This window comes from Microbispora hainanensis, assembly GCF_006874475.1.
Taxonomy (GTDB): Bacteria; Actinomycetota; Actinomycetes; order Streptosporangiales; family Streptosporangiaceae; genus Microbispora; species Microbispora hainanensis.
The window spans coordinates 1-111,907 of the sequence record NZ_VIRM01000015.1; the positions used below are offsets into that span (position 1 = coordinate 1).

Annotated in this window: 113 protein-coding genes and 2 pseudogenes (1 of these 115 cut by a window edge); 46 read left to right on the forward strand and 69 right to left on the reverse strand. The window is 69.8% G+C overall.

The genetic code is table 11. From position 1 onward, the window contains the following. Positions 1-1,268 precede the first annotated feature (1,268 nt). From FLX08_RS40595 to FLX08_RS14385, 17 genes are all read right to left on the reverse strand, one after another. Positions 1,269-1,412 carry a hypothetical protein gene (locus FLX08_RS40595; protein WP_167530414.1) on the reverse strand — a complete coding sequence of 48 codons (144 nt, stop codon included), beginning with the start codon at positions 1,410-1,412 and terminating at the stop codon, positions 1,269-1,271. Positions 1,413-2,006: 594 nt separating this feature from the next. Beyond that, the gene (gene cas7c, locus FLX08_RS14315) at positions 2,007-2,861 is read right to left on the reverse strand and encodes a type I-C CRISPR-associated protein Cas7/Csd2 (protein WP_142619453.1); all 855 of its coding nucleotides are present in this window, start codon (positions 2,859-2,861) and stop codon (positions 2,007-2,009) included. A gap of 31 nt (positions 2,862-2,892) precedes the next feature. After that, positions 2,893-4,647, reverse strand: coding sequence for a type I-C CRISPR-associated protein Cas8c/Csd1 (gene cas8c, locus FLX08_RS14320; protein WP_142619331.1), 1,755 nt, complete (start codon positions 4,645-4,647; stop codon positions 2,893-2,895). A gap of 4 nt (positions 4,648-4,651) precedes the next feature. Further along, positions 4,652-5,341 (reverse strand): type I-C CRISPR-associated protein Cas5c, encoded by a 690-nt coding sequence (gene cas5c, locus FLX08_RS14325; protein ID WP_244312637.1) that lies wholly within the window; start codon positions 5,339-5,341, stop codon positions 4,652-4,654. Then, positions 5,338-7,551 (reverse strand): CRISPR-associated helicase Cas3', encoded by a 2,214-nt coding sequence (cas3, locus tag FLX08_RS14330; protein WP_142619332.1) that lies wholly within the window; start codon positions 7,549-7,551, stop codon positions 5,338-5,340. The genes cas5c and cas3 overlap by 4 nt, the downstream gene beginning before the upstream one ends. A gap of 1,163 nt (positions 7,552-8,714) precedes the next feature. After that, positions 8,715-9,371, reverse strand: a complete 657-nt coding sequence (locus FLX08_RS14335; RefSeq protein WP_244312638.1) for a DUF2637 domain-containing protein — start codon at positions 9,369-9,371, stop codon at positions 8,715-8,717. Between the two features lie 69 nt (positions 9,372-9,440). Next, complete coding sequence (locus tag FLX08_RS14340) at positions 9,441-10,790, reverse strand: tyrosine-type recombinase/integrase (RefSeq protein WP_244312639.1); 1,350 nt, start codon at positions 10,788-10,790, stop codon at positions 9,441-9,443. Positions 10,791-11,062: 272 nt separating this feature from the next. After that, a complete protein-coding gene (locus FLX08_RS14345) occupies positions 11,063-12,244 on the reverse strand; it encodes a tyrosine-type recombinase/integrase (RefSeq protein WP_142619333.1) in 1,182 nt (393 codons plus the stop codon). Next, positions 12,244-12,423 (reverse strand): helix-turn-helix domain-containing protein, encoded by a 180-nt coding sequence (locus FLX08_RS14350; RefSeq protein WP_142619334.1) that lies wholly within the window; start codon positions 12,421-12,423, stop codon positions 12,244-12,246. Before FLX08_RS14350 ends, FLX08_RS14345 begins: the two co-directional genes overlap by 1 nt. A gap of 8 nt (positions 12,424-12,431) precedes the next feature. Next, entirely contained in the window at positions 12,432-14,003 is a 1,572-nt protein-coding gene (locus FLX08_RS14355; protein ID WP_244312650.1) for a helitron helicase-like domain-containing protein, read from the reverse strand. A 38-nt stretch (positions 14,004-14,041) separates the two neighbouring features. Beyond that, entirely contained in the window at positions 14,042-14,194 is a 153-nt protein-coding gene (locus tag FLX08_RS40600) for a hypothetical protein (RefSeq protein WP_167530415.1), read from the reverse strand. After that, positions 14,191-15,612 (reverse strand): FtsK/SpoIIIE domain-containing protein, encoded by a 1,422-nt coding sequence (locus FLX08_RS14360; RefSeq protein WP_142619336.1) that lies wholly within the window; start codon positions 15,610-15,612, stop codon positions 14,191-14,193. Before FLX08_RS14360 ends, FLX08_RS40600 begins: the two co-directional genes overlap by 4 nt. Before the next feature lie 85 nt (positions 15,613-15,697). Continuing rightward, entirely contained in the window at positions 15,698-16,000 is a 303-nt protein-coding gene (locus tag FLX08_RS14365; protein WP_142619337.1) for a hypothetical protein, read from the reverse strand. Continuing rightward, on the reverse strand, positions 15,997-16,413 hold the full coding sequence (locus FLX08_RS14370; protein ID WP_142619338.1) for a plasmid replication, integration and excision activator: 417 nt from the start codon (positions 16,411-16,413) through the stop codon (positions 15,997-15,999). Before FLX08_RS14370 ends, FLX08_RS14365 begins: the two co-directional genes overlap by 4 nt. Positions 16,414-16,534: 121 nt before the next feature. Then, positions 16,535-17,266 carry a GntR family transcriptional regulator gene (locus FLX08_RS14375; RefSeq protein ID WP_142619339.1) on the reverse strand — a complete coding sequence of 244 codons (732 nt, stop codon included), beginning with the start codon at positions 17,264-17,266 and terminating at the stop codon, positions 16,535-16,537. A gap of 115 nt (positions 17,267-17,381) precedes the next feature. After that, positions 17,382-17,675, reverse strand: coding sequence for a hypothetical protein (locus tag FLX08_RS14380; protein ID WP_142619340.1), 294 nt, complete (start codon positions 17,673-17,675; stop codon positions 17,382-17,384). Next, positions 17,672-18,013 (reverse strand): hypothetical protein, encoded by a 342-nt coding sequence (locus tag FLX08_RS14385; protein WP_142619341.1) that lies wholly within the window; start codon positions 18,011-18,013, stop codon positions 17,672-17,674. Before FLX08_RS14385 ends, FLX08_RS14380 begins: the two co-directional genes overlap by 4 nt. Before the next feature lie 334 nt (positions 18,014-18,347). On the opposite strand from FLX08_RS14385, the gene FLX08_RS14390 reads away from it, so the two are divergent. Continuing rightward, on the forward strand, positions 18,348-19,799 hold the full coding sequence (locus tag FLX08_RS14390) for a helix-turn-helix domain-containing protein (RefSeq protein WP_244312640.1): 1,452 nt from the start codon (positions 18,348-18,350) through the stop codon (positions 19,797-19,799). On the opposite strand, the gene cutA is transcribed toward FLX08_RS14390, so the two are convergent. Both cutA and FLX08_RS14400 read right to left on the reverse strand, forming a co-directional pair. Beyond that, positions 19,765-20,097 (reverse strand): divalent-cation tolerance protein CutA, encoded by a 333-nt coding sequence (gene cutA / locus FLX08_RS14395; RefSeq protein WP_142619342.1) that lies wholly within the window; start codon positions 20,095-20,097, stop codon positions 19,765-19,767. The genes FLX08_RS14390 and cutA overlap by 35 nt on opposite strands. A 77-nt stretch (positions 20,098-20,174) precedes the next feature. Further along, positions 20,175-20,663 (reverse strand): hypothetical protein, encoded by a 489-nt coding sequence (locus FLX08_RS14400; protein WP_142619343.1) that lies wholly within the window; start codon positions 20,661-20,663, stop codon positions 20,175-20,177. Positions 20,664-20,919: 256 nt separating this feature from the next. Here FLX08_RS14400 and FLX08_RS14405 point away from each other — a divergent pair, with 256 nt between their 5' ends. The 3 genes from FLX08_RS14405 (at position 20,920) to FLX08_RS40605 (ending at position 24,410) form a co-directional block, all read left to right on the forward strand. Beyond that, positions 20,920-21,363, forward strand: a complete 444-nt coding sequence (locus FLX08_RS14405) for a hypothetical protein (RefSeq protein ID WP_142619344.1) — start codon at positions 20,920-20,922, stop codon at positions 21,361-21,363. Between the two features lie 1,739 nt (positions 21,364-23,102). Further along, positions 23,103-24,116, forward strand: coding sequence for a M48 family metalloprotease (locus FLX08_RS14410; protein WP_167530416.1), 1,014 nt, complete (start codon positions 23,103-23,105; stop codon positions 24,114-24,116). A gap of 126 nt (positions 24,117-24,242) precedes the next feature. Beyond that, on the forward strand, positions 24,243-24,410 hold the full coding sequence (locus FLX08_RS40605) for a transposase (RefSeq protein WP_167530413.1): 168 nt from the start codon (positions 24,243-24,245) through the stop codon (positions 24,408-24,410). Between the two features lie 162 nt (positions 24,411-24,572). Here FLX08_RS40605 and FLX08_RS14415 read toward each other — a convergent pair whose 3' ends face one another. After that, positions 24,573-25,058, reverse strand: coding sequence for a MarR family winged helix-turn-helix transcriptional regulator (locus FLX08_RS14415; RefSeq protein ID WP_142619346.1), 486 nt, complete (start codon positions 25,056-25,058; stop codon positions 24,573-24,575). A gap of 133 nt (positions 25,059-25,191) precedes the next feature. Between FLX08_RS14415 and FLX08_RS14420 the strand changes: the two genes are divergently transcribed. The 4 genes from FLX08_RS14420 to FLX08_RS14435 all read left to right on the forward strand — a co-directional run bounded on the left by FLX08_RS14420 (position 25,192) and on the right by FLX08_RS14435 (position 30,484). Then, positions 25,192-25,947: an ABC transporter ATP-binding protein gene (locus FLX08_RS14420; protein WP_208761448.1), complete on the forward strand. Its 756-nt coding sequence runs from the start codon at positions 25,192-25,194 to the stop codon at positions 25,945-25,947. Positions 25,948-25,951: 4 nt separating this feature from the next. Beyond that, positions 25,952-28,576, forward strand: coding sequence for an FtsX-like permease family protein (locus FLX08_RS14425; RefSeq protein ID WP_142619347.1), 2,625 nt, complete (start codon positions 25,952-25,954; stop codon positions 28,574-28,576). Positions 28,577-28,881: 305 nt separating this feature from the next. Beyond that, a complete protein-coding gene (locus FLX08_RS14430) occupies positions 28,882-29,529 on the forward strand; it encodes a nitroreductase family protein (protein WP_142619348.1) in 648 nt (215 codons plus the stop codon). Between the two features lie 37 nt (positions 29,530-29,566). Then, positions 29,567-30,484 (forward strand): NADP-dependent oxidoreductase, encoded by a 918-nt coding sequence (locus FLX08_RS14435; RefSeq protein ID WP_142619349.1) that lies wholly within the window; start codon positions 29,567-29,569, stop codon positions 30,482-30,484. Between the two features lie 193 nt (positions 30,485-30,677). Here the strand turns inward: FLX08_RS14435 and nhaA are convergent, their stop codons facing one another. From nhaA to FLX08_RS14450, 3 genes are all read right to left on the reverse strand, one after another. Further along, positions 30,678-32,555, reverse strand: coding sequence for a Na+/H+ antiporter NhaA (nhaA, locus tag FLX08_RS14440; RefSeq protein WP_142619350.1), 1,878 nt, complete (start codon positions 32,553-32,555; stop codon positions 30,678-30,680). Further along, entirely contained in the window at positions 32,515-33,717 is a 1,203-nt protein-coding gene (locus tag FLX08_RS14445; RefSeq protein ID WP_244312651.1) for an MFS transporter, read from the reverse strand. The genes nhaA and FLX08_RS14445 overlap by 41 nt, the downstream gene beginning before the upstream one ends. Before the next feature lie 118 nt (positions 33,718-33,835). Beyond that, entirely contained in the window at positions 33,836-34,168 is a 333-nt protein-coding gene (locus tag FLX08_RS14450) for a TraR/DksA family transcriptional regulator (protein WP_142619352.1), read from the reverse strand. Between the two features lie 348 nt (positions 34,169-34,516). Between FLX08_RS14450 and FLX08_RS14455 the strand changes: the two genes are divergently transcribed. Both FLX08_RS14455 and FLX08_RS14460 read left to right on the forward strand, forming a co-directional pair. Next, positions 34,517-34,993 carry a hypothetical protein gene (locus FLX08_RS14455; protein ID WP_142619353.1) on the forward strand — a complete coding sequence of 159 codons (477 nt, stop codon included), beginning with the start codon at positions 34,517-34,519 and terminating at the stop codon, positions 34,991-34,993. Continuing rightward, a complete protein-coding gene (locus FLX08_RS14460; RefSeq protein WP_142619459.1) occupies positions 34,993-35,619 on the forward strand; it encodes a TetR/AcrR family transcriptional regulator in 627 nt (208 codons plus the stop codon). The genes FLX08_RS14455 and FLX08_RS14460 overlap by 1 nt, the downstream gene beginning before the upstream one ends. Before the next feature lie 160 nt (positions 35,620-35,779). On the opposite strand, the gene FLX08_RS14465 is transcribed toward FLX08_RS14460, so the two are convergent. The 5 genes from FLX08_RS14465 to FLX08_RS14485 form a co-directional block, all read right to left on the reverse strand. Further along, positions 35,780-36,133 (reverse strand): GNAT family N-acetyltransferase, encoded by a 354-nt coding sequence (locus tag FLX08_RS14465; RefSeq protein ID WP_142619354.1) that lies wholly within the window; start codon positions 36,131-36,133, stop codon positions 35,780-35,782. Between the two features lie 47 nt (positions 36,134-36,180). Beyond that, the gene (locus FLX08_RS14470) at positions 36,181-36,486 is read right to left on the reverse strand and encodes a DUF427 domain-containing protein (RefSeq protein ID WP_142619355.1); all 306 of its coding nucleotides are present in this window, start codon (positions 36,484-36,486) and stop codon (positions 36,181-36,183) included. A 44-nt stretch (positions 36,487-36,530) separates the two neighbouring features. Further along, on the reverse strand, positions 36,531-36,851 hold the full coding sequence (locus FLX08_RS14475) for a DUF6510 family protein (RefSeq protein ID WP_142619356.1): 321 nt from the start codon (positions 36,849-36,851) through the stop codon (positions 36,531-36,533). Then, complete coding sequence (locus tag FLX08_RS14480) at positions 36,848-37,573, reverse strand: FAD-binding oxidoreductase (RefSeq protein ID WP_208761465.1); 726 nt, start codon at positions 37,571-37,573, stop codon at positions 36,848-36,850. The genes FLX08_RS14475 and FLX08_RS14480 overlap by 4 nt, the downstream gene beginning before the upstream one ends. Positions 37,574-37,661: 88 nt before the next feature. Continuing rightward, positions 37,662-38,258, reverse strand: a complete 597-nt coding sequence (locus tag FLX08_RS14485) for a sulfite oxidase-like oxidoreductase (RefSeq protein ID WP_142619358.1) — start codon at positions 38,256-38,258, stop codon at positions 37,662-37,664. Positions 38,259-38,517: 259 nt separating this feature from the next. On the opposite strand from FLX08_RS14485, the gene FLX08_RS14490 reads away from it, so the two are divergent. After that, positions 38,518-39,357: an RNA polymerase sigma factor gene (locus FLX08_RS14490; protein WP_142619359.1), complete on the forward strand. Its 840-nt coding sequence runs from the start codon at positions 38,518-38,520 to the stop codon at positions 39,355-39,357. A 199-nt stretch (positions 39,358-39,556) separates the two neighbouring features. Here the strand turns inward: FLX08_RS14490 and rpmF are convergent, their stop codons facing one another. The 5 genes from rpmF to rpmG are packed head-to-tail and all read right to left on the reverse strand — an operon-like array spanning position 39,557 to position 40,668. Then, positions 39,557-39,724 carry a 50S ribosomal protein L32 gene (rpmF, locus tag FLX08_RS14495; RefSeq protein WP_142619360.1) on the reverse strand — a complete coding sequence of 56 codons (168 nt, stop codon included), beginning with the start codon at positions 39,722-39,724 and terminating at the stop codon, positions 39,557-39,559. A 2-nt stretch (positions 39,725-39,726) separates the two neighbouring features. Then, positions 39,727-40,026: a 30S ribosomal protein S14 gene (gene rpsN, locus FLX08_RS14500; protein ID WP_142619361.1), complete on the reverse strand. Its 300-nt coding sequence runs from the start codon at positions 40,024-40,026 to the stop codon at positions 39,727-39,729. Next, positions 40,026-40,262, reverse strand: a complete 237-nt coding sequence (rpmB, locus tag FLX08_RS14505; RefSeq protein ID WP_142619362.1) for a 50S ribosomal protein L28 — start codon at positions 40,260-40,262, stop codon at positions 40,026-40,028. The genes rpsN and rpmB overlap by 1 nt, the downstream gene beginning before the upstream one ends. Next, on the reverse strand, positions 40,262-40,507 hold the full coding sequence (locus tag FLX08_RS14510) for a type B 50S ribosomal protein L31 (RefSeq protein WP_142619363.1): 246 nt from the start codon (positions 40,505-40,507) through the stop codon (positions 40,262-40,264). Before FLX08_RS14510 ends, rpmB begins: the two co-directional genes overlap by 1 nt. After that, positions 40,504-40,668: a 50S ribosomal protein L33 gene (gene rpmG, locus FLX08_RS14515; protein ID WP_142619364.1), complete on the reverse strand. Its 165-nt coding sequence runs from the start codon at positions 40,666-40,668 to the stop codon at positions 40,504-40,506. Before rpmG ends, FLX08_RS14510 begins: the two co-directional genes overlap by 4 nt. 76 nt (positions 40,669-40,744) lie before the next feature. Here rpmG and FLX08_RS14520 point away from each other — a divergent pair, with 76 nt between their 5' ends. From FLX08_RS14520 to FLX08_RS14545, 6 genes are all read left to right on the forward strand, one after another. Further along, entirely contained in the window at positions 40,745-41,908 is a 1,164-nt protein-coding gene (locus FLX08_RS14520) for a CobW family GTP-binding protein (RefSeq protein ID WP_142619365.1), read from the forward strand. Beyond that, complete coding sequence (gene rpsR, locus FLX08_RS14525) at positions 41,905-42,132, forward strand: 30S ribosomal protein S18 (protein ID WP_142619366.1); 228 nt, start codon at positions 41,905-41,907, stop codon at positions 42,130-42,132. Before FLX08_RS14520 ends, rpsR begins: the two co-directional genes overlap by 4 nt. 64 nt (positions 42,133-42,196) lie before the next feature. Then, positions 42,197-43,138, forward strand: coding sequence for a metal ABC transporter solute-binding protein, Zn/Mn family (locus FLX08_RS14530; protein ID WP_142619367.1), 942 nt, complete (start codon positions 42,197-42,199; stop codon positions 43,136-43,138). A gap of 8 nt (positions 43,139-43,146) precedes the next feature. Then, positions 43,147-43,983, forward strand: a complete 837-nt coding sequence (locus tag FLX08_RS14535; protein ID WP_142619368.1) for a metal ABC transporter ATP-binding protein — start codon at positions 43,147-43,149, stop codon at positions 43,981-43,983. Beyond that, positions 43,980-44,858: a metal ABC transporter permease gene (locus tag FLX08_RS14540; RefSeq protein WP_142619369.1), complete on the forward strand. Its 879-nt coding sequence runs from the start codon at positions 43,980-43,982 to the stop codon at positions 44,856-44,858. The genes FLX08_RS14535 and FLX08_RS14540 overlap by 4 nt, the downstream gene beginning before the upstream one ends. 334 nt (positions 44,859-45,192) lie before the next feature. Next, positions 45,193-45,618, forward strand: a complete 426-nt coding sequence (locus FLX08_RS14545; RefSeq protein WP_167530417.1) for a transposase family protein — start codon at positions 45,193-45,195, stop codon at positions 45,616-45,618. Between the two features lie 190 nt (positions 45,619-45,808). Here the strand turns inward: FLX08_RS14545 and FLX08_RS42930 are convergent. The 3 genes and pseudogenes from FLX08_RS42930 to FLX08_RS14560 all read right to left on the reverse strand — a co-directional run. Beyond that, positions 45,809-46,108, reverse strand: a pseudogene (locus FLX08_RS42930) (helix-turn-helix domain-containing protein); the annotation flags it as partial. 6 nt (positions 46,109-46,114) lie between these two features. Beyond that, positions 46,115-46,687, reverse strand: coding sequence for an SDR family oxidoreductase (locus tag FLX08_RS14555; RefSeq protein ID WP_142619370.1), 573 nt, complete (start codon positions 46,685-46,687; stop codon positions 46,115-46,117). A 35-nt stretch (positions 46,688-46,722) separates the two neighbouring features. After that, entirely contained in the window at positions 46,723-47,712 is a 990-nt protein-coding gene (locus FLX08_RS14560; protein ID WP_142619371.1) for an SDR family NAD(P)-dependent oxidoreductase, read from the reverse strand. A gap of 191 nt (positions 47,713-47,903) precedes the next feature. Between FLX08_RS14560 and FLX08_RS14565 the strand changes: the two genes are divergently transcribed. Beyond that, positions 47,904-48,485 (forward strand): TetR/AcrR family transcriptional regulator, encoded by a 582-nt coding sequence (locus tag FLX08_RS14565; RefSeq protein ID WP_208761451.1) that lies wholly within the window; start codon positions 47,904-47,906, stop codon positions 48,483-48,485. Positions 48,486-48,909: 424 nt separating this feature from the next. Beyond that, positions 48,910-49,440 (forward strand): hypothetical protein, encoded by a 531-nt coding sequence (locus FLX08_RS14575; RefSeq protein ID WP_208761452.1) that lies wholly within the window; start codon positions 48,910-48,912, stop codon positions 49,438-49,440. Here the strand turns inward: FLX08_RS14575 and FLX08_RS14580 are convergent. The 6 genes from FLX08_RS14580 to FLX08_RS14605 all read right to left on the reverse strand — a co-directional run bounded on the left by FLX08_RS14580 (position 49,437) and on the right by FLX08_RS14605 (position 54,183). Next, positions 49,437-49,970: a hypothetical protein gene (locus tag FLX08_RS14580; protein ID WP_341874329.1), complete on the reverse strand. Its 534-nt coding sequence runs from the start codon at positions 49,968-49,970 to the stop codon at positions 49,437-49,439. The two genes, FLX08_RS14575 and FLX08_RS14580, sit on opposite strands and share 4 nt — an antisense overlap. 191 nt (positions 49,971-50,161) lie before the next feature. After that, positions 50,162-50,566 (reverse strand): hypothetical protein, encoded by a 405-nt coding sequence (locus tag FLX08_RS14585; protein ID WP_142619373.1) that lies wholly within the window; start codon positions 50,564-50,566, stop codon positions 50,162-50,164. Further along, the gene (locus FLX08_RS14590; RefSeq protein WP_142619374.1) at positions 50,566-50,883 is read right to left on the reverse strand and encodes a hypothetical protein; all 318 of its coding nucleotides are present in this window, start codon (positions 50,881-50,883) and stop codon (positions 50,566-50,568) included. Before FLX08_RS14590 ends, FLX08_RS14585 begins: the two co-directional genes overlap by 1 nt. 315 nt (positions 50,884-51,198) lie before the next feature. Beyond that, positions 51,199-52,245: a helix-turn-helix domain-containing protein gene (locus FLX08_RS14595; protein ID WP_142619375.1), complete on the reverse strand. Its 1,047-nt coding sequence runs from the start codon at positions 52,243-52,245 to the stop codon at positions 51,199-51,201. After that, positions 52,242-52,451, reverse strand: a complete 210-nt coding sequence (locus FLX08_RS41365; protein WP_208761453.1) for a hypothetical protein — start codon at positions 52,449-52,451, stop codon at positions 52,242-52,244. Before FLX08_RS41365 ends, FLX08_RS14595 begins: the two co-directional genes overlap by 4 nt. Before the next feature lie 781 nt (positions 52,452-53,232). Beyond that, positions 53,233-54,183: an NADP-dependent oxidoreductase gene (locus tag FLX08_RS14605; RefSeq protein WP_142619376.1), complete on the reverse strand. Its 951-nt coding sequence runs from the start codon at positions 54,181-54,183 to the stop codon at positions 53,233-53,235. A 104-nt stretch (positions 54,184-54,287) separates the two neighbouring features. Between FLX08_RS14605 and FLX08_RS14610 the strand changes: the two genes are divergently transcribed. From FLX08_RS14610 to FLX08_RS14625, 4 genes are all read left to right on the forward strand, one after another. Further along, positions 54,288-54,854 carry a TetR/AcrR family transcriptional regulator gene (locus tag FLX08_RS14610; RefSeq protein WP_142619377.1) on the forward strand — a complete coding sequence of 189 codons (567 nt, stop codon included), beginning with the start codon at positions 54,288-54,290 and terminating at the stop codon, positions 54,852-54,854. Positions 54,855-54,948: 94 nt separating this feature from the next. Then, entirely contained in the window at positions 54,949-56,097 is a 1,149-nt protein-coding gene (locus tag FLX08_RS14615) for a UDP-N-acetylglucosamine--N-acetylmuramyl-(pentapeptide) pyrophosphoryl-undecaprenol N-acetylglucosamine transferase (protein ID WP_142619378.1), read from the forward strand. A 117-nt stretch (positions 56,098-56,214) separates the two neighbouring features. Then, complete coding sequence (locus tag FLX08_RS14620; protein WP_142619379.1) at positions 56,215-57,237, forward strand: zinc-binding dehydrogenase; 1,023 nt, start codon at positions 56,215-56,217, stop codon at positions 57,235-57,237. Between the two features lie 9 nt (positions 57,238-57,246). After that, a complete protein-coding gene (locus FLX08_RS14625; protein ID WP_142619380.1) occupies positions 57,247-58,242 on the forward strand; it encodes a sigma-70 family RNA polymerase sigma factor in 996 nt (331 codons plus the stop codon). A gap of 17 nt (positions 58,243-58,259) precedes the next feature. On the opposite strand, the gene FLX08_RS14630 is transcribed toward FLX08_RS14625, so the two are convergent. After that, positions 58,260-59,024 (reverse strand): SDR family NAD(P)-dependent oxidoreductase, encoded by a 765-nt coding sequence (locus tag FLX08_RS14630; protein WP_142619381.1) that lies wholly within the window; start codon positions 59,022-59,024, stop codon positions 58,260-58,262. A 44-nt stretch (positions 59,025-59,068) separates the two neighbouring features. Then, the gene (locus FLX08_RS14635) at positions 59,069-60,028 is read right to left on the reverse strand and encodes an alcohol dehydrogenase catalytic domain-containing protein (RefSeq protein ID WP_142619382.1); all 960 of its coding nucleotides are present in this window, start codon (positions 60,026-60,028) and stop codon (positions 59,069-59,071) included. A gap of 159 nt (positions 60,029-60,187) precedes the next feature. Here FLX08_RS14635 and FLX08_RS14640 point away from each other — a divergent pair, with 159 nt between their 5' ends. Next, entirely contained in the window at positions 60,188-60,574 is a 387-nt protein-coding gene (locus FLX08_RS14640) for a winged helix-turn-helix transcriptional regulator (protein WP_142619383.1), read from the forward strand. A gap of 133 nt (positions 60,575-60,707) precedes the next feature. On the opposite strand, the gene FLX08_RS14645 is transcribed toward FLX08_RS14640, so the two are convergent. From FLX08_RS14645 to FLX08_RS14665, 6 genes and pseudogenes are all read right to left on the reverse strand, one after another. Continuing rightward, positions 60,708-62,543: a glycoside hydrolase family 15 protein gene (locus tag FLX08_RS14645; RefSeq protein ID WP_142619384.1), complete on the reverse strand. Its 1,836-nt coding sequence runs from the start codon at positions 62,541-62,543 to the stop codon at positions 60,708-60,710. Between the two features lie 109 nt (positions 62,544-62,652). Continuing rightward, positions 62,653-62,865 (reverse strand): hypothetical protein, encoded by a 213-nt coding sequence (locus FLX08_RS42080; RefSeq protein ID WP_244312641.1) that lies wholly within the window; start codon positions 62,863-62,865, stop codon positions 62,653-62,655. A 67-nt stretch (positions 62,866-62,932) separates the two neighbouring features. Beyond that, a pseudogene (locus FLX08_RS43390) lies at positions 62,933-63,334 on the reverse strand (class I SAM-dependent methyltransferase); the annotation flags it as partial. Between the two features lie 342 nt (positions 63,335-63,676). After that, complete coding sequence (locus FLX08_RS14655; protein WP_208761455.1) at positions 63,677-64,207, reverse strand: DUF417 family protein; 531 nt, start codon at positions 64,205-64,207, stop codon at positions 63,677-63,679. Between the two features lie 136 nt (positions 64,208-64,343). Beyond that, positions 64,344-64,706 (reverse strand): nuclear transport factor 2 family protein, encoded by a 363-nt coding sequence (locus FLX08_RS14660; RefSeq protein WP_142619386.1) that lies wholly within the window; start codon positions 64,704-64,706, stop codon positions 64,344-64,346. Between the two features lie 97 nt (positions 64,707-64,803). Then, positions 64,804-65,034: a hypothetical protein gene (locus tag FLX08_RS14665; RefSeq protein WP_142619387.1), complete on the reverse strand. Its 231-nt coding sequence runs from the start codon at positions 65,032-65,034 to the stop codon at positions 64,804-64,806. A 248-nt stretch (positions 65,035-65,282) separates the two neighbouring features. Between FLX08_RS14665 and FLX08_RS14670 the strand changes: the two genes are divergently transcribed. Together FLX08_RS14670 and FLX08_RS14675 are read left to right on the forward strand one after the other, a co-directional pair. Then, entirely contained in the window at positions 65,283-66,281 is a 999-nt protein-coding gene (locus tag FLX08_RS14670; RefSeq protein ID WP_142619388.1) for an RNA polymerase subunit sigma-70, read from the forward strand. Positions 66,282-66,301: 20 nt separating this feature from the next. Next, entirely contained in the window at positions 66,302-66,748 is a 447-nt protein-coding gene (locus FLX08_RS14675) for a DUF6069 family protein (RefSeq protein WP_244312653.1), read from the forward strand. Between the two features lie 10 nt (positions 66,749-66,758). Here FLX08_RS14675 and FLX08_RS14680 read toward each other — a convergent pair whose 3' ends face one another. The 4 genes from FLX08_RS14680 to FLX08_RS14695 form a co-directional block, all read right to left on the reverse strand. Further along, a complete protein-coding gene (locus FLX08_RS14680) occupies positions 66,759-67,721 on the reverse strand; it encodes a GlxA family transcriptional regulator (RefSeq protein WP_142619390.1) in 963 nt (320 codons plus the stop codon). 101 nt (positions 67,722-67,822) lie between these two features. After that, a complete protein-coding gene (locus FLX08_RS14685) occupies positions 67,823-68,707 on the reverse strand; it encodes an alpha/beta fold hydrolase (RefSeq protein WP_244312643.1) in 885 nt (294 codons plus the stop codon). A gap of 287 nt (positions 68,708-68,994) precedes the next feature. Further along, entirely contained in the window at positions 68,995-69,624 is a 630-nt protein-coding gene (locus tag FLX08_RS14690; RefSeq protein WP_142619392.1) for an HD domain-containing protein, read from the reverse strand. Positions 69,625-69,742: 118 nt separating this feature from the next. After that, a complete protein-coding gene (locus FLX08_RS14695; RefSeq protein WP_142619393.1) occupies positions 69,743-70,720 on the reverse strand; it encodes an L-threonylcarbamoyladenylate synthase in 978 nt (325 codons plus the stop codon). Between the two features lie 291 nt (positions 70,721-71,011). On the opposite strand from FLX08_RS14695, the gene FLX08_RS14700 reads away from it, so the two are divergent. The 4 genes from FLX08_RS14700 (at position 71,012) to FLX08_RS14715 (ending at position 77,499) form a co-directional block, all read left to right on the forward strand. Further along, entirely contained in the window at positions 71,012-75,184 is a 4,173-nt protein-coding gene (locus tag FLX08_RS14700; protein ID WP_142619394.1) for a SpoIIE family protein phosphatase, read from the forward strand. Continuing rightward, complete coding sequence (locus tag FLX08_RS14705) at positions 75,184-75,483, forward strand: STAS domain-containing protein (protein ID WP_142619395.1); 300 nt, start codon at positions 75,184-75,186, stop codon at positions 75,481-75,483. Before FLX08_RS14700 ends, FLX08_RS14705 begins: the two co-directional genes overlap by 1 nt. A gap of 134 nt (positions 75,484-75,617) precedes the next feature. After that, positions 75,618-76,823: a cytochrome P450 gene (locus FLX08_RS14710; protein WP_142619396.1), complete on the forward strand. Its 1,206-nt coding sequence runs from the start codon at positions 75,618-75,620 to the stop codon at positions 76,821-76,823. Positions 76,824-76,869: 46 nt separating this feature from the next. Next, on the forward strand, positions 76,870-77,499 hold the full coding sequence (locus tag FLX08_RS14715; RefSeq protein ID WP_244312644.1) for a TetR/AcrR family transcriptional regulator: 630 nt from the start codon (positions 76,870-76,872) through the stop codon (positions 77,497-77,499). Between the two features lie 12 nt (positions 77,500-77,511). Here the strand turns inward: FLX08_RS14715 and FLX08_RS14720 are convergent, their stop codons facing one another. Then, positions 77,512-78,357 (reverse strand): helix-turn-helix domain-containing protein, encoded by an 846-nt coding sequence (locus FLX08_RS14720; protein ID WP_076442685.1) that lies wholly within the window; start codon positions 78,355-78,357, stop codon positions 77,512-77,514. A gap of 84 nt (positions 78,358-78,441) precedes the next feature. On the opposite strand from FLX08_RS14720, the gene FLX08_RS14725 reads away from it, so the two are divergent. From FLX08_RS14725 to argG, 3 genes are all read left to right on the forward strand, one after another. Continuing rightward, the gene (locus tag FLX08_RS14725) at positions 78,442-79,269 is read left to right on the forward strand and encodes an SDR family NAD(P)-dependent oxidoreductase (RefSeq protein WP_142619397.1); all 828 of its coding nucleotides are present in this window, start codon (positions 78,442-78,444) and stop codon (positions 79,267-79,269) included. A 362-nt stretch (positions 79,270-79,631) separates the two neighbouring features. After that, complete coding sequence (locus FLX08_RS14730) at positions 79,632-80,717, forward strand: ROK family protein (RefSeq protein ID WP_244312645.1); 1,086 nt, start codon at positions 79,632-79,634, stop codon at positions 80,715-80,717. Positions 80,718-80,805: 88 nt separating this feature from the next. Further along, positions 80,806-82,254: an argininosuccinate synthase gene (argG, locus tag FLX08_RS14735; RefSeq protein ID WP_142619399.1), complete on the forward strand. Its 1,449-nt coding sequence runs from the start codon at positions 80,806-80,808 to the stop codon at positions 82,252-82,254. Positions 82,255-82,408: 154 nt separating this feature from the next. Here the strand turns inward: argG and FLX08_RS14740 are convergent, their stop codons facing one another. Beyond that, entirely contained in the window at positions 82,409-83,305 is an 897-nt protein-coding gene (locus tag FLX08_RS14740) for an NAD(P)-dependent oxidoreductase (protein WP_142619400.1), read from the reverse strand. A 50-nt stretch (positions 83,306-83,355) separates the two neighbouring features. Here FLX08_RS14740 and FLX08_RS14745 point away from each other — a divergent pair, with 50 nt between their 5' ends. From FLX08_RS14745 to FLX08_RS14755, 3 genes are all read left to right on the forward strand, one after another. Further along, a complete protein-coding gene (locus tag FLX08_RS14745; protein ID WP_076442677.1) occupies positions 83,356-83,751 on the forward strand; it encodes a winged helix-turn-helix transcriptional regulator in 396 nt (131 codons plus the stop codon). Positions 83,752-83,981: 230 nt separating this feature from the next. Beyond that, on the forward strand, positions 83,982-85,799 hold the full coding sequence (locus FLX08_RS14750; protein WP_142619401.1) for a glycoside hydrolase family 15 protein: 1,818 nt from the start codon (positions 83,982-83,984) through the stop codon (positions 85,797-85,799). Continuing rightward, positions 85,799-86,845: a glucose 1-dehydrogenase gene (locus tag FLX08_RS14755; protein WP_142619402.1), complete on the forward strand. Its 1,047-nt coding sequence runs from the start codon at positions 85,799-85,801 to the stop codon at positions 86,843-86,845. Before FLX08_RS14750 ends, FLX08_RS14755 begins: the two co-directional genes overlap by 1 nt. Before the next feature lie 12 nt (positions 86,846-86,857). Here the strand turns inward: FLX08_RS14755 and FLX08_RS14760 are convergent, their stop codons facing one another. From FLX08_RS14760 to FLX08_RS40615, 7 genes are all read right to left on the reverse strand, one after another. After that, positions 86,858-87,379, reverse strand: coding sequence for a hypothetical protein (locus FLX08_RS14760; protein ID WP_076442671.1), 522 nt, complete (start codon positions 87,377-87,379; stop codon positions 86,858-86,860). Between the two features lie 48 nt (positions 87,380-87,427). Further along, positions 87,428-88,231, reverse strand: coding sequence for an STAS domain-containing protein (locus FLX08_RS14765; RefSeq protein WP_076442669.1), 804 nt, complete (start codon positions 88,229-88,231; stop codon positions 87,428-87,430). Continuing rightward, positions 88,221-89,090, reverse strand: a complete 870-nt coding sequence (locus FLX08_RS14770; RefSeq protein WP_142619403.1) for an MEDS domain-containing protein — start codon at positions 89,088-89,090, stop codon at positions 88,221-88,223. Before FLX08_RS14770 ends, FLX08_RS14765 begins: the two co-directional genes overlap by 11 nt. A gap of 106 nt (positions 89,091-89,196) precedes the next feature. After that, on the reverse strand, positions 89,197-90,210 hold the full coding sequence (cydB, locus tag FLX08_RS14775; protein ID WP_142619404.1) for a cytochrome d ubiquinol oxidase subunit II: 1,014 nt from the start codon (positions 90,208-90,210) through the stop codon (positions 89,197-89,199). A 13-nt stretch (positions 90,211-90,223) separates the two neighbouring features. Next, positions 90,224-91,498: a cytochrome ubiquinol oxidase subunit I gene (locus tag FLX08_RS14780; protein ID WP_142619405.1), complete on the reverse strand. Its 1,275-nt coding sequence runs from the start codon at positions 91,496-91,498 to the stop codon at positions 90,224-90,226. Between the two features lie 534 nt (positions 91,499-92,032). Beyond that, positions 92,033-92,584: a DUF3147 family protein gene (locus tag FLX08_RS40610; protein WP_167530419.1), complete on the reverse strand. Its 552-nt coding sequence runs from the start codon at positions 92,582-92,584 to the stop codon at positions 92,033-92,035. After that, positions 92,581-93,027, reverse strand: a complete 447-nt coding sequence (locus FLX08_RS40615; protein ID WP_167530420.1) for a DUF3147 family protein — start codon at positions 93,025-93,027, stop codon at positions 92,581-92,583. The genes FLX08_RS40610 and FLX08_RS40615 overlap by 4 nt, the downstream gene beginning before the upstream one ends. 306 nt (positions 93,028-93,333) lie before the next feature. Here FLX08_RS40615 and FLX08_RS14795 point away from each other — a divergent pair, with 306 nt between their 5' ends. The 3 genes from FLX08_RS14795 (at position 93,334) to FLX08_RS14805 (ending at position 97,188) form a co-directional block, all read left to right on the forward strand. Continuing rightward, positions 93,334-95,937 carry a sensor histidine kinase gene (locus tag FLX08_RS14795; protein ID WP_142619408.1) on the forward strand — a complete coding sequence of 868 codons (2,604 nt, stop codon included), beginning with the start codon at positions 93,334-93,336 and terminating at the stop codon, positions 95,935-95,937. After that, on the forward strand, positions 95,934-96,602 hold the full coding sequence (locus FLX08_RS14800) for a response regulator (protein ID WP_142619409.1): 669 nt from the start codon (positions 95,934-95,936) through the stop codon (positions 96,600-96,602). Before FLX08_RS14795 ends, FLX08_RS14800 begins: the two co-directional genes overlap by 4 nt. 208 nt (positions 96,603-96,810) lie before the next feature. Continuing rightward, a complete protein-coding gene (locus tag FLX08_RS14805) occupies positions 96,811-97,188 on the forward strand; it encodes a hypothetical protein (RefSeq protein ID WP_142619410.1) in 378 nt (125 codons plus the stop codon). Positions 97,189-97,223: 35 nt separating this feature from the next. Here the strand turns inward: FLX08_RS14805 and FLX08_RS14810 are convergent, their stop codons facing one another. Beyond that, a complete protein-coding gene (locus FLX08_RS14810; protein WP_142619411.1) occupies positions 97,224-97,424 on the reverse strand; it encodes a hypothetical protein in 201 nt (66 codons plus the stop codon). A 130-nt stretch (positions 97,425-97,554) separates the two neighbouring features. Between FLX08_RS14810 and FLX08_RS14815 the strand changes: the two genes are divergently transcribed. Continuing rightward, on the forward strand, positions 97,555-98,757 hold the full coding sequence (locus tag FLX08_RS14815) for an NAD(P)/FAD-dependent oxidoreductase (protein ID WP_142619412.1): 1,203 nt from the start codon (positions 97,555-97,557) through the stop codon (positions 98,755-98,757). Next, the gene (locus FLX08_RS14820; protein WP_341874330.1) at positions 98,757-99,791 is read left to right on the forward strand and encodes an RNA polymerase sigma-70 factor; all 1,035 of its coding nucleotides are present in this window, start codon (positions 98,757-98,759) and stop codon (positions 99,789-99,791) included. Before FLX08_RS14815 ends, FLX08_RS14820 begins: the two co-directional genes overlap by 1 nt. A 51-nt stretch (positions 99,792-99,842) precedes the next feature. Here FLX08_RS14820 and FLX08_RS14825 read toward each other — a convergent pair whose 3' ends face one another. From FLX08_RS14825 to FLX08_RS14845, 5 genes are read right to left on the reverse strand one after another with little or no spacing between them, the layout of a single operon-like run. After that, the gene (locus tag FLX08_RS14825) at positions 99,843-100,550 is read right to left on the reverse strand and encodes a (2Fe-2S)-binding protein (protein ID WP_142619413.1); all 708 of its coding nucleotides are present in this window, start codon (positions 100,548-100,550) and stop codon (positions 99,843-99,845) included. Positions 100,551-100,578: 28 nt separating this feature from the next. Continuing rightward, positions 100,579-103,350, reverse strand: a complete 2,772-nt coding sequence (locus FLX08_RS14830) for a GNAT family N-acetyltransferase (RefSeq protein ID WP_142619414.1) — start codon at positions 103,348-103,350, stop codon at positions 100,579-100,581. Next, positions 103,347-104,201 carry an ABC transporter ATP-binding protein gene (locus FLX08_RS14835; RefSeq protein WP_142619415.1) on the reverse strand — a complete coding sequence of 285 codons (855 nt, stop codon included), beginning with the start codon at positions 104,199-104,201 and terminating at the stop codon, positions 103,347-103,349. The genes FLX08_RS14830 and FLX08_RS14835 overlap by 4 nt, the downstream gene beginning before the upstream one ends. Further along, positions 104,198-105,238 carry a FecCD family ABC transporter permease gene (locus FLX08_RS14840; RefSeq protein WP_244312646.1) on the reverse strand — a complete coding sequence of 347 codons (1,041 nt, stop codon included), beginning with the start codon at positions 105,236-105,238 and terminating at the stop codon, positions 104,198-104,200. Before FLX08_RS14840 ends, FLX08_RS14835 begins: the two co-directional genes overlap by 4 nt. Then, a complete protein-coding gene (locus FLX08_RS14845; RefSeq protein WP_142619466.1) occupies positions 105,235-106,266 on the reverse strand; it encodes a FecCD family ABC transporter permease in 1,032 nt (343 codons plus the stop codon). The genes FLX08_RS14840 and FLX08_RS14845 overlap by 4 nt, the downstream gene beginning before the upstream one ends. A gap of 131 nt (positions 106,267-106,397) precedes the next feature. On the opposite strand from FLX08_RS14845, the gene FLX08_RS14850 reads away from it, so the two are divergent. From FLX08_RS14850 to FLX08_RS14870, 5 genes are all read left to right on the forward strand, one after another. Beyond that, the gene (locus FLX08_RS14850) at positions 106,398-107,423 is read left to right on the forward strand and encodes an ABC transporter substrate-binding protein (RefSeq protein ID WP_244312647.1); all 1,026 of its coding nucleotides are present in this window, start codon (positions 106,398-106,400) and stop codon (positions 107,421-107,423) included. An 82-nt stretch (positions 107,424-107,505) separates the two neighbouring features. Then, positions 107,506-109,017, forward strand: a complete 1,512-nt coding sequence (locus FLX08_RS14855) for a pyridoxal phosphate-dependent decarboxylase family protein (protein WP_142619416.1) — start codon at positions 107,506-107,508, stop codon at positions 109,015-109,017. Continuing rightward, positions 109,004-110,299 (forward strand): lysine N(6)-hydroxylase/L-ornithine N(5)-oxygenase family protein, encoded by a 1,296-nt coding sequence (locus FLX08_RS14860; protein WP_142619417.1) that lies wholly within the window; start codon positions 109,004-109,006, stop codon positions 110,297-110,299. The genes FLX08_RS14855 and FLX08_RS14860 overlap by 14 nt, the downstream gene beginning before the upstream one ends. Then, positions 110,296-110,868, forward strand: a complete 573-nt coding sequence (locus FLX08_RS14865; protein ID WP_142619418.1) for a GNAT family N-acetyltransferase — start codon at positions 110,296-110,298, stop codon at positions 110,866-110,868. The genes FLX08_RS14860 and FLX08_RS14865 overlap by 4 nt, the downstream gene beginning before the upstream one ends. After that, positions 110,865-111,907 carry the 5' portion of an IucA/IucC family protein gene (locus FLX08_RS14870; protein ID WP_280117103.1) on the forward strand. 820 nt of this gene lie beyond the right edge of the window, so 1,043 of the gene's 1,863 nt are visible here — the first part of the coding sequence; it begins with the start codon at positions 110,865-110,867; its stop codon lies beyond the right edge, outside the window. Before FLX08_RS14865 ends, FLX08_RS14870 begins: the two co-directional genes overlap by 4 nt.

The following is a 111,907-nucleotide window of genomic DNA, read 5'->3' on the forward strand; positions in this document are numbered from 1 at the left end:
GTGCAGGACGATGCCGCTGGGAGGGAAGTTGCGACCCACGGCCGCCCCGGAGGGCGACCGCCACCACCGGCCATGAGGATCGCCTGCGCGCCCTGGAGAGGTGGTTGCGACCCACAGTCGCCCTGGAGGGCGACCGCCAAGTGGCGATTACCTCCAAGTATGTCGACTACCTACAAGTTGCGATCCACGGCCGCCCTGGAGGGCGACCGCCACAGCTTCGCGGGGTCGTTGAACAGTCCAGGCATCAGACGTTGCGATCCACGGCCGCCCCGGAGGGCGACCGCCACCTTGTCGTTGACCGCGCCGCCCTGCTCGCCAAGTGAGTTGCGACCCACGGCCGCCCCGAAGGGCGACCGCCACTCCCTCTACTCCGAAGGTTCCCTCCGTACGGCGAGATGTGGTTGCGATCCACGGCCGCCCTGGAGGGCGACCGCCACCTCGGCATTGGGGTCGAGGTCCTTGATCGACCGTAGGTTGCGATCCACGGTCGCCCCGGTAGGCGACCGCCACGCCGCCGCCCACGCGGACGGCGTTGAGGGCCTTCTGATTGCGATCCTCGGTCGTCTCAGAGGACGACCGCCACTTTTGCTCGGCGTCCATCAGTGCCTTGAAGCGCTGGTTGCGACCCACGCCGTCCTGCAGGGCGACCGCCACCGGCGCGAGTCGAGCGACACCCGCGATTCGTCATGGGTTGCGACCCTCGGCTGCCCTGTAGGGCGACCGCCACCCAGCGGCAGGGTGATCGCCTCGATCCAGTCCGGCAGGTTGCGACCCTCGGCCGCCCCAGAGGGCGACCGCCACCGCAAAGTTGCAATCCTCGGCCGCCCCGGGGGGCGACCGTCATCACGTGCACCGCCACAGCCAAGTCCGTGTCCGTGTCGTTGTAATTCTCGAACGCCCTGGAGGGCGACCGTCACCCCAAGGCGCAGTACGAGGCGTCGTACTTCATGTGGGTTGTGATCCACGGCCGCCCCAGGTGACGACCGCCACTCGTCGGAGGTGTACAGCCCGCCGAGGTCCTCGGGGTTGCGACCCACGGCCGCCCCGAAGGGCGACCGCTACACGAGCTCCAGCGGGATCTGTTCGAGCACGACTTGGCGAGTTGCAATCCACGGCCGACCCAGAGGGCGACCGCCACTCGGCGTTATAGGCGGCGTTCGCGGCGGTTGCATTGTTGCGATCCGCGGCCGCCCCGGGAGGGGGACCGCCCCTTGGCAGTGCTGATCGTGGCGCCGTTGGTGCCACCGTTGTTGCGATCTTCGGCCGCCCTACAGGGCGATCGCCACCCGCCAGCGCCGGGCGAATTGCACCCACAAGATGTCGTCGTTGCGACTCTCGGCCGCCCCGCAGGGCGACCGCCACATGCGGCACACGCGGGAGCTGTTGGCGAGGTCGACGTTGTTGCGATCCACGGCCGCGACTCACGGCCGCCCCTGAGGGCGACCACCAAGGCATCCGAGCAGCAGTATGCCTCAGCAAAACTTTCGCGAATTAGTTTTCAAGTAACGTCCTCGGTCGCCCCGAAGGGTGACCGCTACTTTTGGGACGTCCGTGTCGGTGGCCACACCGTCTTCGTTGCAACCCTCAACCGCCGAAAGGGTAATCGCTTACCGATTTGACACTGAACCCGGGTAATGTCCTCCACGCGGTTGCGATCCTCGGCCGCCCCGGGGGTGACCGCTAGTTCTTTGGGACGTCTGTATCGGTTCCGACGCCTTCTTGGTTGCGATCCTCGGTCGCTCCGGATGGCAACCGCAATCCAGGTGGGATAGTTGCACGGGGTACCGGACCTCTTCGTTGCCACTCTCCTTGTCCCCGAAGGGCGGCCTCACTCCTCGATATACAGAGTAAGTTCTTCAGTAGTGACGGCGTTGCGACCCTCGGTCGCTGCGAGGAGCGACCGCTTAACCAACCGATGAGACCGTAATAACCCCAGGGAGTATTGCGATCCTCGGTCGCAGTGCGACCGCCTTTTCGGTTTCCGTGAAACCGATAGCTCCACTTTATCACCCGACGGCACGAGTAAAGATCACGCCGTTAGGGATGGACTTCTCGTCAATCGTAATTTTGTAGTTGGTGAAGTCGCGGATGGGCAGGTCATCGGGGATGGTGCGTTCGACCTTGACCATGTGAGTGAGGGTGCGCGCGGGGGCGGTGCCGAAGGCGTCGGCGTGGGTGAAGATGTAGAGGCCTCGCAGGGTGATTTCGGCACGGCCGGATGCTCGGTCGTGTTCGAACATCAGGGTCAGTGCGCGCCAGAGCATGGACAGGTCTTCGGAGGTGACTCCGGTTTTGGCGGCCAGGGGGGCACTGAAGTGTCCGGTTCCGCGGTAGAGGCCGTAGGCGATGGTGTTTTTGCCGCCCATTTCGGTCTCTTTGTTGTCGTCTTCGCGGGTCCGGGTTACGCGAGTGATGCCGTGTTCCTGCGGCATGACCGGGTCGATAGACCGGGAGAAGGTGAGCTGAAGGGGGCCGCGGACTCGTCCTGCCGTCTTCTTCCCGGTGGCCATGACGGCGCCGAACATCCGGACATCGAAGAAGGTCTGGCACATCCACTGCTGAGCCGATATCTCGGCTGCCCTGCCTTCGGTGAGGCCGAGCTCCGTGTACGCCCGCTCGTGTTGCGAGTTGAGGGAGACGCCGGCTTCGACGTAGATGTCGTAGCCGGGCTTGCCCTCGCCGAGGAGGGTGACCATGTTGCGGATCTTCCGTTTGATCGCGACGTCGGTGACCAAACCCTGCATGGTTTCGGGATCGGTACGCGGCATGCCGCCGGCGTCCGGGTCGCCGTTGGGGTTGCCGTCGTAGACGTCGAAGAGGAACACGAAGTCGTGCTTGCGGGTCGGGTCGAGATGAATCATCGAGGTCACGGGGCTTCTTCCTTTCGTGGGGTCAGGACTGGCTCGCGTCGGCGGTCGCTTTGGCCGCCCTGGCGGCGCGGGCGGCGGCTATATCGTGGGCGCGCTGGTGGTCGTAACCGAGAATGAACTGGATCTGTCCCTTGGCATCCAGGTGCGTCGGGAGTCCGGACTCACGGTCGATGAGCTGGCTGATGGCGGCAAGCCGACTGTCCAAAGCCAGGCCAGCCGGGCGGGTTTTCTCTTTGCCGATGAGCTTCTTCAGGTGCCCGTTGGCGTTCGTGCGCAGCATCCGCATGGTCGCGGCGGGTTGTGTCATGGCCAGGCCGAAGTAGCGGTCTCGGATCGTGGTGTTGGCCTCGGGCAGAGCGCGATGCTGGATCGCCTCCAGTACGGCGAACAGACGTCCCCACACATAGGCGGGATCGGTGGCGTTCTCGTCGAGGCCCGGCATGATCTTCTCCTTATATGGGTGGCGGGTGAGCGCAAGCCGGAGCATTGCGACTCTGGGCAGGTCGACGTGGTGGTCATTGCGGATCCGGTGCAGCAGGTGCGCCACCATGTGGGAAGGTGGTGGGGTGCCGTGCAGCGCCGCGTGCAGCAGGTCGCGGTCCAGGCCGTGGGCGGTGCTGCCCGGCCGATAGAGCTTGCGGGTTCGGCTCCATTGGCCGCTGGCTCGCACCATCTGCCATAGCGGCGTGTAGCTGATGCCGTCGGTCCACCGATTGGTGGAGGCGATGTCACGGAACCACCTGGCGAACTTCGCTTTGATTTCGGGGAGCGGAACGTCCAGCCAGTCGCGGACGACCACTCGGCTCTGGTTGGCGGACAAGGTCAACGCGTAGAAGGCGTTGTCGTCGACGCGGGTGCCGGGCTGACCGCGGTGCACCTCCTGCAGCAGTCGCTCGACATCCTTCAGCTGTGGGGCGTCGATGATCAGGGGGTTGAAGTCCGCCGGCTCGCGTAGCCACCAGATGAACACGTTGTCGTCGCCGCGGCGGCGGTGCCGGTCGTCGGACAGCAGGTGGTTCAGCCCGGCCATCGCGGCGCTGCCGCACTCCTCGCAGATCGGGGTGTTCGCCAGCTGTAGTGTGCCCATCCGCCCCTGGGCCGTAGTGTTCACCGAGATGAGCGCGGCGTCCCGGCCACGTTTGGGCCGGCCGCTCGCGTCAAGGCCGACGGGGATGAGGGTCCCCTTGACCATCTCCGGGATGGTCTTCAACAGCGCGCCGTAGTCGCCGCAGCCCAGGCACCAACCGTCGTTACCGGAGCTTTTGCGGTCGCGCGCGACCTGGGCCCAGAAAGCGATGGCAGACGGGCGCAGGTGCGTCCACTCATCCTCCACCATGATGGCGACCATGTCGCTGGACTTGGCCTCGTCAGGAAGGTCGGCGAGGACATCGAGGTGGCGTTCAGCCTGGAAGGTGCGCCACACCAGGTCGGCGACAGGGTCGGCTGCCGCGTCCCGCCAGGCTTTGAGCAGGTCAAGGTAGGCGTCGTTGCGGCGGTCCGCCGCTGCCTGCGCTTTGTCGGTGTCGTCCTTGGCGACCGCGAAGACGTACTCGAGCGTGTCCGCGAGCAGCATGGCGGCCACTCCGCTGGTGCGGGTCAGGTATGGGGTTGGCAGGGAAGAGCCGGCCTTGTTGACGCTGTCCGCACGGCTGATGAGGGAGGGTGTCCCCTTGCGGTCGATTACTAGGGCCCACCGGACGGTGCGATTGCGGTAGTAGCGGGGAGTTTCCGCACCTGCCGACTGTCTGGCGTGCTCGGCCAGTCGCTGAATCAGCATGCGGTCACGTCCGGGATCGGGCCGGGGAGGCGGAGGGGAGTTCCATGCCCTGGGGCGGCACTGCCATGACCCCGCGGTCGAGTCGGGCGAGGAACCAGCGGTAGGTCTCACCGGCCTCGCTGTAGCCGATGCTGTGCAGCATGACCCCGAGATGACGGGATTCATCGATCGGCTTGGCGGAGGTGGGCTTTGCAAACCAGGCGGTGAATTCCCGCGTGCCAAGGAAGGGCTGGGAGAAGCAGGCGCCCTTGTCCACGCGCCGGCGGAACTGATCGCGGTACTTGGCCTCGGGCTGATCGGCGTGCGGGCGCAGTTGCACCTGGGCGTGAATGCGGTAGGCGACGTGTCGCAGCGCCACGGTGTTGCGCTGGTCTCGGTCGGTCTCTACGTCGTAGCGCAGCGTGGGGTCGGTCCTGGCTCGCCTGACCCAGTCCTCGGAGACCACGGACTTGACCTCGTTGCGGCGGATGGAAAACCACCGGATCGGCTTGAGAACCTCGATCTTGCAGATGACGTAGTCGAACTCGGGCTTCCAGAAGATCGCCTCCAGAACGCCGCGGGCGGCCGAAGGCGTCATCACCTCGTAGCTGAAGCGCTCAGACTTCAGTTCGGGCCGGGTGAAGCAGGCCAGCTCACCCCCCACCTCAACAACCAGGGGCGCATGCGGATAGCGGGGATGTTCGAATGTGCTCACTGGTCCTTGTCCTTGTCCTCTGCATTGGGTGAGGGGAACTGAATGCCTCGGTGGGCGTCGTAGTCGCCGAGCCACTCATAAAGGTCGCCGATGAGCTCGGCGGCCTTCCCCTGCTCGACGGCCTGCCTGGCCAGGTTCACGGGCAGCGTGGCCAGGTATGGCTGAATGTCACGGAAGACCCATGGCTCGATGCGCTCCGAACCGCGAAGCCGAGCACGGAGGGCATCGAGTTTTTTGTCCTCGCCGCGGCGGACCAGCATTGGGACAGTCCGTTCCTCGATCATCTTGAAGCGCTCGGCGACCACCGGGAAGTCGAAGTCGGCTCGCCGTTCCTGAATCTGCCTGCCAGCGCCGCTACCCTCGACGTTCTTTACGGCGTAGCGGGTGCGGTAGTAGGCCCGCAGAGCGGCCAGGTCATCGGGGTCTGCGGCCTTGGGGCCGATGAAACGCTTACTGGTATCCAGTGCGGCGCCGTATACCAGCCGGGTGCCCCAGGTGTTCCCGTCGGCTGGATCGAACACGATGACCCGGCCTTCTGCCAGGGTGCCGTTTCGGTTCGCCCGCCCGGCGGCCTGCTGCAACGCCTCGGCAGGGGCCAAGGCGCGGTAGACCACGGGAAAGTCGAGGTCGACGCCCGCCTCGACCAACTGGGTGGCCACGACGGCGACGGGCTGATTCTGGCCGACCAGCTTATATATGTCGCCGAGGACCTCACGGCGATGACCTGCGGTCATCCGGGTCGACAGGTGCAGAACCGGGCCGTCATGCTTCCAAATCTTGACCAGCCGCTCATGTAGTTGAGCTGCGTCTCCCGTGGTGTTGACGATCAGGAGCACTTGGCGCTCGCCGGCCGCCTCTGCCGCGATCTGTTTGAAGGTCGGTTTCGGGTGACACCGCCAGATGTAGCGGACCCGGCGCAATTGCTCGTACAACGGCTGAGGCTGCGCGATCACCTCAGTCGGCTTGAGGCCGCGGAAGATGTCCAGATCGAAGAAGGCAGGCTGGGTGGCCGACGCAAGCAGCACGCTCGTACCGAAATACTCGGTCAGCTGCCGAAGAGCGGACAGGATCGGCAACAGCATCGAATCCGGCAGGGACTGGACCTCATCCAGCACGATGACCGAACCCGCCAAACGGTGAACCTTCCGCATGGCCGACGGCCGACGATCAAACAGTGACTGGAAAAGCTGCACGGTCGTCGTCACAACGACCGGCGCGTCCCAGTTCTCCGCCGCGAGCCGCTGCCACCGCCTGCCAGCAGGCAACCGGTGCAGGTCGACACTGCTGTGATGCTCCAGCACATTGGCCTCGCCGAACAGGCGGCGATACACCTTCGCGTTCTGCTCCGTAATCGACATATACGGCACCGCGATGATCACGCGACGTAAGCCATGCCGAGCCGCGTGATGTACGGCGAAGCCACCCGCTGCGATCGTCTTGCCACTCCCCGTGGGCGCCGGGAAGGGGAATATCCCGCGCGGCTGGGCAGCGGCGCTGACCGCCTGGTCGTACACCTCGGCACGAATGCCGTCCACCGGGCTCGGGCCGGTCCGCGCCTTCGCCTCGGCCAGATACTCGATCCGGGCCCCTTCAAAAGCGTCGGCCATCGTTGCCAGCGAAGCCGGCTCGGGCCGCAGAGCACCCGAGAAGTGCCGGGAGGTGTCCAGGAAATCAGCGTCCACCAAAGCGCTGAACACCATCCGGATCAACAGCTCCACCGCAAGGGGATCCGGCGCTGACTTCACCCAGGCAGGAAGCTCGGGGAATGGTCCAGACGCGATCTCGGGAATCACCTTGGAGACGCGTTCGATCGCCTCCTGGACACGCTCCCTGTCGTCCGTCTCGGCCAGTGCAATGCAACGCTTCAGATCCTGGGTGTCGGGAAGCCCTCCGTGATGGCCGAGCACGGGCATGCCGAACAACCCCAGCCCCGCCTCACGAACGGCAAGCCACGTCCCCGCCGCCTTGTGATCGATGCTCTGCCCCTGGGCGTCAACGACTCTGCCCTTGGTAGGTTCGGCCGCGATCAGGCCCTCTTGCCATGCACAACTGCCCTTGCCCACGTCATGGACCAGCCCCAGGTAAGCCGCCAACTCCCCGGCACCGAAGACCTCGGCGAAATCGCCCGCAAGAGCAGCCGTGTCCCGTAAATGATCTTCAAGGCCATGACGAACCCCATCTTTGCTGCTGCTATGTGCCCATAGGTTCATCTCACGCCAGATCCAGGTCGCTACCAACAGTTGCCTCGGGACTATAGAAGGGGGGTCCGACAAAACCGGGAAGCAACCGAGTCGGCATTTACGGCGGATTGCTATTGCGTCGCCGCCAGAGCCGTAATTCGGCCCTGGCGGCATAGCACGCCTGTTCGAATGGTCCCCGAACCAACCTCTGAATTGCGATGCTCAGTCGCGTTCGCACACGGACTGCTTCCGCTGATGCGCCTGTGAGCTTAACGCCGACCGGATGTGGCCGCGCAGGGTTCTCAGAAGTTAGCTTGGGGGGCTATCCGGAAAGTGGGATCTTCAAGACAAAGAGAGGGATGCCGAGTAGCGTCTCGACCCACATAAACAGGCGCCGCCCGATCCCTGCTAAGACCCGGACGGCGCCATGGACCTCAAGGGAGATCCATGAGTCAGTAGTATCGTCGAAGTAGCGTTCCTAACGGAACGCCTGAGGTAGCCGTCATCCTGACCCTGAGTGCAATCGCCGGAACAAGCGCCACCCTGGTCGCCGTCGGCCTTCTCGTCCGCGGGCGCCGTCGCGGTCTCCACCGTTGTCGCCCATTTGGGCTGCACCGGAACTTGCCCGCTGTTCGCCATAACGTTCGACTACGGGCGCAGGTCTACGAGGGTCAGTAACCTCCTAGTGGTCCACCACCTCAGATGCCTGGGGTGGTGGACCAACCGAGAGCTCAGCATTCGCAGGCATCCACTTAGACCGAGGTCCTGAGCGGGTACGGAAGTCCTGATTCGGACAATGGCTAATCTGTTGGTCGCCGACCCGGCCCGCGCGATCAAGGCGATCCGTGCCGCCCGCCGGGGGTGACCGAGGATCGCAACCAAACGGCGGAGCTCATAAAGGGCGTCCGGACGACGCGGCGGTCGCTTTCCGGGGTGATCGAGGATCGCAACGACACCGAGGCGGTCGAGAAGAAAATCAAGCACGTGGTGGCGGTCGCCCTCCGGGGCGATCGAGGATCGCAACTGGCTCTTGCTCTCCTGAGGCGGGCAGAACACCATGAGGTGGCGGTCGCCTTCCGGGGCGATCGAGGATCGCAACACGCTGGACGGGGCGGAGGCCACGCTGGCGCCGGTGGTGGCGGTCGCCCTCCGGGGCGATCGAGGATCACCAAAGGAGGCCATGAGGAGGGCAATTACGTCAGCGTGCCGTTCAACCCGGACGATTTGACGAGGCGGGCCCAGCGGGGGCTGCGGTGGAATTTCCTGGCCAGATCAACGGATCGCGGCAGAGTTCCGTCTGGGCGGCGGTTTCGGAGTGCCCACTGCCATGCTTCTTGCTGGAGGGTGCGTCCGCGCGGCCTACCGTCGGCTCGAAGCGCGTCGTCGTCCGATACGGGTTCTGGTAAGGCCGTGGGCTCCTCCGAAGAGAGTCGGCGGGCGACGCTTTGTCGTACCAGCCGGAAGGCCATCTCCAAGCCGCCGATCATCGCGAAGGCCGGCCACGCTGCCACGGCCCGACCGATGATCGATGGTTCGGCGACGGCGACGTTGGCGGCAACGCTGGCGAGGCTGCCGATCACGAGAAGTGTCCAGGGCAGGACTCCGCCGCGCCTCCCGCGCCTCGAATCAGCAAGCAGAGCCATCGAGGCGCAGAGCACCATCCCGTCGACGCTCAGCGGTAGTAGCGCAGCGGTCCAGGGTGACTCGCCGTGCCGAAGGGCGAGCAGATGGAGATGCCGGTACGAGATCGAGCCGGCGATGAAGGCGAGCAGGACCACGCTGGTGATCGTCGCTCCCAGGATGACTCTTTCGGTTCGTCGCTGGTCGGCGCCGTCCATGGGCTCGGCCACTGGTCCTCGTTTCCTCCAGCAGGATCAAGGCTCGCCTCCGTAGCCAGCACGGAGCGAGCCGTACCAGCGTCAGGACGACCTGCGCGCGTTGCGGTTTCGGATCTTCGTGAATGCGTCAAGCGCCGTCTCGTCGGCGTCGTCAAGGGTGTGCAGGTATTTCTCGGTGGTCTTGATGGAACCGTGTCCAAGTCGCTCTTTCACCACTTGGAGGTCAGCGCCGCCGGACAACAGCCAGGAGGCATGGGCATGGCGTAGATCGTGGATCCGTACCGTGCTCTCCAGGTCCGCTTCGGCCAGGGTCTTCTGCCATACCTGCTTGCGGAACCAGTCAGCGGGGATGTGGCCGTCGGTGTCGCGGTTCCGCGGCTGCCGCGGGTTGTCTTTGCCGAGGGCGCGCCGCTCCGCCCGATAGATAGCGAACGCGGCACGGCAGTGCTCACAGCGGCATTTCCCGGTGGTGTAAGCGGTGCGAGTTCCGTGCTTGTACGACCGTCCGGCTACGTTCGGCTCGGTGAATCCGAGCTTGTCGGGATCGGGAACCACTCGCACGTGGCTTCTCGGTGTCGGGTCGTGTCGCCACCTGAAGAACAGGTCATCGCGACCCAACTTCTCGGCCTGAGCGTGAGCTTGAAGCTTCAGGACGATCTGGGCCGTCAACTTGAAACGGCGGAACTCCTTGTCCTTCGGGTACGGCTTGACCAGGAACCGCTCGCCCTTGGGGTGGAACTTCGGGTTGACCTCTACAACGGCACGGCTGATCGTCAGGATGCGCGAGCGGACGTCGAGGTCTTTGAGACGCAGCTCAGTTAGCTCGCCCCACCGCAAACCTGTCTCGATCGCGGTCTCCACGAGAAGCTGGCTGTCGCTGTCCGGGAGCGCCATATAGAGGGTGTTGAACTGCTCAGGCGTGATGATGGTGAGCGGCTTCGGGACGACGGGCGGCGTCTTCACCCCCTTGCAGGGATGCAGGTAGGTCACCTGGTCATGAAGTGCGGTCGTGAAGATGGCGCTGAGGATGACCATGTTGCTCTTGATGGTCACCGGCGAGACGCCGTTCTTCTTCATCGTGGCGACCCACTGGCGTACGTGCTCGGGGAGGATGTCGATCATCCTGAGGTTGCCGAACTCCGGGATCAGGTGCTTGTGGATGGCGTAGGTGTACTTCTCACGGGTGGTCGCCTCCATCTCGTGGTTCGGCAGCCACACCTCGAGGACGTACCGCTCGAACGGCTGACGTCCCCGCTTCGGGTCGCCCGCCCGGCCCTCGGAAACCTTGGCCTCCGCTTTCTGCCAGGCCGCGTCGGCGTCCTTCTTGTTCGAGAAGGTACCCGCAGACTTCTCCATCCCCTTGATGTCGAAGTAGTAGGCGGTGTACCTCGGTTTGCCGTTGCGGCCTATCCGCTTTCGCGAGTAGCCCAAGCGGCGATCACCCCCTTGATCGTTTGACCGTCATCTGACCGTGATACTCGGCGTCATCTCGGGTGACGGTTGGTCACTCATGGGTATTCGATCATGCCTTCCACCTGTAAGTTTACCCATTCAGCGAGCATCGACCAGGGGTGGCAATACACGTCGAAGAATCCCTGATAAGGAAGAGGTCCCAGGTTCAAGTCCTGGTAGCCCCACCTCGATAAACGCCCCGAAGCGATCAAGCTCCGGGGCTTTTTGCTGCAACGGGTACTGCAACAGACTCACTCGAACAGTCCCGTCACCCTCTTGAGGGCATTCTCGCGGCTCTCACCATCCCCGTGCGTGTAGATCTCCATCGTCACCGAGATCCGGCTGTGTCCGAGGATTTCCATCGCGTCACGCGGTGCGACGCCGAGCTTCTTGAGCAAGGACGCGGCGGTGTGCCGGAGGTCGTGAACGCGGATCGGCCGGAGCTTGTGTGTCTCCACGATGCGGGCGAAGGACCGGGCGAGGTTGCGCGGCTCGATCGGCTTGCCCGATCTGGTGGTGAAGACGAGTCCGGTGTCCGTCCAGTCCTTCCCCGCCTCCTCGCGGAGGATCTTCTGGCCGTCCCGCTGGATCTCCAGCGCTTCCCGCACGACGCCGAGCAGAGGCAGCGACCGGTTGCCGGCCCTCGTCTTCACCGGCCCGTGGTGCAGCTCCTTGCCGACCCGGACGAGCTGACGCCGGATGTGGACGTGGCCCTCGTCAAAGTCGACGTCCACCCAGCGGAGCCCCAGAGCCTCACCACGGCGCAGGCCGTACACGAGGAGGAGCACGAAGGCCGGATACAGCGGGTCATAGCGCGCGACCCGAAGGAAGGCCCTCGCCTCGTCGGCCGTCCAGGGCTGATTGCGCTTGGCGTCAACTGCCGGAAGAGTCGCCAGCCGAGCGACGTTCCGAGAGATGATCTCTTCCCGCATAGCCCTCGTCAGGGCCGCACTCAGCACGTTCCGCATGACGTGAACCGTGCCGATCGCGTGACCCTCCCCGTTGAGCTTGCTGTTGAGGAAGGTCTGAACCTCAGCGACGGTCAGCCGGTCGAGCTTCTTCCGGCCCAACGCAGGCTTGAGGTAGAGACGGACCATGGTCTCGTACTTCGCGTAGGTGGTCTTGCGGATCGAGTGGCGGGCGACGTCCTGCAACCAGTAATCGAGGTAGTCGCCGACCTTCCACGCACGATCAGCCGCAGGCACACCGCGCCGAGACTTGATCTTCATTTCCTCGATTTTGGCTCGCGCCTCGTCGGCCGTCTTGCCGTAGACGGTCTTCCGCTTCTCCGTGCCGTCAGCGGTGAGGACGTAGACCTGCCCGCACCACTTACCGTCCGCCCGCTGGTAGACGGTGCCCTCGTTGTTGGCCCGCTTGCGACGGGTCTTTTTCCGTGGTTGGTCGCCGGAGGTTCCGGCCGTACGGGTTGCCATCACGCAGCCTCTTCCAGGAGTAGATCAACAAGGCCGGTGAGCGCGGTCACCGGGACGAGGCGACGACGCCCCGCCTTAAAGGTCTTGAGCTGGCCCGAGCGGATGAACTTGTAGAGAGTCCATCGGCTGACCTTGAGCTGTGCGGCGGCCTCTTCCACCGTCAGAACCGGTCCGTCCACGAGCCCCCCTAAGCCGCTCTCGCGATTGCCGAAAGATCTTGTCCGTCCGCTTGGGCTTGGAGCTGGTTCATGTGGTTGCGCCAGCGCTGGCGTTCGTGAACGGACCGCAGGAGCCGTACGCCGATCGGGGCAAGGTCGGGATCACCGGCCTTGACGGGCTTCCAGACGTAGCGGTGGGGGTCGACCGGCTCGTCTTCCACACCGAGGGCTTCCAGGACCCAGGTACGCCGGTCCTGCTTGTGCTCGGTCAATGTCTTGTTCGACCATTTGCGGGAGACGAGCACGCGCCGCCCCGCGTAGCCGAGGTGATCCGGCTTGTGTGCCTTGCCCCTGCACCGGCCCGGAGCCATCCCCGGTTTGGCGCCCTTGGGCTGCACGCCGTACCGCAGCCAGTTCGGGCACGTTGGCGAGCACGGCTCGAAGCGCAAAGCATCGAGCAGCCGTTCCGCATGTGCCTTCCGGCGCGGGTCATCGGTGCCGAGGGCATCCCCGAGGGACTTGGTCAGGTACTTGGACAGGTACCGGATCAGTTGATCGGCGTCCGGCGTCCCCGCGAGCACGCTCTGAATGTCCATCTGGTCGCCGAACCGAAGCATGTGCAGCGGTTGAGCGTCCTCGTCGGCGTCGAGCCGGTCGAGGGCCTGTTCCCAGGTCGGCAGGACTTCCCCGGTGTCGGGGTCGAGGTAGCCGGCCCCGTCCTCCCAGACGGGCAGGTGGTCACCCTCGAACCGGATTTCGTCGGTTGAGGGCCACCACACCTGGTGGTAGGTCGCGGCGATGATCTGCCGCAGCTCCGCACGGGGCAGCGTGCCGCGGATCGCCATATGCAGGTGCGGGGCGAGCCGCTTCTGAGGCTCGACGGTGGCGAAGTACTGCACGTCGTATCCGGCGACCCGGCGGAGGTTCTGCACGAACCGATCCACGAGCTTGGAGAAGTGCAGCGCGTCCCGGGCCGCCCGCTCGTAGTCGTATCGGTCCGGGTCGATCGGAACGCCATCGAGCACCCGGCCATAGGACGGCAGGGTCAGAGTCACGAACATCGAGGGCCGGTAGACCTTGCCGTCAAAGCCGGTGAAGGCCCGCCCGAGCGTGTTCTTGGTCATCTGCCGCTTGGGCAGATCCGGAGCGTCCTGCCGCCGCTTCGTGGACCGCGTGCGCTTGCCGGAGGTGCGGCCGAGGACGTTGCCGCGCATTCCCGCGGCGTTGATCTCCTCGTCCAGGTCCTCGATCGCGGCGTCCAGGTCGGTGGTGTCGCCGCCGGCCTTTTCGACCTCGTCCCGCCACGCCTGGGCGTCAGCCCGCAGCTCCACGAGGTGACGCTGATACTCGTCGGCGTTGTCGGGGAGGTTCACCGGCTCGTGGTCGAGGTGCCAGCCTTCCCGGCACTGCGCCATCCGCAGGTGACGGTTGCGCTTGGCGCACGGCGGGCACTTGCTCTCCAACGTGGCCCCACACGGCACGTCGATGACCTCAACCTGACCGGTGAGGATGTCCTGCCGCCGCAGCGGAACCGGGCGGATGCACACCCCGTACTGCTTGGCGATCTCTTCCGCGACCTCACGGGCGAGGGGCTGTGCCATTCGGACGGCCCGGGGTGTGGAACGGTCGTGCGGGTTGGTCACCAGTCACCTCCCAGGAAGTCGGCCCCATCAACCAGGACGGCGGTTTTCTGGCCGCACTCGTGGCACTCGACCAGGCCCCGCAGGGAGTCGAGCCACAGCACATCGAGCGCTCCGCAGCCGGAGCAGCGCAGATCGTCGAGGAGCGTCACCGGCCCACCCCCGCGAACTCGGCGACCATGGCCCGGATGTCGGCGTCGGAGACGTACGCGGCTCGTACGCGCACCGGATCAGGACTGGTTTCGAGGCGGACGTAGCCGACGCCCGCACCCAGCTCCGGGACCGGTGAGATGTGATCGGCCAGGGCACCCCGATCACGCGCCCCGTCGCCGAGAACCATGTCCACCTGCTCGGACTCATCGAGCCGGAGGGCGATCTTGTCGGGGAACAGGTTGCGGATGTTCATGACCTCCTTGCGCGGGTCCTGCAGCGCAGCCATGACCCCGACACCGACCGCCCGGCCCTGCGTCGTCAGGGTCGCCAGGGCCGCCGTAATGCGCTGCCGAAGGTGCTTGTCCGGTTGGTAGGCGGTCAGGAACGCCACCTCATCGACGAGCACCAGGACGAACGGGTCAGCAGGCGTAGGTGTGTGGGAGCGCTGGAGGCCGGCGAACCGGTCGGCCCGCTCCTGCATCACCGAGACCGCCTCATCCAGCAGGTCGGCGCACTCCTTCGGATCGGCCGCATACCGGGAGCCGAACAAGGCCCGGCCGAAGGACAGCTCCATCCGCTTGGGGTCGAGCGCCCACACCTGAACCAGGCCCGCCCGTATCGCGGGGAGCAAGCCGCGGATTGTCGACCACAGGTAGGAGCCCTTGCCCGCACCGGTTGCGCCCGCGATCAGGACGTGTGTGCCGTGGACCTTGAGCCGCATGGGTGTGCCGTCCTCGCACCGGCCGATCTCGACCGGACCCACCGAAGGCGTCTCGGGAACCGGAAGCGCGGGCAGCGGCTCGGCGAGCGGATCGCGCCGGGGGAAGGTGAGCACGAGCCGCCCGGCCCGAGCGACGGCGACCCGGCAGGAGGGTGCGCCGAAGCCGTGGGCCAGGTGCTCGATGTGGTCGGCCCAGTCTTTGACGGCCTGGCCGTTGAGCATCTTCACGCTCACGCGGTCGGCCCAGCCGTCGCACTCCACCCGCAGCAGGCGGGGCAGGTAGTCGCGGCCCCGGATGTGCCGCCCGAGGCCGGAGACGACCATGACCGGTTGCCAGTGCCGCCGGTACACGGCCACCAGCCGCCACCAGGCCAGCAGCGGCCAGCCGACCAGGCGCAGGAACGAGGCCCGATCCAGCAGCAGCCAGGACAGGCCCGCCGAGGGCAGGAAGCCGGCCATCACGAAGGCCAGGCGCCAGCCGTACAGGGTCCAGATCACCCCGAGGCCGACCGGGACGGCCACCGCGACGGGATGCCGCACGACGAGGCGGACCAGGCCCGCGACGAGCCGCGACAGCCAGATCACGATGGTGACGATGGCGGGGGTCTGCATGACGGCCGGGCGGAAGACCACGGCGGTGTCTGGGGTGGTGGAGACGAGGTTGCGTGCCTCGTCGCCGGGAAGTTTCTTGAACATTAGGCTTGGTGTCCTCTCAGGCATTGGCGTGTGTGAGAGATCCGGGGGCCGCTGGAATGGCAGTTCCAGCGGCCCCGCTCGTGTGTCAGGCCGCCGAGTCGGTGGCCTGGGCGTGGTCGGCGTGCATGCGCTCGCAGTCGGCCAGATACCGCGCGGCGGCGTTGAAGATCTCCCGCGCGATGTCCAGGTCTTCCGCAGTCACCGATCCGGCCCCGGTGGTCGAGACCGTCACGTCCGCCTCGTCGGACTCCAGGACCAGGTACGGCCGACCGGACTCCAGCACCCGAGCACGCGCCCGAGTGATCGAGGCGTAGAACGAGACGCCGATGCGGGGACGCTCACCGGGATCGACCGACATCGACAGGTGCGTGTACGGCCGCCAGTTCACGCCGCCGCCTCCTTGCCGTTGCTGGCCGCCTTGGCGTGAGCGCGAGGAGCGCGCATCTCCCGTGCCCTGATGGAGTAGGCGAGCCGTCCGGACCCGTTGACGTACGGGGTCACGGTGAGCCCGTCGAACTCGACCGGGGTGAACGGCAGGCCCGCGACCGGGGCCGGGGGCACCGGCTGAACCGGAGCGAGGATCTTGACGGCCACGGTCTTCTGCGCCGCCTTCAGCGACGGGTCAGCGTCCATCACGGGGATCTGCCAGACGAGTTCGCCCGTCTGCTTGTCCCGCGCCTGGACGAAGCGGCCGTTGCTCGACGCCTCGAAGTCCTTGACCGGCTCGACCTCGCCCACGGCGTAGCAGCCGTAGGGGAAGATCTGGCCGAAGCTGATCGGAATGGGTCCCTGTAGAGCCATGATTACCGCCCTCCCTTCTTGTACTGTCAGCCACCTTGACTGACCAAGTTGTGTCTCCATTAAGCACTGAACCCACTTGGCTAGTCAAGCAGTCCAAGTGGGTTCAGGCGGGAAAGTTGGATTACCTAATCGGGTAGGCGTCCTCAAGCTCGTGACGATCGCCGGGAAGCACCGTCTCCACGACGGCCCACGGCTTGCCGGTCGCATCGCAGGCGACGGCATAGACAGCCAGCAGCGCGGCCGAGGTCTTGACGCCGAGGAGGTCGCGCTCTTCCTGCGTGGGGTTGCGTGCGGTCACATGCTCGACGATGTGGTCCAGCTCGACACCGGCCGCGGCTTCGACGTAGCGCCGTACGCCCTGCTTGAGGTCGTCGGGCTCTGTCAGCGGGCTACCTTCGGCCACATCGGCCGGCACCCAGGTGGAGGAGATTTCAGACGCTTCGTCGTCGCGGGTGACGAGGGTCTTGCGGAGGACGACCGGCGACTTGGGCGTGATGTCGAGGTAGGCCGCGATGCGGTTGGGGGCCGGCACCGGCCCGGCGGACAGCAGCGAGCTTCCGACCTGGGTCTCTTTGCGGTCGAGCAGTTCCCGACCCGTGCGGACCTGCCGTCCGGAGGCGATGGCGGGGCGACCGCGTACGAATCGGCCCTTGCCCTGATGGGTGACGATCCACCCGTGATCTCGGAGTACGCCCAGCGCCTTGACCACCGTGGGCCGCGCCATGCCGAATTCGGCCATGAGTTGGTGTTCGCTCGGCAGCGGTGAGCCGGGCGGATATTCGCCTGATTCGATGCGCCGTTCAAGCTCGGCGATCAGTTGGGCGTACTTGGGAGGAGTGTATTCAAATGACATCAGAGCCCCGCATTCAACATGCCTGTCTAGCCAAGCAGGCTAGCAGTGCAGGTGTGTCGTGCGAAGACCCATTGCCGACAGGAGCCCGTAACCCAAGGGCAGCGAACCGCCGTCTCTAACGGACCTCACCCGTCAGCAGGTCGAACCAGGTCGCCCAGCCCTGCCGGACCGACCACCGGTGCGTCTCGGCGATCTCCGGTTCTCCGTCCTTCTGGACGGTACGACGGATGAAGGCCAGCCCGCCGGACTGACACAGTTCGTAGAACCCGGCCTGACAGTCGCAGGTCCAGGCCAGGACCAGGACCCGCCGCGCAGGTGTGGGCTTCCACCACTCCAGTTTCCGGAAGGATCCCCGGCGGATGGGGACGTGTGCGCTGTGCAGACGGTCCGGCTCGTCGAAGTCGTTCATGAGGCGTCCCCCGCCAGGTATGGCGGACGGGGGTACTGCTGGCGCAGTTGCCCGTACCGGTGAGCCACCCGCCGAGCAGCGGTGACGACGTCGGAGGCCGGGCCGAAGGCGTAGACCGGCCGCCCGCTGGTCGAGGTACGGCCAGAGCGCCAGCGGAACCAGCGGCCATCGGTCCACACAACCAGCTCGACCCAGACCGACACCAGCGCCAGCCCGTACCCCTCGTGGACGTCAGCGGTCACGCCGTACTGCTCCAGCTCCAGGCGCAGCCGCTCGGCGCACTGGGCAGCGGTGACGGCCAGGGGGCGACGGCCCGCCACGAGCCGATCGGCGCTCATGACGCCACCGCCCTACGGCCCGAGCCCGAGCACTCGAAACAGTCGACCGTGGACAGCTCCACGATCACGCCGTTGAGCCGGTACTCGGCATCCGCCGACGCCCGCCGAACGAGCCGCCAACCCTTCCCCCGGCAGGCTCCGCACCTCTCCGTCTCCGTAACCATGGGGCAAGGGTCGTAATTGCAAGTCGCTCAACCCATCCCGCGCCGATATTCCGGCCGGGCATGCCGATATCCCTTGACGGGTTAACTCCAACCCGGAAGCTTGGAAATACAGGCAGTCAAGCAGACGCAAGGGGAAGCGCCTTATGCCCGCAGAAGCGGCGGAACCGGTCATGATCCCGCCTGACCTCTGGCGGCGCCCCGAAATGCTCGACGCCCTGAAGAAACGGAACATCGGGCAGGTTTTCCGGCTTATCAGGCAATACGCGGGCGTGAGTCAGACCCGCATCGGCATTGCCGTGAACCTCAGCCAGGGCAAGGTCAGCGAGATCATGCGCGGAACCGCGCAGGTCACCGCACTTGATGTGTTCGAGCGGATCGCCGATGGACTGCACATGCCCGACCCGGCCCGGCTAGCCCTCGGACTCGCCCCCAGCCCTTCCCCACTCATCGAGGCTGCCTCATCCCGTCGCGCTATCCCTCCTCGGGATGGGATGCCAGCGAGTCAGCTCCTTAGCGTCGAAGGCGTGGTGATCGGCCCGCGTCCAACTGACGATCTGTGGGATGTCGACCTTCTGACGCTGGCCTGGGTAGTGGGAAGGCTGGATGCCCGGATGGACCGACGAACGATGCTGCTCCTCGCGGCCGGAATGACCGCCGAAACCGCGGCCTCAATCGCGGACCCCTGGGAACGCCTTTCCCGTGCGCTGAAGGGACCGCAGATGCTCGACGACGACACCATCGAACGGCTCGAAGCGCGTACCATCGGCTTCCACCGGCTCGAATACGTCATGCCCGCCCGAGCCATCTACCAAGGGCTAACGACGCACATCAACGAGCTGAGCACCCTGCTTCAGAGTGGCCCGCCCGAGCGCTACCGGCGCCGCCTGGCGGCAACAGCCGGCGAAGCCGCAACGCTGGCGTCCTGGATCGCCTGGGACCTCAAGCAGCCCGCGCAGTCGGCCTCATTCGAGCGCGTCGCTGCCCTGGCCGCCGAGGAGAGCGGACACCGCGTCATCCAAGCCTGCACCTACGCCTACCGGTCGTACGCCGTCACCGGCCCCGAGGCCGTCGAGCACATCCGACGCGCCCAGCAGTTTCTCCCGGCCGAGGGAGACGACGCGACCCGCGCATGGTTGCTGGCCCGAGAAGCCGAAGAACTGGCGGCACTCGGCGACGGCCAGGCCGTCGAACTGTTGCAACGAGCCGAGGACGCCCACACCCGAGCCCGGCCCCACCGAGAGCGCGCATGGACCCGCTTTCTCGACGCCGGACGCATGGCCGCCTTCCAGCTCTCGACCTATGTACGGCTCGGCGACGAGCAGCACGTCACAGAGGCCGGCCGAGCCGCCCTTGCCGCTCTCGGCCAGGACGAGGACCAAAAGCGCGTGTCCGTCGTCTACACCGACATCGCACAGGCACAACTCCAACTCGGCGACGTGACCGAGGGAGTCGCCTACGCTCGCCGCGCCCTGGAAGCAGCCCAGCGCACCGAATCCACCTGGGGCATGCAGCACCTCGCCAAGGTGGAGAAAGCCCTCGCAGCCAGGCCCGACCATGCCGCCCGCGAACTACTCGGCGACATCCGCGCTACTCGCCGCGCTCTGGGGCCGTCTCCCGCCTGATCCACTCCAGGTAATCCGGCGTCCCCTGCACGATCGGAACCGCCACAATCTCAGGCACCTCGTACGAGTGCAGCTCACGCACGCAGGCCGCCAGGTCCTCGAAGCGGTCGGCGGTCGTCTTCATGAGCAACAACCACTCCTCCGCCTGCTGAACCTCACCGGCCCACCAATAAGTAGAGGAAATCGGCGCAACCACCTGCGCACAAGCCGCCAGTCGACAAGTAACGACCGCCAGAGCGATTCGATCAGCCTCGTCCCGACTGCTGGCGGTGACGCGCACCTCGATGTCCTGTCTCATGACGTTGCTCGCTCCCTCCAGACGTCGATGGCGTCGTCCATCACTGGCTCCTAAAGCACAGAGGCGGTCTAAGTGTCCTAGTCAGCAGGCTCCAGTGTTAAGGAGTTGCCCACTGGGGCGCTCTCGATGACGGCTTGGAACGGGGGAAAGTCTTGCGCCTCCATCAGGGCCGCCCGCCACTCATCATTGCAAGTGGGGAAGTAGAAGCCCGTGTCCTGGTTCGGATGGAGGCTCAGCACCGCCGATTCCTCGTAGAAGAGGACTAGCTCTATTTGCCAGTGTGCGACGACACTCCCGAACTGGTCGTCATCCCGAGGCACAGCCACTTGCCGGATGAAGCTCATGCTTGGACGGTGACCGCTCCAAGACCAACGCCCCCATTGCAGGATGAATCCGTCGGAGTCAGAGTTCGGCTGGATGGCAATACCGTTGAGCTTCGTCTGAGCGAACTCTGCGAAAGCCGCCCAGACGGCTCTGGTGTCCGTTATGGCGCCAGGTGTCTGCCCGTGCTGGCGCAGGATCTCAGCGAGGAGATCGGGGGCATCCCGCCAGTCGATGAGAGCCATGGCGGGACCATACCGTTGAGATCAACCGCTGCCGAATTATTCTTGTAGGGATCAAGGCGGCGGCGCGGCGCGCCGCCGCACAGCGGCCCGTCGCCCGCCCGCCGTCCGGGCGTGCGGCCTGGGGGCCGGTCCCGGCCAGCGGCGGCTCGGGCCGCCCGCCGCACGCTCACTACGCCGTACCCAACGCACCCGGCGCCGACGGCGCCGCACCGCCGGAACGATTCGCCAACCGCCCATCGCGGGACCGCAGTCCTTCATGTACCTTCTCGTCGTGGATGGCTCGAATCCTGACGCTGCGTCGAGGGAGAGAATCCCCTCCGGGTGTGCCATTGTCTTTGTGCTCTTCGGTCTTGTCTTCGTACTCGCTGGCGTCCGATGGATTGGGCCTGCACTGCAGGCCGCGAAGGGTGAAGGAATCCGTGGCACATTGACGATCGAGACAAGGAACTGCCGCAAGGGATGCGACTGGAGCGGCGAGTTCGTGTCCAGCGATGGGCGGCTTCGAGTCGCCGACGTGCACACCGATGATTTGAACCACAAAACGCAGGTAGGCGATCGCGTTGCTGTCCTGTACGTAGGAGACAAGGCATATGCGCCTGAAGGGTCCACCGAGTGGCTCGGCTGGGTCGTTGCCATGCTCGTCGGGGTCACAATCATGGGATGGACGATCTGGGTCTGGCGGTTCTCCGGTCGATCCTGAGCAGTTGCTGGCAGAAATAGCTGCGAGGACCATCGACGGGGCCGTTCAGCCGGCGGTACCACCTCGGTTGACAGCAGTTGCCTCCGGCGGGGGCCTCGGCTCCGGGATGATCGCCCGCGCGTCGGCCGAGGCCGTAGCTGGCTGAGGTGGAGACCTGATCATCCCGCCCGCCACGACCCAGACAAGCCCAGCAGACCGGCTCCTACGGCTCAAGCCCGTCTGTGACCCCTGGCGTCCGATTGCCGAGGAACGGCGACCGGCTGACGTACACGCGAAGACGGGCTTGCCCCTCCGTCCCCGGCCCGCTGCCGCTCCGCGGTGGGTCGAGGCAGACGGGATGATCAGGGAGGCGAGGCGTGCGCGTCCGCGGAGGAGCACCCCCGATCGCGTGCCCCGAGCGTGCCCTAAGTCAGGGTCAGACACGGGGAATCAGGGGTACTCACGGATCATGAAACGAAGAAGCCCCCGACCGGCATCTCTGCTGATCAGGGGCCACTTTTCCTGCTGGTGGCAGGTCCAGGGTTCGAACCTGGGTAGGCTGAGCCGACGGTTTTACAGGTCTCCTTGCCTTTCACTTCCTACAGGGCCACCTGCTGATTTGGGTCGTCGCCACTGCCGGATTAAGCCGCGAACTAAGTACTGAAAGAGGAGCGCGCCGAAGGCGAAGAATCCGACGCGTACCCAGAAGGGATCATCGCCGGGGAGCACTCCTCGGACCATCGCGCTGAGACCGTAGAGAAGACCAAGTCCCGTTCCTACGAACGCAAGAGCACGCCCGACGACTGTGTTCATAAAGCGAGTGTCGCAGCATCCCTCGGCCTCGTCACGAGCTTTGGTCGGCAGAGCCTCGTACTGCAACCGTTACTGCAACAGGCGCACACGACCGCTCACGTCCACGACCGTCGAGCACTGGTCAGGAGCGCGGCACGATCCCGTGACCGCAGGGTGGACAGTCCTGATAAGGAAGAGGTCCCAGGTTCAAGTCCTGGTAGCCCCACCAGCCTGAAAAGCCAAGAGGCCAGTTCCCAAGATCAGGGACCTGGCCCTTTTGATTGTTTGCCATCGATGTGCCATCACGGGCGTCCCGCACCAGATAGCGGCCATCGATCCACATCGACAGGTCCTGATACCTGGCCTCCCCGTGTCAGGGTCGGAGAGTGAACAGCGGCTCAACCGCGACCGGATAGCGGCCCAGGGCGGTAAGGCCGGCCCTCCGCAACGGCTGTGGCGGGTATGTGGACTACTTGGGGTGGTGCTGGTCGCAGCGACCATGGTGTGCCAGATCCGTGCCAGGACAAGCGGGGAAGCATGGTGTCGCGCGAGGGACTGGCGGTCATCAGCCGGATTCAAGCCGACAGCGCGGCATTGATTCCCGGCATGTCGAACGATCTACGGCGGTTACCCAAATTCGTCCCGCTACACGTTCTTTCTCCGGCAAGATCTGCGTCATGACGTCCCCGTCCGACAGCATCTGCCCCTCGTGCTCCGCCCCCGTCTCGACGGACCCCCGGTTCAGCGCGTGGTGCCCGGCGTGTGACTGGAACGTCGACCCGCTGGCGGAGACGGTCGCCACGCCCACCCGGCGAAGGCGTCGATGGCAGGACAGACGCCGCGCTGCCGATCGGGCGGCCGTCGAACGACTGTACGCCGAGGTCAGCACTGCGCGTGAGCCGGCCCACGGGCGGGACCGAGCGGGAACCGCCGCCATGGTCATCGCAGGTGTGGTGCACCTGAGCACCGTGGCTCTCGCGGCCGGATCGATATGGCTCATCATCAACGGGATATTCCTGGCCCGGGTCCTTGGCGTGCTGGGGCTGGTCGTCGCCTTCTCCCTACGGCCGAGACTGGGGAGATTTCGGCGGGATGAGTGGTCGCTGGGCCAGACCGAGGCACCTCGTCTTTACGGTCTCACTGATCGGGTCGCCGCTGAGCTGGGGGTGGGGCCCGCCGACATGATCCGCGTGACCCCGGATTACAACGCGACCTTCGGCAGGGTCGGGCTGCGCCGGCGTACCGTTCTCACGATCGGCCTGGCGTTGTGGGAGGTGCTGAGCCCGCAGGAGCGGGTCGCCTTGCTGGGGCACGAGTTCGGGCATGCCCGCAACGGCGACAACCGGCGCAGCCTGTGGCTGCACTCGGCCTCCGCGGCTCTGGAGCAGTGGTATGAGGTCACCCATCCCAGCAGGATCGTCAGTGGGGGCTCCGACCTCATCTCGACACTCGCCTCCGTCACCGCCGCGGCGCTGCTGTTCATCCCGCACATGATCACGAGTCTGGTCCTTTTGTCGCTGCACCGTCTCACGCTGCGCAGCGGGCAGCGAGCCGAGTATCTGGCCGACGACCTCGCCGCGCGCGTGGCCTCGTCGGCGGCGACCAGATCGATGCTGGAAGCCCTGGCCCTGCACGAGAGCGTCGAAACCCTGCTCCAGCGTCAGACCGCCCTGCACCAGAAGGGAGGGTTCTACCGCGCGCTGAACCAGGAGAGCGATGTCGACCTCTGGCAGGAACTGCGGGATTACATCGCTTCGGTCCCCCAGACCGAGCGGCTACGACGGCTGCGGGTCTCGGCGCTGCGTATGTCGTCCATCGACACGACCCATCCGCCCACGCATCTTCGGATCGCGATGATGGATACGCGCAAACCGCGAGAGGCGGCGATCACCATGGACGAGGGTGACATCGACGCCATATCGGCCGAACTCTCGGCGGCGCGTCGTCACGCGGCTCGGGCCGTACTCACTCTCCGCCATTGAGAAGTGGTCGAAGTGTCCTCCTCCGGAGAGAGTGCTCGCCGGCCTGAGCTCATCTCATCCGCCGGGACGAGCCCGGTACCGCTGCGCGACTGACGGCTTCCAAAGAATATTTCGGAGGCCGGCTGCGTGGATTCCGCGATACCAACAATCCAGACGCTTCGCCTGTTCGCCGTCGCCGCCCGCCTCGTCCGCGGCGGACGCCGCCTGCGCCTGCGCATCGCCGCGTCCTGGCCCTGGGCCGGCCAGCTGATCACCGGTATCACCCGGCTCCAGGCGTTCCCGGCCCCGATCTGACCGGCACCAACCCGCCCCGACGACCAGGAAGGACACCCCGAGGGCCCGTGGAACTCCGCGCACCCGACGCGACAGCCGGGCCACCAGGCTGACCACGGCCGCGAAATCACACTCCAGCCGAACCGATCAGCCACCCACCGGATGGGCTCGAAAGATCGAGGGCTAGACCGGCGGCGGGGGTGTGGCGGAGTGCTCCGCGAGGCCGCGCAACAGATCGACGAGGTGGCCGCGTTCGGACTCGGCGAGCCAACCGAAGATGTGCTCGCCCGCCTGTTCGGTGATCCGCCGTGCCTGCGCCAGGGTCTCCTCGCCACGGCGCGTGAGCACGATGGAGTACGCGCGCCGGTCCTGCGGCGCCCGTTCACGCGAGACCAGCCCGGCGTCTTCCAGCTCGTCGATGAGCCGGACCATCGTGGACTTGTCGATGCCCATGTGGCCGATCAGATCCCGCTGGCTGACCGGGCTGTACATCGGCAGCGCGAGCAGCACGGTGAATCCGCGGACGTTGATGCCCAGTGGGCGCAGCGCCTCGTTGATCCGCTCACGGCTCCGGTTGTGGGCCTCGGCCAGCAACATGCCGAGTGCCACATGATCGGCGGCCGCGCCGCCGTCGCCGGACAGGAGCCGTTCGAGCATGTCGTGGCGCATGTGCTCATTCTAGTGTCACTTGAGTTAGTCTCATATGAGATTATCTTATGTGAGATTCCATAGACGGGGAGACTTACATGCCTGAGCAGACCTTCGGGGTCGCGCAGAGCCGCTGTCGTGCGGGAGGGCGCCGATGATCGGGGCACCGGCCGGCGAGCGTGCGACCGACGACGTGATGATCGCAACGAATGTGGTCAAGACGTATGGCGCCGGGGATGGCGCGGTCAGGGCCTTGCGCGGGGTTTCCGCCGCGTTCGCCCCGGGCGAGTTCACGGCGATCATGGGTCCATCGGGGTCGGGGAAGTCGACGTTCCTGCACTGCCTGGCCGGTCTCGACACCGTGACCTCCGGCACGGTCCTCGTCGACGAGGTCGACCTCACCACCCTGTCACGCACGCGGCTCACCGAGGTGCGCCGCGATCGCATGGGCTTCGTCTTCCAGTCGTTCAATCTCCTGCCGATGTTGACCGCCGAGGAGAACATCCGGCTCACCGGGCGGCTGGCAGGCCGTCACGCGGAGCAGGAATGGTTCGACACGCTGGTGGACGCGCTGGGGCTGCGCCCACGGCTGGCGCACCGGCCCGCGGAGATGTCGGGCGGCCAGCAGCAACGGGTGGCCGTGGCGCGGGCGCTGCTGACCAGGCCGAAGGTGCTGTTCGCGGACGAGCCGACAGGCAACCTGGACTCCCGCTCGGGCGCGGAGGTGCTGGGCTTCCTGCGCGCGGCCGTCGACGACTACCGGCAGACCGCGGTCATGGTGACGCACGACCCGGTGGCCGCCGCGTACGCGGACCGGGTGCTGTTCCTGAGCGACGGGACGATCGTGGACGAGCTGGCCGCGCCCACCATCGACGCCGTACACGCCCGCATGCGCAAGATCGAGGACTGAGGCCGTGGGAAACCCTCTGTGGCTCATCGCGCGCCGGACCTTCACCGAGGGCTGGTTGCGGCTGACCGCCACACTGCTGGCGGCACTGGGATCGATCGCGCTCATCGCGGGCTCGCTGCAGTTCGCGTTGCGCGCACAGGAGGCGGTGGCGGGCAGCGACGCCAGCGAGTACGTGCGCGCGGACGTGCTGGTGCAGGGCGGAACGGTGGATCCGGACGACCCGTACGCGCCACCGGACGGCCGGGTGCGGCTGGATCGCCTCACCTCCAGACCGGATGTGGCGGCGGCCGCCGGCGACGCCATGGTGACGGTGACGGCCATGCGTCCCGACGGGCAGGCGATCACGGCCGCCGCCGAGGGCCGCACCCTGCTTCGCCCCTGGGTGTCCGACCCGCGGCTGAACCCCTATCTGCTGGAGGCGGGACGCGCACCCGCCGCCGACGACGAGGTGGCTGTCGTCCGGCATCTGTCGCGCGCCGGGGAGCTGCGCGTCGGCGACACGATGACGCTGACACTGCCCCACCAGACGCGCCAGGTGCGGATCGCCGGGATCGTCAGCGTCCAGGGCCGCGGCGCGGTGGCGGCCGGCGATCTGGTGCTGGCCCCGCCCGAGACCGTGCGGCGCGCCGCGATGCTGCCTGAGGGCAGCTGGCAGAGCGTCTGGGTGAAGGCCGCACCGGGCGTGTCCGCCGATCGGCTTCGCGGCGACCTGGCCCGCGACCCGGGCGGCACGGCCACGGCGCGCACCGCCGCATCCGTACGCCAGGCGCAGGCCGCCGCCGCTGCCGGTGAGGGCGCCTCCGTCGCCGGTGTCGTCGGCATGCTCGCCTCCGTGGCGATCTTCGTCGGCCTGTTCGTGGTGGCCAACACCTTCGGCACTCTCGTACGGCAGCGCACCCGGCGCCTTGCGCTGCTCGGCGCGATCGGCGCCACGCCGCGGCAGGTCGGCAGGCTCATCCGGCTGGAGGCACTGTTGCTGGGCGCGATCGCCTCCGTGGGCGGCGTGGCCGCGGGCTTCCCGGTGTCCGAGTTGATCATCCGGCTGTTCGCACGAGACGGCTTCGATGTCTCCGCCTCCGACGCCCAATACGGCTGGGTCGCGCTGGCCCTCCCCGCCGCAGCCGGGATCGTGGTCACTCAGGCCGCCGCGTGGCGGGCGGCGTACCGTGCCGCGGGCGTCTCGCCCGTCCAGGCGTTGCGCAGCAGTGTGGCGGAACCCCGGGAACGCCGCTGGCCGCGCCTGCTGTCCGCGTCCGTGATCATTGCCGGTGCCTGCTTCTGGTACATGGTGGCGGTCGCGGTCCGCGCCGGCGAGCCGCCCGGTCCGGATCGCACGTTCGCCGTCGCCCTGATGAACCTCTTCGGGTCGCTGCTGACCGTGACAGGGCTGGCCGTGCTCACGCCGTTCTTCGTCGGGCCGCTGGGCGGGCTGGTGGGCCGCGTCGGGACGCTGGTCAGCGGGGAGACCGGACGGCTGGCGCGCGCCACCATCACGCGCAGCCCGCGCCGGGTCTCCTCGGCCGCCTCTTCGCTGATGCTCGGCGTCGCACTGCTCGCCTCCGTGGTGCTGGTCACGATGTCGGTGCAGGACCGCTTCCGTGAGGCGGGCCGGCAGGTGATGGCGGCCGAGCACGCGATCGCCTCCACGGCGAGGACCGCCGAGGGAGCGCCCGCTCCTCTGTCCAGGGATGTCGCGGCGAAGGTCACGGGCGCACATGGGGTGTCCCGGGCGGTCGTCCTGACACGGACCGAGGTCACGCTGGTGTCGCCGGAGCCGGACGCGGCCGGCCTGGAGGAGCCGGGCACCGCCGGATCGGATGAGGCGGCCGAGCCGTTCCGCTTCCTGGTCAGTGGTGTCGAGCCGGCCGGGCTGCGGGACGTCCTGAGGCTGGGCGGCCGGCCGCCCGCACTGGGCGCAGGGCAGATCGCGCTGTCGTCGGCCGTCATGAAGGAACGGGGACTCCGCCGCGGCCAGGACCTCGTCGTGCGTGGCGCACAGGGCCGCGTCACGCTGACGGTGGCGGGCGCGTACCACGATCCGTCCCACCTGTTCGCCGACCAGGCGCTGGTGGCCCCGGCGACGATGGACCTGCTCGACGCCAACGCCGCCACCGTGGCGGTGCTCGTGCGTGGCGGCTCGGCGGAGACCCTGGCGCGCGCCGTGGCCGGGGTGCCGGGTGTACGCGTTCTCGGCCGCGACGCGTACGTGGAGGCGGCGTCGCAGTCGCTCACCCGGGCTCTGCGCGCGACGCACAGCTTCGTCGGCATGGCGCTGTTGCTGGCGCTGTTCGGGATGGCGACCACGGTGTCGATGAGCGTCGCCGAACGCAGGCGCGAGTTCGGGCTGCTGGGGGCCGTGGGTGCGACCGCGAGGCAGATCCGCTCGATCGTCCGCTGGGAGGCGGCGACGGTGGTCGCCCTCGGCACGATCCTCGGCTTGGTGATCGTGATGGGCACGCTGGAGCTGCTGCATCTGACGAGCGGCAGCTCGTATCTGCGCCCGGCCCCGCAGTGGTGGCTGTTCCCGCTGGTCGCGGTGGGCGCGGCCGTGGCGACGCTGGCGACCTCGACGCTGCCCGCGCGCCGGGCCGCGTCCGTACCCGTCCTGGAGGCGGCCAGGGCGGAGTGAGCAAGGCGGGCGTCAGCATCGGCGGCCACATCTCGGTCCGGTGGACTCCGGCGTCCACGTACTGCGGCCTCTGATCAGTAAGCCAAGCCGGTCGCACGCCTTCACAGGCAGCCGCTGTACTGGCTAGCTTGGACTATTGAGTCCACTATGCTGATGTCCGGCTGATTCCATCGCGACAACTATCTGTAACTCTCGCCGAAGACGATCAGTGGCGCTCGTCCATGAGCGACGCGCGCCCATCGATGCGCGCGGTCAGCCGGTCCACCGCTCTTCACTCACTCCGCGCACGAAGAAGGCAGATCGACATGGATCTCGACAAGCTCATGGGCAAGCACCTGACCAGGTATTTCGACCCCAGCAGGACCATTCCGGAGAAGACCCTTCAGCAGCTCCTGCGGTTCCTGCGCTCCACGCCGTCATCGGTGAACGTGCAGCCCAACCACTTCTACGTCGTCGCCACCCCGGAAGGTAAAGAGCGGCTCTCGAACAATCTGGGCGAACGGTTCAAGGACAACAGCGAGAAGATCCTCAACGCCTCGCACACGATCATCCTCACCACCCGGGCAGATGTGCCTGAAAGCCACCTCGAGGCGGTGTTCGCGAAGGAGAGGACCGACGGCCGGTTCCCCGACGCGTCGAAGCAGGAGCTGTGGGAATCGATGACCCGCGACTTCCTCAACCTGCGCAGCTACGGCTACAAGGACCTGAACCACTGGATGGAGAAGCAGACCTACATGGCGGTGGGCCTGACCATGATGGCGGCCGCCGAGCTGGGCGTCGAGGCCACGCCGCTGGAAGGGTTCGACCCGGCCAGTGTCGACAGGGCGTTCAAGATCCGCGAGACCGGACACAGCACGACGGTGCTGCTGGCCCTCGGCTACCCCGACCCACAGAAGGTCTACACCAACCCGATCTCGCGGTTCGACGCCGACCAGCTGTTCACCTTCATCTGAACCGCCGACACCCACAACACAGAAGGGGACAGTCCCGATGAAAGCCATCGTGGTGACCGACCAGGCCGCGGGAACGGCCGGAATGACGCTCGCGGAGCGGCCTGAGCCGTCCGCGGCGATCAACGACGTGGTCGTTCGGATTCACGCGTCGGGGTTCGTCCCGACCGAGATGGAGTGGCCGTCGACCTGGGCCGATCGCGTCGGACGGGACCGGACGCCGTCGATCCCCGGGCACGAGCTGGCCGGAGTGGTCAGCGCCCTCGGCTACGGCACGACGGGGCTGTCTGTCGGGCAGCGGGTGTTCGGCCTCGCCGACTGGCACCGCGACGGCACCCTGGCGGAGTACGTGGCGATCGAGGCGCGCAACCTCGCGCCGCTGCCGGGCGACGTCGACTTCACGGTGGGCGCGTCCCTGCCGATCTCGGGTCTGACCGCGTGGCAGGGGCTGTTCCAGCACGGCCGTCTTCAGGCCGGTCAGACCGTCCTCGCCCATGGCGCGGCCGGGGCGGTCGGGACGATGGTGACCCAGCTCGCGCGGGAGGCCGGGGCGTACGTCATCGGCACCGGGCGCGCCGCCGATCGTGAGAAGGCACTCGACTTCGGCGCGCATGAGTTCGTCGACCTGCAGAACGACGCGCTGAGCGACGCCGGGGGCGTCGATCTGGTCTTCGACGTCATCGGCGGCGAGGTTCAGCGGCAGTCCGCCGCCCTGATCAGGCCCGGGGGAACGCTGGTGTCCGTCGTCGGACCGGTCGAGGCGCGGCCCGCCGACGGCCTGGCGATCGACTTCGTGGTCGAGGCCGATCGCGCCCAGCTGGGTGAAATCGTGCAGCGGGTGCGCGACGGACGGCTGCGGACCAACATCGGCACCATCGCACCCCTGGACGACGCCGTCGCCGCTCTCAACCCGACCGAGCGGCTGAAGGGGAAGACGATCATCCGCGTCCGTCCGTGAGAGCTTGAGGACAGCGAGCGGTTCCGCCTTCCCCGCGGCCAGGCTGGGCGGCTCGTACGGGAACACGTGATCGGGCCGCGAGGCCGCGGCCCGGTGGTGTCAACCGCCGGAGTTCGCCACGGTGGCAGCACGATCGGACCCTGGTGTCGTCGCGGACGTAGCGCTGTTGATCGTCGGGCCGCTACGGCATCCGTTACTCGGCGACCGGGGTGTCGGTCGTGGCCGTCAGCGCTCGAAGCAGCGATCGGGCGTCGTACGGGCCGACGTGCCGGCGGCCGTTGATGAAGAGCGTGGGGACGGCGGTGATGTTCATGGCCTCGGCGTCGAGCATGTCGTCGCGCACCCGGCCGGTGACCTCGGCCGAGATGAGGTCCTTCTCGAACTGCTCGAGGTCCAGGCCCAGGTCGTTGGCGATCCGGATGATGTCGGACGGCAGCTGGTTGTCCTGGTCGTCCAGGATTGTGCGCGCGAAGTCGAAGAATCTGCCCTGTGCCGCCGCCGCCTCGGCCGCCTCCGCGGCTGCGAGGGCATTCGGGTGGATCTGCACGAGCGGGGCGTGCCGCCACACGTAGCGGAGCCGGTCTCCGAGCACGTCGCGCACCTCCAGGATCGAGCCGGTCGCCTTGAGGCAGAAGCCGCACTGGAAGTCGCCGTACTCGACGATCGTGAAGGGAGCGTGCGGGTCTCCGAGCACGTGGTCGCGCTCCGGGTCGACCGGGCGCGCGAGCGTCTGACCCGAGTCGTCGTCGGGGCGCGCGGCATCCGAGATCCGGAAGGTGATCGTCGCGAGCACGAAGGCGATGACGGATGCCGCGAGCACACCCACCCGAGCCTCGTTTTTCGCGAGCTCGTCGTCGATCGCGAGGTCCACGATGAACAGCGAGATGGTGAACCCGATCCCGCACAGTACGGCTCCGCCGAGGACGCGATCGAGGGTGAGTCCCGCTCCGAGCTCGCCGAGCTTCAGGCGTCGCAGGAGCGCGCTCGATCCGAAGACGCCGAGGAGCTTGCCGGCGACGAGGCCCCCGACGATGCCCCACGTCAGGGTGGAGCGGGCGGCGCCGGCGAGGAGCTCGGAGCTCAGTACGACGCCCGCGTTGGCGAGGGCGAACAGCGGAAGGATGACGTATGCGACGTACGGGGCGTAGGCCGACTGGAGCCGCTCGTTGATCGAGATGGATTCGCGGAGGCTGTTCGCGGCGGCGCGGGCATACTCGGTGTTGGGCGACTGGCGGAAGGTGCGCGCGAGCTCCAGTGCGTGCTCGACGTCGGTGCGGTTGGGGCGATACACGGGCACCAGCAGCGCGATCACGACGCCCGCGAGGGTCGGGTGCACACCCGAGGCGAGGAAGGCCAGCCAGACCACGATCGCGAGAGATACGTACACCGGCCCGCGGCCGCTGGGGAGATAGCGCGTGACGTACACCCCGGCGAGCCCGGCGGCGGCGATGAGAAGCGGCAGCGGGGTGAACTTCTCGGTGTAGACCAGCGCGATGATGCTGAGCGCCCCGATGTCGTCGACGACCGCGAGTGCCAGGAGGAAGACACGCAGGCGTCCGGGGACACGAGGGCCGATCAGGGCCAGGGCGCCGACGAGGAAGGCCGTGTCGGTCGAGATCACGACTCCCCACGCATGCTCGTTTCCGGAGCCCTTCGCGATGAGGACGAAAAGGAGTGCGGGCACCACCAGGCCCGCGATGGAGGCGGCGACGGGCACCAGGGCACGGGACCAGCTCGTCAGCTCGCCGATCGAGAACTCCCGGCGCACTTCGAGCCCGACGGTGAAGAAGAAGATCGCCATCAGCGCGTCGTTCACCAGTGTGTGAAGCGTGAAGTCCAGATGCCGGTCGCCGACGCCGACCATCAGATCGGTCTGCCAGAACGTCTCGTACGACGGCAGGGACACGTTGGCCCAGACGATCGCCGCAAGCGTCGCGACGAGGAGGATCAGGGCGCCGATCCGGTTCTGGCCCATCGCGCCGATCCGCCCGGCGATCGACGGGCGTCGGCGAGCGCCGGCGGCGCCCCGCTCAGGGTCGAGTGAGGTCTGGATGACGGTGACGTTCGTCATGATTACTCCCGCGCCGGCCGTTCCCGCTCGTGTCGGGGTTGCGTGCGGCGATGACAGTGAACACGGTGGCGACGAGGGCGAGTACGCCGTATCCGAGGGCGATCTGCGGCAGCGAGAAGGTGGTGGAAAGCCGGCCGGAGACCAGGGCGGGGACAGCGGCGCCGCTGTAGCAGAGCAGGTAGATCGCGCTGAAGATCGGTGCCCGGTCGGCCGGGGTGCTGCCGTGCAGCAGGCCGCGGGTGGCGGCGCTGATGGCGATGCCTTGACTGGCGCCCGCGACGATGGTCGCGGCGATGAACAGCACCAGTGTGCCGGCGGTGATCGCCGTGATGACGCCGATCCATCCGGCCAGGAAGACGATCATGCCGAGGCGTTGGGCGGCCGCCGGGGTGAACCGGCCGCCGAGAGGAGCGCCGAACGCGCTCGGTCCCATGTAGGCGGCGAACACCAGCCCGAGGACGAGCGGGCTGCGCGTGTGCAGTTGGTCTTCGACCAGCGCCGGCACGAAGGCTTGGTAGAAGGCCCCGGTCGCCCAGGTGGCCAGGAACACCGCCACCGCGACGGGGAGCAGATTCCTGACCCGGGCAGGTACGCGGACCTGGGGACGCAGTGACGACCAGGCGCCCGGCGACGGAGCCGCCGTCTCCGGGCTGACGGCGACGAGCCCGGCGGACAGCAGGAGGAAGCCGACGGCGACCAGGTAGACGAGCTCGCGCGGCCAGGGGCCGAACTGGACCAGGGCTCCGGACGCGATGGCGCCGACGGCGAGGCCGAGCATGACCGTCTGGCTGGAGGCGACGGTGGCCAGCCAGGCCGGCCTGGCCGGTGCGGCATCGACGATGTAGGAGGTGAGGCTGCTGCTGGCCAGCCCGGCGCCGAGGCCCATGAGGAGCCGACCGGCGATCAGGATGCGGATGTCGTGCACGTTCAGCAACAGCAGGCAGCCCAGCACAAGAAGGCCGAGGCTCGCGATCGAGATGGGCCGGCGGCCCAGATGAGAGGACAGCCGTCCCATCGTCAACAGTGTGGTGAGCGTGGCGGCCGAGTAGGCGACGACGGTCATCGAGATGCCGGCGTTGGTGAACCCGTCCTCGGCGCGGTAGACGTTGAAGAGCGGGATGGTCGACCCCACCGCGGCGAACGCGGCCGCCAGGGATATCACCGCGGACAAGAACGCCGGCGGGATCGTTCCGCCTTGACGAGCCTGGTTCTTCTTCTGCGAGTTTCGGCGTTCGCCGCGGGTGGGTTGTCGTTTCTGTGCCATGTACGCGGTGCCGGCCCTACTCGGCCTCGTCGATGAGAAGCTCCGCCGCGGGGTCGGCTTCAAGCCGCTCATCGGGAATCGGCCGACCGCTGCGCAACGAAACTCCGTAGGTGCCGGCCTGCAGGCGCTCGCGAGCCCGGTCGAGCGCGGCCAGCCGTGCGCTGAGTTGCTCGGCTACGGCATCGTCAAGAAGCTCTTGAGCGAGTGGGCTCGCCGAATCGGAGAGCGAGGTCGTCGCGTCGGCGGCCGCCTCCAGGTCTGCCGCCCGCTGAGCGGCCGAGTAGGTGAGCAGTTCCTTGACGCGTTCACGTTCACGCTCGATCAACTCACGTGCGCGGGCCGGGTCCATCTGTGACTCCCTGGTGGTGACGATTGGCGATCAGCGCCGGCGGCGAGGCCTCGGCCGGCCAGGTCATGGGCCCCTGGCCTCTCTTGGTCAGTGCCGGGGAGGCCGCATCTCTTACGTCTGCTGGCGGTGCCATGACCCCGTGCGGGGCATATGGAGGATTTGGTCCAGTAAGAGTAGCGTTGTCGACCGCTATGCGCGCCGCCGGGCGTGCCCGTCCACGCACGGAGGAGCAGCGGTGGCTCGCCGCCGGGCCCCGTCGGACGCTGAACCTAGGACAGCACCTAATTGGACTAGATAGTCCCATAAGGTGGCGGAGTACGTGAGCCGTCGACTGGCCGGGAGGGATTGATGAGGACCCACTTCGCGGAAGTCCTGGCCCGCGAGAACGCATGTCTGGCCGGAGTCACAGACGGGGCGAAGCTGGCCGGTTGGCGCCGCCGGGTCGTCGAGGAGCTCATGACCCCCAGGTCGCCGTACGTGTTCGCGCTGAGACAAACAGGTGACGGCGCTGAGCGAGCCGACTTCCTTGATCGGTGGCGCGAGCTCATCGCCGAGACCCTGGACCGGTTGCTGCAGTCCGGTGCGACGGGCGGCACACATTGCTCCTCGGGCCAGGCTGCCCGGAGGGCCGATGCCGACCCTCATAAGACCGCGGTGCTGATTCTCGCGGCGCTGCACGGGGGCAGCACCCTGAGCCGGATCGCGAAAGATCCTTGGCCGCTCAACGCCGCGCTCGACCTCGCGCTCGCACCTTTTACGGCAACCGAGGACAACAGCCCAGCAAGGACGGTAATGAGTAGCCCGATCGGTAACATGAGCCCGTGATGACGACCGCTGACTCGCACAACGGCAGACGCCTGACGGCGCGCGGTGCAAAGACGCGGACAAGGATCGTCACCGCGGCAAGCGACCTGATGTACGTAAAAGGAGTCAGGGCTACCACGCTTGATGACGTGCTGGCGGCGAGCGGAGTCAGCAAGTCGCAGTTGTACCACCACTTCGACGGCAAGGACGCGCTCGTGCGGGCCGTCATCGACCACGTGGGAGAACGCGTCATCGAGCGCGAGCGCGAGGCCCTCGGCCATGTCTCGACGATCCGGGGCCTGCGACGCTGGCGGGACGCGTTGGTCCAGAACAACGCCCTTCGGCATGGCGCCTACGGCTGTGCGCTCGGCTCGCTGGCCTCCGAGGTCTCCGATCACGACGCTCTCGCACGCCAAGCCCTGTCTCGGCTGTTCACCGAATGGCAGGGACTCCTGGCAGGCGTGTTGCGACGGCTTCAAGACGGTGGCGGGCTCGCGCCCGAGGCGTCGGCGGACCAGCTCGCGACCGGGCTCATCGCCGCCCTCCAGGGCGGGTACATGCTGGCCCAGACCGCGCGCGATGTCACACCGATGGCGACGGCACTCGACATGGCGCTCGCGCACATCGAGAGCCTGTCGAAAGGCTGAGCTCGTCGCCGGACGGTCGCGGATGGGAGCCGGAGTCGCGGGCTGAGCGCACGCCCTGCCCGGAACCCGAGTAAGCCGGCGGCCGAGCTACCGATGGCGGCAGGGCCGGGTCGCGTGACGAAGCGCTCGGGCTCGGCGGTGACCTGCGGATCGTCGTTGCTCACCGCTCGCGGTTCGTGTCCCGGGCGGTGCGAGTGGCGATGAAAGCCGAGCGGTTGACGTCGACGGCGTCCTTCCATTCGGGGTGGTCTTCGACGTAGTCGGCGACGAACCCGCAGTAGACGCCGGCCTTCTGGGTGTGGCTCTGGCTCAGATCTTCGAGCGCGTAGCGCGCCAGGGCCGAGGCGACGCCTCGATGCCGCTGGTCCGGGTCCACGTAGGAGTGCGTGAGCGAGATCCGCCCACCGGTCGTCTCGTACGCGAGACTGCCGACGACCTGACCGTCGATCAGTGCCTCGTACAGGCGCATGGTCTCGTCCTTGCGCACCTCGACGGCGGCCGGTGATCGCTTCATGCTGTCCTCTCGTCTCGTTCGTCTCAATGGGGGGACTGCCCCGCTTGTCAGATCTCGATCTGAACCTGACGCCTGTCGAACGCGACATAGCCACTGAAGTCGCGGCCGACACGGGCCGCCGCCGACTCCTTGATGTCCGGGTAGGACCACGCCCCGTCGCTGAGCACCGTCTCGCCGGCCACGACGTCGTGATACTGCGCCCTCCCCTTCCACGGGCAGGTGTAGGGCGTCGGGCTGTCGCGGAGCACGCCCGCCCCGACCGAGTCAGGCGGGAAGTAGACGTTCCCCTCTATCCTGACCACCGCGTCGTTCGCGGCCTCGGCCACCACGGTCTCCCCCACCACTGCCCGCATGTCTCTTTCCTCTCATCGATCCTTTGGCCGGCCGGTGGTCGCGGTCAGGCGCGACCCGGGGCGGGCGAGAACAACCACGAGCTGGAGCCCGAGAGGTCGAGCCACGTGCCGCGAGGTGTCCTGGCCACCCGGGCGACCATCGCCTCACACTCGCGACAGCGCAGCACGGTGCCCGGTCCGCCCATGTAGGCAGGCAACTGTCCGAATGCCTGTGCGGCGCCGCAGCCGGCGCAGCGGACAGTGGCGATGGTCGGGTCGCCCGCGAGGATCCCGGCGAACTCGCCGGCAGCGGCGTTGCCGTCCAAAACCGCGCCTGACCCGGCGCCGCCCTCGGGCGCGGCCGGGGTCGAGAAATCCCAGGTCATCGAGTAACTCCTGTCGCTCCGAATCGTTCCGTACGTATGCGATCTTCGGGGTATCCCGTCGTGCGGAGCAGCCGTGTGGCGTGGTCGACGAAGCCGGAGGGCCCGCACACGTAGACCCGGGCCGCCAGAGGCTCCGGCCACGCGGACGGAGGCCGGATGTCCTCGACCGTGAGGTGGGAGGCGGGACGGGGATGCCCGTCGGGGACCTTGCGCGTGTAGACGAGGCGCACTTCCGCGGACCCCGGCGCGGACGGATCGGCCGACATCTCTTCCAGTTCGGGGCCGTACATGAGGTCGCGAGGGCCGCGAAGCGAATACACGAGCATCGTCCGCGTCGGGTCCCCCGCTCGCTTCCGGGCCCGCACCATGGTGACCAGCGGCACCACCCCTGATCCGCCGGCGATCAGGAGCACCGGGCCGTCCCCGATGGACGGGTCGCCCGGCTCCCAGACGAACCATCCGCCGATGGGCCCGCGCACGTCGAGCTCGTCACCGATCTCCATGGTCTCCACCAGGTAGGGCGACACCTCGCCGTGGGGCAGGAGGTCGACGGTGATCGCGACGCGGCCGGGCGTGGCGGGCTCGGCCAACGAGTAGCTCCGCTGGGCCGAGTAGCCGTCCGCCGCTGTGAGACGGATATCCACGTGCTGACCGGGCAGATGTCCGGTCCAGCCGGGCACATGGAGATCAAGTGTCCGGGAATGCCAGGACTGCGAGTGCACACCGACGAGCGTTGCCTTGCGCCAGCGATTCCCCGCCGGCGGAGTGGCTGCTACGGAGCTTTCGGCCGGGCCCTCGGTCGTGTCGGTGTCAGTCACCGGCGTACCGCTCCTCGCGCCACGGGTCGCCGTACGTGTGATAGCCGAAGCTCTCCCAGAAGCCCGGCTCGTCGGAACGCTGCATGGTGATGCCCTTCACCCACTTCGCGGACTTCCAGAAGTAGAGGTGCGGCACCAGGAGCCTGGCCGGGCCACCATGCTCGGCGTGAAGCGGCTCTCCCTCGAACTCGTACACGATCCAGGCCTTGCCGTCGACCAGGTCCTCCAGAGGGAGGTTCGTGGTGTAGCCGCCGTACGAATGGACCATCGCGTATTCGTCGTCGGTCTCGACGTCCTCGAAGAAGGTGTCGAGCGCGACGCCCCGCCACCGGGTGCCGAGTTTCGTCCACCGGGTCACGCAGTGGATATCAACGGTGATCTCCTCGGAGGGCAGGGCCATCATCTGGTCCCAGCTCCACCGCCTCGGCTCGCCGATCTCAGGCGTGATGGTGAAGCTCCATCTCTCCGTCGGGATCAGCTGCGTCGGCCCGGCCGTCAGCACGGGGAATCCGTGGGTCAGATGCTGGCCGGGCGGCAGATCGGCGGCCCGCGGGTCGTGATGGCCGAAGAAGCCACGCGAGATGGTCACCCTGTGCTCTCTTCCAGACCCAACGGTCTACCTCGTGATGGACCCTTTAGTCCAACTTATGGTTCCGCCGCAACCGGTGTCAAAGCGTACTTAGTGCAGCATGCACCGCACTCACTCCTGAGAGGAGGCCGTGCTAGATTGCGGAACTTGGACTATACAGACCAGACTCCGACGAGACGGCCGAGGGAGGCGGGCTGTCGATCGATGCCTCCGGCCGACGGTGTCGTGGTGCGACCCGGCGAACCGAGAAGGTGACTCCGTGACTGATGGCAGATGCTCCGACGTGGTGCGATTCGGCGGCGATCTCGGGCCGGTGCCGGAACGCCTTCGGGATTCGCTGACCGCTCATGTGGCCGGCTGCCCGGACTGCGCGTCGTATGTCGCACAGATCGCCATGACCCGCGAGCTCCTTGGACGGAGCTCCGGTCCCGGCGGTGTCCGGAACGACCTGGCCGACGACGCGATGCCGGTGGCGGAGGAGTCTCCGGCGACGGGCGCCGAGGCCTTGCGCAGTGCTCTCCTCGCGCGTGCCGAACTGCTCGACCCCGCGAACGCCGAGGACCTCGTCCAGCGATCGCTGGAAGTGGGCCTTGCTCTGCAACGCCGAGACTCCCGCCCGCGAGGGATCGCCGAGCTGACCACGATCATGCACACGCTCAGTGATGCGCAAATGCGGCTGGACGGCCGCACGACGCCCGCCGTCGACGTCGACGCGGCCGCCCGAGCCCAGGCGGGCTCACTCGACGACCTCAACAGCGATGCCGATGAGCCCGAGCTCTTCTACCCGGACCTCTACCCCGCTGAGGACGGGATCGACGGGTGGGTCGACGGCCCGAGCCAGTGGCGCTACGGCGCCGAGATCCTGGGCCCGGAGGAAACGGACGAGACCGGAGAGGTGTACGACCTGGTCGACAAGGCACTCGGCGAACTGCCCGAGCCGCTCGGCGACCTTCTCGCGCTCGTCGACATACAGGGCTACCCGCCGGCCAGCGCGGCGCGGGCACTCGGACTCGACGAGCTCTCGGCGACGGCCGCCCTGGCACGCGCCCGGAACCACGTCCGTGGCCGTCTCGGCGAGTATCTGCGTGGCGCCGAGTAGACCATGATTCGATACGGCGAGACCCGGCCCGCGCGAGCGATGGTCGAGACGGTCCGGACGTCGCCGGGGTCGCGGCCGTCCGGGGGTGGCCGCACCATAGGAGCCCAGCAGGGGCGGCGGCGACCTGCGATGCGGCCCACAGGTCGCCGCCGCTTCGTCCCTGGCCCCGGCAGGCCCGTGACCACGCCTTCGAGGTGACTCAGTCAGGGACGATGAACCCGCGCTGACAGGCGCGTACCAGCCGGCGGGGCACCAGGAGCTCGCGTCCGTTCACGGTGATCGGCACCAGGTCCGGGGGAGTCGCCTTCCACTGGCTCCGGCGGTGGCGGGTGTTGCTGCGCGAGGTTCTGCGCTTGGGAACGGCCACGATCACCAGCTCGCTTTCGTCACGCCCGGCAGTTCGCCCCGATGGGCCATCTGACGGAACCGGATCCGGGACAGCCCGAACGTGCCGAGATACCCCCGCGGGCGGCCGTCGACGGAGTCGCGGTTGCGCACGCGGGTCGCGCTCGCGTCCCGCGGCTGGCGCGCCAGCTCGCGTACGGCCGATGCCCGCTCGTCCGGAGTGCCGGTGCGTACGGCCTCCTTCAGCTCGGCGCGCCGCCGGGCGTAGCGGGCGACCCCGGCCCTGCGTCTCTCGTTGGCGGCGATCTTGCTCTTCTTGGCCATCAGATCCTCTCCCCCCGGGCCCGGATCCGGGCGACGGCGGCCTCGATGCCGATCTTGTCGACGGTCCTGATCGCCCGGGCGCTGAGCGTGAGCCGTACATGGCGGTTCTCACTGGGCAGCCAGTAGCGGCGGTGCTGGATATTGGGGTTCCACCGCCGGCGGGTGCGCCGATGGGAGTGGGAGACGCGGTTGCCGAAGACCGGCGCGGCTCCCGTGAGCTGGCAGTGCGCCGGCATCAGGCCCTCCCGTAGCGCTGGTTGAACCGCTCGACCCGGCCGGCGGTGTCGAGCACCCTGCTGCGCCCGGTGTAGAAGGGGTGGCTCGCCGAGGAGACGTCGACGTCCACCACAGGGTAGGTGTTGCCGTCCTCCCACTCGATCGTCTTGGCGCTGGTGACGGTCGAGCGGGTGAGGAAGGCGAACCCGGCGCCCGGGTCGCGGAACACGACCGGGTGGTAGTCGGGGTGGATGCCCTTCTTCATCGTTCCTCCCGGAATGTGACGTGCCTGCGGATGATCGGGTCGTACTTGCGGAGCGTGAGCCTGTCGGGGTCGTTTCTGCGGTTCTTGCGGGTCACGTACGTGTAGCCGGTTCCCGCGCTCGATCGCAGCTTGACCACCGGGCGTAGCTCGTTTCTGGCCATGGGCCGTTCCTCTCTCGCCGTCGGTATGTGTAATGATAACGATAATCATTTTCATTCCGGCAACCCGGAGGCCTCCATGTCCACCCCCGTCGTCCTGGTCGCGGGCCTGCACGCCTCTGCTCGCACGGCCGTCGTCGATCGACTCCTGCGCGACCATCCCGGCTCCGTCGCCGTCCACCACGACCTGCGGGAGGTGACCGCCGACCGGGTGCAGCGCGTGGTGCGCGACGCCTCCACCGTGCTCGGCCTGGCCGACGTACGGCTCGCGCACGGCTGTGTCACCTGCACCGTCCGCGAGGACCTGCTCCCTCAGCTGGTGCGGCACGCCGCCGCCGCGTCGCTGCTCGTGGTCGACCTGTGGGACTCGGTCGAGCCGCGCTCGGTCGCCGAGGCGCTCGACTGCGAGGAGGCCCACGACATCCTGCGGCTGACCTGCGTGCTGACCGCGCTGCACGCCGAGCACATGCCCGTCGACATCACCCGCGGCGACCGCCTCCGCGAGACCGGCCAGATCGCCGCGGCCGGTGACCGGCGCTTTCTCGCCGAGGTCCTGGCCCGGCAGATCGAGTACGCGACCGCCCTGACCGTGCACGGCGGCGACGAAGAGGACGCGGAGCTCTCCCGCGCCGTGCTCGCCCACCTCGCGCCCTGCACGCCGATCTTCACCCCGGACTCCACCGCGGTCTCGGCCGCGTCGCTGCCGGACGTGACCGGCGCCCGGCTGTGCACGCGGGAACTGGCCGAACGCGTCGACCCCGCCACCGCCCAGCTGCCCTGCGACGCCCAGACCGACGAGATCACCACGGTCGTCTGGCACCGGCTGCGCCCGCTGCACCCCGCCCGCCTGTTCGAGGCCGTGGACGAGCTGGTCACCCGGTCCGTACGCTCCCGCGGGCGGTTCTGGCTGGCCAGCCGGCCTCATCGGTTGCTCGCCTGGGACGCGGTCGCGGGCATCGTGTCGGTCGAGGACGCCGGGCCCTGGCTGGCCGCGCTGCCGGAGGCCGCCTGGGACATGGTCTCCCCCGCCCGCCGTACGGCCGCCGGCCTCGACTGGGACCCCGTCACCGGCGACCGGGTCCAGCACCTGGTGTTCACCGGGCCCGACCTCGACCGCGAGCGCGTCCACGCGCTGCTCGACTCCTGCCTTCTCACCGAGGAGGAGGCACGGGCGGGCTCCGGCGTGTGGGCCGGCTACGACGACCCCTTCGCGCACATCCTCGACCTCAAGGAGATCGCATGAAGCCCCGCCGCACCGTCCGGAAGAAGGGCAACCCGCTGCAGGGCGTGAGCCACGTCGACTACAAGGACACCGACCTGCTGCGGAAGTTCATCTCCGACCGCGGCAAGATCCGCAGCCGCCGCGTCACCGGCGTCACGGTGCAGCAGCAACGCCAGATCGCCCGCGCCGTCAAGAACGCCCGTGAGATGGCGCTGCTCCCCTACGCCTCCCCGCCGCGTTCCTGACCGGCACGGCGCCCCCGGCCCTCGGCGGGCAGACCGTCGACCCGTTCGAACCACAAGGATTGACATGAACACCTTCCCCCTCCCTCGTCCCGCCCGGCTCGTCCTCGCGGGTCTGGCTTCCGTGCTGCTGGCCGGCTGCGGCGGCTCGCCTTCTCCCGCGGCGTCCGCGGCGCCGTCCGCGAGCGCGTCCACGGGCGCGGTCGCCGTGGTGACCTCCACCAACGTGTACGGCGACATCGTGCGGCAGATCGGCGGCGACAAGGTCGCGGTGACCTCGTTCATCGCCGGCCCCGACCAGGACCCGCACTCGTACGAGGCCAACCCGCAGAACCAGCTGGCCCTGTCGAACGCCAAGGTGATCATCGAGAACGGCGGCGGCTACGACGACTTCATGGACACGATGCGCGACGCCGCCGGCAACACCTCGGCGCAGGTGCTGAACGCGGTCGAGATCTCCGGGAAGACGGCGGCCGCCGGGGAGGAGCTCAACGAGCACGTCTGGTATGACTTCCCGTCCGTCGCGCGGCTGGCCGACTCGATCGCCGCCGCGCTGGGCAAGGCCGACCCCTCCGGAGCCGCCGCCTTCACCGCCGGGGCCGAGGCCTTCAAGCAGAAGCTCACGCCGCTGGAGGAGCAGGAGGCGGCCATCGCGCAGACCGCGCAGGGCGCCGCCGTGGCGATCACCGAGCCGGTCCCGCTGTACGTGATCGAGGCCTGCGGCCTGACCAACGCCACCCCCGAGGAGTTCAGCGAGGCCATCGAGGAAGGCAACGACGTCTCCCCCCGCGTCCTGCGGGACACCCTCGCCCTGTTCAGCGGCAAGAAGGTGCGGGCCCTGGTCTACAACTCCCAGACCTCCGGCCCGGAGACCGAGAAGGTCCGTGAGGCGGCGGACGGCAGCGGAATCCCCGTCGTCCCGGTCACCGAGACCCTGCCCTCCGGTGAGGACTACATCGGCTGGATGACCGCCAACCTCGACGCGCTCGGCAAGGCCCTGCACCGATGACTGGGCCGATGATCGAGCACCCGGGCACGATCGCACCGCAGGCCGCCCCCGCCGTCCTCAGCCTGACCGGCGCGGAACTGCGCCGTGGCGAGCGCGTGCTGTGGTCCGGGCTGGATCTGGAGCTGCGCGGCGGCGAGTTCATCGCCGTGCTGGGGCCCAACGGGGCCGGCAAGACCAGCCTGCTGCACGCCGTCCTGGGTCAGGTGCCTCTCGCCGCCGGGACCCTGCTGATCGGCGGCCGCCCGCCCCGGCGGGGCGGCGATCTGATCGGCTACATCCCCCAGCAGCGCGCCGTCGCCCCGCACACGCCGCTGCGCGCCCGCGACCTCGTACGGCTCGGCGTCGACGGCCACCGCTGGGGTCTGCCCCTCGGCGGCCGAGGGCTGCGGCGTCGCATCGACGAGCTGCTGACCGAGGTGGGCGCGCACGCGTACGCGGACATGCCGCTCGGCCTGCTGTCCGGCGGCGAGCAGCAGCGGGTGCGTATCGCGCAGGCCCTGGCCACCGATCCCGCGCTTCTGCTGTGCGACGAGCCGCTCCTCTCGCTGGACCCGCACCACCAGCACGCGATCGTCGACCTGCTCGACCGGCGGCGGCGCGCTCGCGGCACCGCGGTGCTCTTCGTCACCCACGAGCTCAATCCGGTGCTGCCCCTGGTCGACCGGGTGCTCTACCTGGCCGGGGGCCGGTTCCGCGTCGGCACGCCCGACGAGGTGATGACGTCTTCCGTGCTGTCCGGCCTGTACGGCGGCCAGGTCGAGGTGGTCCGGGCCCACGGCCGTTACCTGATCGCCGGCGCCCCCGTCCCGCATCACCCCGACCCCACCGAAGGCGTCCCGACATGAGCACCGGCATCTGGCACCAGATCTTCAACTACGACGACTACGGGCAACTGCTGGCCCTCGTCGCCAACTCGATCGTCGCCGCGGCCGTGCTGGGTGTGGTCGGCGGCCTGATCAGCACGTTCGTGATGATGCGGGATCTGGCCTTCGCGGTGCACGGGATCGCCGAGCTGTCCTTCGCCGGCGCGGCGGCCGCGCTCCTGCTCGGGGTGAACGTGGTGGCGGGATCCCTGGCCGGATCGGTCCTGGCCGCCGCGGTCATCGGCGCCCTGGGGGTGCGCGTCCGCGACCGCAACTCCGCCATCGGCGTTCTGATGCCGTTCGGGCTGGGACTGGGCGTGCTGTTCCTGTCGCTGTACAAGGGCCGTGCCGCCAACAAGTTCGGCCTGCTCACCGGTCAGATCGTGGCCGTGGACACGCCGCAGACGGCCTGGCTGATCGGCGTGTCGGTCGTCGTCCTGCTCGCCTTGGCGGTCGTCTGGCGTCCGCTGACCTTCGCCAGCCTCGATCCCGACGTCGCCGCCGCCCGCGGCGTGCCCGTCCGGGCCCTGTCTCCCGTGTTCACGCTGGTGCTGGGTCTCGCCGTGGCCACGACCATCCAGATCGTCGGCGCTCTGCTGGTGCTCGCCCTGGTGGTCACCCCCGCGGCCGCCGCCACCCGGGTGACCGCCTCCCCTCGCCTGATCCCGCTGCTCAGCGTCCTGTTCGCCGTCACGTCCGTGGTCGGCGGCATCCTCATCGCGTTGGGCGGCAGCGTCCCGATCAGCCCGTATGTCACCACCATCGCCTTCGTCATCTACCTGGCCTGCCGCGCCGCCGGCGCCGTACGGACCCGGAGCGGCTGGGCGCGCAGACCCCCGGCCGCGGTCGCCGACTGAGGCGATGCTGGGCTCCTGCTCCTCACCGGCCCGGTTCACTACGACTGCCAGACGAGACCCTGACGGGTTCCGGTCCTCATCAAAGACGAGAGGCCGAGGTTAAGGGCAAAGCTTTCGAAGCTACGGTCCATGACAGTCGCGTCGCCTGGAGAACGGGCCGGATCCGCTTCCGGTAGACGAGTGCTGTCCCGTACTGCTACGCCCCGACGAGACACGAGATCTCCTCCACAGGGACCTGGAGTGCAACAGTGACGGCGGCGCTCCAATACTGGCTCTGGCACCAATTTTGTGATCTTCCCGCGCTCGGCTGCCCGGTGTTGCTGATCATGCTGGAGTGACGATCTCTGAGTTGCTCGCGGTTCTCTTCCCTCACCTGACCTGCCTGCAGATCGACGGCGTGTGCCGGTCAGGCAGGTCGGTACGGATCTGGGCCAGGACCGTCTCCACGCAGGCGGCGTGCTCGCGATGCGGGCCGGTTTCCCAGCGGGGGCGCAGCAGCTACGAGCGGCGGGTGTGCGACAGCGCGGTCGGCGGCCAGGAGACGGTGCTCCACCTGCGGGTACGGCGGTTTCGGTGCGGCAACGACGACTGCGCCGCGACGACCTTCGCCGAGCAGGTGCCCGGGCTGACCGTCCGCTACGGCCGCTACAGCGTCCCGCTCCGCACGCTGCTGCAGGCGATCGATGGTCGTTCCCGGCCGCTGGCCTGCGTCGATCTCGGCCCGGCGGGACCACGTGCGCACAGCGTAGGAGACCGGTGAACGAAGTCTCGTCGCCGAGCAGTGTGACGGCGAGCTTGGTTTGCTTGAGAGTCTCGCCAAGGATGCTCTCGACCTGCGCCGGGGTGTCATCGAGCCCTTCCAGCACGCGCATGATCCCCGTATTGACGTGGTTGTTCCACGTCCGATGTTGCGGCGTTGCATGCCCGGCAAGGTCGAAGAGCCGCTCCCGCTCGTCTGCGGTCAAGCGCAGGCCCTGGGCGATAGCTGAGAGGATCTGCGCTGATGGGACCGGGCCGCGCAACTGCTCGATCCGGGTGTAGTAGTCGCTGAAGAGGCCGCTGATGGCAGCGACCTCCTCTCTGCGAAGCCCCGTCGTTCGCCTGCGAGGACCTCGGGGCAGTCCCACGTCTTCTGGTTGCAGCGCGTCTCGGCGCGCACGAAGGAAGCGCGCAAGCCCTTCTCGGTCCTCCTGGTCATGACCACGGGTTGTGCCGATGCCCGCGCATGTGACGCTGCGGCATCGGCACAACCTGTCCTACTTGAACGGCACTACAGGCCGATGCGATACCCCGCGTCGAGGCGCGGGTTGGATGCGTTGAAGTAGCCGTTCTCGACGATGTGCGCGGCGAACGCCGCGAACTCTTCGGGCTTGCCGAGGCGCCGAGGGTTCGGGAAGGATCACGCCGCGCTCACCGTCCTCGCCGGGGGCGTTGTTCAGCATCACTGCCGCGGACTGGCTCATGACGTTGAAGGTGCCGATCACGTTGGTGTTCATCAGACGGCTGAACTCGCTGACCTGCGTCGCCGTGCCCTCGGCGGTGACCAGAGGCAGTGCGACGATGTACCCGGCGGTGTTGACGTTGATGTCGATGGTTCCGAAGCGGTCGATCGCGGCTTCGATGGCCGCCTCGACCTGCTTGGGGTCGGTGATGTCGGCCCCGACCCCAAGCGCGCGCGAGCCGAGGTCGGTGGCGTGCTTCTGGGCGAGTTCGGCGCGGCGACCGAGCAGCACGACGTTGGCGCGGCGCTCGATGAAGTGGCGTGCGACGCCGAGCCCGAGGCCCGAGGTTGCACCCGCCACGAGGACGGTCTTTCCCTGAATCTCCATGCTGAGAGTTGTCCTTGTTCTCTGTACCGGGTCGACTAGGACCGCAGCAGTTCGGTTGCGACGTCCCACAGTCGTGTGGCGTCATTGGGGTCGAGCGCGTGCGGGCGCACGCCCGTGTCCGAGTCCGGGTCGGTGGTGAGCTCGGCCTCGTTGTTGTCCTCGAAGTAGCGGCCCGTGATGCCGTCCAGAAGCGGCGAAGCGGCCAGGAGGATCGACGTGGCGGCGCCCTCCTGCAGCGTCTTCCACGGGTAGTTGTCGAAGATCTCCTGGATCTCGGGGGTGATGTTTTCCATCTGGTGGCGCTGCAGGTTGGTGCGGATACCGCCCGGCATCAGCGCGTTCGCGGTGATGCCGTCGTCGGCCCAGCGCTTCCCGGCCTCGACGGCGAGAAGCACGTTCCCGGTCTTGGACTGTCCGTACGCGAGCCACGCCTCGTAGGCGCGCCTCTCGAAGTGGAGGTCGTCGAAGACGATCGGCGAGGTTCGGTGCCCGTTCGAGCTGACCGAGACGATCCGAGCGCCCGCGGCCGTCGCGAGTGCGTCGTGCAGCCCGAGGGTGAGGTTGAAGTGGCCGAGATAGTTGGTCGCGAACTGCAGCTCCCAGCCTTCGGGGCTGCGGTGCAGCTCAGGCAGCGCCATGATGCCCGCGTTGTTGACGAGGATGTGCAGCGGTCCGCTCCATGCCTCGACGAACTTGGCGACCGATCCGCGGTCGACCAGGTCGAGAGGCGCGGCGGAGACCTTCGCGCCAGGGTGGTCCTTGAGGATGTCGTCGGCGACGCGCCGGCCGGCGTCGACGTTGCGCACCGCGAGCGTCACCTCGGCACCTGCCCCCGCCAAGACCTTGGCGGTCTCCGCGCCGATGCCCGAGGCGCCGCCTGTCACCACGGCGCGCTTTCCGCTCAGGTCGACACCCTCGATGATCTCGTTGGCCGTGGTGTGGAAGCCGTACCGCGTCGTGAGACGTTCGTGGTCATAGGCCGGCTTCGGCCCGTCGTTCTGGATCTGCTGCTCTTCGGCAACCATCGCTATATGTCCTTCGTGTTCGTGTGGTTCCGGGGCCAGGCAGGCTCTCGTTCGCCTGGCTGCCCGCGAGGGCGGTAGCCTCTAAGTGGAATCCGTTCCGGATAACAGAGCCTAAACGGAATCTATTCCGGTAACAAGTCATGGATCGCCCGCCGGCGAAGCCGCGCGGGCAAGCGACAGGGAGGACCGGCGTGTCTCAGCCAGCCGATCAAGCAAGCAGGCGGGGGCCGCGCTCAGATGCGACGCGGAACCGTGCGCGCCTCCTCGCCGCCGCGACCGAGCTGTTCGTCGAGCACGGGCCGGACGTGCCCTACACCGAGATCGCGAAGGCTGCGAAGGTGGGAGTCGGCACGATCTACCGGCACTTCCCCACGCGTGAGGAGCTCATCGAGGCTGCGTATCGCTCCGAGCTCGATGCAGTCTGTGACGCCGCGGGTGAGCTGCTCGCCTCCCGCAACCCAGAGGAGGCGCTGCGCACCTGGATGGACCGCTTCATCGAGTACATGACGACGAAGCTCGGCCTGACCGAGGCGATTCGGGCGGTCGTCGCGAGCGGCGGCAACCCGTTCGCGCAGAGTCGGGAAAAGCTGAATGTGGTCCTTGGCGATCTGCTGGATGCCACTGCGGCAAGCGGCGTGACCCGTCCCGAAGTCTCGGCCGACGACCTCTTGATGACTCTAAGCGGATTGGCGATGGCCGCGGGCGCGCCCGATCAACGAGACCAGTTGCGGCGCATGGTTGACCTCGTCTACGAGGGCCTAAGAAGCCACTGACCGTGGACGGAGCTCACTCGTGGTCCGATCCATAGCGGAACATCTCTCGGTATCGTTTTGGTGGGTGTAGTTGCCGCGCGAAGGATTGACGCAGACTCGTCGGCGTTCCGAAGCCCGCCTGGGTTGCGACCTGCTCGATAGCGAGCTCGGCTGCCTCCAGTAGATCCGCCGCGGCCGGGACCTGGAGGCATGGATTAACGCGATACTCCACGACGACCTGCCTGACCTGCACTCCTTCGTCACCGGGCTACGCCGCGACCAAGACGCCGTCACCGCCGGACTCACCCTGCCCTACAGCTCCGGACCCGTCGAAGGGCACGTCAACCGCACCATTATGTGGAATTTGATCTGTCAAGCGGGGCCATCGGCTTGCTGGTAGATATCAGCTGGCCGGTTCCGCGAAGAACCTGGAGAATCGCCTAGCGTGATGGGGATTTCCGGGTTCGAGCCGACCTTTCTCGTCGGGCTTGAAGCCGTCTGCGAGGTACACGGCCCGAACCTGGCCGCGCTTGGTGGCCGACGTCTGACGGGATTCGCGATCGTGCGTTTCGTCGAGGACGGGGACTGGTTTGCTGACTGCCCCATCGTCTTGGACTTCGACGGGGTCCGGGTAGAGGTCTGCCACTGGAAGCTCGATGAGCTGTCGATCGGCTGGAACAGCATCGACACGACGACTGCGATCAGTGACTGGGAGTGGTTCGAGCTGACTCCGGCCTGGTCCAGCGCCGACGAACGGCTTGAACCGTTCGTCGGCCAGGAATTGCGCGAAGTTGCTCTCCTGGAGTGGCGTCCTTCGAGTTATGACCTGGCGGACGGCACCATCGCAGTGGAGTTCGTCTTCGACGCAGGCCGTTTCCACATCGCCAACGGTCTTGACGAGAACAGCATCGAGCTCGGCAAGGCCGATCCAGAATGGGTGCGGCACTCACTGGGCTGTGGCACGCGGCCTGACTAGGTCGGCCTCCGGTTGATCTCGATGATCGGCAGCAGGGTCGCCTGGGCCGGCGTGCTGATTTGCCGGGGTGTGGGCCCAGCGGGGGTGGGGACGTCGGCGAGCTGGCCGAGCAGCCGGTCCAGGGCAGCCTTGCCTTCGTCGACCGCGGCGCGTTCGTCGTCGGTGAGCGGGACGGCGGCGAGCATGCGCTGCAGGTTGTCCTTGGCTTCCAGCAGCAGTGCCTTGGAGCCGTCCTTCGGGGTGTAGAAGTCGCATTTGGCGCAGGCCATCCGGTGCGGGCACTGCTCGAAGAAGGTGTAGTTGCAGAACCCGTGGCCCAGGTCGTAGTACTGCCACGGTTCTCCGGCGGCTGGGGCTCCGCTCTCGACGGCGTCTCGGTCGATCAGCACCTCGATGGTGCGGACGTTGCGTTCGAAGTATCCGGCGTCGGTGTAGGCCCGCGTCAGCGTCGTCGGGGTGATCTTGGCGTAGTACTGGGTGGATTGCGGGGAGCGGTGCCCGAGCCAGGCCTGCAGCTCGAACAGCGTCATCGGTTCCTTGGCGTTGTAGAGCTGGCTGGCGATGGTGGAGCGGGCCCGGTGGCTGGTGATGTTCCCGCGGACGTCGGTCGCGGGGACGCCGGCCCCGTCTCCGGCCCGCAGTCCCCCGGGGTGGGCGGCGGCAGACGAGAGATCAGCACACGCCGTGCTGCGCTATGTCATGCAGGTACGTAGCGCACGCTTCATACTGCTGGCGCATCTGGTTCCGGTGCCGGGCCCGAAGATGTGGGAGGTTCAAGAGGCACCTTTATTGCTCTTCCACGGGGAAACTCAAACTTGCGCAGTACGAACATTCCAACCAGCGTCATCATGCTTGGGCCAGAGAATAGAGCTGCCAGCCATGATTGCCCCTGCAGGCCAACCAGGACTGCGGCTACCAGCATTACCAGGGAGAGCCCGAAGCCCATGATGAGCCCAGTCATGAGCAGGCGATGTGCCAGCCTCTCTTTGGCCATGCGATATGCGTGCTCGCGCGCAAGCTGCGGTTCCAACGCCTTCAATGCGATGCGCAGGTGCTCTGGAGGAAGCTGTGCCCACTGCTGGGCAAACTCCAGGCCAGTAGGCAAGCGATCGAAGCCGGGAGCCATTAGTTCATTCCTCCGCCGCTCTGTACCGGAACGTCCATGCTCTTGATCCGATCCGGCGGTGGGCCCAGTTTTAGAAAGAGGCGGTCGAGCGCTTCAGTGAGAGGCGTGTCGTGAACGGGATGTGGGCCGCTGCTTGCTTCCGTAAGAACCCGCTCGGGGTGGATGGGATTATCCGCGGATTGGCCATTTGCTTTGTGCCGGTCGAAACGCAAGTCTCTATAGTGGCGCAGGTAGGGATCTCCGCCGATGGACCACCTTTGCACCCAGGCGAACGCATCATGCGTGCTGAACAATTCATCCAGCTTGCTGAGCCACATATCGGCTAGCCTGTAAGCTAGTTTTCGGATACGACCGTTACTGCTCACCGAACCACCCAGATTGACTGGACTCCTCCAAGTCAGCATGACACACGGGCGAAGGCTCGCGTACCCCCTGTTCTCTCGAGTGTGTTGGCCGAGAATTTGGCGCGGTTGAAGGAATCCCATCCGTTAGGTTGATCGTTCCCTGCACTAACCGGGTACAGGCGGGCCAGGTTGGCCCCCTGGCCGCTTCGCGTCGCCCTGATGGCAGACAGAGATCAGGACAGGAAGAGACAAGAACGGCCCGCGAGGCGGGCCGTTCTTGTCTCTCGGCTATCCGACAGGTCTGAGACGGGGGCGCGGCACAGGAAAGAGTTCGTTGTGTTCGGGAGTCGCGAACCCAGCGAGGTGAGCGATGTCTTGCGCGCCAAGCCCCTTCCCGGAAAGTGCACTTCCGATGTTGACCGTGAGCTCAGGGCGTTCGGGAGCGAGCTCCTCACTGAGAGGCTCATTTGTCTTCCAGCCCTTGGCGCTGAACGCTTTGTGCAGGTTCGAACGTTCACCTGCGGTTATAAGGCCCGAGTGATGGGCGCGCTCGATAAGAGCTTGCATGGACACACCCCACTCGCGCTTCAAATCGTGGAGTCTGCCGATTTTAAGGTTCCGCAGTTGCGGCCGGATCACTTCGATTGGCATAAGGAACTCGGCCGCGAACTCATTTGCTTCCGCCTCTACGTCCGGAGAGATTTCGACCGAATGCAGACAGAGGTGGCCAAGCTCATGAGCCAATGTGAGCCGCTTCCGATCTGTAGGAGCCCTGCCATTGATCAGGATCACAGGGTGATCATCGATCCATTGAGAGAGGCCATCGACTCGAGCCGTCCCAAAGTCTTCCTCGATGACCAGGCAGCCTGCGGCTTCCAGCCACCGAGTAAGTGAGCGTACCGGCCCAAGCGGCATGCGCCATTGCATGCGGACAAATCGTGCTGCATCAGTGGGCGTTATTTCCAGGGGATCCAGCGTCGGCACACGTTGTTCCGCGCGTAGCGATACCTCCTCAAACAGCATTCGTGCGTGCATGCGATACATGTTGAGCTTGGCCTCGAGTTGCCGCCAAACTGTGGGTTTGGCGGTCATGCGCCGGCGCATGTGAGCATCAATTGCCATACCGCCGCGCACGCGTCCCGCTCGGGCCAAGAACGTCTCAGTGACGCCCAAGGCCCGAGCCAACCGCGCAAGGACATCAGGTTCAGGCTCCCGCAGGTCATTCTCATAGCGCGAGAGCGCCGCCTGGGTTACCCCTGCCGCGGCCGCAAGCTCTTCTTGCGTCAATCCGCATGCCCGGCGAGCTGTCGTAAGCACCTCGCCGAGGTTGCTCATGATTGCGCGCCCTCCTCCGTGTCGTTGTCGTCGCGGTCCGATTGCTCGTCGCCCAGCTGGATGACGGGAGAGGAGGGGCCGTCTGCGGGCGGCAGTAGAGGCGTGACCGTGCCGCCGGCGTACCCAGTGCCCGTATCGGGAAGGTCAACGAGCCAGACGATCTCATCCTGTCCGTCCCGTAGGGACAGGACGGCCTGCCCCATCATGCGCGTCTCCTTGTCCCAGGTGTACCCGACAATAAGCCGGATCTCCTCCAGGTCGGAAAGCGTCTCCTGGACCGGAGGCTGGAAGAGGAACTCGATGGCTCCCGGAGTGAGATAGGTGCTGATGTTGCCGTCATCGCCGTGCCGCTTGGCCCGCAGACGGTAGCGGAAGCCTACGAAGATCTCTCGCGCGGCTCGCTGTCAACCAGCCGTACGGAGGGGATTCCATCAAGAAGGACGGTCAGGTGGTACCAGAGCCGGTCATGGATCCAGTTGGCGAGACCACGTTCGCTTGACTGTGAGACCCATGAGGGCTTCAGCCGCCGGTACTCGGCCAGGTCGGCCCTGGTGCGAGCGACGGATCGGGCGAACGCTTCAGTCACCTTGTCGCCAAGGTCGTCCAAGACTTCATCGGCTTCAGGGTACGAAAACATACCGGAAAATATACCAGCAGCGATCTTGACGGAGAGTCACATTCGTATCTCGGATCGTTAGAAGTTTGTGATCTTGATCGCCTCGATATCCCTGTGTGACGACCAGGACGTGCGAGCATGGACGCTGGCGGACATCGGTGGAGTGCAAGCCCACGTCCCTTAGTTCATCCGTGAGGTTGGCCCGGTGTCGTAGTCGCCAGAAAGAGGTCCCAGGTTCAAGTTCTGGTAGCCCCACCACGAACCACCAGTTCAGAGGCCAGTTTCGACGATCCGGGACCTGGCCTTTGCTCGTTCGACCATCCTTGCGTCTCCCTGGGTTGTCTTCCCTTCATCATCGCGACAGCCTTGATCTAGAGGTCGATGACGATCTTGCCGTGCACGTGCCGGCCGGCCTGGAGCTCGGCCGCGCGGCGGATCTGCTCGATCGGGAAGCTCGCCGCGATGGGCACCCGGAGCCGGCCCGCCGCGACCAGGCGGGCGATCTCTTCCAGGGCGCCGGGGGCGGCGTTCGCGCCGTTGGCCGCCGCCACCCCGTCGACCTGCGCGGCGATGGTGCAGATGCGGCCGTCCGGGACGCCGAGTTTCCTCGCGGCGTGCACGGTCTCCGTACCGTGCAGGTCGATGGCCGCGGTGACACCGCCGGGAGCGAGGGCGCGGACCCGGTCGGCCAGGCCGTCGCCGTAGGCGACCGGCTCGGCTCCGAGGTCGCGCAGGAAGCCGGACGAGGTGGCCGATCCCGTCCCGATCACGCGTGCCCCTGCGAGCCGGGCCAGTTGGACGGCGAACACGCCGACCCCTCCGGCCGCGCCGCCGATCAGCACGGTGTCGTCCGGGCCGGGGCCGATCACGGCGAGGGCGGCGGACGCCGTGCGCGCGGCGATCGTGAGGGTGGCGGCGGTGCGGTCGTCGACGCCGTCGGGAGTGTGATGGGCCTCGTTCGCCGCGATCCCTCCGGCCGGGTCGATCACCACGAAGTCGGCGACCGCGCGGGACAGGGCGCCCCCGAACACCCGGTCGCCGGGTGCGAAGCCGGTCACCCCGTCACCGACCTGGTCGACCAGTCCCGCGTAGTCGGTGCCGAACCCGGCCGGGAGGCTCAGGCCGAACCGGGCGGCGGTGTCCGCGTCGGCGGTCATGATCCAGTCCATCGGGTTCAGCCCGGCCGCGGTGACCCGCACGCGGATCTGTCCCGGACCCGCCTGCGGCGGGGGAACCTCACGGACGTCCAGAACCTCGGGGCCGCCGAACGAATCGAGCAGGACCGCCCTGCTCCTGCCCGTCGGCGGTTGATCGTGCTGCATGTACGCCTGCCTCCTTGGGGGGAACGCGTCGAAACGGACTATGCTCCGGTTCAATGGATGACCCTAACACAACCGGAGCGTGTTCCGTTTTGACTGAGGCAGAGATGCGCGCGACGCGGGCGGACGCGGCCCGAAATCGCGACCAGTTGCTCGCGGTGGCGACCCGCGTGTTCGCGTCGGCCGACGCCGAGCCGTCGATGCGTGCGATCGCCCGCGAGGCCGGAGTCGGCATCGCCACGCTCTATCGGCATTTCCCGACCCGCGAGTCGCTGGTCGACGCGGTCTACCGGGACCAGGTCGTACGGCTGACGACCGGCGCCCGGGAGCTGCTCGGCGAGATGCCCCCGGCCGCGGCGATGCGGCGCTGGATGGACCTGTTCGGCGACTGGATCGCGACCAAGAACGGCATGCTCGGCACGCTGCTCGCGATGATCGAGTCGGGCGAGATCACCCATGCGCAGACCCGGAACGAGCTGCTGGCGGCCATCACCACGATCCTCGACGCCGGTCGAGAGGCGGGCGACCTGCGTTCCGACGTCGGCGCCGAGGACATCGCCGCCTCCCTCATCGGCATCTTCACCGTGGCCCCCCGGCGGGAGCAGGACGCCAAGGCAGGTCGCCTGCTCGACCTGCTGATGGACGGCCTCCGGCCCGCCGCCCGGCCGGCCTGAGCCCGGACCGAGCCGCCGGGCGGGCAACGGAGCACGGCCGCAATCGTGAAACGATCATGAGTGCCGATGCCGTACACGTGAAGGGGACGACCGCATGACAGCCGCGCGGAAGATCAGGATGCTCGTCACCGGGGGCGGGACCGGCGGGCACACCTATCCCGCGCTCACGACCATCACGGCCGTTCGCCGGCACGCCGCGGCGCAGGGCCGCGACGTGGACGTGCTGTGGGTGGGCACGGCCGACGGGCTGGAAGCGCGGATCGCCGCGGAGCACCACATCCCGTTCAGGGCGATCAGCGCGGGCAAGGTCAGGCGATCGCCGAACCTCCGTGAGCTGGGCCGGAACGTGGTCGACCTCTTCCGCATTCCCGTCGGGGTGCTGCAGGCCGCCGGCATCGCCGCGCGCTACCGGCCCGATGTGGTGGTGTCGACGGGAGGGTATGTCTGCGTGCCCCTCGGTCTCGCCGCCCGCCTTCTCGGGCGTCCGCTGGTCATGCACGAGCAGATCACCGCACTCGGCCTGGCCAACCGCATCCTGGCCCGGGTGGCCACGACGGTCGCGCTCACCCACCCCACCTCCATCGACCACCTCCCCGTGCGGGCCCGCGCGCGGGCCGTGGTCACGGGCAACCCCATCCGTCCCCGGCTCCTGCGCGGAAACGCCGCGCGGGCGCACGAGCGGTATGGCCTGGCGCCGGATCTGCCGCTCGTCTACGTGACCGGCGGCGCCCAGGGCAGCCGGCAGATCAACACCCTGATCGAGCGGATACTCCCCACGCTGCTCACCCGCGCCCAGGTGCTCCACCAGTGCGGCCGGGACTGGATCGGCCATCTCACCGAGGTCGCCGCCGGTCTGCCCACCGGGATCGGCGAGCGCTATCACCCCACGGCGTACGTCGGCGAGGAACTGCCCGACGTGTACGCCGCGGCGGACGTCGTCGTCTCCCGCAGCGGCGCGGGAACCGTCGCCGAACTGGTCGCGGTCGGGAAGCCGTCCGTCCTCATCCCCCTGATCCCCGCCGCCGGAGACGAGCAACGCGGCAACGCCCGCTACCTCGTCCAGGCCGGAGCCGCCCGCGCCCTGCTCGAACCCGGCCCGGCCCCTCACCAACTCCTGGCCGAGCTCGACGTACTGCTCACCGATCCCGGCCTTCGAGCGCGCATGACCGATGCCGCCAAAGCCCTCGGCCGGCCCGACGCCGCCGACGCCCTGGCCAGGGTGATCCTCGACCAGGCGAAGTAACCCCCCTTCCTCCGGGTGCGGCCGATTCCTTTTGGCGGCGACCGGGGTCTACATGAGAGATCGGCTCGCGCGCCGGGCCGATCTCTCATGTACGCCGAGAAGAAAAGCCGATCGCCGATGAGCATTCCCACGACCATGCGCGCGCTGCAGCAGACCTCCCTCGACGGCCCGCAGGACATGCGCCTGATCACCGACGCGCCGGTGCCGAGCCCCGGCCCGGGCGAGGTCCTGATCCGGGTCACCGCCGCCGGAGTCAACTTCGCCGACATCTCGAAGGCGTACGGCACGTTCCTGGACGGCCCGCGGCCGCCATACCTGGCCGGTTTCGAGGCCGCCGGAGATGTCGTCGCGATGGGCGAGGGGGTGACCGGGCCGCGCCCGGGGACCCGTGTCACCGGCGTCGGAAACGGCGCTTTCGCCGAATACATGGTGCTGCCCGCGGCCGCGGCGATGCCGGTGCCCCCTGGCTGGACGGAGCAGCAGGCGCTCGGCCTGGTCGTCAACCTGCCCACCGCGCTGGCCGCTCTCAAGCCTCTGGGCGGCATCACCCCAGGCCAGACCGTGCTGATCCACGCTGCGGCGGGCGCGACCGGCCAGGCCGCGGTCACGATGGCCAAGCACTACGGCGCGACCGTCATCGCCACCGCCTCGCCGGCCAAACATGAGACGGTGCTGGCACTGGGCGCCGACCACGTCCTGGACTCCCTCGGCGGCGATCTCGCCGCCGGCGTGCTGCGGCTGACCGGCGGCGCCGGCGTCGACCTCGTGCTGGAGTCGGCGGGCGGCGCCACTTTCGAGGCCGGCCTGGCCGCCGCGAAGCGGGTCACCGGCCGCGTCGTCGTCCTCGGCCTCGCGGGCGGCGAAGCCGCGATCAGCAACTGGCACCTGGTGTACAGGCATCAGGTCCATGTCATCGGCCTCAACATCGGCGTGCTGATCCAGGCCGCACCGCAGATCTTCCGCGAGGTCATGGGTGAGCTGTCCGCGCTCATCGCCGCCGGCGTGCTCGCCCCCCGCGAGCCCACCGCGTATGACCTGGCGGACGGTCCGAAAGCGCTCGCGGAACTGGAATCCAGAGCCACCGTCGGCAAGCTGGCCCTGCTGCCCGGGGACACGTGCCCGGGCGTGGTGCGGCACTAGGCTCTCGGCGTGACGGCGCATCTGCGAGGGGCACCGGACCGAGACCGGTTCACGGCCGAGACCGAGCGGTTCCGCCGGGAGCTGCTGGCGCACTGCTACCGCATGGTCGGCTCGGCGCACGACGCCGAGGACCTGGTGCAGGAGACCTATCTGCGGGCGTGGCGGTCCTACTCCGGATTCGAGGGCCGCGCGTCGATGCGGTCCTGGCTTTACAGGATCGCCACCAACGTCTGTCTCACCGCGTTGGAGCCGCGCCCGATCCGGGTGCTGCCCTCGGGGCTGACCGGTCCGTACGACGGACCCGATCGCCCGCCGAGGCCCCTTGCGCCGGGCGAGGTCGCGTGGCTGGAACCGCTGCCGGACGCGTGGGTCGCCCCACCGGCCGGCGATCCGGCCGCGGTGATCGTCGAACGCGAGTCGCTGCGGCTGGCGCTCATCGCCAGCCTGCAGCACCTGCCCGCCCGCCAGCGTGCGATCCTCATCCTGCGCGAAGTGCTGGCCTTCTCGGCGGCCGAGACCGCGGAGATCCTCGGCACCACCACCGCGGCGGTGAAAAGCGGTCTGCAGCGCGCCCGCGCACGGCTCGGCGAGCTGGAGCCCGAGCCCGTGGACCTGCTCGAACCGGCAGACCAACGGGCACGCGCGCTGCTCGACGGCTACATCGCGGCCTTCGAGCGCTCCGACGTCGGCCTGCTGGAACGGGTGCTGCGCACGGACGCCACGCTTGAGGCGACGCCGTTCCGCGACTGGCAGTCGGGCCGGGCGAGGTGCGTCCACATGCTCGGCGCGTACGTGCTGGGCACGCCGGGCGACTGGCGGATGATCGCCACCGCGGCCAACGGCCAGCCCGCCGCCGTGGTGTATCACCGGGACGCGGACGGCGCGCTCCGCGCCGACGGCGCCGTGGTGCTGGCCCCCACCGCCACGGGCGTCTCCCGCGTGATCAAATTCCATGATCCCGCGCTGGTCACGGCGTTCGGCTTCCCGGACGTGCTCGCGCACTGACACCGCTTGCCTGCCGCTCAGGCGGCGGTGATTCCGCCGTCGACGGCGAGCGCGGCACCGGTGATGAACCGGGCTTCGTCGCTCAGCAGGAAGGCCACGAACGCGGCGATCTCCTCCGGCTGCCCGATCCGCCCGATCGGGTGGATCGCCTCGGCCGCGCGCAGGGACTCTTCCGGTGACGGACCCATGTTGCCGCGCAGCAGCGGCGTGTCGACGCCACCGGTGACCAGGGCGTTGATCCGTATGCCGGACCCGGCCACGTCGAGCGCCGCCGACCGGGTCAGCCCGAGCACGCCGTGCTTGCCGGCGCTGTAGGCCGCCATGCCCGCCTGCCCGGTGACGCCGAGCACGGAGGCGTTGTTGACGATGGCGCCACCACCGGCGGCCCGCAGCGCGGGGATCTGATGCTTCAGGCCGAAGAAGACGCTGCCGAGGTTGAGGGCCAGGTCGGCGTGCCAGGCGTCCCCCTCCACGTCCGTCACCGCCCCGACCGCCGTGGCGGCGCCGACGTTGTTGAAGACGCCGTCGAGCCGGCCGTACCGGCTCACCGCCTGCCGGACCAGCTCCGCGGCCTCGGCCTCCACGGTCACGTCGGTGGGTACGAAGGTGGCCTCGCCTCCGGCGGAACGCAACTCGGCGGCCAGCGCGTCGCCGGCGTCCTTGCCGCGTGCGGCGAGGACGACGTGTCCGCCCTCGGCCGCGATCCGCTCCGCGGCGGCACGGCCCATCCCGGACGTGGCACCGGTGATCAGGATGACTTTCTCTGCGAAACGTGCGGACACGACTACTCCCTCAAATGGGTGGGTTGGCGATATCAGAAGGGATGTCAGAAGGTGAGTACGAGCCGGCCGCGAAGACCGCCGGCCTCGAGCCGCCGGTGCGCCTCGGCCGCCTCGGCCGCGGGCATGGCCGCGGCGACGCGCGGGGTGAGCACGCCCGACTCCGCGAACAGGCGAATTTGTTCCAGCTTGTCCGTCCGCCCCGCGTAGTCGGGGACGAACGGCGTCAGCACCGTGACCCGGCCGCCGCCGTCGATCTCCTGGCCGCCGGGCTCACGGGCGGTGCGGAAGCGTACGTACCGGCCGCCGTCGCGTACGGCGTGCAGAAGACGTGGTCCGACCAGCGCCGTGTCGGCGATCGCGGCGACACCGTCCGGATGGCGGGCCCGGATGCGCTCGGCGACGTCGGACCCTCTGGCCACGATGCCGGCCGCACCGGAGCGGCGGACCAGGTCCTCGTCGGCGGGCGCCGCATCCGCGACCACGCTCAGTCCCGCATGTCGGCCCAGCTCGACGAGGTAGCCGCCGAGCGTCCCGGCGGCCCCTGTCACGGCGAGGACCGAGCCGGGCGCGAGCGCCAGCAGGTCGAGCGTCAGCAGCGCGGTGAGCCCGTTCATCGGCAGCGTGGCCGCCGCCGCGTGATCGGTGCCCGCCGGTGCGCGGACGACCCAGCCGGCCGGCAGCACGACATACTCGGCGTAGCCGCCCGCGGCTGGGCCTACCGGATGCACCATCGCCATCACCGGGTCTCCCGGTGACAGCGCGGTCTCGGTGCCCGGTCCGATCTCGTCGACGACGCCGGCGATGTCCATCCCGGGCACGTACGGCGCCGGCACCCCGGCGAACAGCCGCGCGAGCGTGCCGGAGCGTAACAGCGTGTCCGCCGGATTCACCGCGGCCGCCCGCACCCGCACCCGGACCTCGCCGGGCCCGGCATGGGGCTCGGGCAGGTCGATGACCCGCAAAACCTCGGGCCCTCCGAACTCATAAAGACCAATTGCATGCATCGCCGCAGCTCCCCGATGGTTCTTTTCGTATACCTGGTGCGACTTCAGAACCGTCGCATGAGGCTGGGGGAGGCGGCAAGAAGGCACTTCGACATGCCCAGGTATCACCGAGAGAACCGTTACTTACAGGAACCTGGTATCGCTTGTATACTGCATGTCATGACGCATCCGACCCCGCAGGCGGACGACACCGCCTCAGACCGATGCGAGCAGGCGCGCGACCTGATCCGCGACGTACTCGAACGGGTCGGCGACAAGTGGTCGGTGGTGGTCATCTGCCAGCTGAGCGACACCACCAGGCGATTCAACGAACTGCGCAGGATGAGCGCGCCCATCACCCAGCGCATGCTCAGCACGACACTGCGCGGTCTGGAACGGGACGGCCTGGTGACGCGGACGGTCCATGACACCACGCCCCCGCGCGTCGACTACGCGCTGACCCCCCGCGGCCTCAGTCTGCTCGAGATCGTCCGTGACCTGGCCGGATGGGCCGAGGACAACGCCGCGGGCATCCTGGAGTCCAGGACGGCCTTCGACGCCAGATGAGCGTGGCAGGAAGGGCGTCGAGGACGAACGGATTCACCGTGGTCGAGCCGCGTATGCGTACGAGCCGCTGAACGCGCTTGCCATCGGCTTGGCGGGGCGCGGCCCGCCGGCTACGCGGGCGCGCACGCCGAAGTCAGGAGGTGTGAGCCCGTGCGGTCCGTTCGGCCTCGTCGATCGCCCAGGCGGCGTTGATGAGCCCGATATGGCTGAACGCCTGCGGGAAGTTGCCGAGCAGCTCGCCGCTCCCGGGGTCGACCTCCTCCGACAGCAGGCCCACATCGTTGGCGTACGCGGCGGCTCGCTCGAATGCCTCCCTGGCCCGGCCGACCTGCCCGGACACGGCGAGCGCCTGCGCCAGCCAGAACGAGCACAACAGGAACGTGCCCTCCTCGCCGGCGAGGCCGTCGACACCGTCCTCGGCGCGGTAGCGGTAGACCAGGCCCTGGTCGTCGGTGAGCCCCTCCGCGATCGCGTCGATCGTGGAAAGCACCCGCGGGTCGTCGGGTGGCAGGAAGCAGATGATCGGCACCATGAGGGCACTGGCGTCCAGCTCGTCGGAGCCGAAGGACTGCGTGAACGCCCCCACCCGCTCGTTCCAGCCCTCGCGCAGCAGGGTGTCGCGGATCTCGGCGCGGGTCCGCCGCCAGGACTCCGTGCGATCCTGCGCCCGGAGAAGGCCGGCGAGGGTGATGCCGCGGTCCAGCGCCACCCAGCACATGAGCTTGGAGTAGAGGAAGTCGCGTGGCTCTCCGCGTATCTCCCAGATGCCCTGGTCCTTTTCCGTCCAGCGCTCGGCCGCGGTGTCGGCACAGGCGACGAGGAAGCGCCTGACGTCGTCGTCGATGCCGCCGATCTGGCGTTCGAGGCGCGCGGCCGCGTCCAGCAGCTCGCCGTAGACGTCGATCTGCCGCTGGTTCCACGCGCCGTTTCCGACGCGTACGGGCCGGCTGTCGCGCCAGCCGCGCAGGTGCGGAAGGGGTCGCTCGCTCAGGTCGTGCTCGCCGCGGATGCCGAACATGATCTGCAGCGCGCGGTCCTGGTCGAGGGACGGGGCCGCGGTGGTGAGGAAGGAGAAGAAGTCGCTCGCCTCGTCAGGGCAGGCCGCGACCCACAGGGCGCTCAGGGTCAGTGACGCGTCCCGGACCCACGTGTACCGGTAGTCCCAGTTGCGCTCACCGCCGGCCCATTCGGGCAGCGACGTCGTGGCGGCCGCGACGATCGCGCCGCTGGGCTGGAAGGACAGTGCCTGCAGCACCCGCCCGCTGTGGTGCACCAGGTCGCGCCACGGGCCGTCATAGGCCTGGTGGAGGCTGGACCACGACTGCCAGGCGGCGATCGTGTCGTCCAGCCGGGCCGCCAGTTCCGTCTGGTCCCACACCCGCGCGGGAGTCTCCTGCGGCGTCGAGCGGTGCATCCCGAAGTGCAGTGTCTCGCCCTCGTGCACCGTGAACACGCCGCATCCGCTGCAGTCGTCGACGCGCAGGGGGACCGGCGTGGTCAGCACGAGCGACTCGGCTCCGCCGTGGGCGGTGACGCCGCCGCCGGCGACGGACAGGATCGGGTGGATCAGGCCGTACTCCGGCCTGGGCCGGTAATCGACCTCCATCGGCACCTCGCCGCCGAGGCCGGACACCCGCCGGGCGAGCAGGTGCGGCACTCCGGCGCCGAGCCGGTGGCCGCCGTCGTCCGGTCCGGTGAGCAGGGCGTCGGTGAGAGCGACCGTGCCGCTCCCGGTGCGGAACGTGGTCTCCAGCACCATCGTCTGCGGCAGGTAACGGCGCGTCGTCTCGAAAGGGACGGCCGGGCGGATCGACCAGTGCCCGGCCTCGTCGTCCAGCAGGCGGGCGAAGACGGACGGCCCGTCGAACCGGGGGAAGCACAGCCACTCGGCCGATCCGTCCCTGCTGATGAGGCCGGCGGAATGGCGATCGGACACCAGCGCGAGGTCGGCGATGGGGGTGGTGCTCATCAACGCCCGATACCCGGAGAAGACCATGACATTGCGTACGGGCTCGGCAAATCGCGGCAAAGGACATGCGGCCTCAGAGGGAAGAGGCACTCGTTGGCGGGCGTGAGACTCATCCGGAGCGGGCCGTGACGAGCCATGCCGAAGCGGGTAGTCGTACGGCGCCATCGCGCTCGAAGGGACGCAATGCCGACGCCAACGCCTCCCGGGCTCGGGCCAGGGTGGTGACCTCGGCACCGGAGATGAAGCCCGCCAGCTGTACGTCGAGCAGGAAGCCCGCGGCGGCCATCGCATCGTTCCCGAGCACGGTGAGGTACTCGATCACCTCCGTGGCGGTGACACAGGAACGCCAGCCGGCCCTGCTGCCGCAATGACCGTCTGATGTTGGCGAACGCGGCCACCGGATCATCGAAGAACATGACGCCGGCGCGGCTGATCGCCACGTCGAAACGGCGGGAGGGAAACGGGTGGACCTGGGCGTCGCCGCGCTCGAAGGTGATGTTGGCGAGGGACTCCTCGGCGGCGATGCGCCGGGCGAGCTCCAGCATCGGGGCCGACAGGTCGATCCCGACGACCTGGCCCCGCCTGGCGTGGCGCGCGGCGATCCGGGTGGTCTGACCGGTGCCGCAGCCGATGTCGAGCACGCGGTCGCTCTCGGCGATGCCGGCGCCGGCGAACAGGTGCTCGTTGGCGGGCTCGGCCATCCGATCGAGGTGTCGGTGATGTTCGGTCCAGCGTCGGCCTTCCTCGCCGTTCCACGCGTTCTCCTGGGCGACGTTGACCGGGGTCGTCATCAGGACGCCTCCGCCTCGTGAAGCCGTTCGGCGAGTCGCCGTCGAGCCGGGTCGCCGAAGACGCCTGCAGGCACTCGAAGCTCGATGAACAGCATGGCGACAGTGTCCTTTCCGAAGAGGAGATGGTCACCGGAGATGCTGCCGCCCGGGCTCGCCGTCGTCGTCAGCAGAGGGAAGGCTGTTGCGGCTACCGCATCGGGAGTGGGGACAGGCCGCCGTACGACCTTCGAAGTAGAGAAAGCGCACACGCGTGACGGTGTGTACGGATCTTCCGCCACACGAAGGAGAGCGCGTCCACGTCGGCCTGCGCCTCACATCCCGGCACCCGGCGCCGGCGCTGGGCTACCGGCGTTCGGCGGCCTGCAGGGCGTCCGCGGCCGTGAGCAGGCAGGCTCCGAGAAGCACCGCGTCCTTCAGCAGGAACTGCCCCGTGAGTGACAGCTTCGGTTCGCCGTGTGTCTCCTGCCACGCCCCGGGCGTCGTGGCCAGGAAGCTGAGGGTGGTGGCGAACATGCCGGCGGCGGCGAGGCTGCCGAGGGCCGACGCTCTCGGCGCGATCGGTTGTGCTCCGATCAGCGACCCCAGAACGATCTCGGCGACGCCGAGCAGGCCGGCGAGCCTTTTCTCCCCCAGTCTGGCGACGAGCCATGCGAGCGGGGGGCTTGCGGTCACGAGGGGGCGGATATTCTCCACCTCGAAGTCTTCGAATTTCAGCCGGCCGATCTCCAGAAGGTTGAGCGCAAGAGCGTACCGAACGGTCGAAATCCCTAGACTGTGCACGATTTTGCCGATGCGATGCAGTTCCATCGAAGCCTCGCTCACCGCGTCGATGGCGCTCGATGCAGGATTCGGACATTGACGGGCGACGACCATGCGGCCAGGGCCGTGTCCGCGGCGCCGCCCACCACCGTACTCTCCTCGGTTTCGTCGCCGGACGCTGCTCGGCGCCCGGAAGCGAGCCTGCGTGCGCTCCCGGGGAGGGCCGTTGACGTATGGACCGCCTGGAGCGCTAGACCGCGTAGACGGGGGCGAGATCGACGAATATGCGGTAGTCCGAGATCAGGCCGTCGTCGCGGGTGCGCCAGATCGACACGGCGACGACGCTGACGTCCTTGCCGTCGAGCCTGTGGTAGGTCACCTCGGTCTCGGCGATGATGTCGGCGTCCACCCGCCACTCGCGGACGATCCGGTGCCGCAGGCCGCCGATCGTGGCGTAGAAATCCCGGATTCCGGCGACGACGGCCTCACGTCCCGCGAGCGGTTCGGCGTTGCCGAACACCAGCGTGGCGTCCTCGGCCAGTAATCGCCCGAACTCCTCGGGATCGAACGAATCGACCGTTTGGAAAACGCGTCGCACCGCATCGTCGGACATACCGGCCCCTTCTCGCGGAGACAAGATCACCTATGGGGACGATATGGGGCGAAGAGCGGCGCACAACTAGCGCAAAAGTAGGGATTTCGTCTCCGGCTCACGCCTCGGCGGCGCCTTTGCCCTCCGGCACGAGCGTGCCGGCGATGCGTTCCTGCCGCGTGATCTCGGCCTGTAGCTGCCCGAGGTCGTCGGCGTCGACCGTACGGCAGGCGCCTGCCATCTCGGCCGCACGGTCGAAGGGGCGCTCGCGGGTCGCCCACAGCCGCCCGGCATCGCTCCGCAGGATCCGCCAGCCATCGTGCGACCCGGGCTTGGGGAGCGTGTTCACGTGGGCAGACACTATCGGATCATGATCACCTCCGGACCGCGAGGGGTGTGGTTTTATCCCCCGAACGGCCGTAGAGAGGGCGACGGGAGATAAATCCACACCAAGGACAAGATCTTTACACCGGGGGCCGGCGCCCGTCCCGTGCCCTCCTGTCCCTCCGGCCGCGCGTTCGGACCCCTGGTGATGAGTTGTCGCGCCCGCGTCCGTCACACGTACGACGGGACACGACGACGCGGAAGGATGACGCGATGGGTGCGGACACGCTGCTGAAGGAGCTGGGCGTGAGCGATCTGGGCGAGGTCGACGAGCCGGGGTTCTCGGCTTTGGCGGGGCGGCACCGGCGGGAGCTGCACGTGCACTGCTACCGGATGCTCGGGTCGTTCGAGGACGCCGAGGACGCCGTGCAGGAGACGTTCCTGCGGGCCTGGCGGCGGCGGGAGACCTTCGAGGGGAGGTCGACGTTCCGGGCCTGGCTCTACCGGATCGCCACCAACGCCTGCCTCGACCTACTCGCCAAGAGCCGTCCGGAGCCTGCGGCCGGAGGCGAGGTGCGGTGGCTGCAGCCCTACCCGGACCGGCTGCTGGACGAGCTGCCCGCCGGCGACGCGGACGAGCCGGAGAGCGTCGCCGTCGCGCGGGAGACGATCGAGCTGGCCTACCTGGTCGCCGTCCAGCACCTCGCGCCGCGCCCGCGGGCCGTGCTGATCCTGCGCGACGTGCTCGGCTGGCCGGCGAAGGACGTGGCGGAGCTCCTCGGAGACTCCGTCAACTCCGTGAACAGCGCGCTGCAGCGGGCCCGCGCCGGCATGCGGGAGCACCTGCCCGCCGAGCGGCAGGACTGGACCGGCCGCGAGGAGGACGCCGGGACGCGCGAGCTGGTGCGCCGCTTCATCGAGGCCAGCGTGGCCACGGACATCAAGAGGATCACCACGATGTTGCGGGACGACGTCCGCTGCTCGATGCCGCCCACGCCCGGCCTGTACGTCGGCCGCGACGCGGTGGTGAACGACTGGATCCAGGACGGCTTCGAGCGCCTGGAGAACCTGCGCGCCGTCCAGACCTCCGTGAACCGGCAGCCGGCCGTCGCCTTCTATCTCTGGCGGGAGCAGGAGGGCGCCTACCTGCCGCTGACGATCGACGTCCTGCGCATCACCGGCGGGGCGATCACCGAGATCTTCATCTTCCACGCCGACCGGTTCCCGGGGCTCGGCCTGCCGGAGCGCCTGCCCGCGGACGGCACCGAGTGATGGGGGACGACGTGAACAGCATGAACGACTCCGGGATCGTCGCGGGCCCGGCATCGGGCCACACCGGCCACGCCCGCCGGCTCCTCGGCCTCGCGGGCGTCGGCGTCGTCGCCACGCTCGCGGCGATGGCCGCCACCGCCCTCGCCGCCGCGCTCGCCCAGGCCGCCGGCGTCGGCTTCGAGATCCCCGACGGGGGCGAGTCGATCCCGTTGCCCGGGTTCGCCGTGGTGACCGGCTTCTTCTCGGTCGTGGGCGTCGTCATCGCCGTCGCCCTTCTTCGATGGAGCGCCCGCCCCGCCGAGCGCTTCGTGTGGACGGCGGTGTCGCTGACCGCGATCTCTCTGGTCCCGCCCTTCCTCTCCGGGGCGGACGCCGCCACCGTCTCCGCCCTCGTCGGGCTGCACCTCGTCGCCGCCGCGGTGATGATCCCCACCCTGGTGCGAAGCCTCCGCACCCGGACCCGCTGACGACTCCGCGCTACCGCATGGTCGTGGTCACGCGGTAGCGCGAGGGCGGGATGCCGTACCGGTCGAGGAAGTTCTGCCGGAGGCTCTCCGTCGTGCCGAAGCCGCAACGGGCCGCGATGGCGGCCATGGGCAGGGACGTGGAGACGAGGAGATGGGCGGCGGCCTCGGTGCGGGCCCGGCGGACGAATCGCCCCGGGGTCTGGCCCAGGTGCCGGAGGAACAGGCGGGTGAGATGCCGCTCGCTCACGCCCGAGCCGGTCGCGAGGGCGGCCGTGGTCAGGTCGCCGTCGAGGTGGCTCGTGATGTGGTCGACGACGCGCTTGACCAGGCCGTCGCTCGGCGGCGGGCTCTCCGTGAACATGCTCATCTGGGCCTGGTTGCCGGGTCGCTGCAGGTAGGCCACTAGATAGCGGGCCACCTCCCGGGCGAGCGGCGCCCCGTGATCCTCTTCGATGAAGGCAAGGGTGAGGTCGAGGGCGCTCGTGACCCCGGCGGCCGTGGCGACGTTGCCGTCGCGGATGAAGATCGGCTCGGCGTCGACGGTGATCTCCGGGTGGCGGGTGGCGAGCACGTACCCGTACTTCCAGTGGGTGGTGGCCCGGCGCCCGTCGAGCAGGCCGGCGGCGGCCAGCACCGCCGCGCCCGTGCACACCGAGGCGACGCGGCGGCTCTCCCGGGCCAGGCGGCGTACGTGGCCGACGATCACCTGGCTGGCGGCGGCGTCCTCGTGCCCGATTCCTCCCGACACCACGAGCGTGTCGAGCGGTCCGGTGATGTGCTCAAGTGCCTGCTGCCCCTGCAGCGTCAATCCACTCGCGCAGGTGATGGGCAGGCCCGACGGGGTGGCCAGGCACACGTCGTAAGGCGGCGCGGCGCCGTGCAGGTTCGCCATTATCAGGCTGGACGTCACGCAGGAAATGTCCAGCAACTCCGCCGCATGGTATCCGAGCACGACCACACGTCGTCGAGTCATGGCCCGACTCTACGTCGGAAAGGCATAAAGCCAAGATTTCCGGGCCTTTCAATGGCGCTTTCTGTCGCGAAAGGGCCGAAATGTCATATCGCGCGCCCCGGCTACTCGTCCTGAGCCTGGCGTGCGGCCTGCGCGATGACGCGCTCGATGGCCTTGACCGCCACATCGGGCTGGTCGACGTAGATGTAGTGGCCGCTCTTGGCGGCCGTGCTCAGCTTGCTGTCGCCGGACAGCTCGAGCCACTTGCGCTGGCCCGCCGCCCACGCCCGCTCCAGGCGCGGGCCGTAGGTGGGGACGGCCGCGAGGTAGGGCGTGCCGTGCTGGATGACCTCCACGGGGATGTCTCCGGCGGAACGGACCTTGCCGTCGGGGACGACGAGCTTCTCCGGGTTCTCGCCCTTGAACACGGCGAGGTTCTGCGCGCGCAGCTCGGCCGCCGGGCCGGTGGCCGACTCGGGGATCGCCGTGCTGATGTCGTGCAGCATCGTGGACGGGGTGGCGTCCATCAGGACCAGGCCCTTGACCCTGTCCTGGTGGTCGGGGGCATACCTGGCGGCGATCAGCCCGCCCAGCGAGTGCCCGGCCAGGACGACCGGGCCGTCGCCGGCGACGCGGTCGATCACCCCGGTCAGGATCTTCCCGGTGCTGGAGAAGCTCTGCGGGCCGTCCGGCCGGTCGCTCGCGCCCTCGCCGAGCCGGTCGTAGGAGCAGACCCGGTTGTGTTCGCTCAGCGTCTTCTGGAAGGCGGCCAGCTTGTCCAGCCCGTCGCCCGCGCCGGCCAGCAGGACGACGACGGGCCCGCCCTTCTCCGGGTCGCCCGAACAGGACACGTTCACCGACCGGCCCGCGACCTCGATCTTCGTGGTCCCGGAGATCGGGGCGGCGGCCGTCCGCGTGGCGGGGGCGAGAGGGTCCCAGTTCTCCAGCGACTCGCCGTCGCAGCCGGCGACTCCCGCGCCGAGCACGGTGCAGCACAGAGCGGCCACGACGGATGTCCTGATCCTGGGAAGCAAGAGGTCCTCCAGTGAGGGAATCGACGCACGGGGATGCGCACGGCGGTGCGGCGGGAAAGCACAGCGCCGTGGCTGCGTCGTAACGCTACGGATCGGAAGATCCGAGATCGTCACCACTCAGTGGACATTCGCCGGTAGCTCGCACGGGGGACAACGCGGGGGGGACGAAACGCGGCAGACAAGCGGGGGCGAGCGGGGGGCAAGCGGGGGACACCCGCGAGAGCTCCCCCGCGTCGCCCCGCCACGGCTCGCGCGGTGACCTACTCCGGCCAGGGGGAGCCGAGGATCGTGTCGACGAAGTTCCCCCGCCGGAAGCCGGGCACATAGCGTTCGAGGACGTCGGCCTTGACGTTGCCGAACGTCGTCTCGGGCTTGGGCGCGATGCCCTCGGTGAACGCCCGCAGGATCGCCTCCTTGAACCCCGGCCGCGGGTGCAGGGCGGTGATCTCGGCCCGCTGGGCGTCGTCGAGCTCGTGATAGCCGATGCCGAGCACGTCATACTCCACGCCCGCGGTGACCAGCGCCACCTCCGGCTCCATGAACTCGGGGATGCCGGGGGTGGTGTGCAGGGCGATCGCGGTCCACACCCGGCGGATGCTGTCCTCCGGCACGCCGCGTTGCTGCAGGAAGCGGCGGGCGGCGTCGGCGCTGTCCACCTCGAAGCGCCGCCCGCTGCCGCGATGTTCCTCGTTGAGCCCCAGGTCGTGGAACATCGCGCCGATGTAGAGCAGCTCCGGGTCGAAGCTCAGATCCCGTCTCCGCCCCAGCAGGCTGCCGAAGAAGTAGACACGGCGTGAATGGTGATAGATCAGGTCGCTGGTGACGTCGCGGACGAACTCGGTCGCCTCCGCCGCCAGCCTGGTGTCGGGTGTGGTCTGGTCGATCGCCATCGTTCTGCTCCCCCTCCGGCTCGGGCTCCACTGTCACCCGCGGCGGCCGAGGGACGTCGCAGCAACACGTTTTGCCGCGTCCATGGCCTGGTCACGGAGGGGAAGCGTGATCGGCCGGTCAGTCGGAGGGCCGGGGTCCCGCCGCGCGGCGGAGCCGGTTGGCGATCGCGAGTCCCAGCCCCTCCTCCACCGGCAGGGACGCGATGATCAGGTCGCATCCCCGCTGGTCGAGCTCGCGCAGGAAGCCGTACAGCTCGCGCGCGTACGCGTCCAGCGAGGCGGGGACCTCGACCACGGCGTGCGCCTTCACCTCGGCGTCGGCGAAGGAGGGGGGAAGGAAGACGCCCACCTGGTGTCCCAGCTCCTGGGCGAGCTCCGCCTCGGCGACGACCTTCCCGGGCTCGACGAGGACGACCCGCGCACGCGGGGCGTAGTGGGACGGATGCTGGCCGGGCACCCGGACGCGGCTCGTGGAGGGGACCGCGAGCGGGCGGCCCAGCGCCGCTTCGAGGTCCTCGCGCGTCACCCCGCCGGGGCGCAGGATGCTCGGGACGTCGCCCGTGGCGTCGACGATGGTGGACTCGACGCCGACCCCGCAGGCGCCGCCGTCCAGCACGAAGTCGACGGCGTCGCCGAGCTCCGCACGGACGTGGTCCGCGGTCGTGGGGCTGACCGAGCCGAAGCGGTTGGCGGACGGGGCCGCGACACCGCCGCCGAAGGCCGCCAGCAGCGCGAGCGCGACGGGGTGGCCGGGCACGCGTACGGCCACGGTCTCCAGGCCGCCGGTCGTTTCGAGGGGCACCCGGGGGCCGCGGCGCAGGACCAGCGTGAGCGGCCCCGGCCAGAAGCGTTCGGCCAGCAGGCGTGCCGTCTCGGGCACCTCCTCGACCCAGTCGCCCAGGCGCTCCGCGCCCCCGATGTGGACGATCAGCGGGTGGGAGGGCGGACGCCCCTTGACCTGGAAGACGCGCGCGACGGCGGCGGGGTTCTCGGCGTCGGCGCCCAGACCATAGACGGTCTCGGTCGGGAGGGCCACGAGGCCTCCGGCGCGCAGCACGCCGGCCGCCTTCTCTATGTCACCGGTTCCTGCCGTCACCCTCGGGATCCTTTCACTGTTCCGCTCTCCGCATACCGGGCTCTCGCCGCGGCGGCGCTGTGTGCGCGGCGGCGCGGGGGCAACGCCGCCAGGACGTGTCCAGCTCAGCGTAGAACCTCGCAGGTCCCACCCCGTCGTGCCGGTCAGGCCGCCGATGAGCATTCCGTAGGGATTCATCCGGCTTCGGCGGGCCGGAGTATCGTGCTGCGCACATGTCACCGACCTCCCCACACCTCTGCGGGAACCGCCGGCGCGGGTGGGCTGGGCTCGGCGTGAACGAGAGGGTGTCACGTGACGCGCTGTGATGACGCTGAGCAGGTGCCACCGGAGGCGTCCGGGGCCGGGGTGTTCGTCGCCGACGACGAGGTCGGCCGCGATCTGGCGTCGGTGGACTGGCGGGCCACCCCGCTCGGGCCGCCGGAGGAGTGGCCGCAGAGCCTGCAGACGGCGGTGAGCATCCTGCTGTCGTCCCGGTTCTCCATGTGGATGGCGTGGGGGCCGGAGCTGACCTTCTTCTGCAACGCCGCCTATCGGCGCGACACGCTGGGCCGGAAGTATCCGTGGGCGTTGGGCCGGCCCGCGGGCGAGGTCTGGGCGGAGATCTGGGACGACATCGGCCCGCGGATCGACACCGTGCTGGCCACGGGGCAGGCGACCTGGGACGAGGCGCTGCTGCTGTTCCTGGAGCGGGCCGGCTATCCGGAGGAGAGCTACCACACGTTCTCCTACAGCCCCCTTCGCGACGACTCCGGCACTGTGGTCGGCATGTTGTGCGTCGTCAGCGAGGAGACCGAGCGGGTCATCGGCGAGCGGCGCATGGCGACCCTGCGGGATCTCGGCTCCGATCCCAGTGTGGTCCGCACCGAGCAGGAGATGCTCGGTTTCGCCTGCCGGCAGCTCGGCCGCAACCTGCGTGACCTGCCGTTCACGCTGACCTACCTGTTCCAGGACGGCGGCGGCGCACGGCTGGCCGGGGTGACCGGCATCGCCGCCGGGCACCCGGCCGCTCCGCTCACGACGGCGGCCGGCGACCCGGGAACGGTGTGGCCCGCGGCGGCGCCGGCCCGGGGAGAGTCGGTGATCGTGCCGCTCGACGGCGCGCCGTTCGCCGATCTCCCGGCCGGAGCCTGGCCGGAGCCGCCCACGCAGGCGCTGGTGGTGCCGCTGCTCCAGCAGGGCAGCGCGCCGTACGGGTTCCTGGTGGCCGCGCTCAACCGCTATCGCCCCCTGGACGAGGCGTATCGCGGGTTCGTCGAGCTGGCCGCGGGGCACGTCGCGGCGGGCATCGCGAGCGCCCGCAGCTATCAGGCCCAGCAGCGGCGGGCGGAGGAGCTGGCCGAGCTCGACCGTGCGAAGACCGTCTTCTTCTCCAACATCAGCCATGAGTTCCGCACGCCGCTGACCCTGATCATGGGGCCGGTGGAGGAACTGCGCGCCCGTCTGCAGGGAGCGGACCCGCAGGTGCGCGAGGAGCTGGAGGTGATCCGCCGCAACGGGCTGCGGCTGGGCAAGCTGGTCAACACCCTGCTGGACTTCTCCCGCATCGAGGCCGGCCGGATGCAGGCCGGCTATGAGCCGGTCGACCTGGCCACCGTCACCGCCGAGCTGGCCAGCCTCTTCCGCTCCGCGATCGACAAGGCGGGCCTGGAGTTCCAGGTCGACTGCCCTCCCCTGGACGAGCCGGTCTACATCGACCGCGGCATGTGGGAGAAGGTGGTGCTCAACCTGCTCAGCAACGCGCTGAAGTTCACCTTCGAGGGCGCGATCGGCGTCACCGTGCGCGGGGAGGGCGACCACGCGGTGGTGACCGTCACCGACACGGGCATCGGCGTCCCGGCCGACGAGGTGCCGCGGCTGTTCGAGCGGTTCCACCGCATCGAGAACGCGCGCTCGCGCTCCAACGAGGGAAGCGGCATCGGGCTGGCCCTCGTGCAGGAGCTGGTCGGCCTGCACGGCGGCACGATCAGCGCCGACAGCGCCGAGGGCGAGGGCACCCGTTTCACCATCCGCCTGCCGTACGGCACCGCGCACCTGCCCGCCGAGGCGATCACGACGGCCGGCACCGGCGCGGGCGCCACCGCCGCGGACCCGTACGTCGAAGAGGCGCTGCGCTGGCTGCCCGCGGACGAGGGCGGCGAGCCCGCCGGAGACGGCATGGAGCTGCCGTCGCACGACGGCTCCGCCGCCCGGTCAGGGGGCTCGGCCGTCCCGGCGCGCGTGCTGGTCGCCGACGACAACGCCGACATGCGCGGCTATCTCGTCCGTCTCCTCAAGGGCGCCGGATATCTCGTCAGCACCGCGGGCGACGGGATGGAGGCCCTGGACGCCGTCCGCGCGGACGCGCCCGACCTCGTGATCAGCGACGTGATGATGCCGCGCATCGACGGGCTGTCCCTGGTCGCGGCGCTGCGGTCCGATCCGCGCACCGCCGCCGTGCCCGTGGTGCTGCTGTCGGCCCGGGCGGGCCAGGAGGCGTCCATCGAGGGGCTGCAGGCCGGGGCCGACGACTACCTGGTCAAGCCCTTCGCCGCCGCGGAGCTGCTCGCGCGGGTGCGGGCGAACATGGACATGGCACGGCTGCGCCAGCACCAGGCGCGCTGGCGCAGCGCGCTGGTCGACTCGCTGCAGGAGGCGTTCTTCGTCTGCGATGAGCAGGGCGCCGTCATCGAGATCAACAGCGCCTTCACCGACATCCTCGGCTACGGCCCGGAGAACCTGCCGTACACGCCGATCCACCCGTGGTGGCCGGACCCCGCCGCCGATCCCGCGGCCTACCAGCAGGTCGCCGACGCCTTCAGCGGCCTGCTCGGCCCGGGCCGGGGCAGCTACACCATCCCGGTCGTCCACCGGGACGGGCACCGGCTGTGGATCAGCGTCACCTTCAACGAGGCGCAGGACCCCGACACCGGGCGGCACGTCGTCGTCGGCACCTTCCGCGACGTCACCGCCGAGCACTACGCCATCCAGCGCGAGAGCGCCCTCGCCTCGCTGAGCACCGGCCTGTCGCAGGCCGGGAGCCTCTCCGACGCGCTGACCGGCGCCCTGCGGGAGCTGCGCGGCCTGTGGCGTGCGACGTCGGTCCTCGCCGCGGTCTTCGGCCAGGGCGAGGAGCCGGCGCTGACCGTCGAAGGTGAGCCGGTGGACTGGCACGGGCTGCCCGGCGATCGCCGCCAGACGCTCACCGACCTGCTGCGGCGGCCGCTGCTCACCCCGGTCACCGAGCGCGACGGGGCCGGCATCCTGCTGGAGCACCCCGAGGGCCAGCTCGCCCTGTGGATCGACCTGGGCGACCACCGGCCCTTCACCGGCGAGGACCAGGTGCTGCTGTCGCTGCTGGCCGGGCGTCTCGCCCAGGGCCTTGTGCGCGCCCACCAGATCGACCAGCAGCGCGAGACCGCCATCGCGCTGCAGCGCGCCATCCTCGGTCCCTCCCGGCTTCCCGACGGGTTCGCCGTACGCTACGAGCCCGCCACCCGGCCTCTGGAGGTCGGCGGCGACTGGTACGACACCGTCGCCCTTCCCGGCGGGCGCATCGGCATCGTCGTCGGCGACTGCGTCGGGCGCGGGGTGCAGGCCGCCGCCGTCATGGGACAGCTGCGCAGCGCGTGCCGTGCGCTGCTGCTGCAGGACGACAGCCCGGCCCGCGTGCTCATGGCCCTGGACCAGTTCGCCGCCGGCGTCCCCGGGGCCCGGTGCACCACCGTCTTCTGCGCCGTCCTCGATCCGGAGACCGGGCGCCTGTCCTACTCCAGCGCCGGACATCCGCCGGGGATCCTCGCCCACCCCGACGGCAGCACGGGCCTGCTCGACGGCGGGCGTTCGGTGCCGCTGGCCGTACGCCCGGGGGCGACCCGCCCGGAGAGCGAGACGGTCATCCCCGCGCGCGCCACGCTCATGCTCTACACGGACGGCCTGGTCGAGCGCCGCCGCCGTCCGCTCTATTCGGGCATCGACCAGGCCAGCCAGGCCGTACAGGACGGCAGGAACGTCGCCGTCGACGACCTCGCCACCCAGGTGATGATCCGCCTGGCGCCCGCGGACGGCTACGACGACGACGTCGCCCTGCTGCTCTACCGGCACCCGGCCCCGCTGGAGATGACCTTCCCGGCGGAGTCGTCCCAGCTCGCGCCCGTACGCAAGGCGCTGCGGAGCTGGCTCGGCCAATGCGACCTGCCGACGCAGATCGTCCAGAACGTCCTGGTCGCCGCAGGAGAGGCGTGCGCGAACGCCATCGAGCACGGCCACCGGCACGCCCCCGGCGACATCGTCCGCCTGCGGGCCGAGGCGTCGGTCGACAACCTGCGCCTCACCGTCGCCGACACCGGCCGCTGGAAGTCCCCCGAGCCCGAGGCCAACTCCCACCGCGGCCGCGGCGTCGCGCTCATGCGCGCCATGATGCAGCAGGTCACCATCACCCCCGGCCCGTACGGGACCACCGTCGACATGCAGATGAGGATCGCCTGATGACCACTCCCCTGACCCTCACCCCTGGGGTTCGCCCGGACGGCGTCGCGCTCCTGACCGCGGCCGGCGAGATCGACATGAGCAACACCGACGCTCTCGCGGCGGCGCTCGACAGCACCCCGGGGCCCGTCGTCATCGACCTGACCTCCGTCGAATACCTCGACAGCGCGGGCCTGAGCGTGCTGTTCGCGCACGCCGACCACATCACCCTCATCGCCAGCCCTCTGCTGACCCCCGTCCTGACCATCTCCGGGCTGGCGGACCTCGTCACCGTCGCCGAGGGGGACTCCGGCGTCTGATAGAGCCGTCCGCCTCCTGAAGTGAGATTTTGCTCTCGCTTGCGTTGATCTCTTTACGCGAGTCATGTGATAGTTGACTATCAAGTGGCTGCTCGACGGCTCGTGGTGAACGGCGATCCGCTCTGGGAGGCATCATGACCACTGTCGAACCCCGGACCTTCCCCTTCGGTCAGGCGGACCGGCTGGAGGTGGATCCCCTTTTCTCCCGGTTGCGGCAGGACGAACCGCTGTGCCGGGTGCGGCTGCCGTACGGGGAACCCGCGTGGCTCGCGACCCGCTATGAGGACGTCAAGGTCGTGCTCGGCGACGCGCGGTTCAGCCGGGCCGCGGCGATCGGCCGCGACGAGCCGCGGATGCGGCCCCACCGGTCCCGCCCCGGCGGCATCCTCAGCTTCGACCCGCCCGAGCACAGCAGGCTGCGCAGGCTGGTGTCGAAGGCGTTCACCGTACGGCGGGTCGAGCTGTTGCGGCCCCGCGCCCAGCAGATCGCCGACGGTCTCGCCGGCGCGATGCTGGACAAGGGCGCCCGGGCCGACCTCGTCGAGGACTTCGGGCTGCCGCTGCCGATCACGGTCATCTGCGAGTTGCTGGGCGTGCCCGTCGAGGACCGGGTCGACTTCCGCACCTGGTCGGACGCGCTCCTGTCCACCACGCGGTTCACCCCCGACGAGGTGGTGCGCTGCATGGGGCTGCTCCGGGACTACATGGCGGGGCTCATCGCCCAGCGCCGCCAGACCCCGAAGGGCGACCTGCTCAGCGCGCTCGTCGCGGCCCGGGACGACGAGGAGCGGCTGTCGGAGGAGGAGATGCTGTCGCTGGCCGAGGCGCTGCTGGTCGCCGGTCACGAGACCACGGCCACGCAGATCCCGAACTTCGTCTACGTGCTGCTCACCCACCCCGAGCAGCTCGCGGCGCTGCGCGGCGACCTCGACCTGATCCCCAGGGCCGTCGAAGAGCTGATGCGCTTCGTCCCGCTCGGCGGCGGCGCGTCGATCGCGCGCTACGCGCTGGAGGACGTCGAGCTGGGCGGCGTCACGGTGCGCGCCGGTGAGCCGGTGGTCGTGAGCCTGATAGCGGCCAACCGCGACGAGTCGGTCTACACGAACCCCGACGACCTCGAACTCGACCGCCAGGAGGCCTCGCACGTGGGGTTCGGGCACGGGGCGCACCACTGCCTCGGCGCCCCGCTCGCCCGGATGGAGCTGCAGGTCGCGCTGCGTACGCTGCTCACCCGGCTGCCGGGGCTCCGCCTCGCCGGCTCCGAGGACGACGTCGTGTGGAAGACGGGGTTGTCCACCCGGGGCCCCGAGCACATGCTCGTCACGTGGGACCGGCCCTGACGGGCTTATCGATAGTTGTCTATCATTTCTGGCTATCCTGTGGCGGGTGAGCACCGAGACCTCGCGACGGCTGCGCGCCGACGCCGCACGCAACTCGGGGAAGATCCTGCGCGCGGCCCGGGAGGCCTGGGCCGAGCAGGGGCCCGACGCGCTGCTCGAAGACATCGCCCGCCGCGCCGGTGTCGGCATCGCGACCCTCTATCGCCATTTTCCCGACAAGGCGGGCCTGGTCAGGGCGGCCCTCGACCAGAGCTTCGCCGAGGAGATCGCCCCCGCCATCGAACGGGCGCTCGGCGACGACGATCCCCGCCGCGCTCTGACCGCCGTGCTGGAGGCGGCGATGTCCACCGCGGATCGGGAGCGCAACACCCTGGCCGCCGCCCGGAACTCCGGCGCCGTCACCGCCGAGGCGAGCAGCCCGTTCATCGAGTCGCTGACCCTGCTGGCCCGGCGCGGGCAGGAGGCCGGCCTCATCCGCGCCGACCTCGTCGCCGACGACCTGCCGAGGATCATGGTCATGCTGATGGGCGTGCTGTGGACGATGGACCCCGGCAGCGACGGCTGGCGGCGCTACCTCGCGCTCGTCCTCGACGCCCTGTCTCCCGGCGCGACCTCCCCGCTGCCGGACGCCGTACCGCTCAGGTCACCGCGCAAGCGGGGCGGCTGGCCCGTGTGACGCACGGGCGGCCTACGGCAAGGGGAAGGACGCGTCGTGATCCTGCCCAGGAGCGGTGAGCCTGGCGAGCGCGGCGGCCGAGGGCGTTCCGGGCTCGGCCTGGTAGGCGATGACGACCTGGCCGTCCGTCCCGCCGACGGTCAGGCTGTGACGCCGCAGGACGAGCGGCCCGGCGACGGGATGGGCGAACTCCTTCGTCTCGTCTCGCGTCGGGCGGACGTCGTGGCGTTCCCACAGGCGGCGGAAGTCCTCGGAGGCCGCCGACAGCTCCTCGACCAGCTCGCGCAGGGCAGGGTCGCCGAGGTCGGCCCCGGCCCGGAGCGCGGCGGCAGAGCCGGCCGCGACGGCGCCCCACTGGGGGAACAGCGCCCGCGCGCCGGGATCGAGGAAGACGTCTCGGACGAGGTTGCGGCCGGGCCGATACATGGGCGCGAGGGCCATCGCCGGCCCGTTGGCGGCCAGCACGTCGAACCGGCGTCCCCGCAGGTAAGCGGGTATACCCACCCACGCGTCGAGGAGAGACCCGGCCCCCGGGGCCGGTCGATCACGCGGTCGGCGGGCCTGGCCGCCGTTCGGTCTCGACGCGTCGCGGGCCAGGGCGTGCAGGTGGGTTGTGAGGTCTGCGTCGAGGCGCAGGGCGGCCCCGAGCGCGTCGAGCACCTGCTCGGAGGGATTGCGGTCCCGGCCCTGTTCAAGCCGGGTCAGGTAGGCGAGGCTGACGCCTGCGAGCGCGGCCAGCTCGTCGCGGCGCAGCCCGGCCACGCGGCGTCGCCCGAGCGCGGGCAGCCCGGCGTCCTCCGGGCGTACGAGCGCGCGGCGGGCCTTGATGAAGCTGCCAAGAGCGTTGGTGCCGGGCATGTCACCCGCCACTGTACGCAGCGCCCGATGGTGACCCTGCCACGGTGATGGCTGCGCCGTCCCGCGGGGGGCAGAGTGACTGCCATGAATACCGAACACGCGATCACCTGGTTCGTCACGGGAGCGTCCCGCGGCTTCGGAAACGTGTGGACGCGGGCGGCGCTGCGGCGCGGCGACCGGGTCGTCGCGACGGCGCGCGACGTTGCCGCGCTGAAGCCGCTCGCCGACGAGTTCGGCGACGCGATCCTCCCGTTGACGCTCGACGTCACCGACCGGGAGGCCGCCTTCGCCGCGGTGGACCGGGGGGCCGAACGCTTCGGCGGGATCGACGTCGTCGTCAACAACGCCGGGTACGGCCTTTTCGGAGCGGTGGAGGAGGTCACCGAAGCCCAGGCGAGAGCTCAGCTGGAGACGAACCTGCTCGGCGCGCTCTGGGTCACCCAGGCCGTGCTGCCCGCAATGCGGGAACGCGGACGGGGCCACATCCTGCAGGTGTCGAGCATCGGCGGCGTCGCCGCGTTTCCCATGCTCGGGCTCTACAACGCGTCGAAGTGGGGCCTGGAGGCGTTCAGCGAGTCGCTCGCCCAGGAGGTCGCCCCGTACGGCATCAAGGTGACGATCATCGAGCCCGGCCCCTACGGCACCGACTGGAGCGGATCGTCGTCCGTCCACGCCGAGCCGCATCCCGCGTACGAGCACGTCCGGGAGGCCCGCCAGGCCGCCGCGGCGGGCAGGGAACCGATCGGCCCCGAGGTCACGGCCGAGGCGGTCCTCTCGGTCGTGGACGCGGAACGGCCCCCGCTGCGCCTGTTCCTGGGGAGTTACTGCCTGCCGATCGCCGAGCGGGCCTACGCCGGACGCCTGGACACCTGGCGGGAGTGGCGCGCCCTCTCCGAGTCCGCCGACGGGTGACCCGTTCCGCGGTCCGGCTCTCGGCGCCCGGCCGGAAGGGGAAACCTCCGGCCGGGCCGCCGGACGCGGCCGATGAAACGCGGAGTTCCGCCGAGGAGGCGATGAAAGTTTCATTTCCGGGGTGGTGTCCGGATCGGACCGGACTTCCTCACAAATCCTTCTCCGAGGAGTGAAGGCGAAAAAAAATTCCGGGCGGCGCCGGACTATGCGTGGGGGACGGATGAGGAGCCGCCCGATGAGAAACTTGGCTGGTGGAGACTTCGGTGCCAGGGCGAGCCGAAACCCGGCTCCAAGCCAAAATACTTACGCGATTGCGTGACGCCGGTCCGCAATCCCGCATGCAGCTGTCGGAACACTTTGAAGTGTCACGTACCACGATCGGGGCGGAACTCGCCCGGCTGACGGCGCTGCAACTCGTTGAGGAAATCGGGCCGGCCGCGTCTCGTGGAGGGCGCCGGTCGACCGTCATGGATCTGGCCGGCCGGGTCCGGTTCGTCGGCGTCGTCATCGGCGCGACCTCGGTGTCCGTCGCGGTCACCGACGGCAGGCTGCGCGTCCTCGCGTTCGAACGCACACAATGCGACGTACGTCAGGGCCCCGAGCCCGTGCTCGAACTCGCCATGGAACAGAGCCGGCGGCTGCTCCTGAAATTGGGGGTGGACAAGCCGATGGGAGTCGGCGTCGGCGTGCCCGGCCCGGTGGACTTCTCCCGCGGTATCCCGGTGTCGCCACCGATCATGCCGGGGTGGGACGGTTATCCGGTCCGCGATGTCATCGGCAGGCGATTCGACTGCCCGGTCTTACTGGACAACGACGTCAATGTAATGGCCCTGGGCGAGCAACACGCCGGTGCGGCGAGCACCGCCGAGAACTTCCTGTACGTCAAGGTCGGCTCGGGCATCGGCTGCGGAATCGTGGCCAAGGGTGAGCTCTATCGCGGCATGGACGGGTGTGCGGGGGATATCGGGCACATACCGGTCACCGGCTCCGACGAGATCTGCGCGTGCGGCAACACGGGGTGCCTGGAGGCGTCCTTCAGCGGTGACGCGCTGGCGCGCGAGGCGCTCGCCGCGGCCAGGTCCGGGCGCTCGCCCCTGCTCAAGGAGTTCCTCGAACGCGACGGCACCCTGACCGCCGCGCAGGTGGGCGAGGCGGTCGCCGCCGGTGACGCGGCGTCCGTCCAGATGGTGCGCGACGGCGGACGGCGCGTGGGCGAGGTGCTGGCGGGCCTGGTGTCGTTCTTCAACCCGAGCCTCATCGTGCTGGGCGGTGGCCTCACGCTGCTGGGTCACATCCTGCTCGCCGAGATCCGCGGTGCGATCTACCGTCGCTCGCTGCCTCTCGCCACCAGGAACCTGCCGATCGCGATGAGCGATCTCGGCCCGCAGGCCGGGGTCATCGGCGCGGCCAGGCTTGTGAGTGAGGAGGTCTACGGCTTCTCCCGCTGATCGGCACCCGTCCCGGAGGTCCGCCGGCGACAAGATCCGGTGTGCACGGGATTGCATGATCATGCATTCCCGTGTATATATTCTACTCGTGTCCAAGGTGCTCACTTCTCTGCCTGTCGGCGAGCGTGTCGGGATCGCCTTCTCCGGTGGCCTCGACACTTCGGTAGCGGTCGCGTGGATGCGGGAGAAGGGTGCAGTGCCGTGCACCTACACCGCCGAAATCGGCCAGTACGACGAACCTGACATCGCCTCGGTGCCGGGGCGTGCCACCGCGTACGGCGCGGAGATCTCCCGGCTGGTCGACTGCCGGGCGGCCCTGGTCGAGGAGGGGCTCGCGGCTCTGGCCTGCGGGGCCTTCCACATCAGGTCCGGCGGCCGCACGTACTTCAACACCACCCCGCTCGGGCGGGCCGTCACCGGCACCCTGCTGGTGCGCGCGATGCTCGAAGACGGCGTGCAGATCTGGGGAGACGGCTCCACCTTCAAGGGCAACGACATCGAGCGGTTCTACCGTTACGGTCTGCTCGCCAACCCCTCCCTGCGGATCTACAAGCCGTGGCTGGACGCCGACTTCGTCAACGAGCTCGGCGGGCGCAAGGAGATGTCCGAGTGGCTGCTCGCGCACGGGCTGCCCTACCGGGATAGCGTGGAGAAGGCCTACTCCACCGACGCGAACATCTGGGGCGCCACTCACGAGGCCAAGTCCCTTGAGCACCTCGACACGGGCATCGAGATCGTCGAGCCCATCATGGGCGTGCGTTTCTGGGACCCCTCCGTCGAGATCGCGACCGAGGACGTCACGATCGGCTTCGAGCAGGGACGTCCGGTGACGATCAACGGCAAGGAGTTCCCCTCCGCCGTCGATCTGGTGCTGGAGGCCAACGCCATCGGCGGCCGCCACGGCATGGGCATGTCCGACCAGATCGAGAACCGGATCATCGAGGCCAAGAGCCGGGGCATCTACGAGGCACCGGGCATGGCGCTGCTGCACGCGGCCTACGAGCGGCTGGTCAACGCGATCCACAACGAGGACACCCTCGCCAGCTACCACATCGAGGGGCGGCGGCTCGGCCGGCTGCTCTACGAGGGCCGCTGGCTGGACCCGCAGGCGCTGATGCTGCGCGAGTCGCTGCAGCGCTGGGTCGGCATGGCGGTGACCGGCGAGGTGACCCTGCGGCTGCGGCGCGGCGAGGACTACTCCGTGCTGGACACGTCCGGACCCGCGTTCAGCTACCACCCGGACAAGCTCTCGATGGAGCGCACCGAAGACTCCGCCTTCGGTCCGGTGGACCGGATCGGGCAGCTGACGATGCGCAACCTCGACATCGCCGACTCTCGTTCCAAGCTGGAGCAGTACGCCAGGCTCGGCATGGTCGGCAGCCAGCAGCCGGCGCTGATCGGAGCCGCCCAGGCGGCGTCGACGGGCTTGATCGGCGCGATGCCCGAGGGCGGAGCAGAGGCGATCGCCTCTCGCGGCGAGGTCTCCACCGAGGAGGAGCTGCTCGACCAGGCCGCCATGGAGCTCGGCACCGACTGACGACCACGACTGGGGCGCCCGGTGTCGCCGGGCGCCCTTCGACGTCATCAAGCCGGGCCAGGGACGTCCGCAAGCCGGGGACGTCTGCAAGCCGGGCCGGGGATGACCGGCCGGGGGCGTCTGCAAGCCAGACTGGGGGCGTCCGGAAGCCGGATCAGGCGTGGGCGCGGGCGGTGAGGAGCTCGGTGATCCGGGTGAACCCGTCGGCGCCGTGGCCTTCTGCGATGACGCGGCGGGCCCAGCCCTCGGCCGCGCGCATCACACTCGCGTCGATGCCGTGGGCCTCGGAGGTATGGACGACGTGGGCCATGGACGAGGCTGCCGAGGTGATCGGGTTGCCCTCGCCGGAAAACCCGCCGCTGTCCACTTCCGCCGCCGCCTCCTCGAAGATGGGCGGCAGGATCGCGCCGATGCCCTTGGCGAACGGCGCCAGCTCCCGCGCGGTGACCCCTTCGGCCCGCGCCACCGCCAGCGCGTGCGCGTAGCCCGCCATCGCGGTCCAGAAGACGTCGAGCAACGCGATGTCGTAGGCCGCCGCCCGGCCGATCTCCTCGCCCAGATGGGTGTGCGTGCCGCCGAGGGCCTCCAGCACCGGCCGGTGCCGCCGGTAGAGCTCCTCCGGGCCGCTGTGCAGGAACACCGCGGCCGGGGTGCCGATGGTCGTGGTCGGCGTCATGATCGCGCCGTCGAGATATTCGATGCCGTGCTCGGCGGCCCAGGCCGCGGTGCTCCGGGCGCGGCCGGGCGTGTCGGCCGTCAGGTTCACGAGCGTGCGTCCCCCGAGCGCGCCGGCGACCGCCTCGCGCCGCACGACGGCGTCCGCCGCGTCGTAGTTCACGACGCAGATCACGGTCAGCTCGCTCGCGGCGACAGCCGCCTCCGGTGTGGGAGCGCCGTACGCGCCCCGCTCGGCCAACTGCCGGTCCGTGCCCGGCGTCCGGTTCCAGACCGTGGTCCGGACGCCGGCGTTCAGGAAGGCCCCGGCCAGGGCCCGGCCCATCGGCCCAAGGCCGAGCACGGTGACGGCAGACTGGTGGGCGTGCTGGCTCATGTATCGACTCCTGCATGCATGACAGCGAAGGCGCTGAAGGGGATGGAAAGGTGACGCGTAGCCGTGCCGGAGACACGAACGTCTGCGGGGTCACCGCCGCGATCGCCGTGATCGACGGCAAGTGGAAGACGATCCTGCTCTGGCTCCTGGAATCCGCTCCGCGTCGCCCCGGCGAGCTGGTCCGGCGGCTGCCGGGCCTCACCGAGAAGGTGCTGACTCAGACGCTCAGGGAGATGGAGGCCGACGGGCTGGTGCACCGTGAGGTGCACGACGGCCGCCCGCTGAAGACGGTGTACTCACTGACCGATTTCGGCCAGGAGCTCTCCCAGGCGCTGGCGCCGCTGTCCGACTGGGGACATCGCCGCCTGGAGAAGCTGGCCCGGGAGACGCCGTCCGGGGGGACGCCGTCCGGGGAGGCGCAGGCAGGGCCCCTGCCGGTCTCCTGACACACCGCCGTCACCCCCGTTCCCGCCTGGCATCGGGCCGCCTTCCGGCTGACCGCAACCAGCTTCACGCCGCTCGGCCCCAGCCGACAAGTACCCACAAAAAGGTGGGTAGGCGGTGAAGCCCCACCGCCACGATCAACGGTTCTTTGCACAGTGCATACGTGTTCTTTGCCCGGGTAGCTCGGCCCTTGTCCGCGAGGACGAGATCGACCGCCGGAGGGGGAGGCGCGGTGGCACTGCGGATCGAGGACTACGGGCTGCTCGGCGACCTCCACACGGCCGCGCTGGTGGGACGCGACGGGTCGATCGACTGGCTGTGCCTGCCCCGGTTCGACGCCCCCGCGTGCTTCGCCGCCCTGCTCGGCGACGAACGGGCGGGGTTCTGGCGCCTGGCCCCCGCGGCGGGCGGGCTCTGCACGCGCCGCCGCTACCGCGGCGACTCCCTCGTCCTGGAGACGGAGTGGGACACTCCCGAGGGATCCGTACGCGTGATCGATGCGATGCCGCCACGCGGTGAGGCGGCCGACGTGGTGCGCGTCGTGGAGGGGGTCAGCGGACGTGTGCCGATGCGGATGGCGCTGCGGCTGCGGTTCGACTACGGGCACATCGTGCCCTGGGTGCGGCACCAGGACGGACGGCTCGCGGCGGTCGCCGGACCGGACGCCGCCTGGCTGAAGACGCCGGTGCCGCTCAGCGGCGAGGACATGACGACCTACGCTGGTTTCGAGGTGGCTGCCGGGCAGCGGGTGCCGTTCGTGCTGACCTACCGGCACTCGCACGAGCGCATGCCACGTCCGGTGGACGCGGAGAAGGCCCTCGCCGACACGGAGGCGTTCTGGACGTCGTGGATGCGCGGCTTCCGATACGAGGGCCGGTGGGAGGAGGCCGTGCGCCGATCACTGGTCGTGCTGAAGGCGCTGACCTACGCGCCGACCGGCGGCATCGTGGCCGCGGTCACCACTTCGCTGCCGGAACAGCCGGGCGGGCCACGCAACTGGGACTACCGGTTCTGCTGGCTGCGCGACGCGACGTTCACGCTGCAGGCGCTGCTGGGCACCGGCTTCGTCGCCGAGGCCAGGGCCTGGCGGGAGTGGCTGCTGCGGGCCGTGGCCGGAGACCCGGCCGACCTGCAGATCATGTACGGCATCGACGGCACCCGCCGCCTGCCGGAAGACACGCTGGACTGGCTGTCCGGCTACGAGGGCTCGGCCCCGGTGCGGGTGGGCAACGCGGCGTCCGGGCAGTTCCAGCTCGACGTGTGGGGCGAGGTCCTCGACGGGCTGCACCTGGCGAGGACGGCCGGCATCCACGCCGACGAGCAGGCATGGGACCTGCAAAGGGCGTTGCTGGACTTCCTGGAAGGCCACTGGGACGACCCGGACAACGGGCTGTGGGAGGTGCGCGGCGACCGCCGCCACTTCGTGCACTCCAAGGTCATGGCGTGGACCGGCCTGGACCGCGCCGTGCGGGCCGTCGAACGATTCGGCCTGGACGGGCCCGCGGATCGGTGGCGCGCCACCCGCGACAAGATTCACGCCGAGGTGTGCGACCGCGGCTACGACGCGGAGCGGCGCACGTTCACCCAGTTCTACGGCTCGAAGGGGCTGGACGCCGCCCTGCTGCTGATCCCCCGGGTGGGGTTCCTGCCGTGGAACGACCCGCGGGTGGCCGGCACCGTCGAGGCCGTGCGGCGCGAGCTGTGCTCCGACGGGTTCCTGCTGCGCTACGAGCCGCAGGCCGACGGCAACGTGGACGGCCTTCCCGGCACCGAGGGAGCCTTCGTCACCTGCACGTTCTGGCTCGCCGACGCCCTGTACGGCCTCGGCCGCCACAGGGAGGCGTACGAGCTGTTCGAACGGCTGCTGAGCCTCCGTAACGACCTCGGGCTGCTGAGCGAGGAGTACGACCCCGGGACCGGGCGGCAGCTCGGCAACACCCCGCAGGCGTTCAGCCACGTCGGGCTGGTGAACGCCGCCCTTCACCTGTCCGGCGCCCGGCCGGCCGAGCGCACCGCGCACGGCCGCGAACACGTTGGAGGTGAGCGCTGATGCGCGCTCTCACCGTCATTCCGTCGCAGAAGGACTCCCTGGCCGTCACCGAGGTCCCCGATCCGGAGCCGGGCGAGGGGGACCTGCTCGTCGACGGTCTCGCCGTCGGCGTGTGCGGCACCGACAAGGAGATCTCCGCAGGGGAGTACGGCTGGGCCCCGCCCGGCCGCGAGCGCCTGGTCATCGGCCACGAATCGCTGGGCAGGGTGCGGCAGGCGCCGTCCGGCAGCGGCTTCGCCCCCGGTGACCTCGTGGTCGGAGTGGTCCGCCGGCCCGACCCGGTGCCGTGCGGCGCCTGCGCGCACGGGCAGTTCGACATGTGCCGCAACGGCCGTTACACCGAGCGCGGCATCAAGGAACTCGACGGATACGCAAGTCAGAGCTGGGTGGTCGAGCCCGGCTACGCCGTCGGGCTCGACCCCCGGCTGGCCGACGTCGGAATGCTCCTCGAACCCACCAGCGTCGTCGCCAAGGCCTGGGACGAGGTGGAGAAGGTCGGCGCCCGGGCCTGGTTCGCGCCGAAGACCGCGCTGGTCACCGGCGCGGGTCCGATCGGCCTGCTCGCGGCCCTGCTCGGCGTGCAGCGCGGGCTGGAGGTGCACGTTCTCGACCGGGTCACGGACGGCCCCAAACCGGCCCTCGTACGGGACCTCGGCGCGGTCTACCACGCCGGGGACGCCGCAGAGGTCGCCGCGAAGGTGCGCCCCGACGTGGTGATCGAGGCGACCGGCGCGGGGCCGGTCATCTTCGCCGTGGCGGCCAACACCGCGCCGTACGGCATCGTATGTCTCACCGGCGTCTCCTCGGCCGGGCGCCGGATCACGCTCGACGCGGGCAGCCTCAACCGCGACATCGTGCTGGAGAACGACGTGCTCATCGGCTCGGTCAACGCCAACTGCGGCCACTACGCCACCGCGGCCGACGCCCTGGCCGAGGCGGACCTCGCCTGGCTGAACCGGCTGATCACCCGCAGGGTGCCGCTGGAGTCGTTCCGGGACGCCTTCACCGCCGGGCCGGAGGACGTCAAGGTCGTCGTCGAGTTGTGACGGTTCTCCCGCTCACAGCACAAAGATCAGCATGGCGGTGAGGCCGAGGGTCGCCGCCACGAAGCCGGCCGTCCTGGGCTGCCGGGCGGCCTCCCGGCGAGAGGAGACGACCAGCAGGGCGCCCACGGCGAGCGCCGCCACGAGGTGCAGGCCGTACCAGACGGGAATGGGCACCCTGGCCAGGAAGGTGCCGGACAGCAGGTCGTCGGCGGACCCGTAGCCGCCGAGTTCGGCGACCGCGGCCAGGCCCAGCACCGGGAGCGCGTACCGGAACCGGCCGAGCAGGGCCCAGACGACGGTCCCCAGGCCGAGCAGGATCGCGCAGCGGTGGTGCAGTTGCCGTGCGAGCAGGCCGCCGTGATCGTCGAAGCTGATGTCGAGGATCGAGTGGTAGGCGGCGCTCATCTGCACGCCTCGCAGCGGCTCGTAGTCGCCGGTGTAGGAGACCGTCTCGCCGCTGGGCACGTAGGAGAACGCCAGCACGCCGCCGGTGATCAGGAAGGCCGCGAAAAGGTAGATGAGCATCTCACCCATCGCCTGCCTCATCCGATTCACCGGCACATTTCAGCACATGTGGGTGCCTCAGGAGGGCGGAAACAGGTGGACCGCCGCGGCGGGTGTCTCGCGGGTCGTGAACGGAACCGGGCTGAGCGCGTCGAGGCGATCGGCGAACTCGGCCGCGAGGCCGGTCAGGACCAGCATCCCCGCCGCCGTCTCCGACACGCGCTGTTGCGCCACGATCAGGGCGGTGATGCCGGTGCTGTCCCAGTAGGTCACCGCGGACAGGTCGATCACCAGCCTCGGCGCCGGTGTGCCGGAGACGAGCTCGCCGACTGCCGCGCCGATCTGGGGGGCCGCCTGCTCGTCGAGGGCGCCGTCCAGCTCCAGGACGGTGTGCGACTCGAGACGGCGCAGCCGTGGAGTGGCGGACCGGCGTGACGCGGGCCCGGGGAGGGTGAAATCGGCCGTGGCGAGGGTGCCGTCCGGGCCGGAGCCGATCGTGAACCGGTCCGACAGATAGTGGGCGAGCCACAGCCCGTGCCCGTGCCTGACCGGCCATTCGGCCGCGTCGTGCCCGGACGTTCCGGGGTCGGCGACCTCGCACCGCAGCACGCCGTCGAGCTGCCGGATCCTCGCCCGTCCGGTTCCCGAGCCGTGGAAGACCGCGTTGGTGGCGAGCTCGTGGACGGTGAGGACCAGGTCCATGGACCGTCCGTGGGGAAGCCCGGCGTGGACGACGTGGGCTTCCAGCGTCTCCCGCAGGGGGTAGAGCGACCCGCGGTCGAACGACTGGTCGAGGATCAGCACCGGCGTTCCGGCGTCCCGCCTCTCGCCGCCGGAGCACGAGGCGACGTGGGTGGCGTGAGAGGTTCCGTCATCGCTCATGCGTGGTCACCAGGCTGATCCCGGGAATGCCCTGTGCGCCGAGCAGCACGAACCGCGGCGCGATGGCGGGGTTGCAGCGCAGGACGACCGCACGGGCGGGCGCCAGGCTCCGCGCCACGTCGATGATCGTCCGGGTGCAGGACAGGTCGATGAAGGACAGCTCGGCCATGTTGATCGTGACGGGGCCGTCCGTCCTGATCGCCTCGCTCAGCGCCAGGACCAGGGCGTCCTCGGCCGCCCGGTCGATCTGTCCCGCCAGCCGGATTCCGGGCGGCGCGTACTGGCGGCAGATCCGCAGCAACGGGTCGTCGTAGTAGGTGGCCGCGGTGACCGCCCGCGTGTGAAACGGGGAGACCGAGGCGAGGGTGACCGGGTCGAAGCGTTCCCGGTCGTACTGGCACAACACCGACACGCTGCTGTCCGACAGGATCGTGGCGATCTTCTCCTCGAAGGCGGGCAGCTGCTCCACGCCGTGGACCGGCCGCAGCGCCCAGCCCATGTCGAGGGCAACCCGTAGTCCCGAGTAGCCCTCGTGCGAGGTCAGCTCCATCTGGGAGCTCAGCCACCCCATCGCGTGATCGAGGTCGAAGGTCTGGCCGGACAGCAGGCCCTCCTGAGAGGCGACGACGTCCATCCGGCCGCTCGCGGTGGCGGACTGCACGGCGATCCCGCGGCGGCTCAGCTCGGCCGCCACTCCCTGCGGCTCCTCGCACAGCCAGACGACGCGCAGTCCTCCCGCGAGCCCGTCCCGTACGAACGCCGCGGTGAGGTCGAGCAACTCCTCCGGCTCACCGAAGGTCAGGCACGCGTGATCGTTGATCGTCAGATCCGTGATCTGCACCTCAGCACTGACCCTCACCGCGCCACCACCCTCGGGGCGGTCCCCGCCGCCTACTGCCTGATCGGAGTACCCATCCTAGTGACGGGCATTCGTAAAGAATCGGTCTCGGTGTTGGCGCGAGGAGCTACAGGTACGTCCGCGTACGACCGGCCCGGTCGCGGAACATCCACCAGTTCCAGACCTGGGAAAGCACCATCAGCGGCACCATGACCGCGGCGAAGACCGTCAGAATCCGCAGGGTGCCCGCCTCCGCCATCGCCTCCGCCAGCCGCAGGCCGGCGCCGGGGGTGCCGGAGGTGACCAGTGCGAAGGGGTGCAGGCCCGCGCCGAGTGCCACGACGGGCAGGGCGGCCGCACAGGAGGTCGCGGCGAAGGCACGGCCCGTACGGCCCGCGCGCAGCAGAGCCGCCCCGGTGAGGAGCACGACCACCAGGGCCGCGCCGGTCGCGAGGGCGGACCACGGGTTGACGAGGGCGTGCCGCGCCGAGGAGAGGAAGCCGGTGACGAGGACGGCCGCCGCCGCCACGGCCGCCACGAGCAGGGCGCGGCAGCCGGCCCGCGCGGCCCGCGCGCCCGGCTCGCCGCCGGTTCGCCAGGCCAGGAAGGCCGCCCCGTGCGCGAGGAACACCGCCGTGGTCGTGGCGCCGCACAGCAGCACGAAGGGGTGGAGCAGGTCGGCCGGTCCGATCGAGAAGACGTTCCGGGCGTCCAGCGGCACCCCGGCGAGGAGGCGGCCGGTCACGAGCCCCCACCCCACGGCGGGCACCAGCCCGCCCAGGAAGATCAACCCATCCCAGAGCCGGCGTGCCGAGGCGCCCCGGTGGCGGCTGCGCAGCTGTACGGCGGCGTTGCCGACGACGATGCCGGCCAGGATCGCCGCGAACGGGAAGTACATGCCGGACAGCAGCCGCCCTTCCAGGAAGGGAAAGGCGCCGAACAGCACGCCCGCCGCGGCCACCAGCCAGACCTCGTTGCCGAGGAAGAACGGGCCGAAGGCGTTGAGCAGCGCGCGCCGCTCGCGGTCGTCGCGGCCGAGGCAGGGGGTGAGCATCTGCACGCCGTAGTCGAAACCGGCCAGGCCGAAATAACCGGCGAGCAGCAGCCCGAGCAGGGCCGGCCACACGAGTCCGAAAGTCACGAGGGCTCCTGTTTCACAAAGCGAGCGACGAGGCGGGCCGCTCCGGCTGCCCGTCGCCGGATGCGCCGCCCAGGTCGGTGCCGGCCGGGCCGCGGCGGGCGTACCGGACGATCAGCGCCACGTCGGCGACCGCAAGCGCGAGGAACACCCCGCAGAACAGGACCAGGGACGCCGTCATCGAGCCGACGGGCGACCGTGCGGCGGCCGCCGTGAGCTCGCCGTACACCGCCCACGGCTGGCGCCCCACCTCGCGCAGCAGCCATCCGCCGAGCGCGGCGACGAAGGGCAGGGGGACGGCGACCAGCATCAGGTAGGCCGCCGGGCGGAACCGGAGGTACCAGTCCCGGTGGAGCAGGACGAGGGCCACGACGACCAGCAGGAAGATCAGATAGCCGGCGTCCTGCATGACGTCGAAGGCGGTGGCGATCCAGGCGGGCGGCCGGTAGTCGCCCGCGCCGAACCGCTGCACCAGGTGCGCCTGCACGTCCTCGACGCGCAGGGAGCCGAGGTCGTCGATGTGGCCCTGCAGGGTCGCCGCCTTCATCGGCTGGGTGTCCACGAGCGTCGGGATCTGGACGAACCCGTAGTAGAGCGCCACGAACGCCGCGGGCGTGGCCACGAACAAACCGAGCCGCAGCGAGGCGCGGAAGAACTCCCGCTCCGCCGTGCGCTTGAGGAAGTGGTAGGAGCTCACCCCCGCCACGAACACTCCACCGGTCATCAGCGCGGCGGTGGCCGCGTGCACCAGCGCGTTGATCGCGTTGGGGTTGGTGAGCAGGGCGCCGAAGTCGGTGAGGTAGGCGACGCCGCCGCGCACCTCGTGCCCCACCGGGTGTTGCAGGAAGCCGTTGGCCACCATGATCCAGTACGCCGAGGCGTACGCGGTGAGGGTGACCAGCCAGATCAGCGTGACGTGCACCGCCTTGGGCAGCTTCCCCCAGCCGAAGATCCACATGCCCAGGAAGGTGGACTCGGCGAAGAAGGCGACGATCGTCTCCAGTGCGAGCGGAGCGCCGAAGACGTTGCCGGCGTACTCGGCCAGCCCGCTCCAGGCCAGCCCGAACTGGAACTCCATGACCAGGCCGGTGACGACGCCCAGCACGTAGTTCACGACGTAGATCTGCCCCCAGAACCGGGTCATGCGCTCCAGGAGCGGTGTGCCCCGGAGGGCGTGCCGGGTGTGCATCACCGCGATCAGCGGGGCGAGGCCGAGGGTGAGCATGACGAACAGCCAGTGGAAGCCGGCCGTCGTCGCGAACTGGAGGCGCGCCAGCGTCTCGTCCGTCACCGGTGTCCGCCCGTCGTCGACGTTCGCCCGTCACCGGCGGGGAGAGGACCGGGGCGTGGGGGGTGCGACAAATCAGCCCTTTTCTCGCAAAGTCCGCAAGAGTGGACGGATCATATCCTCACGCGTCTCGCGGCAGGTGCTGGGGGCAGCGGGCCGCATCAAGGCGGCGCGGGAGCCGTCCCCGCGTTCGGCGAAGACCGAGCGTGCCGCGGCGAGGATGGCCGCTCGTCGCGCCTCGGGGTCGCGCACCCGCTTTTCGCCAGGGCCGCCACCGCATACGGCAGCGGCCTGGTGGTGACCAACGGTGAGGCGTCCAAGCCCTCGGGCCCGCTCTATCCGGAGCTGCTGGAGGTCATCGGCGACCGGCCGGTGATCGAGCGCACGACGGCCTTCAACTCCTTCCTCGATCCGGCCTTCGCCGAGGCCGTCCGTGCCACCGGCCGCCGAAGGCTGGTCATCGGCGGCATCGCCACCGACGGCGGCGCACGTCCGCCGCCGCATCACTCCCGGCTCGGCATGCGCCGCCGCTCGGGATCAGCGGCGGAGCCGGGTCACGATGGCGTACAGGGCCAGGGAGAGGGCCGCCCAGCTCAGGGTGGCGATCGTGAGCGACAGCCACAGCGGCCAGACGGTCACCGTGAGCGTGACGACGACGGCGAAGCCGATCAGGCCGAGGGCGCCGAAGATAGCGCCCCCCACGTCCTGCACGGCCTGGCGCACGCCCTCCTCCTTGGCGATGAGGGTGACGCTCGCCAGCAGGATCGCCGGGAACGCGAGGAAGAGCCCGCCCGCGCGCGGGCCGGCCAGCACGGACACCACCCCGGCGAGCGCCGACACCCCCGCGCCGAACGCGAACCGGGCCACCCAGTCGCGCTTGGGCGGCCGCCGCAGCTCGCTGAGCCGCAGCCGCACCTTCTCCTCGTCGTCAGAAGGTCGCTCGTCTTCAGAAGGTCGCCGGCCTTCGTACGGTCGCCCGTCGTCGGCAACCGGGCCGTCATCGGCCACCCGGCCGACATCGGACGGCCACTCTCCCTCGGAAGGCCGCCGGTCGCCGGGAGCCGGGCCGTCGTCTCGGCGGGCGCTCACGACAGGCGCGCCGGTGGCGGGGCCAGGTCGAGGGCCGCCGGCTGGGGACGCGGCCCGGGAACCGCCGTGGTCCGGACGCCGAGCAGGCCCTGCGGCGCCAGCGCGTACCCGGCGGCCACGACGACGCCCCAGACGGCGACCGCGGCCAGCGCCCCCCGCCAGGCGCCCCACCTGCGCAACAGGGGAACGGCGACCAGGCAATAAACGGTGAATCCGACCGCGCCGATCTGCATGCCCTGAGCCGAGGCGAGGACGTCGGGCACACCGGTGATGGCGGCGGTGACGATGAGGCTGGCCAGGGCCACCGAAGGACTGGCGCAGAACACCCCGGCGAGCCGTTTCGGCGTCAGCATCTCGGTCAGCGCCGCGAAGGCCAGCACGAAGACGCCCCCCGCCAGCGCCTTCACGACGACCTCCACGATCTGGCCGGTCATCTCGCTCACACCGCGCCCCCTCCCCGGAGCCGGCACAGATGGATCGGGGGACGCCGCTCGCCGGTTGAACCGCGTTGATTTCCGGCCCGGGTGTGCCCGAAACCCCCGGCGCGGACTGCGTACAGAGCGCGTCAATACTCGGTTCGAACCCGTATGAAAGCCGTCAAGAACGGCTAATTGCCACCGGTTCGGGACTTTGCTTGTGCTGAGACCGGCAACGGTCCAGCGGATGTGATCACACCGAGGAGGGGGATGTCGGACGTCATCTTCGTCTCTCGGACGGTTCCGGCCCTCGACAGGGAGAGGTGATCGGCCATGCCACGCGGGCGGCTGCGGATCTACCTCGGCGCGGCACCCGGGGTCGGGAAGACGTACGCCATGCTGTGCGAGGGCCACCGCCGCAGGGAACGCGGCACGGACGTCGTGGCCGGCCTGGTGGAGACCCACGGCCGCGTACGCACCGCACAACTGCTGGAGGGGCTGGAGGTCGTCCCCCGCACGACCCTGACGTACCGGGGCGCGACCTTCACCGAGCTGGACGTCGACGCGGTGATCGCCCGGCGCCCGAGCGTCGCCCTGGTCGACGAGCTGGCGCACACCAACGTGCCGGGCTCGCGCAACGCCAAGCGCTGGCAGGACATCGACGACCTTCTCGACGCCGGGATCGACGTGATCTCGACGGTGAACATCCAGCACCTGGAGTCGGTCAACGACGTCGTCCAGCACATCACCGGCATCCCGCAGCGCGAGACCGTGCCCGACGAGGTCGTACGGCGGGCCGACCAGGTCGAGCTGGTCGACATGGCTCCGGAGGCGCTGCGGCGGCGGCTCGCGCACGGCAACGTGTATCTGCCGGAGAAGGTGGACGCCGCCCTCGCCAACTACTTCCGCGTCGGCAACCTCACCGCGCTGCGCGAGCTGGCCCTGCTGTGGCTCGCCGACGAGGTGGACGAGCAGCTCGACCGCTACCGCGCCGAGCACGGCATCGCCGACACGTGGGAGGCGCGCGAGAGGGTCGTGGTCGCGCTGACCGGGGGACCGGAGGGCGACACCCTCGTCCGGCGGGCTGCCCGCATCGCCGCCCGCACCAAGGGCGCCGACCTGCTCGCCGTGCACGTCACCCGGGCGGACGGGCTCGCCTCCGGGGGCGACCCGGCGCTGCTGGCGCGTCAGCGCGCCCTCGTGGAGAGCATGGGCGGCACCTATCACCAGGTGGTGGGCGACGACGTGCCGCGGGCACTGCTGGCGTTCGCCCGCGGCGTCAACGCCACCCAGCTCGTGCTCGGCGCCTCCCGGCGCGGCCGGATCGCCCAGATCTTCGGCAGAGGGGTGGGCGTCGAGACGACCGCCAGGTCCGGCTCGATCGACGTCCACATGATCACGCACGAGCAGGTCAAGAAGGGGCGGGAGCGCCCGCAGCGGTCGCGGGCGGCGCTCACCCGGCGGCGCAGGCTGACGGGGTGGGCCGTCGCGCTCACCGGCCTGCCGCTGCTCACCGCCGTCCTGCTGCCCTTCCGGGACACGCTGGCGCTGCCGAGCTTCATCCTGCTGTTCCTGACCACCGTCGTGAGCGTGGCACTGATCGGCGGCATGTGGCCGGCGATCACGGCCGCGGTCGCCGCGTCGCTGCTGATCAACTTCTTCTTCACCCCGCCGACACACACGCTGACGATCGCCAATCCGGAGAACCTCTTCGCCCTGGCCGTCTTCGTCGTGGTCGCGGCGGCGGTCAGCATGATCGTCGACGTGGCGGCCCGCCGTACGAGGGAGGCGGCCCGCGCCGGGGCGGACGCGGAGATCCTGTCCGCGCTGGCCGGGCACGTGCTGCGCGGCGAGGGAGCCGTGCCGTCCCTGCTCGCGCGTACGCGGGAGACGTTCGGCCTGGTCTCGGTCACCCTGCTGGAACGGCGGCCCGAGGCGGGGCAGGGGCCGGACGACCGGTCCGACCCCGCCTCCTGGCGGATCGTCGCCACTTCCGGGGGAGAGCCGTGCACCTGCCCGGACGCCGCGGGCACCGACGTGGACATCGACGGCGACCTCGTGCTCGCCGCGCGCGGGCGGTTGCTCGACGCCTCCGAACGCCGCGTGATCGAGGCGTTCGCCGCGCAGATGGCCGTCGCCCTGCGGCAGGAACGGCTGGAGGAGGAGGCCGGGCAGGCCAGGCCGCTCGCGGAGGCCGACAGGATGCGCACCGCGCTGCTCGCGGCGGTCAGCCACGACCTGCGCACCCCGCTGGCCGCGGCGAAGGCCTCCGTGGAGAGCCTGCGCGCCACCGACGTCGAGTGGTCCCCGGAGGACCGCGCCGAGCTGCTGGAGACCGCGGACGAGTCGCTGGCCAAGCTCGACCGCCTGGTGGCCAACCTGCTCGACATGAGCCGCCTGCAGGCCGGGGTGCTCGGCGTGGCCGCCCAGCCGGTCGCCGTCGAGGAGGTCGTGCCCCGGGCGGTCGACGACCTCGGGCCGCTCGCCGCCGAAGTGAAGATCGACATCCCGCACGACCTCCCCGAGGTCGTCGCCGACCCGGCGCTGCTGGAGCGGGTGCTCGCCAACCTCGTCGGCAACGCCGTCCGCTACACCCCCGCGGGAGAGAGCGTGCTCGTCACCGCCAGCAGATACGGCGACCGGGCCGAGATCCGGATAATCGATCGTGGGCCCGGTGTGCCGCGCGACGCCTACGACCGGATCTTCCTGCCCTTCCAGCGGCTGGGAGACCGGGACAACCACAGCGGCGTCGGGCTGGGCCTGGCCCTGGCGCGCGGACTGACCGAGGCGATGGGAGGCCGGTTGTCACCCGACGAGACCCCCGGGGGAGGGCTCACCATGATCCTGACCCTGCCCGTCGCCGTACACCTCCACGACCTGCGGGAGAGCCCGGCGGATCTGGGGGGTTCTCTGGGTCTGGGGGGTGCGGCGTCGTGAGCCGGATCCTCGTCGTCGACGACGAGCCGCAGATCCTCCGCGCGCTGCGGATCAACCTGGCCGCGCGCGGCTATGAGGTCGCCGTCGCGGCGGACGGCGGCTCCGCGTTGCGCGAGGCCGCGGACCGGCGCCCCGACCTGATCGTGCTGGACCTCGGGCTGCCCGACATGGACGGAGTCGACGTCATCCACGGCGTACGCGGCTGGAGCAGCGTGCCGATCATCGTGCTGTCGGGGCGCAGCGGCAACCAGGACAAGATCGACGCGCTGGACGCCGGGGCGGACGACTACGTCACCAAGCCCTTCGGCGTGGACGAACTGCTGGCCCGCGTGCGCGCGGTGACCCGGCGCACCGGCTCCCGGGAGAGCGAGCCCGCCCGCGTGAGGATCGGGGAGCACGTGGTCGACCTCGCCGAGAAGACCGTCTCGGGCGACGTACGGCTGACCCCGACCGAGTGGCACATCCTCGAACTCCTCGTGCGCAATCCCGGCAAGCTGATCAGCCAGCGGCAGCTGCTGAGCGAGGTGTGGGGCGCGCAGTACGTAAAGGAGACGCACTACCTGCGGCAGTACATGGCCCAGCTCCGGCGCAAGCTGGAGAAGGAGCCCGCCCACCCCGTCCACCTGATCACCGAGCCCGGCATGGGCTACCGCTTCACCCCCTGACGACCGCACTTCCGCTGCCGTCCTTCGAGCGCTCCGGCGCGCGTCGTGGGGCGGCGCTTCGGGCAGGGCAGCTCGGTCAGGCAACTCGGGCAGGGCGCCTCGGGACGGCGTCCTCCGGGCGGCTCGAAACGCGCGGTGGGAAAGGGCGTCTCGGGACGGGGCCGGGGGCGCGGAACTGTCGGTCGGGTCCGGAAGAATCACTCTCATCATGACCACCACCGCGCTGCCCACGTCCGCGCCGCCCGTCGCCGCGCGGACCATCACTGCGCCGCCCTCGTCCGCGCCGGCCACCGCTGCCGCCGCGCTATCCGCCGACGTGCTGACCATCACCGCGCTGCCCTCGTCCGCGCCGGCCACCGCTGCCGCGCCGCCCGTCGCCGCGCCGGTCGAGGTGCCGGTCGAGGTGCCGGTCGAGGCACCGGCACGTGCCCTGCCGGTCGAGCTCATCGACGGCCCCGGAGGCAGGCTCTACCTGCTGCCCTTCGCGCCGCTCACCCCGGACGACTGCGAGGCCCTGTCCGCGCTCCTCGCCGCCCACGCCGCCGCCGTACGCGGGAAGGAGTCCGCCACCCCCCAGCCCGAGTAGACCCGGCCCAGGCTCTCCATGCGATGACCGGGCCTTCAGGTGAGCGTGTAGTCCGTGTCCCCGAAGTCGGCTCCGGTCTGCTCCTGCCGGATCTCCGCAAGCCGGTGGGCGCGTACTTCTGCGGCCAGCCGATCCATGTCGGCCTTTTTCTGTTCCTCCGACCGCACCGGCAGTCCTGCGGCCTCACGGCGCTCACGCACCCTGCGCTTTGTGTCCTCCCACCCCACAGGGGTCATTCGTACTCCCTCATCTTTCATCGGTCACGGCGAGGAATCGTGTGGCTTAGATCACATCAGGTGCATGTCACGTATGGGCGGGCCGCTTCCATCTGCTGGTCGTCAACGGTTCGGACGAGGAGATGGAACGATGAGCGCACAGCACGAAGCGGCGGCGACCACCACCCACCGAGTGGTGATCCTGGGGGCGGGATACGCGGGCCTGTCCGCGGCGATCCAGCTCGGGACGAGGGTCAAGCCGGGCGACAACGTGCGGGTGACCCTGGTGAACGCGCAGGAGCGGTTCACCGAGCGGCTGCGGCTGCACATGACGGCGAGCGGGCAGCGGCTCGCCGAGCTGAGCATTCCCGAACTGCTGGAGGGCACGGCCGCGCACTTCGAACGCGGGTGGGTGACGGCGGTGGACGTGAACGCGAAGACCGTGCGGGTCGACGACGAACGCGTCCTGTCCTACGACACGCTCGTGTACGCGCTGGGCGGCGTGGCCGACACGGCGGCGGTCCCGGGCGTCGAGGACCACGCGTACACGCTGAACAGCGCCCAGGACGCCGAGGTGCTGGCCGACCGGCTGTCGCGGCTCGGCAGCGGCACGGTGGTGGTCGTCGGCAGCGGGCTGACCGGCGTCGAGTCGGCCGCGGAGATCGCCGAACGGCACCCGGAGCTGCGCGTCGTGCTGCTGGGCCGCGGCGAACCCGGTGCGGCCATGAACCCGAAGGCCAGGGCTTATGTGCGGGCCGCGCTCGACCGGCTGAAGGTCGAGGTGCGCAGCGGAGTCGAGGTGGTGAAGGTGCTGCCCGGCACGGTCGAGCTGGCCGGCGGGGAGAGCGTGGCGGCCGACGCCGTCCTGTGGACGAGCGGCACGCGGGTGTCGCCGCTGGCGTCCGCCGCCGGGCTGACCGTCGACGACCACGGCCGGGTCGTCACCGACGCCGCGCTGCGGTCGGTGTCCCACCCCGAGGTGTACGCCGTGGGCGACGCGGCGGCGATCCGCCAGGGCTACGGCGTCATGCACGGCACCTGCCAGGGCGGCATGCCGACCGGTGTGCACGCCGCGCTGTCGATCCTCAGGGAGCTGAAGGGCAAGCGGCCCAAGCCGTTCCGCTTCGGCTACTACCACACGCCGGTCAGCCTGGGCCGGAACGACGCGGTCGTGCAGTTCACCCACCCCGACGACAGCCCACGGCGGCTGTATCTGACGGGCCGCGTCGCCATCCGATACAAGGAGACGGTGACCGCAGCACCCTGGCCCACCTGGGGCCGCATGAAGAACATGCCCGCTTCGGGCGCGTTCTGGCCCCGTGGGGGCCGCTTCACCCGCGTGCGGGAGGCGTGATGACCCAGCCTTCCGACATGACCGGCATGGCCGAGCCCCCCGACATGACCGGGCCTTTCGACATGACTCAGCCTCCCGGCGCGGCCCAGCCTTCCGACATGACCCGGCGTCCTGGCATCACGCAGCCTGGCGACCTCGACCAGCAGGTGTTCGTGCAGCACCGCAACCTGCTGTTCTCGGTGGCCTACCGCATCCTCGGCTCCGCCGCCGACGCCGAGGACGCGGTCCAGGACGCCTGGCTCAACTGGTCGGCGGCCGACCGTTCGCAGGTGGCCGATCCGAAGGCGTACCTGACGCGGATCGTGTCGAACGTGGCGCTGGAGCGGCTGCGCTCCACCCAGCGCAAGCGTGAGGCCTACGTGGGACCGTGGCTGCCGGAGCCCATCCTGACCAGCGGAGACACCGCCGAGACCGTCGCCGACGCCGACTCGGTTTCGATGGCGATGCTCGTGGTGCTGGAGACGCTGAGCCCGCTTGAGCGCGCGGTGTTCGTGTTGAAGGAGGTCTTCGACTTCAGCCACGCCGAGATCGCGGAGGCGGTCGAGCGTTCCGAGGCGGCCGTACGGCAGGCCGCGCACCGCGCCCGCGCGCACGTGGCGGCCCGGCGGCCGCGCTTCGCGGCGGACCGGTCGCGGCAGCGTCAGGTCACCGAGCGGTTCTTCGCCGCCGCGACCGGCGGTGACGTGAACGCCCTGATGGAGCTGCTGTCTCCGGACGTCACCCTGTGGACCGACGGCGGAGGCAAGGTCCGTCAGGCCCTGCGCCCGGTCGTGGGCGCGGCGACGGTGGCCGCCTGGTTCGCGGCCGTCGGCACGGTCAGCTACCAGGGCGTCGAGCCCGCCGACATGAACGCCGAGCTCGTCGAGATCAACGGCGGTCCCGGCATCGTCTTCAGCGCCCCGGGTCGCGTGATCGCCACCGTCACCTTCGATTTCGGCACCGACGGCCGGATCACCACCATCCACAACGTGGCCAACCCGGACAAGCTCCAGGCGGTCGCGGATGGCACCACCCGCAGCCTCGGGACGCGGTGAGCCCGGTGGCCGTGCAGTCGCCGACGGACAGGTTGTGCGTGGGGGGCGCGCTCAGCACACGCAGCAGGTGGAGCAGGCCTCGGCGTCCGGCAGCGTGACCCACAGGCAGCACGTGCGGCGGCGATACCCGTCGCCGTCGGGCGTGAGCAGTCCGGCGACCGGCGGCCCGATCTCGTCCAGCAGGCGGGCCGCCTCGGCGTACGGCCCGAGCGTGAGCAGCGGGTGGGCGAACGCCTCCGCGGTGGAGCCCCACAGGGTGCGCTCGCCCACCCGGGTCAGGGTGCCGAGCGCGCTGACGAACGGATATTGGCTCTCCAGGAGCGCCTCCCTGATGGCCGCCGCGAGGTCGGACACGACGACGGTGCCCTCGGTCCCGGCGAGCGGGTCGCTGGGGAGCACGGCCACGGTCACCCGCGACGCCGCCACCGTCACCCCGGCGGCGGACGTCCTGACCAGCGTGTCCTCCAGGCGCATCAGCGGCACCCGGCGGCCGAGACCCCAGCCCAGCGCCATCGGCATCGTGTGCCAGTAGCCGTAGGTCTTCCACAGCAGCGCCGCCGCCACGTGCCGCGGCGCGCTCCAGCGTGCGGCCGTCTCGTCCACCAGCGCGAGCAGTCCCTCATACGGCTCTCGCACCAGGGCGGCGGCGGGGATCCAGCCGGGGGAGTCGTCGGCGACCAGCCCGGGCAGCACCCCCAGCACGCCGTCGCGCTCCGCCGCGAGGCCTTCCAGATGATCGGCGAGGGCGTCGAGCAGCACTCCGCACTCCTTGGTCTCAGTGGTGGTCTCAGTGGTGGTCTCTGGCGAGGAACAGCAGCCGGGCCCGCTTGTCCGGCAGGTCGATCTCGGGCCCGAGCGTGAAGCCGGTCCGCAGCAAGCGGTCGATCACCTTGTCGTTGCGGGCGTCCGGCTCGGCCACGATCCGGGTGTGGCCCGGGTCGGCGAACGCGTACGCCAGGAGCACGGACAGCAGGGCGGGGGTGAAGCCGCGCTCGCCCTTCCCCGTCGCCGGCCCGACGAGCAGGTGGACGCCGAAGTCGCCCGGCTGGACGTCGTAGCACTCCCCGACCGGGTCGGCCCCGGGTTCGTACGTCTGGAAGAGCGCCACAGGACGGTCGTCGCGGCACACGAGATAGGCGTGATGGGTGGCGAGGCCGTCCAGGTGGTCGTAGATCTCCAGCACCCGCTCGCGGCTCGCGTCGAGCATGCCCCAGAACCGGGCCCGCTCCTCGGTGACCCAGGAGTGGATCAGATCGGCGTCGGCCGGCGGGTCCACCGGCACGATGCGGAAGGTGCCGAATCCGTCGACCGCCTGCTCCCACACGGCCTCGCGGCGTGCGAGGGCTATGGTCCGTGCGTCAGAGGTCATGCCGCTCCTCGGTGAGTCCATGATCAGCCGGTCCCAGTCCGTGACCACTGGCGCGAGTTCACCGCGCAGCCACAGCGGGTGCTGGTCACGCCAGTGGGGGTCGCCGGGCACGCCGCTCGCGCCGAACGGCACGATCCACAGGCTCCCGTCGCGCCGTGCGAGGTCCCACACGTAGCGCGCCGCCGGGCCCCGGGCGAAGTGGTGGGTGACGCCCGGCACGCTCGACGTGGACAGCACGCAGTCGTGGTCCCCCGGCACGCCCGCCTCCACAGAGCCCGCGTCCACAGAGTCCGTGTGCACAGAGTCCGTGTCCACAGGGGACGGCAGGGCCCGCCAGGGGGTGAGCCGGTGGAGGTCGCCCCACCGGACGCCGGTCAGCTCGTCGCGTGCCGCCACGTCCTCCAGCGCCGCCCTGGCCAGGTCCGCGAGGGCCGCCCGATCCAGCCCCGGCAGTGCGGCGGTCGTCAGCAGGGCCTCCAGCGGGTACGCGACACGGGGGGTCAGCGCGAGCCACGGCCGGAAGACCTCGGGCGCCTCCGCGTCCAGCCCGGCCAGGCAGGCCAGGGCGGGGTGGGCCGCCAGGCGCCGCACCACCTCGGCGCGGACGGCCGCGTACGCCGCCGCGCCGGTGCTGCCGGCGTCCATGCGCCGGTCCCAGGCCGACAGCCGGTCCCGCAGGCGTACGGCCTCGGGACTGAGCCCATCCAGCCCGTCCGGCCCGTCCAGACCGGCCAGCAGGTCGAGGAGAGGGCCGGCGCTCGGCAGCAGGGTGTCGGTGTGGACGGCCGCCATGTCGGTGGCCGACCAGCGCGGCGAGCCGTCGAGCAACCGCCTGATCCGGTCGGCGCGGTGGCGCGAGGCGAACTCGACGCCGAGCGGCGCGGCGATCCCCCGCTCGTTGGCCATGACCGTGATGCCGGAGACCTCGCGGCGGGGCATCGGCGCGTAGCCGCCGCTCCACTCGTGGCCCGGCTCCCAGGCGGGCACGGCCCACAGCCCGTTGGCGGGGTGACGGGCGGGCACCACCCCGGCGACCCGGTGCAGCAGGCCGCCGGAGGTGTCGGCGGCGAGCACGACGTTGACGGGCTCGGCCCAGAGGTCGAGCGCCCGGTCCACGTCGGCCACCGTCGTCGCCCGCAGCAGCGCCGGCAGCGCCGCGAACCCCAGGTCATGACGCACCCGGGGTGGATAGCGCAGGCTCACCGCCTCCCACAGGCCGCGCCGGTGACCCGGACCCTCCGGCTCGGCCCCGGCGTGCATGACGACCGGGCCGCGCTCGGTCTCGACGACCTCGACCTCGACCTCGCCCTCGGCCGGGGCCTCCCCCGCCACCTCGACGATCTCGACGTGGGTGGTGCAGGGACGCCAGCCGTCCGGTCCCAGCGCCTCGACGCCGCCGTCCCCGCGCCGGAGCCGCTCGCGGTAGAGGTCCTGGTAGTCCGCCATGGCGTTGGTGATCGCCCAGGCGACCGAGCCGGCATGCCCGAAATGGGGGATGCCCGGAACGCCCGGCACGGCCAGCCCCACCACGTCGAACTCGGGACAGGCCAGACGGATCTGCTGATAGAAGCCGGGGTCCTCGATGAAGCGGTGGGGATCGCCCGCGATCAGAGCCGCGCCGGTGGTGGTGCGATCAGCGGGGACCAGCCAGCCGTTGCTCCCGCCGCTGCCCGGCCCGTCGGCGGCGAACACCGCGACCGCCTCGGGCCCCAGCCGTGCGGCCACCGCCTCGCGCCACAGCTTGGCCGGGAAATGCGCGAAGAGGATGTGGTGCGACAGCCAGATCGCCATCGGCGTCCACGGCTCCCACCGCCCCGGCGCGAGCCCCGCGGCCATCCCCTGCCGAGTGAACTCGGGCGCCCGGCGCGCTCCCTCGGCAAGCCCCGCGTTGACGCCGTCCACGTAGGCGCTCACCCAGCGCGCGGTGTCGTTGTCCAGGGCGCGCAGGCAGCGCTCGGCGGTGTCGGCCAGCCGGGCCTGCCGGGCGAAGCGGTCCCACGCGACGGCGTCCATCCCGAGGATCGCCGCCGACGTGCCGGTCGCCCGGCGCCGCTCGACCTCGATCTGCCAGGCCCGGTCGAGGGCCGTGACACGTCCCTGGGCGAAGGCCAGCTCGTACGGATCGCCCGCGCGCAGGTGGGGAATGCCCCAGGCGTCCCGATACAGCCCGTTCGGCGCAGAAGGTGTCATCGCGTGGCCGGTTCCGTACGGCGGCGGGCGGCGGGGACGACCAGCGGAGTGCCGGTCTCCGGGTCGTCGATCACCCGGCACGGCAGCCGGAAGACCTCCTCCACGAGGTCGGCCGTCATGACCTCTCCGGGCGCCCCGGCGGCCACGACCCGGCCGTCGCGCATCGCGATCAGATGAGTGGCGTAGCGGGCGGCGTGGTTGAGGTCGTGGAGCACCGCCACGAGTGTGCGTCCGCGCTCCTCGTGCAGCCGGGCGCACAGGTCGAGGACCTCGATCTGGTGGGCGATGTCCAGATAGGTCGTCGGCTCGTCGAGGAGCAGCAGCGGCGTCTCCTGCGCCAGCGCCATCGCGATCCACACGCGCTGGCGCTGCCCTCCGGACAGCTCGTCGACCAGGCGTCCGGCCAGGTCGGCGACCCCGGTGGCCTTCATCGACGCGCGCACCACCCGCTCGTCTTCCGACGACCACTGGCGCAGCAGCCGCTGGTGGGGATAGCGCCCGCGACCGACCAGTTCGGCGACCGTGATGCCGTCCGGCGCGACGGACGTCTGGGGCAGCAGGCCGAGGGTCCTGGCGACCTTCCTGGCGGGCAGGGCGGAGATGTCCCGCCCGTCGAGCAGCACCGTCCCGGCGGCCGGCCGGAGCGTGCGCGCCAGCGCCCGCAGCAGTGTGGACTTGCCGCAGGCGTTGGGCCCGATGATCACGGTGAACGACCGGTCGGGGACGACCACGTCGAGGCCCTCGGCGACGACCCTCTTGTCGTACGCGAGAGTCAGTGCGCTGCCGCGCAGGCGCGGCCCGTCGTCGTGGGTTCCTGCCATCGCGTTCCTGTCCGCGATCGTGCCGGTCATATCCGTCCCGCCTTCCGCTGGGCGGCGAGCAGCCAGACGAGGTAGCCGCCGCCGAGCACCCCCGTCACCACCCCGACCGGAAGCTGGTGTCCGGCGAACAGCCGCTGCGCGGCCAGGTCGGCGCCGGTCAGCAGCGCCGCGCCGGTGCACGTCGCGGCGAGCAGGTTGGGCCCGGGCGCCGCGGTCATCCGCCTGGCCAGGTGGGGGGCGGTGAGCGCGACGAACGACACGGGCCCGGCGGCCGCCGCCGCGAGTGAGGTGAGCAGCACGGCCGCGGCCACCAGGGTCAGCCGCAGGCCCTGGACGCGTACGCCGAGGCCGCGCGCCAGGTCGTCGCCCATCTCCGTGATGGCCAGCGGGCGGGCGCAGCCGATCAGCACCACCGGCGCCAGCACGGCCATCGCGGCGAGCAGCGGGAGGACGTCCTCCCAGCCGCGCCCGTCGAGGCTGCCGGTGAGCCACAGCATGGCCCGCGCCGCCTCCATCAGCCGTCCCCGGGTCAGCAGATAGCCGTTGACGCCGGTGAGGATCGCGGTGGCGCCGATGCCCACCAGCACGAGGCGGTGGCCGTGCAGGCCGCCGCGCCAGGCCAGCACGTAGACGACCAGTCCGGCGACGACGCCGCCGAGCACCGCGCCGCCCGCGAGCGCCGCGCTGCTCCCGCCCGTGACGACCACGAGCAGTGCCCCCGCCGCCGAGCCCTGGGTGAACCCGAGCAGGTCGGGGCTGCCCAGCGGGTTGCGTACGAGCGACTGGAAGACCGCGCCGGCCAGCGCGAGGGCGGCGCCGACGAGCAGCGCGGTGACCACGCGGGGCAGCCGGAGCTCGTGCACGACGAAGTCCTCGGCCGGGCTGCCGCCGCCCAGGAGGGTGCGGACGACGTCGGAGGGGCTCATCGGATAGTCGCCGCCGCCCACTGCGAGCACGCCGAAGACGAGCGCGAGCAGCAGGCAGCCGGCTCCGACGGCGACGGCCCTCAACCGCAGGGGGATGCCGCCGGCGACCCTTCGGACGGGCATGGGCCCGACGGCGGTCATGCGCGGACCTTCCTTCGCACGAAATACAGGAACAGCGGGCCGCCGAGGACCGCCGTCACGATGCCCGCCTGCAGCTCGCCCGGCCTGGCCACCAGCCGCCCGAGCACATCGGCGCCGAGCAGCAGCACGGGCGCGAGCAGCGCGCAGCAGGGGAGCATCCACCGCTGGTCGGGGCCGGTCAGCGCCCGCACGAGGTGCGGCACCATGAGCCCGACGAAGACGATGGGCCCGCAGGCCGCCGTCGCCGCCCCGCACAGCAGCGTCACCGCCACGATGGCGCCCGCGCGCACCCGGGCGGGGTGCGCCCCGAGCGAGCGCGCCGAGTCGTCGCCGAGCGCGAGCGCGTTGAGCGGCCTGGCCAGGGCCAGCGCCAGCAGCAGGCCCGCCGCGACGAACGGCGCCATCATGGCCGTGGTCTCGCCCTGCGCGCTCGCCAGCGAGCCGACCGTCCAGAAGCGCATGGTCTCCAGCGAGGCCGCGTCGAGCAGCATCGTGCCGTTCACGTACGAGTAGAGCGCGGCGTTGACGGCGGCTCCGGCGAGCGCCAGCCGCGCCGGGGTCGCCGCGCGCCCGCCGCCCACGGCGTAGACCAGCACGGACACGGCCGCCGCGCCGGCCAGCGCGAACCAGACGTAGCCCTGGAACGTCGCCACCCCGAAGATCGTGGCGGCCGTGGCGACCGCCGCCGAGGCGCCCGCGTTGATCCCCAGCAGGCCGGGGTCGGCGAGCGGGTTGCGGGTCAGCGCCTGCATGACGCCGCCCGCGACGCCCAGCGCGACTCCGGCGAGCAGCCCGAGCAGGGTGCGCGGCAGCCGCATCTGGTGGACGACCGTGTAGGCGGCCGAGTCGGCGTCGACGAGCCCGTGCCAGACCTCGGCCGGGGAGAGCTGCCGGGCGCCGAGCCCGAGGCTGAGCACGAGGACGGCGGCCAGGGCGATCGCCGAGCCCAGCAGCGCCGCGGCGCGCCGGCCGTTTTCCGCGCGTTTTCGCGGCGGCCCCGCAGGCGCGCTGATCTGCGAGGACTCCATGACGACCACGGCCGGCTCCGGTGGGGGGCGTGGGGCGATTTCGCTCACCCCTCTGGACAAGAACTTAGGTAAGGGTAACCTAACTAGCGATCAACCCCAAGACCCCGGTCTACGCGAGAGAAAGACGAACCGTGCGAAACCTGAACTCCCCCATGTCCCGTCGCGGCTTCTTCGCGGCGGGCGGAGCGGCCGCACTCACCCTGGCGCTCGCCGCCTGCGGGTCGAGCGACCCGGCGCCCTCCTCCGCAGGTCAGAGCGCGAAATCGTGGTCCTTCGCCGACGACAGGAAGGAGACGGTCACGGCCGCGGCCGTCCCGTCGCGGGTCGTGGCGTTCACCGGGACGGCGGCGGCGCTCGTCGACTACGGGCTGCAGGACAAGATCGTCGGCGTCTTCGGCGAGACCAGGCGCACCGACGGCTCGCCCGACCCGCAGGCCGGCGACCTCGACGTGAACAAGGTCACGATCCTCGGCAACGTCTGGGGCGAGTTCAACATCGAGAAGTACGCCGCGCTGCGTCCCGAGCTTCTCGTCACGCACATGTACGACCCCGGGGCCCTGTGGTACGTCCCCGACGAGAGCAAGGACAAGATCGTCAAGCTGGCTCCCACCGTGGCCGTCAGCGTGGCCCGGGTGCCGATGACCGAGCCGATCGAGCGGTACGCCGCCCTCGCCGAGTCGCTGGGCGCGGACCTCGGCGCGCCGAAGGTCACCGAGGCCAAGGCCAGGTTCGAGGCCGCCGCCGAGAGCGTGCGCAAGGCGGTCGCCGACAACCCCGGCATCAAGGTGCTGGCCGCCTCCGGCAGCCCCGACGTGCTGTATGTCTCCAACCCCGAGGTCAACACCGACCTCATGTACTTCACACAGTTGGGCGTCGACGTCGTCAAGCCGGACAAGCCCGGCGACGGCGGCTATTACGAGAACCTGAGCTGGGAGAACGCCGACAAGTACGACGCCGACCTGATCCTGCTCGACAACCGCAGCACCGCGCTGCAGCCCAAGGACCTGACGTCGAAGCCGTCCTGGGCCAAGCTGCCCGCCGTCAAGGCCGGCCAGGTCGTCGGCTGGGACCCCGTGCCGCGCTTCTCGTACGCCGGAGCCGCCCCGATCCTGGAGAACCTCGCCACGGCGATCAGGAACGCCAAGAAGCTCGGCTGACCCCACTCCGGAATCCGGGGACACGTGTCGACTCCCAAAAGTTAGGTTCGCCTAACCTAACTTCTTCACGGTAAGGATGACAATGACCTCTCCCCATGCCGGGGCCGCGCGGCCGCACCTGTTCAGCGACCGAACGGTGGAGGGATACCGGCGGGCGATGGCCGAGGCGACCGCGCGGGTGGCCGGCCGGATCCGGCGCGCCGACCGCCCGTTCAGCGGCGTGTCCCCGGAACGGCTCGCGCCGGAGATCGCCGCGATCGACCTCGAACGGCCGCTGCACGATCACGCCGCCGCCCTCGACGAGCTCGAACGGGTCTATCTGCGCGACGCCGTCTATTTCCACCACCCCCGCTATCTGGCCCACCTCAACTGCCCGGTGGTGATCCCGGCGCTGCTGGGAGAGGCGGTGCTGTCGGCGGTGAACTCCTCACTCGACACCTGGGACCAGAGCGCGGGCGGCACGCTCATCGAGCGCCGCCTGATCGAGTGGACGGCCGGCCGGATCGGCTTCGGCCCCGCCGCCGACGGCGTCTTCACCAGTGGCGGCACGCAGTCGAACCTCCACGCCCTGCTGCTCGCCCGCGAGGAGGCCCGTACGGAGGCCGCACCGGCGCGGCTGCGCGTGATCACCTCCGAGGCGGGGCACTTCAGCGTGCGCAAGGCGGCGAAGCTGCTCGGCCTCGGGCCCGGCGCCGTCGTCACCGTGGAGACCGACGGCGAACGGCGGATGCGGCCGGCCGCGCTCGCCCGCGAGCTCGACCGCTGCCACCGCGCCGGGCAGGTGGTCATGGCCGTCGTGGCCACCGCGGGCACCACCGACTTCGGCTCGATCGACCCCCTGCCGGAGATCGCCGCGCTGTGCGAGGCCGCCGGGGTGTGGCTGCACGTGGACGCGGCCTACGGCTGCGGGCTGCTGGTCTCCCGCAGACGGCGGCGCCTGCTCGACGGGATCGAGCGGGCCGACTCGGTCACCGTCGACTTCCACAAGTCCTTCTTCCAGCCGGTCAGCTCCAGCGCCGTGCTGGTGCGCGACGGCGCGGCGCTGCGGCACGCGGCCCACCACGCCGACTACCTCAACCCCCGGCGGATGGCCGAGCGGGGCATCCCCAACCAGGTGGACAAGAGCCTGCAGACCACCCGCCGCTTCGATGCGCTCAAGCTCTGGCTGACGCTGCGGGTCATGGGCCCGGACGCGGTCGGGGAGTTGTTCGACGAGGTCGTGGACCGCGCGGCGGAGGCGTACGACCTGGTCGCGGCGGACCCGCGGTTCGAGGTCGTCACGCGGTCGCCGCTGAGCACGCTGGTCTTCCGCTATCTGCCGCCCGACGGCCCGCAGCACGGAGGCCTCGGCCGCAAGCTCGCCGACGACGCCAACCTGTACGCCCGGGAGGCGCTGGCCGCCTCCGGCGAGGCCGTCGTCGCGGGCACCACGGTCGGCGGCCGCCACTACCTGAAGTTCACCCTGCTCAACCCGGAGACCACGCTGGACGACGTCGCACACGTCCTCGACCTCCTCGCCGGACACGCCCAGCGATACGTGGACGACCTCGCCCCGCTCGCCGGCTCCCCGGAGGTGACGCATGTCTGCTCATGACTTCGTCGCGATCGGGCTGGGGCCGTTCAACCTGGGCCTGGCCTGCCTGGCCGAGCCCATCGCCGAGCTCGACGGCGTGTTCCTGGAGGCGCGGCCCGGCTTCGCCTGGCACCCCGGGATGATGCTCGACGGCGTGACGCTGCAGACGCCGTTCATCGCCGACCTCGTCACGCTGGCCGACCCGACCTCGCCCTACTCCTTCCTCAACTACCTGAAGGAGACCGGCAGGCTCTATCCCTTCTACATCCGCGAGAGCTTCTACGCGCTCCGCGCCGAATACGACGCCTACTGCCGATGGGCCGCCGCACGGCTGCGCAGTGTCCGCTTCGGCCACCGGGTGACCTCGGTGACGTACGACGAGGCCGGCGGGCACTACGTCGTACGCGCGGTCACCGACGGCGGCGCCGAGACCGAGCACAGGGCCCCGCATCTCGTGCTCGGCACCGGCACCCCGCCGTACGTGCCGGAAGCCTGCCGCGGCCTCGGCGGCGATCTCGTGCACAACGCCGGCTATCTCGACGCCAGGGCCGCGCTGCAGGCGAAGGAGAGCATCACGATCGTCGGCAGCGGGCAGAGCGCCGCGGAGATCTACCGCGACCTGCTGGCCGACGTCGACACGCGGGGCTATCGGCTCACGTGGGTGACCAGGTCGCCGCGGTTCTTCCCGCTCGAATACACCAAGCTGACCCTGGAGATGACCTCGCCGGAGTACGTGGACTACTTCCACGCGCTGTCCGAGGACACCCGGTATCGCCTCGAAGCCGAGCAGAAGGGCCTCTACAAGGGCATCGACGCGGCGCTGATCAACGAGATCTTCGACCTGCTGTACGCCAAGACCGCCGGCGGTCCGATCCCCACCCGGCTGCTGACCTGCACCGAGCTGCGCGAGGCCGCCTACGACGCGGGCCGGGGCGAATACACGCTCGGGCTGCGCCACGTGGAGCAGGAGCGCGGCTTCACGCTCGTCACCCAGGGGCTCGTGCTGGCCACCGGCTATCGCTACGAGCCTCCCGCCTTCCTCGACCCCGTACGCGACCGGATCCGGTGGGACCGGCACGGCCGGTTCGACGTGGCCAGGAACTACAGCGTCGACGTCACAGGGCGCGGGATCTTCCTGCAGAACGGCGCCACCCACGCCCACAGCGTGACCTCGCCCGACCTCGGCATGGGCCCCTATCGCAACTCGTGGATCATCGCCCAGATCCTCGGCCGGGAGCACTACCCCGTCGAGAAGACGATCGCCTTCCAGGAGTTCGGCGCGCCCGAGGGCGTGGTCGCATGAGTGACATCGTGTTCCGCCGCACCGACGAGCGGGTCGGCGAGCTCGCCGTACGCCGCCTCGACCCGGAGGCCGACGCCGGGACCGTGCACGCGTGGGTCACCCACCCCAAGGCCGTGTTCTGGATGATGCGGGACGCCGACGTCGCCCGCGTGGAGAAGGAGTATCGCGAGATCGTCGAGCACCCGCACCGCGACGCGTACCTCGGGCTGGTCAACGGCCGCCCGGCCTTCCTGGCCGAGCGCTACGACCCCGCCCGGGTCGAGCTGGCCGGGCTCTACGACGCCGAGGAGGGCGACGTCGGCATGCACTTCCTGTGCGCGCCCGCCGAGACCCCGATCCACGGCTTCACCCTCGCAGTGATCACCACGGTCATGGAGCTGCTGTTCGCCGATCCCGCGACCCGGCGGGTGGTGGTCGAGCCCGACGTGCGCAACACGGCGGTGCACGCGCTCAACGCGGCCGTCGGCTTCGAGGTCGCCGGCACCGTGGCCAAGCCGGAGAAGGACGCCCTGCTGAGCGTCTGCACCCGGGAGCGGTTCCTCGCGGCCACCCGGGAGGCGCACGCGTGAACTCGTCAGCGGTCAATCCCCTGGCGGCCCACCACGCCCTGGGAGCAGAAGACCCAATAGTGGCGGTCGCGCACCTCACCCCCGCCACCTGGGAGAAGGCCAACCGGCGGCTGGTGCGCAAGGCGCTCGCCGAGTTCTCCCACGAGCGGCTGCTCACCCCGCGCCCGCTCGGCGACGGGCGGTACGTCGTGCGCGGGCCGGGCGGGGTGGAGTATCGCTTCACCGCCTCGGTCATGTCCCTCGACCACTGGCACATCGGCGAGGTCACCCGCCAGGGGCCCTCCGGCGAGCCCCTGCCGTTCGACGCGCTGCAGTTCGTCACCGAGATGCGCGGCCCGCTCGGGCTGAGCGACGAGATCCTCCCGGTCTACCTGGAGGAGATCACCTCCACGCTGGCGAGCCTCGCGTACAAGCTTGGCCGGCCACCGGTCGGCGCGGCCGAGCTGGCGAAGGCCGGCTTCCAGGAGATCGAGGCCGCCATGACCGAGGGCCATCCGTGCTTCGTGGCCAACAGCGGCCGGATCGGCTACGGCATCGACGACCACCACCGTTACGCGCCCGAGGCCGCCGCGCCCGTACGGCTGATCTGGCTGGCCGCCCACCGCGACCACACCACGTTCACCTGCTCGCGCGACATCGACTACGAACGGTTCATGCGAGGCGAGCTGGGCGAGGAGGTCCTGGCCCGCTTCGCGGGCACGCTGGCCGGTCTGGGGCTCGACATGGCCGACTACCTGCTCGTGCCGGTGCACCCCTGGCAGTGGTGGAACCGGATCTCGGTGACGTTCGCGGCGGAGGTCGCCGAGCGGCGGCTGGTCTGCCTGGGCCCCGGCGACGACGAGCACCTCGCGCAGCAGTCGGTGCGCACGTTCTTCAACGCGAGCGAGCCGTCCAGGCACTACGTGAAGACGGCCCTGTCGGTGCTGAACATGGGCTTCGTCCGCGGCCTGTCGGCGGCCTACATGGAGGGCACGCCGGCGATCAACGACTGGCTCGCCGGCCTGATCGCAGGCGACGAGGTCCTCCGCGCGACCCGCCT

Coding starts and splice junctions, on each gene's coding strand:
- FLX08_RS14435 (WP_142619349.1), top strand. CDS start 29,567: ATGAAAGCCATCGTGGTGACCGACCAGGCCGCGGGAACGGCCGGAATG.
- FLX08_RS14460 (WP_142619459.1), top strand. CDS start 34,993: ATGACGACCGCTGACTCGCACAACGGCAGACGCCTGACGGCGCGCGGT.
- FLX08_RS14585 (WP_142619373.1), bottom strand. CDS start 50,566: ATGGCTCCCGGCTTCGATCGCTTGCCTACTGGCCTGGAGTTTGCCCAG.
- FLX08_RS14725 (WP_142619397.1), top strand. CDS start 78,442: ATGAATACCGAACACGCGATCACCTGGTTCGTCACGGGAGCGTCCCGC.
- FLX08_RS14520 (WP_142619365.1), top strand. CDS start 40,745: ATGTCCACCCCCGTCGTCCTGGTCGCGGGCCTGCACGCCTCTGCTCGC.
- FLX08_RS14755 (WP_142619402.1), top strand. CDS start 85,799: ATGCGCGCTCTCACCGTCATTCCGTCGCAGAAGGACTCCCTGGCCGTC.
- FLX08_RS14720 (WP_076442685.1), bottom strand. CDS start 78,357: ATGCCCGGCACCAACGCTCTTGGCAGCTTCATCAAGGCCCGCCGCGCG.
- FLX08_RS14640 (WP_142619383.1), top strand. CDS start 60,188: ATGACGCATCCGACCCCGCAGGCGGACGACACCGCCTCAGACCGATGC.
- FLX08_RS14475 (WP_142619356.1), bottom strand. CDS start 36,851: ATGACCTGGGATTTCTCGACCCCGGCCGCGCCCGAGGGCGGCGCCGGG.
- FLX08_RS14470 (WP_142619355.1), bottom strand. CDS start 36,486: ATGCGGGCAGTGGTGGGGGAGACCGTGGTGGCCGAGGCCGCGAACGAC.
- FLX08_RS14530 (WP_142619367.1), top strand. CDS start 42,197: ATGAACACCTTCCCCCTCCCTCGTCCCGCCCGGCTCGTCCTCGCGGGT.
- FLX08_RS14805 (WP_142619410.1), top strand. CDS start 96,811: ATGACCACCACCGCGCTGCCCACGTCCGCGCCGCCCGTCGCCGCGCGG.
- FLX08_RS14795 (WP_142619408.1), top strand. CDS start 93,334: ATGCCACGCGGGCGGCTGCGGATCTACCTCGGCGCGGCACCCGGGGTC.
- FLX08_RS14510 (WP_142619363.1), bottom strand. CDS start 40,507: ATGAAGAAGGGCATCCACCCCGACTACCACCCGGTCGTGTTCCGCGAC.
- FLX08_RS14845 (WP_142619466.1), bottom strand. CDS start 106,266: ATGGAGTCCTCGCAGATCAGCGCGCCTGCGGGGCCGCCGCGAAAACGC.
- nhaA (WP_142619350.1), bottom strand. CDS start 32,555: ATGACGAACGTCACCGTCATCCAGACCTCACTCGACCCTGAGCGGGGC.
- FLX08_RS14655 (WP_208761455.1), bottom strand. CDS start 64,207: ATGGTCGTCGCCCGTCAATGTCCGAATCCTGCATCGAGCGCCATCGAC.
- FLX08_RS14360 (WP_142619336.1), bottom strand. CDS start 15,612: ATGTTCAAGAAACTTCCCGGCGACGAGGCACGCAACCTCGTCTCCACC.
- FLX08_RS14835 (WP_142619415.1), bottom strand. CDS start 104,201: ATGACCGGCACGATCGCGGACAGGAACGCGATGGCAGGAACCCACGAC.
- rpsR (WP_142619366.1), top strand. CDS start 41,905: ATGAAGCCCCGCCGCACCGTCCGGAAGAAGGGCAACCCGCTGCAGGGC.
- FLX08_RS14840 (WP_244312646.1), bottom strand. CDS start 105,238: ATGACCGCCGTCGGGCCCATGCCCGTCCGAAGGGTCGCCGGCGGCATC.
- FLX08_RS14760 (WP_076442671.1), bottom strand. CDS start 87,379: ATGGGTGAGATGCTCATCTACCTTTTCGCGGCCTTCCTGATCACCGGC.
- FLX08_RS14615 (WP_142619378.1), top strand. CDS start 54,949: ATGACAGCCGCGCGGAAGATCAGGATGCTCGTCACCGGGGGCGGGACC.
- FLX08_RS14610 (WP_142619377.1), top strand. CDS start 54,288: ATGCGCGCGACGCGGGCGGACGCGGCCCGAAATCGCGACCAGTTGCTC.
- FLX08_RS14860 (WP_142619417.1), top strand. CDS start 109,004: ATGTCTGCTCATGACTTCGTCGCGATCGGGCTGGGGCCGTTCAACCTG.
- FLX08_RS14450 (WP_142619352.1), bottom strand. CDS start 34,168: ATGGACCCGGCCCGCGCACGTGAGTTGATCGAGCGTGAACGTGAACGC.
- FLX08_RS14375 (WP_142619339.1), bottom strand. CDS start 17,266: ATGTCATTTGAATACACTCCTCCCAAGTACGCCCAACTGATCGCCGAG.
- FLX08_RS14430 (WP_142619348.1), top strand. CDS start 28,882: ATGGATCTCGACAAGCTCATGGGCAAGCACCTGACCAGGTATTTCGAC.
- rpsN (WP_142619361.1), bottom strand. CDS start 40,026: ATGGCCAAGAAGAGCAAGATCGCCGCCAACGAGAGACGCAGGGCCGGG.
- FLX08_RS14580 (WP_341874329.1), bottom strand. CDS start 49,970: ATGACGCTGTTCGAGCTGCAGGCCTGGCTCGGGCACCGCTCCCCGCAA.
- FLX08_RS14405 (WP_142619344.1), top strand. CDS start 20,920: ATGTACCTTCTCGTCGTGGATGGCTCGAATCCTGACGCTGCGTCGAGG.
- FLX08_RS14635 (WP_142619382.1), bottom strand. CDS start 60,028: ATGCATGCAATTGGTCTTTATGAGTTCGGAGGGCCCGAGGTTTTGCGG.
- FLX08_RS14820 (WP_341874330.1), top strand. CDS start 98,757: ATGACCCAGCCTTCCGACATGACCGGCATGGCCGAGCCCCCCGACATG.
- FLX08_RS14455 (WP_142619353.1), top strand. CDS start 34,517: ATGAGGACCCACTTCGCGGAAGTCCTGGCCCGCGAGAACGCATGTCTG.
- FLX08_RS14815 (WP_142619412.1), top strand. CDS start 97,555: ATGAGCGCACAGCACGAAGCGGCGGCGACCACCACCCACCGAGTGGTG.
- FLX08_RS14590 (WP_142619374.1), bottom strand. CDS start 50,883: ATGTGGCTCAGCAAGCTGGATGAATTGTTCAGCACGCATGATGCGTTC.
- FLX08_RS14675 (WP_244312653.1), top strand. CDS start 66,302: ATGAACGACTCCGGGATCGTCGCGGGCCCGGCATCGGGCCACACCGGC.
- FLX08_RS14830 (WP_142619414.1), bottom strand. CDS start 103,350: ATGACACCTTCTGCGCCGAACGGGCTGTATCGGGACGCCTGGGGCATT.
- FLX08_RS14400 (WP_142619343.1), bottom strand. CDS start 20,663: ATGGCTCTCATCGACTGGCGGGATGCCCCCGATCTCCTCGCTGAGATC.
- FLX08_RS14355 (WP_244312650.1), bottom strand. CDS start 14,003: ATGGCACAGCCCCTCGCCCGTGAGGTCGCGGAAGAGATCGCCAAGCAG.
- cas8c (WP_142619331.1), bottom strand. CDS start 4,647: ATGCTGATTCAGCGACTGGCCGAGCACGCCAGACAGTCGGCAGGTGCG.
- FLX08_RS14560 (WP_142619371.1), bottom strand. CDS start 47,712: ATGGTTGCCGAAGAGCAGCAGATCCAGAACGACGGGCCGAAGCCGGCC.
- cas7c (WP_142619453.1), bottom strand. CDS start 2,861: ATGATTCATCTCGACCCGACCCGCAAGCACGACTTCGTGTTCCTCTTC.
- FLX08_RS14645 (WP_142619384.1), bottom strand. CDS start 62,543: ATGAGCACCACCCCCATCGCCGACCTCGCGCTGGTGTCCGATCGCCAT.
- FLX08_RS14810 (WP_142619411.1), bottom strand. CDS start 97,424: ATGACCCCTGTGGGGTGGGAGGACACAAAGCGCAGGGTGCGTGAGCGC.
- cutA (WP_142619342.1), bottom strand. CDS start 20,097: ATGAGACAGGACATCGAGGTGCGCGTCACCGCCAGCAGTCGGGACGAG.
- FLX08_RS14380 (WP_142619340.1), bottom strand. CDS start 17,675: ATGAACGACTTCGACGAGCCGGACCGTCTGCACAGCGCACACGTCCCC.
- FLX08_RS14385 (WP_142619341.1), bottom strand. CDS start 18,013: ATGAGCGCCGATCGGCTCGTGGCGGGCCGTCGCCCCCTGGCCGTCACC.
- FLX08_RS14605 (WP_142619376.1), bottom strand. CDS start 54,183: ATGCAGCACGATCAACCGCCGACGGGCAGGAGCAGGGCGGTCCTGCTC.
- FLX08_RS14865 (WP_142619418.1), top strand. CDS start 110,296: ATGAGTGACATCGTGTTCCGCCGCACCGACGAGCGGGTCGGCGAGCTC.
- FLX08_RS14345 (WP_142619333.1), bottom strand. CDS start 12,244: ATGGCAACCCGTACGGCCGGAACCTCCGGCGACCAACCACGGAAAAAG.
- FLX08_RS14670 (WP_142619388.1), top strand. CDS start 65,283: ATGGGTGCGGACACGCTGCTGAAGGAGCTGGGCGTGAGCGATCTGGGC.
- FLX08_RS14540 (WP_142619369.1), top strand. CDS start 43,980: ATGAGCACCGGCATCTGGCACCAGATCTTCAACTACGACGACTACGGG.
- FLX08_RS14705 (WP_142619395.1), top strand. CDS start 75,184: ATGACCACTCCCCTGACCCTCACCCCTGGGGTTCGCCCGGACGGCGTC.
- FLX08_RS14465 (WP_142619354.1), bottom strand. CDS start 36,133: ATGAAGCGATCACCGGCCGCCGTCGAGGTGCGCAAGGACGAGACCATG.
- FLX08_RS14555 (WP_142619370.1), bottom strand. CDS start 46,687: ATGGAGATTCAGGGAAAGACCGTCCTCGTGGCGGGTGCAACCTCGGGC.
- FLX08_RS14690 (WP_142619392.1), bottom strand. CDS start 69,624: ATGGCGATCGACCAGACCACACCCGACACCAGGCTGGCGGCGGAGGCG.
- FLX08_RS14660 (WP_142619386.1), bottom strand. CDS start 64,706: ATGTCCGACGATGCGGTGCGACGCGTTTTCCAAACGGTCGATTCGTTC.
- FLX08_RS14680 (WP_142619390.1), bottom strand. CDS start 67,721: ATGACTCGACGACGTGTGGTCGTGCTCGGATACCATGCGGCGGAGTTG.
- FLX08_RS14740 (WP_142619400.1), bottom strand. CDS start 83,305: ATGAGCCAGCACGCCCACCAGTCTGCCGTCACCGTGCTCGGCCTTGGG.
- FLX08_RS14420 (WP_208761448.1), top strand. CDS start 25,192: ATGATCGGGGCACCGGCCGGCGAGCGTGCGACCGACGACGTGATGATC.
- FLX08_RS14855 (WP_142619416.1), top strand. CDS start 107,506: ATGACCTCTCCCCATGCCGGGGCCGCGCGGCCGCACCTGTTCAGCGAC.
- FLX08_RS14620 (WP_142619379.1), top strand. CDS start 56,215: ATGAGCATTCCCACGACCATGCGCGCGCTGCAGCAGACCTCCCTCGAC.
- FLX08_RS41365 (WP_208761453.1), bottom strand. CDS start 52,451: ATGATGGGGCAGGCCGTCCTGTCCCTACGGGACGGACAGGATGAGATC.
- FLX08_RS14370 (WP_142619338.1), bottom strand. CDS start 16,413: ATGGCTCTACAGGGACCCATTCCGATCAGCTTCGGCCAGATCTTCCCC.
- FLX08_RS14390 (WP_244312640.1), top strand. CDS start 18,348: ATGATCCCGCCTGACCTCTGGCGGCGCCCCGAAATGCTCGACGCCCTG.
- rpmG (WP_142619364.1), bottom strand. CDS start 40,668: ATGGCCAGAAACGAGCTACGCCCGGTGGTCAAGCTGCGATCGAGCGCG.
- FLX08_RS14535 (WP_142619368.1), top strand. CDS start 43,147: ATGATCGAGCACCCGGGCACGATCGCACCGCAGGCCGCCCCCGCCGTC.
- FLX08_RS14765 (WP_076442669.1), bottom strand. CDS start 88,231: ATGAGCGATGACGGAACCTCTCACGCCACCCACGTCGCCTCGTGCTCC.
- cas3 (WP_142619332.1), bottom strand. CDS start 7,551: ATGAACCTATGGGCACATAGCAGCAGCAAAGATGGGGTTCGTCATGGC.
- FLX08_RS14710 (WP_142619396.1), top strand. CDS start 75,618: ATGACCACTGTCGAACCCCGGACCTTCCCCTTCGGTCAGGCGGACCGG.
- FLX08_RS14415 (WP_142619346.1), bottom strand. CDS start 25,058: ATGCGCCACGACATGCTCGAACGGCTCCTGTCCGGCGACGGCGGCGCG.
- FLX08_RS14595 (WP_142619375.1), bottom strand. CDS start 52,245: ATGAGCAACCTCGGCGAGGTGCTTACGACAGCTCGCCGGGCATGCGGA.
- rpmB (WP_142619362.1), bottom strand. CDS start 40,262: ATGCCGGCGCACTGCCAGCTCACGGGAGCCGCGCCGGTCTTCGGCAAC.